The organism is Butyricimonas sp., from assembly GCF_019423355.1.
Classification (GTDB): Bacteria; Bacteroidota; Bacteroidia; order Bacteroidales; family Marinifilaceae; genus Butyricimonas; species Butyricimonas faecihominis.
On the sequence record NZ_JAHZBP010000006.1, the window covers coordinates 115,343 to 230,685 of the forward strand.

The 115,343-nt window shown below is 40.8% G+C and carries 94 protein-coding genes and 1 pseudogene (1 of these 95 cut by a window edge); 38 read left to right on the top strand and 57 right to left on the bottom strand.

The genetic code is table 11. The annotated features are described in order from the left end of the window. Together QVC79_RS09830 and QVC79_RS09835 are read right to left on the bottom strand one after the other, a co-directional pair. Positions 1 to 422 carry the 5' portion of a DUF5715 family protein gene (locus tag QVC79_RS09830; RefSeq protein WP_270593042.1) on the bottom strand. The gene continues 211 nt to the left of window position 1, outside the view, so 422 of the gene's 633 nt are visible here — the first part of the coding sequence; the start codon lies at positions 420 to 422; the stop codon falls past the left edge of the window. Between the two features lie 6 nt (positions 423 to 428). After that, positions 429 to 1,328 carry a cation diffusion facilitator family transporter gene (locus QVC79_RS09835; protein WP_124317206.1) on the bottom strand — a complete coding sequence of 300 codons (900 nt, stop codon included), beginning with the start codon at positions 1,326 to 1,328 and terminating at the stop codon, positions 429 to 431. A gap of 116 nt (positions 1,329 to 1,444) precedes the next feature. Between QVC79_RS09835 and mscL the strand changes: the two genes are divergently transcribed. Continuing rightward, positions 1,445 to 1,873: a large-conductance mechanosensitive channel protein MscL gene (mscL, locus tag QVC79_RS09840; protein WP_087422357.1), complete on the top strand. Its 429-nt coding sequence runs from the start codon at positions 1,445 to 1,447 to the stop codon at positions 1,871 to 1,873. A 65-nt stretch (positions 1,874 to 1,938) separates the two neighbouring features. Here mscL and pyk read toward each other — a convergent pair whose 3' ends face one another. Next, positions 1,939 to 3,339, bottom strand: coding sequence for a pyruvate kinase (gene pyk, locus QVC79_RS09845; protein WP_124316371.1), 1,401 nt, complete (start codon positions 3,337 to 3,339; stop codon positions 1,939 to 1,941). Between the two features lie 83 nt (positions 3,340 to 3,422). Further along, positions 3,423 to 3,836, bottom strand: coding sequence for a type II 3-dehydroquinate dehydratase (aroQ, locus tag QVC79_RS09850; RefSeq protein ID WP_270593038.1), 414 nt, complete (start codon positions 3,834 to 3,836; stop codon positions 3,423 to 3,425). A 252-nt stretch (positions 3,837 to 4,088) separates the two neighbouring features. Between aroQ and xerD the strand changes: the two genes are divergently transcribed. Next, positions 4,089 to 5,003, top strand: a complete 915-nt coding sequence (xerD, locus tag QVC79_RS09855) for a site-specific tyrosine recombinase XerD (protein ID WP_124316373.1) — start codon at positions 4,089 to 4,091, stop codon at positions 5,001 to 5,003. A gap of 57 nt (positions 5,004 to 5,060) precedes the next feature. Next, a complete protein-coding gene (locus tag QVC79_RS09860; RefSeq protein ID WP_124316374.1) occupies positions 5,061 to 5,630 on the top strand; it encodes a hypothetical protein in 570 nt (189 codons plus the stop codon). Positions 5,631 to 5,760: 130 nt separating this feature from the next. Here QVC79_RS09860 and miaA read toward each other — a convergent pair whose 3' ends face one another. Beyond that, positions 5,761 to 6,669 (bottom strand): tRNA (adenosine(37)-N6)-dimethylallyltransferase MiaA, encoded by a 909-nt coding sequence (gene miaA / locus QVC79_RS09865; protein ID WP_195666784.1) that lies wholly within the window; start codon positions 6,667 to 6,669, stop codon positions 5,761 to 5,763. Between the two features lie 179 nt (positions 6,670 to 6,848). Between miaA and QVC79_RS09870 the strand changes: the two genes are divergently transcribed. After that, the gene (locus tag QVC79_RS09870) at positions 6,849 to 7,370 is read left to right on the top strand and encodes a GNAT family N-acetyltransferase (RefSeq protein ID WP_087422362.1); all 522 of its coding nucleotides are present in this window, start codon (positions 6,849 to 6,851) and stop codon (positions 7,368 to 7,370) included. Positions 7,371 to 7,425: 55 nt separating this feature from the next. After that, positions 7,426 to 9,417, top strand: coding sequence for a gluzincin family metallopeptidase (locus tag QVC79_RS09875; RefSeq protein ID WP_270593036.1), 1,992 nt, complete (start codon positions 7,426 to 7,428; stop codon positions 9,415 to 9,417). A gap of 92 nt (positions 9,418 to 9,509) precedes the next feature. Here QVC79_RS09875 and QVC79_RS09880 read toward each other — a convergent pair whose 3' ends face one another. The 5 genes and pseudogenes from QVC79_RS09880 to ligA all read right to left on the bottom strand — a co-directional run. Then, complete coding sequence (locus QVC79_RS09880; protein ID WP_270593034.1) at positions 9,510 to 10,100, bottom strand: WG repeat-containing protein; 591 nt, start codon at positions 10,098 to 10,100, stop codon at positions 9,510 to 9,512. 5 nt (positions 10,101 to 10,105) lie between these two features. Further along, positions 10,106 to 10,807 carry a hypothetical protein gene (locus QVC79_RS09885; RefSeq protein ID WP_287642472.1) on the bottom strand — a complete coding sequence of 234 codons (702 nt, stop codon included), beginning with the start codon at positions 10,805 to 10,807 and terminating at the stop codon, positions 10,106 to 10,108. A 362-nt stretch (positions 10,808 to 11,169) separates the two neighbouring features. Beyond that, a complete protein-coding gene (locus tag QVC79_RS09890) occupies positions 11,170 to 13,674 on the bottom strand; it encodes an ATP-dependent Clp protease ATP-binding subunit (RefSeq protein ID WP_118258399.1) in 2,505 nt (834 codons plus the stop codon). Between the two features lie 123 nt (positions 13,675 to 13,797). Beyond that, positions 13,798 to 14,694 (bottom strand): helix-hairpin-helix domain-containing protein, encoded by an 897-nt coding sequence (locus QVC79_RS17810; protein ID WP_474048265.1) that lies wholly within the window; start codon positions 14,692 to 14,694, stop codon positions 13,798 to 13,800. Then, positions 14,683 to 16,302: pseudogene (gene ligA, locus QVC79_RS17815) on the bottom strand (NAD-dependent DNA ligase LigA); the annotation flags it as partial. The pseudogene ligA and the gene QVC79_RS17810, both read right to left, overlap by 12 nt. A 221-nt stretch (positions 16,303 to 16,523) precedes the next feature. On the opposite strand from ligA, the gene QVC79_RS09900 reads away from it, so the two are divergent. From QVC79_RS09900 to QVC79_RS09960, 13 genes are all read left to right on the top strand, one after another. Continuing rightward, a complete protein-coding gene (locus QVC79_RS09900) occupies positions 16,524 to 19,523 on the top strand; it encodes a DUF2268 domain-containing putative Zn-dependent protease (RefSeq protein WP_270593028.1) in 3,000 nt (999 codons plus the stop codon). Positions 19,524 to 19,604: 81 nt separating this feature from the next. Continuing rightward, a complete protein-coding gene (locus QVC79_RS09905) occupies positions 19,605 to 19,949 on the top strand; it encodes a DRTGG domain-containing protein (protein WP_027199838.1) in 345 nt (114 codons plus the stop codon). 11 nt (positions 19,950 to 19,960) lie between these two features. Next, positions 19,961 to 20,371 carry an ATP-binding protein gene (locus QVC79_RS09910; RefSeq protein ID WP_027199839.1) on the top strand — a complete coding sequence of 137 codons (411 nt, stop codon included), beginning with the start codon at positions 19,961 to 19,963 and terminating at the stop codon, positions 20,369 to 20,371. A 224-nt stretch (positions 20,372 to 20,595) separates the two neighbouring features. Continuing rightward, entirely contained in the window at positions 20,596 to 21,942 is a 1,347-nt protein-coding gene (locus QVC79_RS09915; RefSeq protein ID WP_270593027.1) for a [Fe-Fe] hydrogenase large subunit C-terminal domain-containing protein, read from the top strand. Between the two features lie 41 nt (positions 21,943 to 21,983). Next, complete coding sequence (locus tag QVC79_RS09920) at positions 21,984 to 22,319, top strand: DRTGG domain-containing protein (RefSeq protein WP_270593026.1); 336 nt, start codon at positions 21,984 to 21,986, stop codon at positions 22,317 to 22,319. A gap of 11 nt (positions 22,320 to 22,330) precedes the next feature. Then, positions 22,331 to 23,041: a PHP domain-containing protein gene (locus QVC79_RS09925; RefSeq protein ID WP_124315990.1), complete on the top strand. Its 711-nt coding sequence runs from the start codon at positions 22,331 to 22,333 to the stop codon at positions 23,039 to 23,041. 18 nt (positions 23,042 to 23,059) lie between these two features. Further along, entirely contained in the window at positions 23,060 to 23,854 is a 795-nt protein-coding gene (locus QVC79_RS09930) for a hypothetical protein (RefSeq protein WP_270593025.1), read from the top strand. Positions 23,855 to 24,404: 550 nt separating this feature from the next. After that, positions 24,405 to 24,782, top strand: a complete 378-nt coding sequence (locus QVC79_RS09935; RefSeq protein ID WP_270593024.1) for a response regulator — start codon at positions 24,405 to 24,407, stop codon at positions 24,780 to 24,782. A gap of 267 nt (positions 24,783 to 25,049) precedes the next feature. Continuing rightward, positions 25,050 to 25,598 carry an ATP-binding protein gene (locus QVC79_RS09940; protein ID WP_270593022.1) on the top strand — a complete coding sequence of 183 codons (549 nt, stop codon included), beginning with the start codon at positions 25,050 to 25,052 and terminating at the stop codon, positions 25,596 to 25,598. A 25-nt stretch (positions 25,599 to 25,623) separates the two neighbouring features. Then, positions 25,624 to 26,013: a (2Fe-2S) ferredoxin domain-containing protein gene (locus QVC79_RS09945; protein WP_087422371.1), complete on the top strand. Its 390-nt coding sequence runs from the start codon at positions 25,624 to 25,626 to the stop codon at positions 26,011 to 26,013. Positions 26,014 to 26,057: 44 nt separating this feature from the next. Continuing rightward, positions 26,058 to 27,848 carry an NADH-quinone oxidoreductase subunit NuoF gene (locus QVC79_RS09950; protein WP_270593021.1) on the top strand — a complete coding sequence of 597 codons (1,791 nt, stop codon included), beginning with the start codon at positions 26,058 to 26,060 and terminating at the stop codon, positions 27,846 to 27,848. A gap of 57 nt (positions 27,849 to 27,905) precedes the next feature. After that, positions 27,906 to 29,678 (top strand): NADH-dependent [FeFe] hydrogenase, group A6, encoded by a 1,773-nt coding sequence (locus QVC79_RS09955; RefSeq protein WP_209279514.1) that lies wholly within the window; start codon positions 27,906 to 27,908, stop codon positions 29,676 to 29,678. A 17-nt stretch (positions 29,679 to 29,695) separates the two neighbouring features. After that, entirely contained in the window at positions 29,696 to 30,172 is a 477-nt protein-coding gene (locus tag QVC79_RS09960) for an NADH-quinone oxidoreductase subunit NuoE family protein (RefSeq protein ID WP_087422374.1), read from the top strand. Between the two features lie 134 nt (positions 30,173 to 30,306). On the opposite strand, the gene QVC79_RS09965 is transcribed toward QVC79_RS09960, so the two are convergent. After that, positions 30,307 to 31,464 carry a hybrid sensor histidine kinase/response regulator gene (locus tag QVC79_RS09965; protein WP_270593019.1) on the bottom strand — a complete coding sequence of 386 codons (1,158 nt, stop codon included), beginning with the start codon at positions 31,462 to 31,464 and terminating at the stop codon, positions 30,307 to 30,309. A 50-nt stretch (positions 31,465 to 31,514) separates the two neighbouring features. Beyond that, the gene (locus tag QVC79_RS09970; protein ID WP_270593018.1) at positions 31,515 to 33,197 is read right to left on the bottom strand and encodes a hybrid sensor histidine kinase/response regulator; all 1,683 of its coding nucleotides are present in this window, start codon (positions 33,195 to 33,197) and stop codon (positions 31,515 to 31,517) included. A gap of 125 nt (positions 33,198 to 33,322) precedes the next feature. Between QVC79_RS09970 and QVC79_RS09975 the strand changes: the two genes are divergently transcribed. The 11 genes from QVC79_RS09975 (at position 33,323) to QVC79_RS10025 (ending at position 46,158) form a co-directional block, all read left to right on the top strand. Beyond that, a complete protein-coding gene (locus QVC79_RS09975; RefSeq protein WP_124315998.1) occupies positions 33,323 to 33,688 on the top strand; it encodes a response regulator transcription factor in 366 nt (121 codons plus the stop codon). A 4-nt stretch (positions 33,689 to 33,692) separates the two neighbouring features. After that, complete coding sequence (locus QVC79_RS09980) at positions 33,693 to 34,841, top strand: sugar transferase (RefSeq protein WP_270593017.1); 1,149 nt, start codon at positions 33,693 to 33,695, stop codon at positions 34,839 to 34,841. Positions 34,842 to 34,860: 19 nt separating this feature from the next. Further along, positions 34,861 to 35,601, top strand: a complete 741-nt coding sequence (locus tag QVC79_RS09985) for a TolC family protein (protein WP_270593016.1) — start codon at positions 34,861 to 34,863, stop codon at positions 35,599 to 35,601. A gap of 5 nt (positions 35,602 to 35,606) precedes the next feature. Further along, on the top strand, positions 35,607 to 37,772 hold the full coding sequence (locus QVC79_RS09990; RefSeq protein WP_270593013.1) for a GumC family protein: 2,166 nt from the start codon (positions 35,607 to 35,609) through the stop codon (positions 37,770 to 37,772). 13 nt (positions 37,773 to 37,785) lie between these two features. After that, complete coding sequence (locus QVC79_RS09995) at positions 37,786 to 39,222, top strand: O-antigen ligase family protein (RefSeq protein ID WP_270593012.1); 1,437 nt, start codon at positions 37,786 to 37,788, stop codon at positions 39,220 to 39,222. Next, entirely contained in the window at positions 39,219 to 40,439 is a 1,221-nt protein-coding gene (locus QVC79_RS10000) for a glycosyltransferase family 2 protein (RefSeq protein ID WP_270593011.1), read from the top strand. Before QVC79_RS09995 ends, QVC79_RS10000 begins: the two co-directional genes overlap by 4 nt. A gap of 3 nt (positions 40,440 to 40,442) precedes the next feature. Further along, positions 40,443 to 41,573, top strand: a complete 1,131-nt coding sequence (locus QVC79_RS10005; protein ID WP_270593009.1) for a glycosyltransferase family 4 protein — start codon at positions 40,443 to 40,445, stop codon at positions 41,571 to 41,573. After that, positions 41,573 to 42,760, top strand: a complete 1,188-nt coding sequence (locus QVC79_RS10010) for a glycosyltransferase (RefSeq protein ID WP_270593007.1) — start codon at positions 41,573 to 41,575, stop codon at positions 42,758 to 42,760. The genes QVC79_RS10005 and QVC79_RS10010 overlap by 1 nt, the downstream gene beginning before the upstream one ends. Continuing rightward, positions 42,757 to 43,386 carry an acyltransferase gene (locus tag QVC79_RS10015; RefSeq protein ID WP_270593006.1) on the top strand — a complete coding sequence of 210 codons (630 nt, stop codon included), beginning with the start codon at positions 42,757 to 42,759 and terminating at the stop codon, positions 43,384 to 43,386. Before QVC79_RS10010 ends, QVC79_RS10015 begins: the two co-directional genes overlap by 4 nt. Positions 43,387 to 43,389: 3 nt before the next feature. Next, entirely contained in the window at positions 43,390 to 44,403 is a 1,014-nt protein-coding gene (locus QVC79_RS10020) for an acyltransferase family protein (protein ID WP_270593005.1), read from the top strand. A gap of 153 nt (positions 44,404 to 44,556) precedes the next feature. Further along, the gene (locus QVC79_RS10025; RefSeq protein WP_270593004.1) at positions 44,557 to 46,158 is read left to right on the top strand and encodes a phosphoethanolamine transferase; all 1,602 of its coding nucleotides are present in this window, start codon (positions 44,557 to 44,559) and stop codon (positions 46,156 to 46,158) included. Positions 46,159 to 46,187: 29 nt separating this feature from the next. Here the strand turns inward: QVC79_RS10025 and QVC79_RS10030 are convergent, their stop codons facing one another. Continuing rightward, a complete protein-coding gene (locus QVC79_RS10030; protein ID WP_270593002.1) occupies positions 46,188 to 47,072 on the bottom strand; it encodes a glycosyltransferase family 2 protein in 885 nt (294 codons plus the stop codon). A 204-nt stretch (positions 47,073 to 47,276) separates the two neighbouring features. Here QVC79_RS10030 and QVC79_RS10035 point away from each other — a divergent pair, with 204 nt between their 5' ends. Genes QVC79_RS10035 through QVC79_RS10055 form a run of 5 tightly spaced genes read left to right on the top strand, consistent with a single transcriptional unit; the run spans position 47,277 to position 53,930 of the window. After that, positions 47,277 to 48,437, top strand: coding sequence for a glycosyltransferase family 2 protein (locus QVC79_RS10035; protein ID WP_270593000.1), 1,161 nt, complete (start codon positions 47,277 to 47,279; stop codon positions 48,435 to 48,437). Between the two features lie 34 nt (positions 48,438 to 48,471). Continuing rightward, entirely contained in the window at positions 48,472 to 50,244 is a 1,773-nt protein-coding gene (locus QVC79_RS10040) for an asparagine synthase-related protein (RefSeq protein ID WP_270592999.1), read from the top strand. 7 nt (positions 50,245 to 50,251) lie between these two features. After that, positions 50,252 to 51,676, top strand: coding sequence for a lipopolysaccharide biosynthesis protein (locus QVC79_RS10045; protein ID WP_270592998.1), 1,425 nt, complete (start codon positions 50,252 to 50,254; stop codon positions 51,674 to 51,676). A 9-nt stretch (positions 51,677 to 51,685) separates the two neighbouring features. Next, entirely contained in the window at positions 51,686 to 52,744 is a 1,059-nt protein-coding gene (locus tag QVC79_RS10050) for an endonuclease/exonuclease/phosphatase family protein (RefSeq protein ID WP_270592996.1), read from the top strand. A gap of 10 nt (positions 52,745 to 52,754) precedes the next feature. After that, positions 52,755 to 53,930, top strand: a complete 1,176-nt coding sequence (locus tag QVC79_RS10055) for a glycosyltransferase family 2 protein (protein WP_270592994.1) — start codon at positions 52,755 to 52,757, stop codon at positions 53,928 to 53,930. A 3-nt stretch (positions 53,931 to 53,933) separates the two neighbouring features. On the opposite strand, the gene QVC79_RS10060 is transcribed toward QVC79_RS10055, so the two are convergent. From QVC79_RS10060 to tgt, 33 genes are all read right to left on the bottom strand, one after another. After that, positions 53,934 to 54,866, bottom strand: a complete 933-nt coding sequence (locus tag QVC79_RS10060; protein ID WP_124317495.1) for a UDP-glucuronic acid decarboxylase family protein — start codon at positions 54,864 to 54,866, stop codon at positions 53,934 to 53,936. Between the two features lie 105 nt (positions 54,867 to 54,971). After that, on the bottom strand, positions 54,972 to 56,582 hold the full coding sequence (locus QVC79_RS10065) for an ABC-F family ATP-binding cassette domain-containing protein (protein ID WP_087422394.1): 1,611 nt from the start codon (positions 56,580 to 56,582) through the stop codon (positions 54,972 to 54,974). A 38-nt stretch (positions 56,583 to 56,620) separates the two neighbouring features. Beyond that, positions 56,621 to 57,475, bottom strand: a complete 855-nt coding sequence (rfbD, locus tag QVC79_RS10070; RefSeq protein WP_270592991.1) for a dTDP-4-dehydrorhamnose reductase — start codon at positions 57,473 to 57,475, stop codon at positions 56,621 to 56,623. Between the two features lie 71 nt (positions 57,476 to 57,546). Next, positions 57,547 to 59,493 carry a polysaccharide biosynthesis protein gene (locus tag QVC79_RS10075; protein WP_270592989.1) on the bottom strand — a complete coding sequence of 649 codons (1,947 nt, stop codon included), beginning with the start codon at positions 59,491 to 59,493 and terminating at the stop codon, positions 57,547 to 57,549. 11 nt (positions 59,494 to 59,504) lie between these two features. Beyond that, complete coding sequence (rfbC, locus tag QVC79_RS10080) at positions 59,505 to 60,050, bottom strand: dTDP-4-dehydrorhamnose 3,5-epimerase (protein ID WP_151412164.1); 546 nt, start codon at positions 60,048 to 60,050, stop codon at positions 59,505 to 59,507. 64 nt (positions 60,051 to 60,114) lie between these two features. Further along, positions 60,115 to 61,167: a dTDP-glucose 4,6-dehydratase gene (gene rfbB, locus QVC79_RS10085; RefSeq protein ID WP_270592987.1), complete on the bottom strand. Its 1,053-nt coding sequence runs from the start codon at positions 61,165 to 61,167 to the stop codon at positions 60,115 to 60,117. Positions 61,168 to 61,323: 156 nt separating this feature from the next. Beyond that, positions 61,324 to 61,692 (bottom strand): four helix bundle protein, encoded by a 369-nt coding sequence (locus QVC79_RS10090; protein WP_270592986.1) that lies wholly within the window; start codon positions 61,690 to 61,692, stop codon positions 61,324 to 61,326. A gap of 63 nt (positions 61,693 to 61,755) precedes the next feature. Then, positions 61,756 to 62,628: a glucose-1-phosphate thymidylyltransferase RfbA gene (gene rfbA / locus QVC79_RS10095; protein ID WP_270592985.1), complete on the bottom strand. Its 873-nt coding sequence runs from the start codon at positions 62,626 to 62,628 to the stop codon at positions 61,756 to 61,758. A gap of 34 nt (positions 62,629 to 62,662) precedes the next feature. Then, a complete protein-coding gene (locus QVC79_RS10100; protein ID WP_124318135.1) occupies positions 62,663 to 63,952 on the bottom strand; it encodes a nucleotide sugar dehydrogenase in 1,290 nt (429 codons plus the stop codon). A 106-nt stretch (positions 63,953 to 64,058) separates the two neighbouring features. After that, positions 64,059 to 64,454: a WbuC family cupin fold metalloprotein gene (locus QVC79_RS10105; protein ID WP_087422402.1), complete on the bottom strand. Its 396-nt coding sequence runs from the start codon at positions 64,452 to 64,454 to the stop codon at positions 64,059 to 64,061. A gap of 64 nt (positions 64,455 to 64,518) precedes the next feature. Further along, entirely contained in the window at positions 64,519 to 65,490 is a 972-nt protein-coding gene (locus tag QVC79_RS10110) for a Gfo/Idh/MocA family protein (protein ID WP_124317171.1), read from the bottom strand. 114 nt (positions 65,491 to 65,604) lie between these two features. After that, on the bottom strand, positions 65,605 to 68,532 hold the full coding sequence (locus tag QVC79_RS10115) for an FAD-binding and (Fe-S)-binding domain-containing protein (protein WP_270593392.1): 2,928 nt from the start codon (positions 68,530 to 68,532) through the stop codon (positions 65,605 to 65,607). A gap of 139 nt (positions 68,533 to 68,671) precedes the next feature. Further along, on the bottom strand, positions 68,672 to 69,805 hold the full coding sequence (locus tag QVC79_RS10120) for a Wzz/FepE/Etk N-terminal domain-containing protein (RefSeq protein WP_270592984.1): 1,134 nt from the start codon (positions 69,803 to 69,805) through the stop codon (positions 68,672 to 68,674). A 1-nt stretch (position 69,806) separates the two neighbouring features. Beyond that, a complete protein-coding gene (locus QVC79_RS10125; protein WP_270592983.1) occupies positions 69,807 to 72,173 on the bottom strand; it encodes an SLBB domain-containing protein in 2,367 nt (788 codons plus the stop codon). Positions 72,174 to 72,352: 179 nt separating this feature from the next. Next, entirely contained in the window at positions 72,353 to 73,324 is a 972-nt protein-coding gene (locus tag QVC79_RS10130) for an MraY family glycosyltransferase (RefSeq protein WP_270592982.1), read from the bottom strand. Continuing rightward, entirely contained in the window at positions 73,321 to 74,223 is a 903-nt protein-coding gene (locus QVC79_RS10135; protein ID WP_270592981.1) for an NAD-dependent epimerase/dehydratase family protein, read from the bottom strand. Before QVC79_RS10135 ends, QVC79_RS10130 begins: the two co-directional genes overlap by 4 nt. Before the next feature lie 434 nt (positions 74,224 to 74,657). Next, positions 74,658 to 75,740, bottom strand: coding sequence for a glycosyltransferase family 4 protein (locus tag QVC79_RS10140; protein ID WP_270592980.1), 1,083 nt, complete (start codon positions 75,738 to 75,740; stop codon positions 74,658 to 74,660). Between the two features lie 68 nt (positions 75,741 to 75,808). Beyond that, positions 75,809 to 76,699, bottom strand: a complete 891-nt coding sequence (locus QVC79_RS10145) for a glycosyltransferase family 2 protein (RefSeq protein WP_270592979.1) — start codon at positions 76,697 to 76,699, stop codon at positions 75,809 to 75,811. Further along, positions 76,699 to 77,841, bottom strand: coding sequence for a glycosyltransferase family 4 protein (locus tag QVC79_RS10150; RefSeq protein ID WP_270592977.1), 1,143 nt, complete (start codon positions 77,839 to 77,841; stop codon positions 76,699 to 76,701). Before QVC79_RS10150 ends, QVC79_RS10145 begins: the two co-directional genes overlap by 1 nt. Beyond that, a complete protein-coding gene (locus tag QVC79_RS10155) occupies positions 77,838 to 79,337 on the bottom strand; it encodes a lipid II flippase MurJ (protein WP_270592975.1) in 1,500 nt (499 codons plus the stop codon). Before QVC79_RS10155 ends, QVC79_RS10150 begins: the two co-directional genes overlap by 4 nt. 46 nt (positions 79,338 to 79,383) lie before the next feature. Then, a complete protein-coding gene (locus QVC79_RS10160) occupies positions 79,384 to 80,196 on the bottom strand; it encodes a glycosyltransferase family 2 protein (protein WP_270592973.1) in 813 nt (270 codons plus the stop codon). A gap of 1 nt (position 80,197) precedes the next feature. Beyond that, positions 80,198 to 81,073, bottom strand: a complete 876-nt coding sequence (locus tag QVC79_RS10165; protein ID WP_270592972.1) for a glycosyltransferase family 2 protein — start codon at positions 81,071 to 81,073, stop codon at positions 80,198 to 80,200. A gap of 2 nt (positions 81,074 to 81,075) precedes the next feature. Further along, positions 81,076 to 82,161, bottom strand: a complete 1,086-nt coding sequence (locus QVC79_RS10170; protein ID WP_270592970.1) for an EpsG family protein — start codon at positions 82,159 to 82,161, stop codon at positions 81,076 to 81,078. Between the two features lie 66 nt (positions 82,162 to 82,227). Continuing rightward, on the bottom strand, positions 82,228 to 83,100 hold the full coding sequence (locus QVC79_RS10175) for a YveK family protein (RefSeq protein WP_270592969.1): 873 nt from the start codon (positions 83,098 to 83,100) through the stop codon (positions 82,228 to 82,230). 100 nt (positions 83,101 to 83,200) lie between these two features. Next, positions 83,201 to 84,292: a glycosyltransferase gene (locus tag QVC79_RS10180; RefSeq protein WP_270592968.1), complete on the bottom strand. Its 1,092-nt coding sequence runs from the start codon at positions 84,290 to 84,292 to the stop codon at positions 83,201 to 83,203. A 17-nt stretch (positions 84,293 to 84,309) separates the two neighbouring features. Further along, positions 84,310 to 85,266 (bottom strand): glycosyltransferase family 2 protein, encoded by a 957-nt coding sequence (locus tag QVC79_RS10185; RefSeq protein WP_270592967.1) that lies wholly within the window; start codon positions 85,264 to 85,266, stop codon positions 84,310 to 84,312. A gap of 667 nt (positions 85,267 to 85,933) precedes the next feature. Then, a complete protein-coding gene (locus tag QVC79_RS10190) occupies positions 85,934 to 86,290 on the bottom strand; it encodes a DUF4143 domain-containing protein (RefSeq protein WP_287642473.1) in 357 nt (118 codons plus the stop codon). Then, positions 86,263 to 86,787, bottom strand: coding sequence for a DUF8612 domain-containing protein (locus QVC79_RS10195; protein ID WP_270592964.1), 525 nt, complete (start codon positions 86,785 to 86,787; stop codon positions 86,263 to 86,265). The genes QVC79_RS10190 and QVC79_RS10195 overlap by 28 nt, the downstream gene beginning before the upstream one ends. Positions 86,788 to 86,923: 136 nt before the next feature. Continuing rightward, positions 86,924 to 87,418, bottom strand: a complete 495-nt coding sequence (locus QVC79_RS10200) for a UpxY family transcription antiterminator (RefSeq protein ID WP_270592963.1) — start codon at positions 87,416 to 87,418, stop codon at positions 86,924 to 86,926. Next, positions 87,418 to 89,406 carry a polysaccharide biosynthesis protein gene (locus QVC79_RS10205; protein WP_229782992.1) on the bottom strand — a complete coding sequence of 663 codons (1,989 nt, stop codon included), beginning with the start codon at positions 89,404 to 89,406 and terminating at the stop codon, positions 87,418 to 87,420. The genes QVC79_RS10200 and QVC79_RS10205 overlap by 1 nt, the downstream gene beginning before the upstream one ends. 97 nt (positions 89,407 to 89,503) lie before the next feature. Beyond that, positions 89,504 to 90,892 carry a pseudouridine synthase gene (locus QVC79_RS10210; protein ID WP_087422416.1) on the bottom strand — a complete coding sequence of 463 codons (1,389 nt, stop codon included), beginning with the start codon at positions 90,890 to 90,892 and terminating at the stop codon, positions 89,504 to 89,506. A 142-nt stretch (positions 90,893 to 91,034) separates the two neighbouring features. Next, positions 91,035 to 92,114, bottom strand: coding sequence for an LptF/LptG family permease (locus tag QVC79_RS10215; RefSeq protein ID WP_270592960.1), 1,080 nt, complete (start codon positions 92,112 to 92,114; stop codon positions 91,035 to 91,037). A gap of 23 nt (positions 92,115 to 92,137) precedes the next feature. After that, entirely contained in the window at positions 92,138 to 93,268 is a 1,131-nt protein-coding gene (gene tgt / locus QVC79_RS10220; RefSeq protein ID WP_270543773.1) for a tRNA guanosine(34) transglycosylase Tgt, read from the bottom strand. Positions 93,269 to 93,376: 108 nt separating this feature from the next. Here tgt and QVC79_RS10225 point away from each other — a divergent pair, with 108 nt between their 5' ends. The 3 genes from QVC79_RS10225 (at position 93,377) to QVC79_RS10235 (ending at position 99,216) form a co-directional block, all read left to right on the top strand. Further along, positions 93,377 to 95,587: a S9 family peptidase gene (locus QVC79_RS10225; protein ID WP_287642474.1), complete on the top strand. Its 2,211-nt coding sequence runs from the start codon at positions 93,377 to 93,379 to the stop codon at positions 95,585 to 95,587. 256 nt (positions 95,588 to 95,843) lie between these two features. Next, positions 95,844 to 97,307: an aminoacyl-histidine dipeptidase gene (locus QVC79_RS10230; protein WP_087422419.1), complete on the top strand. Its 1,464-nt coding sequence runs from the start codon at positions 95,844 to 95,846 to the stop codon at positions 97,305 to 97,307. Between the two features lie 232 nt (positions 97,308 to 97,539). Continuing rightward, positions 97,540 to 99,216: an AMP-binding protein gene (locus QVC79_RS10235; RefSeq protein ID WP_087422420.1), complete on the top strand. Its 1,677-nt coding sequence runs from the start codon at positions 97,540 to 97,542 to the stop codon at positions 99,214 to 99,216. A 42-nt stretch (positions 99,217 to 99,258) separates the two neighbouring features. Here the strand turns inward: QVC79_RS10235 and QVC79_RS10240 are convergent, their stop codons facing one another. Further along, on the bottom strand, positions 99,259 to 99,834 hold the full coding sequence (locus QVC79_RS10240; RefSeq protein ID WP_270592956.1) for a fumarylacetoacetate hydrolase family protein: 576 nt from the start codon (positions 99,832 to 99,834) through the stop codon (positions 99,259 to 99,261). Positions 99,835 to 99,871: 37 nt separating this feature from the next. Continuing rightward, positions 99,872 to 100,438: a nitroreductase family protein gene (locus QVC79_RS10245; protein ID WP_270592954.1), complete on the bottom strand. Its 567-nt coding sequence runs from the start codon at positions 100,436 to 100,438 to the stop codon at positions 99,872 to 99,874. Between the two features lie 64 nt (positions 100,439 to 100,502). Here QVC79_RS10245 and QVC79_RS10250 point away from each other — a divergent pair, with 64 nt between their 5' ends. Then, the gene (locus tag QVC79_RS10250; protein WP_270592952.1) at positions 100,503 to 103,334 is read left to right on the top strand and encodes a PD-(D/E)XK nuclease family protein; all 2,832 of its coding nucleotides are present in this window, start codon (positions 100,503 to 100,505) and stop codon (positions 103,332 to 103,334) included. Positions 103,335 to 103,525: 191 nt separating this feature from the next. Here QVC79_RS10250 and QVC79_RS10255 read toward each other — a convergent pair whose 3' ends face one another. The 9 genes from QVC79_RS10255 to QVC79_RS10295 form a co-directional block, all read right to left on the bottom strand. After that, on the bottom strand, positions 103,526 to 103,999 hold the full coding sequence (locus tag QVC79_RS10255) for a shikimate kinase (RefSeq protein ID WP_287642475.1): 474 nt from the start codon (positions 103,997 to 103,999) through the stop codon (positions 103,526 to 103,528). After that, on the bottom strand, positions 104,000 to 106,630 hold the full coding sequence (locus QVC79_RS10260; RefSeq protein ID WP_270592951.1) for a DNA gyrase/topoisomerase IV subunit A: 2,631 nt from the start codon (positions 106,628 to 106,630) through the stop codon (positions 104,000 to 104,002). A gap of 64 nt (positions 106,631 to 106,694) precedes the next feature. After that, entirely contained in the window at positions 106,695 to 108,527 is a 1,833-nt protein-coding gene (locus tag QVC79_RS10265; protein WP_151412157.1) for a DNA topoisomerase IV subunit B, read from the bottom strand. A 92-nt stretch (positions 108,528 to 108,619) separates the two neighbouring features. Then, the gene (locus QVC79_RS10270) at positions 108,620 to 109,366 is read right to left on the bottom strand and encodes a biotin--[acetyl-CoA-carboxylase] ligase (RefSeq protein ID WP_270592949.1); all 747 of its coding nucleotides are present in this window, start codon (positions 109,364 to 109,366) and stop codon (positions 108,620 to 108,622) included. 88 nt (positions 109,367 to 109,454) lie between these two features. Next, entirely contained in the window at positions 109,455 to 110,582 is a 1,128-nt protein-coding gene (locus QVC79_RS10275) for an ATP-binding protein (RefSeq protein ID WP_270546399.1), read from the bottom strand. Positions 110,583 to 110,766: 184 nt separating this feature from the next. Continuing rightward, positions 110,767 to 111,720 carry an MraY family glycosyltransferase gene (locus QVC79_RS10280; protein WP_270593389.1) on the bottom strand — a complete coding sequence of 318 codons (954 nt, stop codon included), beginning with the start codon at positions 111,718 to 111,720 and terminating at the stop codon, positions 110,767 to 110,769. A 101-nt stretch (positions 111,721 to 111,821) separates the two neighbouring features. Next, positions 111,822 to 112,781, bottom strand: coding sequence for an NAD-dependent epimerase/dehydratase family protein (locus QVC79_RS10285; protein WP_270592947.1), 960 nt, complete (start codon positions 112,779 to 112,781; stop codon positions 111,822 to 111,824). 18 nt (positions 112,782 to 112,799) lie between these two features. Next, positions 112,800 to 113,966: a glycosyltransferase family 4 protein gene (locus tag QVC79_RS10290; protein ID WP_270592945.1), complete on the bottom strand. Its 1,167-nt coding sequence runs from the start codon at positions 113,964 to 113,966 to the stop codon at positions 112,800 to 112,802. Next, on the bottom strand, positions 113,963 to 115,309 hold the full coding sequence (locus QVC79_RS10295; protein ID WP_270592943.1) for an alginate lyase family protein: 1,347 nt from the start codon (positions 115,307 to 115,309) through the stop codon (positions 113,963 to 113,965). Before QVC79_RS10295 ends, QVC79_RS10290 begins: the two co-directional genes overlap by 4 nt. Positions 115,310 to 115,343: the final 34 nt, after the last annotated feature.

The following is a 115,343-nucleotide window of genomic DNA, read 5'->3' on the forward strand; positions in this document are numbered from 1 at the left end:
CTCTTCCGCAATTTCTTCACGCTGGACCCCGTTCGTAACACACTTGTCACGATAATACTATGGGAAGGCAGGCCTTTCTGATACAGGGAGTCTTTAAAATTCCGGGCAATATCAGCCAATAAATCACAGGCCTCCGGTACAAGATAAGGCTCAGAATGTGTTAATTTATCCACCTGAAACAATTTGCAGGATTTAATCTCTTTTAAATTCCGGTCAGCCTTACCCAAATCCTCCGAGGATTTCAATGGAGTAATTCCCAATCGCTTGGCGGATGACAGATGCCTGTCATTTAAATCATTAAAAGTTCTCTGGTAATTTTTAAAATAAACAAAAGGCTTTTTACTCTTTTCTTTTTCCTTACAAGCCCCGACCAATATCAACAACACGCACGCTATCGTGTAATACCACACCGTTCTTCTCATCTATATCTATTCACTTTTCACAGGTTCCACATGCACGGCCACGTGAGTACGTGATCCGTATTTAGCCCTCAAACGATCCTCAATCCCGGTAGCAACCACATGAGCTTCCCGGACGGTCATCTCTGGCTGCAAACGGATATGTATCTCTATCGCAAAATCATTCCCGATCCGACGGGTTCTCAAATTATGAGGGTCTTTTATTTGCGAGTCTTCATTTATTATCGTGATGATCTCCTTTTCGATCTCTTCCGGCAAAGATCGTTCCAATAAATCATTCAAACAAGGGATCAAAAGTTGAATAGATACTTTCACAATAAAAACACTCACTACAACGGCTGCAATCGGGTCAAGTACCCGCCAGTCTTTCCCCAGAAAAATCGCCCCGGCAATCCCCAAAGCTGTACCGATAGACGAGAATGCATCCGAACGATGATGCCAAGCATTCGCCACGACAGCTTGGCTTTGCACCTTACGCCCAACGATAACCGAATAACGGTACAGGATTTCTTTCACCACGATCGAAACAAGAGCCGCAACCAAAGCTATTAAATCGGGACTACCCAATTCTTCTCCCCGATAAAAAGCAAGTATCTGATTCAACCCGTTCCAGAAAATCCCTGTTCCAACCATTAACAAAACGATACCGATAATTGCCGTTGCCAGCGTTTCATATTTTCCATGCCCGTAATCATGCCCCGCATCCTTCGGTTTAGCAGAAACTTTCACGAAAACCAGCACGATAATATCCGTCACGAAATCTGACAAAGAATGTACGGCATCCGCAATCATGGCACTACTTTGTCCAAATATTCCCGCCACGAACTTAAACACTAACAAAAAGAAATTAGCAATTGAACCAACAATTGTAACCCTATATATTTGCTTTTCCCGACTTTCCTTTTCCATTGACAATAGTTAAACGCTTACAAAGTTACGAGAATTAATGTAATTTTGCCGCAGAAATTTAGAACATTTTAAATGTTTAAACGTTCAAACACTTAAATTATAAAACGAATCAGAACATGAAACTCTTAGATGAATTTAAAGCTTTTGCCCTGAAAGGGAATGTGGTAGATATGGCTGTCGGTATCATTATCGGTGGTGCATTCGGAAAAATCGTATCATCATTGGTTAGTGACATCATCATGCCCCCTATCGGAATGCTTATTGGTGGCATGAATTTTTCCAATTTACACATCGTGTTACAAAAAGCCCACATGAACGAGGCTACGGGAAAAATGGTCGAAGCCGTCACCCTCAACTATGGTAACTTTATTCAAACAACGATCGACTTTTTGATCATTGCATTCTCAATCTTTATCGCCATAAAATTCATGAATAAATTGAGAACGAAAAAAGAAGAAACCCCGGCTCCGGCAGCTCCTCCCGCCCCGTCGAAAGAAGAAGTACTATTGACTGAAATCCGGGACATCTTGAAAGACAAACATTGATAAAGTTTTAGATTTTAAATTTGAGATTGAATTCTCAAATTTAAAATCTAAAATTTAAAATTAACCTAGCGGATTTCCCCAATCTTACATACCTCAATAAACGAGGCTCCTTTACCATGCCCGAAACTTCCCCCGACAACCACCACGTAGTCATCAGCCTTAATACCATTCTGCATCAACATTTCCGGCAGATCATTCATAAACTCATCCCGGGACATCGGTTTTTCAGTATAATAGGGATACACCCCGAACGAGAGAGCCAATTCTCGCATAACCCGTTCATTATAGCACCGGGCGTAAACAGGCAAGTCACTCCGGAAAGCCGACAGATAACGGGCTGTACGTCCGGAAAGCGTGTCGACCACAATCGCCTTAATCGGTAACATCAATGCAGTTTTCACTGCCGAACGAGCCAACGCTGCCGTAATCTCGTTATTTATACGAACCAGACTTCTCCCCGCATCCGGCGGAACCGTTCCCTCGTTCTCCTCTGCCACCTCACGCATCACGGTTACCGCCTCCTCGGGATATGCCCCGTAAGCCGTTTCCCCGCTTAACATGATCGCATCCGTACCCATGTAAACGGCATTCGCAATATCACTAATTTCCGCACGAGTCGGCCTAGGATGCTCAATCATCGTGTGTAACATCTGCGTGGCAATAATCACGGGCTTCTTACTCTCAATACATTTTTTAACAATATATCGTTGAATCTTAGGGATTTTCTCCGCCTCGATCTCGATCCCTAAATCTCCGCGGGCAACCATCACCCCGTAAGCGTAATCCAGAATCTCGTCAATATTATCCACACCCTCTTGATTCTCGATCTTGGCAATGACCTTGATCTTACTTCCCCGAGCATCCAGAATAGCCTGTATCGCCATAACATCCTCTTTATTACGCACGAAGGAGTGAGCTATAAAATCCAGATTATTATCTATTGCAAAATCAATAAACGCCCGGTCCTTATCACTCAAAGATTTCAATTTCAAGGAAGCTCCCGGCACATTCACGCTCTTACGATTCTTGATAACAGCCTCGTTTGTCACCATCATTTCCAAATAATGATCCTTTTTCTCCACAACGACTAGCTCTACATCCCCATCGTCCACCAGCACCTTGTCACCCACTTTTATATCTTCTGCAAAATAAGGATAGGACACGTGAATTAATTTCCCTTCCATCTTCAGATCCGGGTCACCTGTCAGGTAAATCGTTTCTCCCCGGTCCACGTGCATCGGTTCATCCATAAGCATTGTTCTCACCTCCGGCCCTTTCGTGTCGATCAAGATGGCGATATTATCCGAAACTTTCCGAACATTCTCCACCACCTTCAATGCCTGCTCCATATCCTGATGAGCTGTATTCAACCGTACCACGTTCATCCCGGCACGATATAACTTCTCTAAAAACTCTACCTCACATCTTTTGTCAGATATGGTAGCCACAATCTTAGTCTTCTTCATATCATTAATAATAATAGTTATTCTTCGCGTATTTCCCCAACTTGTAACCTGCAACTTGCAAACCTGTAACGCGGCGAAGCCGCTCACATAAAAGCTTGTAACGCCAGTTCGTAGGATTTCAACCCGAAACCAGTAATTACCCCCCGGCAAACAGGAGTTAGGAAAGAGACATGACGGAAAGTTTCCCGCTTTGCCGTGTTAGAAATATGAACTTCGATCACGGGACAGGGTATTGCCGAAATAGCATCCGCGATAGCAATCGAAGTATGCGTGTAGGCTCCAGCATTCAAAATAATCCCGTCATAGGAGAATCCCACTTCATGAATCTTATTGATAAGCTCCCCCTCCACGTTCGACTGGTAATAATCGATCTCCACCATCGTGTAGAAATCTCTCAGCCCCGACAGGTACTCCTCGAAAGAGGTTTCCCCGTAAATATTTTTTTCCCTGATTCCCAAAAGATTAAGATTGGGACCATTTAAAATCAATATCTTCATATTCTCCGTTTTTACTGAATACAAAATTAACAAAAAAAACGATGATACCGGACATTTCAAGCCGGATTTAGGCATTAAATTTCGGTTACAAAGGCTAATAATAAAAATTATGAGTGTTAAACTTGACAAAACTGTTACAACTCAAAGAAAAAACTTATACCTTTATCTGGCAAAATCTATCAGAATACTCTTGAGATAGGTTTAAAGTGGTGAATTAGAATTTGTATTATTTATTTTGTAACACAGCTAAAAATGATTTGGAACGAAGCGATAGATAGTTTTCGGACTTATTTGATTTTAGAAAAATCACTATCAACCAACTCGGTGGAAGCTTATTTGAATGACATCAGAAAGCTGGGAGCCTATTGTGAACAACGGACACCTACATTGAATCCGAAAGAAGTGTCCTATGACGTATTAAACGAATATATTTCCGCCTTGAAAGACACCGGGGTTACTCCCCGTACCCAAGCTAGAAGTATATCCAGCATCAAATCTTTCTTCAAGTATTTGTTATACGATGGGGCCATCGGACTCAACCCAGCGAACTCGCTTGATGCACCGAAAATCGGACGTACCCTTCCTAGCGTCCTCAGCGTCGAAGAAATTGAAGCCATGATTAACGCTGTGGATCTGACCAAACAAGAAGGACAACGTAATAAAGCAATCCTCGAAACATTATATTCTTGCGGTTTGCGCGTATCTGAACTTGTCAACTTGAAGTTATCACAAATTAACTTCCGAACAGGATACATCAAAATCGAGGGAAAAGGAAACAAGGAACGGATTGTTCCACTGGGAGCGAAAGCCAAAGACGAGATCCGTTGCTATTTGAAAAAAGATCGCGACAGAATGAAAAAAGCAAGAGGATTCGAAGATATTCTCTTTTTAAACAAGATGGGAAAATCTCTTTCCCGCGTGATGATATTCAATATTATCAAGGAAACAGCACTCCGTGCCGGCTTGAATAAAGTGGTATCCCCCCACACCTTCCGCCACTCATTTGCCTCTCACTTGGTAAACGGCGGCGCGGACATCCGCACGGTTCAAGACATGCTGGGACACGAATCTATTCTGACAACGGAAATTTACACGCACCTGGATAACTCATATCTCCGGGATACAATCACAAATTTCCACCCCAGAGCGAAGAAATCCCGCAAATGATCCTTATATTTGTATCCAATACCCGAAAAAGTATTGGATACAAATATTTAAAAACACATGGAAAACAAACAAGATATATTGAAACAGTTGTCCAGCAATGACATGGACATCGTTAGAGGGGCCATCGAACAAATCAAACAAGAAGGTGATATTTCCATCGTCCCCGAATTACTGGACATCCTGTTACAAAGTCAGGACACGAACATCATTACCAACCTCACGGCCTTACTCTCGGACGTGAAAGAATCCGACTTCAAAACAGTCTTGATGGATAAATTGATCAACGCTCCCGAAGGTAGCGGAAAAGCCAATTTATTACGCATATGCTGGGAATCAGCTATCGATTTTTCGGAATATCTGGATGTATTCGTTGATATGTTATTGCATGAAGACTTCATCACAGCACTAGAAGCCTCCACCGTCATTGAAAACCTACACGGTAACATCCCGGAAGAAAAGATTCACATAGCCATACAACGTTTAAAATCCGAAAGTAATGAAGACAACGCCTTCTTACTGGAAGGCACCATCCCTCATTTAGAAGAAATGCTCCTCAAAGAAGAAGAGGATGAAGAAGAACATCATCACGATCACGGACACGATTGTAGTTGCCATTGTCATGATTAGTTCGCCCGCGACAAGATTATCTATTGCGTGATTTAATGATTTCAGATTAGGTGATTATAGAATCGCTGAATCATTTAATCGGCAATCACTAAATCTTTGAATCATTCAATCTAAAATTTAAAATCTAAAATTAATAAAGCCACTCTTTCACCTGTTCGACCTTCTCATCCAAAGGCATATTTCCATCCAGCCATTTGATCTCGAACCCGTCCCGTTCCATTTTACGGAACCATGTCATTTGTCGCTTAGCAAACTGGTGAATGGCAATGTTCAGTTGTTCCACCATCTCGTCATAAGTCAACTCTCCGGTAAGATACAAGGTAAGGTATTTATACTCTAACCCGTAATATATCAAGTCTTCCGGTTTTATTCCCCGGTCAAGCAACCCCTTCACCTCATCAATCATTCCCGCCTGCAAGCGGGCGTGTAAACGTTCTGTAATCCGTTGTCGCCGAGTCTCACGATCAAATAGGACCCCGACAATCAAAGATCGGATCTCCGGGAACTCCCCTTTCACGGGTTCATGAGTAGTATAATACTCGGCAATCTCAATAGCTCGAATCGCCCGCTTTACCGTGTCCGTATCCGTCGTGTTGTGCAAGGAACGATAGGAGGACAAGATGTCGGATAATTCCGCCAACGACTTACAGGCCAACCGTTCCCGTAATTCGGGATTTTCCGGAACAGGAGTCATCCGGTAAGCTTTCAATATGGACTCCACGTACAAACCACTTCCCCCGCACAACACGGGAAAAATACCCCTACGTTCACAATCCTGCCACACTTTTAAAAACTCCTGCTGATACATGAACAGATTAAAACGAAACCCGGCATCGGCAATATCAATCAAATGATAAGGCACAAGCGTACCCTCGTGGACATACTCGTCCAAGTCCTTCCCCGTACCGAGGTCCATACCACGATAAATTTGTCTCGAATCGGCTGAAATAATCTCTCCTTTCAATTCCGCAGCCAAACGTACCGCTAAAGAGGTCTTTCCCGTGGCCGTAGCCCCCAAGATGGTCAGTAAATTATACATGAATATTGCTCTATGATGATACCTGTTTATCTTTCCCGACAAAGATAGTTTTAAAAGTGGCAAGATTTATCTCCCGACCTATTTTTTTCTCCATGTTAACACCAACTAATGCCAAAAAGTGTTATATTTGAAAGCGACAAATAATACTACTTATTCGAAAAAATTATAAAACAGCAACTATGATAAACGATGACATCATTCGCTTAAGAGCTTTAGAACCTGAAGACTTAGAATGTCTGTATCAATGGGAAAATGATATGGATTTATGGGAAGTCAGTGACACGCTTACCCCCTTCTCCCTATTCACGTTAAAGAAATACATCGAAACTTGTCATCTGGATATATATACCACCAAGCAACTCCGCCTGATGATTGAAAGAGTGGATACAAATGCCCGGATTGGATTAGTTGATCTCTATGATTTCGATCCATATCATCAGCGTGCCGGTATCGGGATTATGATCCACAATACAGAAAACCAAAAACAGGGATACGCGACAGCCGCTATCCGTCTGATGATCGACTATTGCTTCGAAACACTGGGACTGAACCAGATTTACAGTAGCGTACCCAGTGGAAACATTGGTAGTCGCAAACTTTTCGAGAAACTCGGTTTCGTGCAGACCGGGTACCGGAAAAACTGGCTCCGCCGGGGAAACGGCTGGGAAGACATTGTATATTTCCAACTACTAAATCAATAAACCAAATCGAGGGGCTGTAGTTTACAGCCCCTCAAATTTATAAACTAAAACGGTTATGAAACACTCGTTATTATTGGTATGCCTATTCTCGGGATTCTTGACGAAAGCTGCAATCCCGGAGAAAACAATTCAAGCCACCATTACCGACATTCAAGCAAAAGGAGTTACTAACACTACCGCTATTGAAACCGGAGTACGCCAAGTCGCCCACCTTTGGCAATCACAAGATGGCACAGACTCCGAATTTCAAGAATTTTGCGTGAAAAACTATATTACAGACCCGGAACAAAAACAACAGGTATTCCAAAAGGTAAGTCATTACTTCGAGGCCTTATGGGGACATTTTAACGAAATCACACTCCAACTTCAATTAAACTTACATCAGGACAACGGTCCTCTTCATGACATCGATCCCATGTTCGGTGCTTACAGTCCCGGCTCTCATTTGATTAATGATTTTTACAACAATAAAATCGGCTTTATCATTGCCCTTAACTTCCCGGAAGTACCTTTACAAGACAAAGAAAAACTAGGTAACGACCGCATGGCTTGGGCCTATGCTCGCCTCGGTGACGTGTTTACCCAACGGGTTCCGGCAGAACTAATTCAAGCTGGTGTAAAAGCGGAAAGTGATGCAGACGTGTATATTTCAAGCTACAACATTTACATGGGTCATGTGCTAAACGCCAAAGGCCAAAAGCTTTTCCCCGAAGATAAAATTCTGCTTACTCATTGGAATTTAAGAGACGAAATCAAGGCCAACTACAACAAAGGGAAAGAAGGGTTGGACAAACAACGCACCGTTTATGAAGTCATGAAACGGATTATCTCGCAGGAGATTCCCGTGCAAGTCATCAATTCCGGAGCTTACGACTGGAATCCTTATACGAACACACTCACTCAAAACGGACAAACTGCCACGGGAACCCCGGAGGCAACAGAACGTTATCAACGTATGTTGAATAACTTCCACGCCATGAAAGCCATCGACCCTTATGCCGGCAAGAATTTCATTGAACGAAAGTTTTCGGGAGAAATGGAAGTATCGGTAGAAGATGTAAAAGCTCTTTTCACCCAATTCCTCACTTCTCCGGAATTGAAAGAAGTCGGCAAAATTATTTCCAAACGTCTAGGCCGCAAACTGGAAGCATACGACATTTGGTACGATGGTTTCAAACCTCGTAGTAATCTGGACGAGGCCAAACTGGATGCCCAGATACAAAAACTTTACCCGAATGCAGAGGCTTTCAAGGCCGGGCTCCCCTCCCTGCTCACACATTTGGGTTTCACCCCCGAAAGAGCAAACGAGATCTGTGATAAAATAGCCGTGGATGCTGCACGAGGATCAGGACACGCGTGGGGTGCCGCCATGAAGGGACAACAGTCCCATCTTCGTACCCGTATTCCCGCGGAAGGAATGAATTATAAGGGGTACAATATCGCCGTTCACGAATTCGGCCACAACGTGGAACAAACTATTTCCATATACAATGTAGACAATTTCATGATGGCCGGAGTTCCCAACACGGCTTTCACGGAAGCACTTGCTTTCGTGTTCCAAAAACGGGATCTGCAATTATTGGGCATTGAAAACAACGATCCGGAAAAGGACAAGATGGACATTCTTGACAAATTTTGGAGCCTGTACGAAATCATGGGAGTCTCCATGCTCGACATCTCCATCTGGGAATGGCTGTATGCGAACCCGAATGCGACGGCAGAGCAACTAAAAGAAGCTTCCATCAACTTGTCAAAAGAAATATGGAATAAATACTATGCCCCCGTCTTCGGCAAAAAAGACGAAACGGTCTTAGCCGTCTATTCCCACATGATCAGTTACCCGCTGTACCTGTCAGCTTACGCCTTCGGTCAGATCATCGAATTCCAGCTGGAAGATTATCTCAACGGCAAGAACTTCGCTCAAGAAGTCGATCGTATCTATCGTCTGGGACGTCTTACCCCGAACGAATGGATGAACCAAGCCACGGGAAATGACCTCAGCGTGGAACCTATGATACACGCTTTACAGAAGATAATCAAAAAATAAATCTATCTACTTCAATATAAAAAGACAGCTGACTGATTGCAGCCGGCTGTCTTTTTATAAAATCATTTCGTTCTTTCTTCTACATAATAAATTCACAACAATATTCGATGCCCACGATTACGATCTATATAAAAAGCTTGTTTCCCATATTTTACAGGGATTAGATTTTCTGCACCATGCAGCATAATATCATCATAGATAAAAGGCACAACAACCTCTTCTTTCATTGTGATACATCCATACTTTTCACCAAGTTTAGCGAGAATCCACCCATATTTATCCGGCCACGAAAGCCATTCGTATTTCAAGGGAACAATAATCTCTTCAAACACATTGATTATTCCCCACTTCCTTTCATATTCTACAATATACAGGGAACTCTCTTTACAAATTTGAATATCTGTATATTTTAACGGTATAAGTACATGACGATCCATATCAATCACACCCCATCCACCGGATTCTTGGTATGTTTCATGTTCTTCAAACCCGACATTAACGGCAATATTCGTTCCTCCGGCATATTGCATGTTATCATATATCGGTGGAATAATAAATTCTCCATTATCGTTGATCAACCCACATTTTTCTTTAACATCAGGATAATCATCAGCAAAAACAGTATCTTTAACCCAGACGATAGCACGTCCGTCGATAAAGGGCCACGCATCAACAAAAAACATACTTCTTATTTACGATTTAACCATTCCATTGCCTCAGGCAACTGTTGTTTTAGAAATTCATACCATTGGTCTGGAGAATAATATTGTGATGTATGACGAATAAAATAAAGATCCAATGAATAGTCATCAGACAAAACGATACTCGCTTTACGAGGATGCGTTCTGTTTATTAGTATTGGCATATCTTTAATCACACATTCTACACCCATTTTTTGCCATGAATAGCCACAACAAGTTTCACTTCGTACACCAATAAAGATGCAATCCGTTGGTTTCAGCACTTTAATCAAATCAGCAAAACAACGCCAAGCCACAAGATAATCTTGCTCCTCCGGGACAGCGTTACTTTGCTTCATCGGGCGTTGAATAAAATTATAAAATGCTATCTTTGACCAAAGATTATCACTATCAGGGAACGTACCTTCCAAGTTTCGATAGAAATTCCAAGTCTCATTGTTAAAATGACATTCTACAATACCTCTCGTCGTCATCTTCGTTGACATGAAATCATCATAACATTCCTGACTAAAAATGCCATTCTCAACGGCATAATGACTATCTCCGATAATAAGAACTCTACGAGTTCCATTCCGGTATTTTTCCCCTACCCAAGGATACCAAGTCAGATTCTCAATCTTGTCAAATTCAGAATCAAAAGTCGTGTCTAAAATATCGCCCATTATCAAAGTTGAAAATTGTTCCATCATGCCATTATTAGTTACTCCAACAATTATTATTACAGTTCTACACCGGATTACCGTTATTTAATGATAACCTTCAAGAATGATTCTTTAAAATTAAGATACTCACTCTTGTTAATACTTTGAATAGAATTTTGTGTACTCACAATACATTCTTTTAAAATTAATAAGTATCAAAAATAGATCAAAGCTTTAAACAAATCAAGTTCATAATGGTTCATAATAAAAAACAAGTACTCGTCTGAGCAAATATATGTCCTCAAACGAATACTTGTGTAAAAGAGAGTATCGTTACTATTAATTATTAGAATGTGTATTCTAAACAACACCCTATCTGCATTTTCGCACCTATGCTTTTATTTCAGTTTTCACTTATTTTCCTTCTCGGTGATAATCAATTTATCGTTTTCTTTATCATAACCGACATCCAGTTCCGTTCCTTCCGCAATACCTTTAATAATCACCTCGGCCAATTCATCCTCCAGATATTTCTGGATAGCTCGTTTCAGCGGACGGGCCCCGTACTGCGGGTCATATCCTTTCTCGATAATAAAGTCTTTCGCCTCTTTCGAGATCGTGATCACCAAACCGAGATCATTTACCCGCTTGAACAGGCTCTTCAACTCGATATCTATAATCTTGTAAATATCCTCTTTAGTCAAAGGATTAAACATGATAATATCGTCAATACGATTCAGGAACTCAGGTGAGAAGGCATTTTTCAACGCTTTCTGAACAACCCCTCTGGCGTACTCGCTATTTCCTTCCATGTTCTGGGAACCGAAACCGATTCCCCGGCCGAAATCTTTCAACTGACGGCTACCGATATTAGAAGTCATGATCACGATCGTGTTCTTGAAATCCACTTTCCGTCCTAGACTATCAGTCAACTGTCCGTCGTCCAACAACTGCAACAGAATATTGAACACATCCGGATGAGCCTTCTCGATTTCATCCAGCAACACGACAGAATACGGTTTACGACGTACTTTCTCGGTCAACTGCCCGCCTTCCTCGTATCCCACGTACCCCGGAGGCGCCCCTACCAATCGGGACACGGCGAATTTTTCCATGTATTCACTCATGTCAATCCGGATCAACGCATCCTCGGTATCAAACAAGTAACGGGCCAGCACCTTGGCTAACTGTGTCTTTCCGACACCCGTCGGACCCAAGAAAATAAATGAACCGATCGGACGATTCGGATCTTTCAGTCCGGCACGATTCCGGTGTATGGCTTTCACGATTTTCTCGATCGCCTCTTTCTGTCCGACAACACTCTCGCTCAATTCATCGTGCATCTGCAACAACTTCATCCCCTCGGTCTTGGCAATACGTTTCACTGGAACCCCGGTCATCATGGCCACCACCTCGGCAATATGCTCTTCGGTCACGGTCACCCGGTTTTCCTGCAAATCCCGCTCCCAATTTACTTTCTCTTCTTCCAATTGTTTCAACAACTGCCGTTCCTTATCCCGGAAAGCGGCTGCCACCTCGAAATTCTGTTGTTTCACGGCCTCCTTCTTCTTCTCCTTCACCTCTTCCACGTCCTTCTCCAACTGTTCGATAATCGGCGGCACATTTATATTGGAAATATGTACTCTCGACCCCGCCTCATCCAAGGCATCAATCGCCTTATCCGGCAAAGCCCGATCGGAGATATAACGGGTTGTCAACTTCACACAGGCCTTGATAGCCTCATCCGTGTAACGCACGTTATGATGATCCTCGTAACGGGATTTAATATTATTCAAAATTTCCACCGTCTCGTCAAACGAGGTCGGTTCCACCAACACCTTTTGGAAACGACGTTCCAAAGCACCGTCCTTCTCTATATTCTGGCGATACTCGTCTAGCGTCGTAGCCCCGATACATTGAATTTCTCCGCGAGCCAATGCCGGTTTCAACATATTGGCCGCATCCAGATTGCCCCCGGAACCTCCGGCCCCGACAATCGTGTGAATCTCATCAATAAACAAAATGATATTCCGGTTCTTCGCCAGCTCGGCAAGAATCGCTTTCATTCGTTCCTCGAATTGGCCCCGGTACTTCGTACCTGCCACGATAGAGGCTATATCCAGCGAAATCACCCGCTTGTCAAACAGTACCCGTGACACCTTTTTCTGAACAATACGCAAGGCAAGTCCCTCGGCAATAGCCGATTTACCAACCCCCGGATCACCGATCAACACCGGATTATTCTTCTTACGACGACTCAGAATCTGTGCCAGACGTTCGATCTCCCGGTCACGTCCCACGATCGGGTCCAAAGCCCCCTCTTCTGCGGCTTTCGTGATGTCATTTCCGAAATTATCCAGCACGGGAGTATCGGATTTGGAAGAAACAGGGCCTCCTTGACGATAAGGATTATACATGGAAGATTCATCGTCTCCGTCCTCCGGATCATCCCCCTCGTCATTAAATTCGGATTGCATCCGCATCTTCTCTTTTAGTACGGCTTCTTTAAAGATGTCGTAATCTATATTCATCGTTTTAAATAGCTTCGTCACAAAGCCGGCTTGATTCCTCAATATTGCCAACATCACGTGTTCCGAGTCCAATTCGTCATCACCCAGATCCCACGCCTCGTCGGACACGCGTTTCAACACGCTATTCGCCGCCAATGTAAAGTCAAGACTTTCCACCTTGTCGGATTTATAGCGTTTCCCCTCCAAGCGTTGCTCTATCTTATCTTTCACCTCATAGAAATCCAACCCCAAAGACATTAATATATCAATCGCCCTTCCACTTCTCAACTTCAGCAATCCCAAAAACAAATGCTCCGGGTAAATCTTGGAATTCCCCAGTCGTTTTGCTTCTTCTCCTGCCGAAGTCATGATCTGTTTTAGTCGTCTCGTATCTTCTTTTCCCATATTTTCAATGCCGCCCTTCCACGGCTTTACTTGTTACTTTTTATTTATCGTAAAGATAAACTATATACTTTAATATTCAAAATAAGTCCACAAGCATTTACAACGTATAAAATATACCAATCTTTATGAACCCATTAATGTGTTAAACTCTTTTTCGGTCAAAATAGTTACATTTAACTTCTGTGCTTTTTGCAATTTACTCCCGGCATTCTCTCCCGCCAAAAGATAAGTCGTCTTGTTAGACACTGAATCACTGACTTTTCCCCCGGCTTTCAGGATAATTGCCTTGAAATGCTCTCTTGGCAGCGAAAGAGTTCCCGTGATCACGAAGGTTGTTCCGGCCAACTGATCGGATTCACCCTCTTCTTCTTGTATTGTCCCGCTAATACCATATTGCAAAAAGCGTTCCATCATCTCCCGGTTCTCCGCCTTTTCGAAATAACGGATCACGCTACCGGCCATCTGATCCCCAATATCCTCGACCTCCGTCAACTGTTCAAACGTCGCATCCATCAACTTCCGGATGTCCTTAAAATGACGGGCCAGATTCCTCGAAGCCGTCTCCCCGATATAGCGAATCCCCAGAGCATTAATGAATTCCGGCAAATTCCGTTGTTTCGATTTCTCGATTCCAGCAACAAGATTATCCACCGATTTTTCTTGTAAACGATACACGCTCAACGTGTTCATTTTCCGGATAAACTTTTCTTTTCCCTGTAAAAAACGATATACACGCTCGGCATCCTCACGTGACATTTCGTCAGTCTCCGCGATCTCATCCAGTGTTGCCGTGTAAAGACGATAAATATAATCAAACTTAACAGACAGTAATTCAGCCTTATGGAAATCAACTCCGGGTATATCCAACGCGTAAATTACCACATCCAACGGTAGCATATCCACCTCACCGGCCTGCTTTAAACGCTCCAGCGACTCGTTGAACGGCATCCGGAAATACTCCAGCATTTTATTGATATTCTTCTCCCGGTCACTGGGGAATTGCAGGTTCCCGACAGCCATCAACTCCTCTTTCGAGGCCCCGGCCAATTTCGTCAGGCTACCGAAATGTTCTGCCAAAACATCCGCGTTTTTGGCAGATATATTCTTCATCCCGATCTCGAAAGCATAAATCACTTTCCCCAACGGAATACTGGTCATCACGTAACTCTCCGGGTAAAGAATCTTTTCCAACCCGATCAACTCCTCCCGACGGGACGGCAGAGAATAAATATCCGCAACATCCCGAATAAACCCTTTTGTCAGCAATAAATCAATGGTCTCACCCCCCATTCCCTCTATATCCATCGCCTTCCGGCTCACGAAATGTTCCAGTTTCCCGGCAATCTGCGGGGGACAGTGATCTTCGTTCGGGCAATAATGATTTGCCTCCCCTTCATTACGAATCAACGGGGTACCACATTCCGGACAATGCGTGATAAACTCGATTACCGGGGCATCAGCCACTCTCTTTTCCACGTCCACCCCCACGATCTTCGGGATAATCTCTCCCCCTTTCTCCACGTACACCATATCGTGCAGGTGCAAATCCAACTCCCGAATAATATCTTCATTATGCAGTGAGGCCCGTTTCACGGTAGTCCCCGCGATATGAACGGGTTCCAAGTTAGCCACCGGGGTAATCGAACCGGTACGTCCCACTTGGTAATCCACGCTAAGCAATCGGGTCTCCACCCGCTCCGCCTTGAACTTATAGGCCACGGCCCAACGAGGCGATTTCGCCGTGTACCCCAGCTGCAACTGCTGCTTGATACTATTCACCTTGATCACGATCCCGTCAATCGGCACCGGAAGATTCTTCCGTTCCACATCCCATTTGTGAATAAAATCAAGAATCTCGTCTATATTGTGACATAACCCGATATACGGGGGAACATTAAAACCCCATTCCCTCGCTTTCATCAAATTCCCGTAATGTGTCGGGGTCAACGTGATTTCTCCCGGCACGTAATATAAATAACAATCCAACTGCCGCTTGGCAACAATGGAAGAATTCTGCAACTTCAACGTACCTGCCGCCGCATTCCGCGGGTTGGCAAATAAAGCCTCTCCCGCCTCCAGCCGTTCCTCGTTCAATCGATTAAACACGGCAAAAGGCATCAGAATTTCCCCCCGAATCTCGAATTCCGCGGGATAATCCTCCCCCTGCATATGCAATGGAACCGTTCGAATAGTCCGTACATTAGTTGTCACGTCATCCCCCTTCACGCCATCACCCCTCGTCACCGCCACCTGCAAATTCCCATCTTCATAGCGCAGGCTGATAGAAGTCCCGTCATACTTTAACTCGCAGACATACTCCACGTCATCTCCCCCGATACCTTTTCGCACCCGTTCATCAAAATCCCGGATCTCCTGCTCGCTATACGTGTTCGCCAATGACATCATGCCATATTTATGCGCCACCTGCACGAACTCATTCGTCGTGTCGTTCCCCACCCGCTGCGTCGGTGAATTCGGATCAAACATTTCCGGATGCTCTACCTCCAACCGTTCCAGCTCATGCATTAACTCGTCAAACTTCTGATCGGTAATCACCGGCTCATTCTTCACATAGTACAGGTAGTTGTAATGCTCCAACAACTTTCTCAACTCAACAATTCTATCCATAACAGTTTCAAGTTACAAATTACAGGTTACAAGTTAAAATTTCAGACGTATTCAGGTCATTACCTGCAATTTACAACCTGTAACTTGTAACCACGATGAAAAAGAGATTCGATCTCTTTTTCATCGTGTACAAAGATAATTGTTCTTGATGGAGATTGTGGGAAAAAATAATTATTTTAGCGGAATAATTTTATAAAAAAATAAACTACAAGCTACTACACATGAGACACAAACATACCTCGTTTTTCTTAAATTCCCTGACAATAGGCATATTGCTTATATTCACACTTGTCACTCCCGGTAAAGCCCAATTTGTCGATCTCGGACAAGACCCCTGCAGTACCCGCTGGCGACAAATCAAAACGGATAACTTTCAGATCATCTACCCTGATTTCTTCGAGGATAATGCGCAATACCTTGCAAATATTTACGAGAAACTATACGCCCACGCCAATACCCTCGGCATCAAACCCAAAAGAATGTCCATGATCGTGCGGGCGAATGGTGGCGTGTCAAACGGGAACGCGGGCTGGGCCCCCAAGAAGAGTGAACTCTACACGGCTCCCCCGCAGGATGTCAGCGACGCTTGGCTGGAACACTTGTGTATTCATGAATTCCGCCACATTGTACAGTACGACAAGGTAAACCAAGGTTTCACGAAAGCATTATACTATATCTTCGGAGAACAAATCACGATGGCCGTCATCGGGGTATATGTCCCCATGTGGTTCCTAGAAGGAGATGCCACGGTATTCGAAACCTCCGTCGGAAAAAGCGGGCGGGGACGTTCACCCGAATTTCTCAACGAAATGAAAGCCCAAATTACGGAAAAAGGAATATACACCTACTACAAGGCCGTACTCGGCTCCTATAAAGATTTTGTTCCCAACCACTACGCCCTCGGCTATTATATGGTCGGGAACAGCCGTGTTCACTACGGTCCCGGTATCTGGCAGGACGCCCTCTCCCGGGTTGGAAAACGTCCTTACGGGATCACGCCTTTTGCCCGCAGCCTCAAACTCACGATGAACGAAAAACGAGACTCGATCTGGTCATCCCGTCATTTCCAGTCCCTTTTCGTCAATCCTGACAGCGTGAAACAAGCCAACACCCATTGTGATGCCAAACGCACGCTCTACCGGGATAACTTCAGCGAACTCCAACAAATATGGAAACAAGAGTCCGACCAAGTACTCCACTCATTCGATACCATCACGACCACAAACAAGATATACACGAACTACCATTACCCGACAGCCACCCCAACCGGACAAATCATTGCCTACAAGGAAGGATTGGCACAAGAAGGAGCCTTAGTCATCCTACACCCGGACAAAGACGAGATCATCACCCGAACGGGAATCATGTATGATTATAAATTTGCCTATCAGGACGAAACGCTCGTGTGGTCCGAGTACAAATACCATCCCCGCTGGGAACACGGGGGTAAAATGGTACTCGCCAGCTACGATATACGTCACAAGAAATATCACCGTTACCCCACCCGGCAAAACAGGTATGCCCCTTTTGCCGTGGACGGAAACTGGGGATTCGTGGAAGTTGACAAAGAGGACAACGCCTCCATCGTGATCCTTGACCACACGTTCCAAAAAGAAATATTCCGGGTAAAAGGCTCCGGAGACGAGCTATTCGTGCATCCCTCCTATGACGGGAAAAACAATATCGTCACCGTGGTGGTCTCTTCGAAAGGCAAACACCTCGAATCCATCGATATTCACACGGGCAAACGTACCCCGATCACCGCGTTCACCCCTTACGAGATTGACAATCCGGTTACCGTGAACGACCAGATTATATACCGGGGAGCTTTCGATGCCAACAACTCGTTCTACCGGCAAACCCAACCGCAAGAATTCGGAGCGAACATACTTAACTCCAAATTCGGCCTGCGCTACCCGATCGTTTCCCCGAACAAAGATTCACTTTTATTCTCGTTCTATACTTCCGACGGGTATAAACCGGGTAAAATTGCCATAAGCCAATTAGAAAACAAAGCCATAGACACCCAGACCTTCCGTATCGCCGACAGCGTGACACGACAAGAAAACTGGCAATTCAAGCTAACCGCCGACTCCACCTACGCCAGTCGGAAATACAATAAAACCTCCCACCTATTCAACTTCCATAGCTGGGGCCCCATCTTCCCAGATGCCGAAGACGTGGACATCGATTTCGGGTTAGCCGTCAGCTCGCAAAACAAGTTAAGCACCCTGTTCCTGACCGCGGGATTCGTGAGAGGAAAAGGTTACGAACACGGCAACTGGCAGGTAAAAGCCACCTACAAAGGATTCTGGCCCACCCTACAACTGGAATTCAAGAGCGGACGCAATGACGATTTCATGCAAGATTACGCGATAAAAATCGTTCAAACCCAAGAAATCGACACGATTCGTACCATTTATAAATCACAACGCACGAAAGGAACGGCCACGGTACAATTCCCGTTCAACATTTCCCGGAAAAACTATTCACGTTATATCATCCCTTACGTGAAATATGAAATTCAAGCCATACACTCGATAACACAGAGGCGTTCCTACCTGTTGGACCACAACCGGTGGACCAGCCTGCCTTCCAACAACCCGTATAACTCCGTACTCGCAAACCCGGATGATGTAAAACTCCAGATCATGCGCTACGGGCTTGTCCTCAACAACCAAACCCGGACAAGTCAACGGGACATCTATCCCCGCTGGGGACAACGCTTGGAAGTCGGGTACGCCCACACGCCATTCGACGGATTGGACTACGGCGACACGAAATGGGCAGAAGGGCGTTTGTATCTTCCCGGATTCTGGAAACATCACTCTTGGACACTCTACTTCGGTCATCAACTGAAATCGGATAAAACAACCAACTACTACGGGAACCAGATTTACTCTCCCCGGGGAGCCTCTCTCTACGGGTACAACCTGTCAACGTTGAAAATATCTTACGCCTTGCCGTTCTGGTACCCGGATGCCCACATCGGACCACTTGTCTACATGAAACGGTTCACGGCAGAACCCTTCTTTGATACCGGCTGGGAGAAAAATCGCTATTGGAACAAAACCTACCACTCCTATGGCGTGGAAATTTCGGCCGACACCCATTTCTTCCGTCTCCCGTTCCCCGTAAACATCGGTTTCAGAACCGGATACGAGACAAAAAGCAACTCCATGTTTGTCGATATGCTCTTCTCGGTGGCCTTCACCATTTGATAGATTCAAAATATTCGGATTCCCAAACTTTGAGAATCCGATTTTTTTTGATTACCTTAGGAGCAATCAAAAAACAAACTTATGACTCTAAAGGAAATTGCTGCGTTATCAAATGCCCGGGTGATTCACGAAAACGGCCATCTCGACAAGGTCATCCGTCACGCTTTTGCCGCCGACCTAATGAGCGACGTGCTCCGGTTAGACACCAGTGAGATGATCCTCATCACGGGACTAGCCAACTTACAGGTGATTCGCACGGCAGAAATGTCAGACATCAGTTTCATTCTATTTGTTCGAGGAAAACAAGCCTCCCCCGATATGGTAGAATTAGCCAAAGAGTGTAACATCGCTATCTTACAGAGCAAGCAGAGCATGTTCAAAGTCTGCGGACTTCTGTACGAAGCAGGGCTAGAGCCCATTTATTAAAAACAAGCATTATGGAATTCAACTACAACATCGAAGGAGGAAACTTTTCACGTGCCGGTACTGCCTCAAGCGAGGTGAAAAAGATACTGAAACAACTCAACGTCAACCCCGCCGTACTGAAACGAATCGTGGTAGCCCTCTACGAAGCAGAAGTAAACGTGGTAGCCCACGCCTATGAAGGAACCATGCAAGTGTCTATCGATCCCACCGTCATCACCGTCGTCATCAGCGACCGGGGGCCCGGAATACCGGACATAGACCTAGCCATGCAGGAAGGATATTCCACCGCCTCCCCCGAAGTCCGGGAAATGGGATTCGGAGCTGGAATGGGTCTCCCGAATATGCAGAAAAACTGTGACAAACTAACCATCGAATCCAAAGTAAACGAGGGTACGAAAGTCACGATGACTACTTTTTTTTAACCGCACGCAGCAGTTAAAAAAGTTACAGGTTACAAGTTGAGCCTTCGGCTCTACAAGTTAAAAGTTAAAAGATAAAAACTGAAAACTGAAAGATAAAAGAAGTTTAGAATGAAAAAAGATTCCGTGATTGCCGATTCGATGATTGGGTGATTAAAATCACTTCATCGAAAATCATTAAATCACTTAATCGATAGGATCTAAAATTTAAAATCTAAAATTAATACATGGAACCGTTTTACCACGCCTTAAAAGTTGCCAGTACAGCCTGCATCGGATGCACGCACTGCATGAGCCTCTGCCCCACGCAGGCCATCCGCATCAAAGGTGGTTTGGCGACGATAAACAAAAATGCTTGCGTCGACTGCGGCAAATGCCTCAAGTCGTGTCCGCAACATGCAATATACGTGGAGCAGGACGATTTCAACCAAATATTCAATTTCAAACACCGGATCATCCTTCTCCCGACAGTCCTTTTCGGACAATTCTCGGAAGAAATCACGGAACAACAAATCTTCGCGGAACTCCACCAGATGGGGTTCACGGAAGTAATCGAGGTAGCACAGGCATCGGGCATCCTAGCAAAAGCCATACAACGTTACATGGAAAAGAACTCTTACGAGCGTCCCTTCATCTCGTCCTTCTGCCCGGCAATCGTCCGCTTGATACAGGTACGTTTCCCCTCGCTGATAGACCATATCGTCCCGTTAAAACAAGCCATGGACCTGGCAGCCATCTTCGCCCGCAAAAAATATCTCGACAAGGATATTTCACCGGATGAAGTCGGCATATTCTACGTCACTCCATGTGCCGCAAAAATCGCGGCAGTAAAAAGCCCGGTTGGCGACGATCAATCCAACATCGACGGAGTTATCAACTTGAATTTCATTTATAACAAAATACAACTGGGCCTCACGCAACACCGGGATCAACCCGTGGGAACGGTAACCGAACGCACGTACCTCTCCCCCGAATCCATCGCCTGGGATTTGTCGGAAGGCGAGGCCTCTAAATTTGAAGGTCGTTGCTTGGCTATTGACGAAATCCACAACGTGATTGACATCCTCGAAAAAATAGAAAATGATGAACTCTCGGACATTGATTTTCTTGAACTACGAGCCTGCGATCACTCCTGCGCGGGAGGAGCACTCGTCGTGAACAACCGGTTCCTAACCATCGAACGCCTGCGTAAACGGATGCAAGCCAGCAAACACGAGCAACAGCAACCCGATTTTGATGACATTCAAGAATACGAATCCTACCTTTTCAAGCAAGGCAAGCTCAGCGGGAAAATCCCGCCGCGTTCCATCGAGCAACTCGACGAGAATATGCTTGTCGCCATGGAAAAGATGGAAAAATTAAACCGCATCATGAACGTCCTCCCGCAAATCGACTGCGGGGCCTGCGGTGCCCCGGCCTGCCACACGCTGGCAAGGGATGTCGTGCAGGGAAAGGCTAAACTCAACCAATGCGTGTTCATGCAAAAACTCCTATGCAACGAAGAATTGATGACACCGGAAGAATCCCTTGAACTTTCAGAAAAAACTTGGGGATTAAAAAGATTTGGAGAATAAACGAGATAAAATATATTCACGAAAACCACAAACTACAAATTATGACAGTACAAGACATTGTTTCCCAGCTAAACCTCACGGTATGTTCCGGACAAGAAGGTTTACAACGAGAAGTTAAAGGCGGCTACACGTCCGACTTACTAAGTGATGTCATGGGACATGCCCAAGAAGGAGATGTATGGGTCACCCTGCAAACACACAAAAACGTCATGGCCATCGCCTCCCTGAAAGAAATCGCAGCCATCATTCTGGTCAAAGGACACCTCCCGGAAGAAGATACGCTGGAAGAAAGCAATAACGAAAATATCCCCATTCTCTCCAGCTCGTTACAGACTTTCGAGATCACGGGACAATTGTACAAACTACTTCACCCGTAATCACGAATTCCATGGAAATCCGGGCTGATCTACACATACACACCGTACTGTCACCTTGCGGGGATCTCGACATGAGTCCCGCAAACATCATCGGTATGGCATTACAGAAAGGCCTGTCCCTCATCGGGATCTCCGACCATAACTCCACCCGGCAAGCCCCCGTGATCCAGCAACTGGGCGAACAACAAGGGCTACGGGTTCTTTGTGGGACGGAAGTCAACACGGCGGAAGAAGTTCATGCCCTTGCATACTTCCCCACCTTGGAACGCCTTACCGCATTCCAGCACTTCCTCGATCTCCACCTCCCGGATATAAAAAACAACCCGGACAAATTCGGTTACCAAGTCGTGGTGGATGCCGAAGAACAAATTACTTACGAAGAAGAACGACTCCTGATCACGGCCTTGGATGTCGATATAAACACGATCGAACGTACCGTCCACGCGCTGGACGGCATCTTCATCCCGGCCCATATCGACAAATCCCGTTTCAGCATTCTCTCTCAACTCGGATTCGTCCCCAAAGACTTGAAATGCGAGGCTCTTGAACTCAGTCCTCACACGACACGGGAACAATTTCTTCAACAGAACGCGTACCTGTCCGGATATAAATTTATCCGCTCTTCCGACGCGCATTACGTTGACGACATCGGTAAAGTTTTCACGAACCTCTCGCTACCGGACTTGTCATTCGATTCCATCCGGGCAGCCATCACCCGTTAATTTAAAATTTGCAGGATTATGTTTTTAGACACCATGTCACCGGAAGCCATCGTCAAAGAGGCAAGACGCGATACCACCGCGATTCTGAACAAGAGGGATTTTTTCATCAACATGCATCGCCGGGAAATCCTGTTCGCCAAGAAATTTCCCGTATCATTTCAAATCGAGTGGAAATCCCCCCTCACGCACAACCAATGGCATATCATCATCGCGTGTAACAACAAAAAAGAACGGGAGAACCCGGACGTTTACTATTACTCCACTTACGAGACTTACAGGGGCGCCGGCATCATATTCCCCGTTTACAACATGAGAACCGAAGAACTCGTTTTCAGCAGATACACGGGACATTTTTTCAGTCGTTACCGCACACGCCACCTAGTACCCAATAATCTCTACACACCCGGTATGGACGTGATCCGGCATTATGTAGATCACAACAGTAGTTATTTTTACCCGCAAACCGACGCAGAAAAAAGATTCACGTGTTGCCTCACGGACGGCATTGCCCTAGGAATTTGCGAGAAAGGTCTCGACACTTTCCGCACTTTCATCTCACACGATATGCTATTCAAAATACAAGAGAGAGTCCTCCATTCCAGCATCGAACACCAACGTCTTCTCGATGATTTCATCAACGACAAACTCCCTGCCTCCTATCAAGAATACAACCTCCAAGGAAGAGTGGGAAGAATTGCCGGACCGGAACCCGCCCCCAAACTATCACTCGACGACGTGAAAGATTTATTAAAAAACAAACCCAAAATCCCCCTCTTCTCCCCTCCTTGTGGAAAAATCGAGCTGGAAGACTAAAAAAGGGAAATAACCACCCGGGATTATTATAGCTTATATCCCCGCAAATCAATGTTTTTTCCCCCTTGTAGGGTCACGGTTACTAGGCTGTTGGGCGCCTGTTAGGCGCCATCGCCCGATTGTCGCCCGATTGTCGCCCGATTATAGCCGCCATTTTAAGAGAGTTTAAGCAAACATAACACATTCCGAATTTAAAGCATAACAGCCAACAACAAAACTACTTACACAAAATCATAGCACATCACCTAATTACATCCCCGATAAATCGGTAGGATTAGGGTTTACTTATCGACAAACACGTAAACAAATAAATACCGGATTAGCCTGAAACAAATAGAATTTCCCCCTCTTTTTAAAGAATCAATAAACGAACGTTTTATTATATTGAAATGCTGACCATCAATAAAATGGAGAATGTCAATGTTCGATTTGCTTTCTATCTGATCGATAGAATATTAAAAAATAAGCAATATTGATTTGATTTAGTAAAAAATACCTATATTTGTGATGTTAATAAACGTTCATTTTTTGACACGAAGAACAAACTCCTATGGATAGTCAGAACACATTGCCAGTCAATAAATTACTCGTTGCCGAAGACAACGAAAGTAATTTTCTTTTAGTCATGACTATTCTAAAAAGAGACTACCAAATCATTCATGCCCTCGACGGCTTGGAGGCCATTCAAAAATACCGGCAGTACAGCCCGGACGCCATCCTTATGGATCTTAAAATGCCAAACATGGATGGGTTGGAAGCCACCCGTGAAATCCGGAAGTTAAACACTCGTATCCCCATCATCGTCGTGAGCGCTTTCGCCTTCGACAGTGACAAGCAAGAGGCAAGCGCAGCCGGCTGCACAGACTATCTTACGAAACCAATCGACGCTCGTTTATTAAAAGAAACTCTAAAGAAATACCTTTCCTAAAAAGGAAACAAAATTCGCACGAAATAGATCTATTTTTCGATATACGAATCACAAAAATCAACGAATTACAATACAGAATAATTTCTACATTAGAAACAATCTATATAATACCAAGTTGATAATAAATCTCTTGTTTCTATTGATAAATTAATTATATTTGGAACGTTTTTTCATGCGATTGAAATTAAATCATCGGGAAAAGATAAAAACTATAAGAATGTGTGCTTCTCATTCAAGAAAAAATAGAGTAATTAATACAGGTATTGAATGCAAACGTTATCGGACCATATCCTAGATATCGCCCAAAACTCGATACGAGCCCAAGCCTCTCGTGTTGAGATTGATCTGCAAGAGAATGCAACCGAAGATTCTCTTGTCATCACGATCAAAGATAACGGATGTGGCATGGACGAAGCCACCGTGGCCAAAGTGACCGATCCTTTTTTCACGAGTAGAACCGTGCGTAAAGTCGGGCTGGGCATTCCTCTATTCAAACAGAATGCAGAAGCAACAGGGGGAAACTTGAAAATAGAATCAAAAACGGGAGAAGGAACCATTATTGAGGCGAAATTCGGCCTTTCCCACTGGGACAGACCACCCATGGGTGATATTGCCGGAAGTATCGTCATTCTCGTATCGGCAAATCCCGAAATTGACTTTATTTACCGTCATTCGACGGAAAAAGGGGAATACACATTCGATACTAACGAAGTGAAAGAAATACTGGAGGGTGTACCTCTCAATGACCCGGAAATCGTTATGGCTTTGAGACAAATGATCCGGGAAAACATAAAAGAGATTACACAAACAAGTTAAAACAAAATAACCTTAATCATTTTATATGGAAAAAATCAAATCACTCGCGGACCTCAAACGCATCAAAGAAAACGTGCAGACGAAGATTGATCTTCGGGAGAAAAGTGAACAGGTTGAAAGCCTGATCCAGATTAAAGTGGCTATGGCAACTTGCGGAATCGCCGCGGGTAGTAAGGACACCATGAACTACTTTATCGAAAATCTTGAGAAAAACGGGATTGCTGCCGTGGTTACACAAACGGGATGCATGGGGTACTGTTACGCGGAACCGACCGTGGAAATCACAAAACCGGGGAAAGACCCGATCGTGTTCGGACATGTAACGACCGAAAGAGCCGAAGAAATCATTCAGAAATACCTGAAGAATGACGAGCTCGTGGCCGACATCATTCCGGTAAACTTTGAAACAATCTAAAACTAAAAAGGACAGCTAGAACAACTAATCAAAACCTTGAATCTATGAGTTATAAAATGCATATCCTCGTTTGTGGTGGAACGGGATGTAGAGCATCTGCCAGTCACCAGATTATTACCAGACTGGAAGAATGTTTAAAAGAGAAAAACCTAGAAGACGAAGTTCAGGTCATCGCAACCGGTTGTTTCGGTTTCTGTGAAAAAGGACCGATCGTGAAAGTCATGCCTGACAATACCTTTTACGTACAGGTTAAGCCGGATGACGCCGAGGAAATTGTAAATGAACATGTTATCAAAGGACGTAAAGTCGAAAGATTATTATATAAAGACCCGGAAAAGAAAGAAGCGGTAAGCGATTCGAAACACATGGGCTTCTACAAGAAGCAATTGCGTATCGCCTTGCGTAACTGCGGGTTCATTGACCCGGAAAATATTGAAGAATACATCGCCCGTGAAGGATATTCCGCGCTAGCGAAATGTATCACCGAGATGAAACCGGAAGAAGTGATCAACGAGATCAAATTATCCGGACTTCGCGGTCGTGGAGGCGGTGGGTTCCCTACCGGATTGAAATGGGAATTCGCGAGCAAATACCAAGCAGACCAGAAATACGTGGTTTGTAATGCCGACGAGGGTGACCCGGGAGCATTCATGGACCGCTCCATCATGGAAGGCGACCCGCATTCAGTGATTGAGGCCATGGCCATCTGCGGGTACAGTATCGGGGCTACCAAAGGATTAGTTTACATCCGCGCCGAATATCCGCTTGCCATCCAGCGTCTGAAAACAGCCATCCACCAAGCCGAAGAATTCGGTTTACTGGGTGAAAATATCTTCGGAACCGATTTCTCGTTCAATATCGAACTACGCTACGGGGCAGGAGCTTTCGTTTGCGGTGAGGAAACAGCACTGATCCACTCCATGGAAGGACACCGCGGAGAACCCACGATGAAACCACCCTTCCCGGCAGAATCAGGTTATCTGAATCGTCCGACCAACGTGAACAACGTGGAAACCCTAGCTAATATCCCGGCTATCATCATAAAGGGAGCTAACTGGTTCAACAAAATCGGAACGGAACGTTCCAAGGGAACCAAGGTATTCGCCCTTGCCGGAAAAATCAATAACGTGGGATTGATCGAGGTTCCCATGGGAACTACCCTTCGTGAAGTGATTTACGAGATCGGTGGCGGTATCAAAAACGGTAAAAAATTCAAAGCCGTGCAAACCGGAGGTCCTTCCGGCGGTTGCTTGACCGAGAAACACTTGGATGTACCGATCGATTTCGACAACCTTTTGGCATCCGGCTCCATGATGGGTTCCGGTGGTATGATCGTGATGGACGAGGACGACTGCATGGTATCTGTTGCTAAATTCTATCTCGAATTCACGGTGGAAGAATCCTGCGGTAAATGTACCCCGTGTCGTATCGGTAACAAACGCCTGCACGACATTCTGGAAAAAATCACCCAAGGCAAGGGAACCATGGAAGACTTGGATATGTTGAAAAACCTAGGTCGCGTGATCAAGGATACCGCTCTTTGTGGTTTAGGACAAACTTCCCCTAACCCGATATTATCAACGATAGACAACTTCTACGACGAGTACTTGGCGCATATCAAGGACAAGAAGTGTCCGGCAGGAAAATGTAAGGCATTACTGATGTACCACATTGATCCGGAACTCTGTATCGGATGTGGACTCTGCGCCCGCAACTGCCCGGTAGACGCTATCGTCGGAGAACGTAAAGAACCGCATTTCATCAACACGGCAAAATGTATCAAGTGTGGAGCTTGTATGGAGAAATGTAAGTTCAAAGCAGTAAGCACGAGATAATTTAAAATTGAGAGTTTAAAATTTAGAATTGCTTCGGCAGTTGAGGAAGTTTTTATTATGAACGAGAATATTACACTAAAAATAGATAACCGAGAGATCAGTGTTCCCAAGGGAACCACGATTCTTGAAGCAGCCCGGGATATGGGTATCGACATACCTACCCTTTGCTACATGAACCTAAAGGATTTGTGCATCAAAAACGCCCCGGCATCCTGCCGTCTCTGCGTGGTTGAGGTTGAAGGCAGAAAGAACTTGGCTCCCTCGTGTGCCACTCGCTGTGAGAACGGCATGAACGTACACACGAACACGATCCGGGTACTGAACGCCCGCAGGACCGTGTTGGAACTCATGTTGTCCGACCACCCGTCAGACTGTCTGGTGTGTGCCAAATCCGGTAATTGCGAATTGCAATCCGTAGCTATTAAATTGGGTATCCGAGAAATTCCTTTCGAGGGAGAGAAAACGGAATTCAGAGTCGACCTGTCCCCTTCTATCCGCCGGGATGCCACGAAATGTATTTATTGCCGTCGTTGCGAGATGATGTGTAATGAAGTGCAGACCGTGGGTGCGCTGGGTGCCGTTAACCGGGGATTCAGCTCCGTCGTGATGCCCGCATTCGACCAGTCATTGCAGGATTCCGAATGTACTTTCTGCGGACAGTGCGTTGCCGTATGTCCCGTGGGTGCCTTGACGGAACTGGATCACACGAACCGCCTGATCAAAGATTTAGCCGATCCGGACAAGACCGTGATCGTGCAAACCGCCCCGGCTGTTCGTGCCGCCTTGGGTGAAGAGTTCGCTCTTCCGGCAGGTACTTCCGTTACCGGGAAAATGGTGGCCGCTTTACGCAAACTGGGTTTTGCCAAGGTATTCGACACCGACTTCGCAGCCGACTTGACCATCATGGAGGAAGGCACCGAATTACTGGGTCGTCTGGGAGCATTCCTAAATGGCGATAAATCGGTGAAATTACCGATCATCACCTCTTGCTGCCCGGGTTGGGTGAATTTCTTCGAGAAACAATTCCCGGATTTACTGGATATGCCGTCAAGCGCCCGTTCACCACAACAGATGTTCGGGTCTATCGCCAAGACATACTGGGCCGAAAAAATGGGTATCAAACGTGAAAACCTCATCGTGGTATCCGTGATGCCTTGTCTGGCCAAGAAATTCGAGTGCGAAAGAGACGAGTTCAAGACAAACGGGGACCCGGATGTAAATTACTCCATCTCCACCCGTGAGTTGGCCGCATTAATCAAACAGACCAATATCAATTTCATGCAACTGGAAGACGAAGACTTCGACGCACCGCTGGGAGAATCCACGGGTGCTGCCGTGATCTTTGGGGCAACCGGAGGCGTGATGGAAGCCGCCTTACGTACGGCTTACGAAATCCACACGGGTAAAACCTTGGATAACGTGAACTTTGAAGGTGTCAGAGGTATCGAGAATCTGAAAGAGGCCACGATCGATGTCGACGGATTCGAATTGAAAGTAGCCGTGGCACACGGTTTAGGAAATGCCCGCAAGCTCATGAACGAAATCAGAGCCGGCAAATCCAAATACCATGCTATCGAGATTATGGCCTGCCCCGGTGGATGTATCGGTGGTGGAGGTCAGCCCTTGCACCATGGAGATTCTTCTTTGTTGAAAGCACGTACACGGGCTCTTTACACGGAAGACAGCGAAAAATCACTCCGGAAATCCCACCAGAACCCGTACATCATCTCGTTGTACGAAGAGTTCTTGGGCAAACCCATGAGCGAAAGAGCCCATCATTTGCTGCATACGTGCTACTTTAACAGAGGAAAAGAGATTATTGAACAATAATATTCGAAGTTATCATTATGACACAAATAACATTAGCGAAGTGCAAAGTTGACCAACTGGTAAAACTGTGTGAAGAATTCGGGAACCAACCGGGAGAGTTAATTAACATCTTGCACAAAGCACAAGGCTTGATCGGCTACCTGCCCAGAGAGGTGCAGGAAGTGATCGCCCGTCAACTAGATATACCCGTATCCAAAGTATACGGGGTGGTGACCTTCTATTCTTTCTTCTCGATGACCCCGAAAGGGGAACACCCGATCTCCGTGTGCATGGGAACCGCCTGCTACGTTCGAGGTGCAGAGAAAGTTCTAGATGAATTCAAACGTATCCTAAAAGTAAATGTCGGAGAGACCACCCCAGACGGGAAGTTCTCTTTAACCAGCCTGCGATGCGTGGGAGCCTGCGGACTTGCCCCGGTTGTACTGATCGGTGAAAAAGTTTACGGACGGGTTACCCCCGGAGAAGTGGAGAAAATTCTAAAGGAATTTGAATAAGAAACATAAAAGGCGGTCGATTGACCGCCTTTTATGTTAGTTACAAGTTGCAAGTTAACAGGTTACAAGTTCATACGATACCAACCTGTAACTTGCTAACCTGTAACCTGCAACTGATCTTGTCCCAGACAAAATCACTTTATCGGAATTGTGAAATTAAAGTTTGAACCGACACCTTCCTCAGAGGTAAACCACAAGCGCCCGTGATTTTTGTTCACGAAATCTTTGCATAATAACAGGCCCAAGCCGGAGCCTTCCTCGCTATCCGTACCGAAGGTCGTGAAATGCGTGGCCTCATTTAACAGTTTCCCTTGATCTTCTTTCTTGATCCCACATCCTTTATCTGACACGGTGACAAGTACTTCTTTACCATTCCCCTCCCCTGTCGCGTTCTCGTTGGTTATATCTTGCACCTTCACGTGTACCATAACGACGGTATCTTTATGACTGAATTTAATCGCATTCGAAATCAAGTTACGCACGACAGATTTTATCATCTCGATGTCAATGATGACATTGACGAACTCTATCTCGGAATTCAATTCTAACGAGATCGACTTACTTTGAGCGATCGGCTTAAACACCTCGATAACCCCGTCAACCAACCCGACCATATCTATCGGTTGCGGAACATTGGACAACTTACCCAACTGGCTCTTGGTCCATTTCAACAGATTATCCAGCAAAGAGAATACTTCCTCTGCCGTTTTATTGGTCATTTCCAACATCTCGAACACGTCCCCCGGAACGGTTTGCTGATCGATGCTCATCATAATCGTGTTACACAACATCTTGATGGAGGCCATCGGGGATCGCAAATCATGAGCAATCACGGAATAAAGTTTATCCCTACCGGCTATTGTCTTTCTCAATTCCTCGGTCTGACGTAAAATAATCCGTCTGGCATCCACCAAAGAAAGTTGATGCTCCACCCGGATCAACAACTCTTCCCGACGAAAAGGTTTCGATATAAAATCATTCGCACCGAGTTGAAAACCTTTCACGACACTTGCCGAATCGTTCAAAGCAGTCAAAAATATAATTGGAATTTCAGCCTGTTCCGGCTCCACCTTCAAGCGTCCTGCCACTTCGAACCCGTCCATATCGGGCATCATAACATCCAACAAAATCAAATCCGGATGTTCACTTTTCACTTTTTCCAAAGCTTCCGTCCCGTTCATCGCGTACACGATACCAAACCCCTCTCGCCCAAGTAAAGCCTTCAACAGCAACACATTCGACTGAACATCATCCACCACTAATATTTTATATTCAGCAGGATTTATTTTCATACACTTCATTTTTAAATTAACGCACGTAAACGCTGTCACAAATGTACAAACTATAATTTATTTTCGAGACATCTTTCAATCATAGTTTTCAACTTTTCAGCCTCTAACGGTTTGGAGATATATTCGTTACATCCGGCAGCAAGAGCCATTCCACGATCCGTTTCAAAAGCAAAGGCCGTGGTAGCTATAATTGGGATAGTCGGATTCAATTCCCGGATAATACCAGCCGCAGACAAGCCATCCAATCCCGGCATACGAACATCCATTAAAATTAAATCCGGTTTACTCGATTCGTATTTTGTCACCACGTCAATCCCGTCATTCGCTCTTAGCACGGAATATCTCTCTTCCAGTATAGCCTTGACCAACTCGTAGTTACAATCCATATCTTCCGCTACCAATATCAACGGTTTATTCTGTTCCCCCACCACCGGGAACGTACCATTATAAGGTATTGAGAAATAGAAACAGGACCCGACACCAAGCTCGGATTCTACCCAGATTTTTCCACCCATTTTGTCCAAAATGGATTTACAGATAGACAATCCTAACCCGAAACCCTGTTTCAACAAATCCAGTTTTTCAAAACGCCCGAATACATTATTCAATTTTTCTACCGGAATTCCGCTCCCGGTATCCCGCACGTACCCTTCCATCATATTCCCCTTCAGCTTGTACCCGAGAGTGATCGAACCTTTCTCGGTATATTTTATAGCATTGGAAATCAAATTTGAGTAGAGTTGTCTCAGACGGTGAGAATCGGAAACAATCGTTAGAGATACCGCGGGTCGCTCGAAAATCACCTTCACGTCATTCTTGATCCGCATCTGATGCATTTGCCGCAACTCTTCGCACAACTCGTCCATCTGTATGTTCTCATCTATGAATTCCATTCTACCGGATTCGATGCGGGATAAATCAAGAATATCATTAATCAGATGCAGTAATAAATTACTGTTCGCCTTGACAATATCCAAATATTCTTCCCGTTCACATTCGCCTTCCGTGTGAGCAATCACCTCGGAAAAACCGACAATGGCGTTCAAAGGTGTCCGAATTTCATGACTTACATTCGCCAAAAAGGCCGATTTCAAACGATCCGATTCTTCCGCCCGTTGCTTGGCCTCGATTAAAGCCTGTTCATCATCCCTTCTTTTTTGAATATCAGCAATAAAACCCAGAACTTTCGTAACTTTTCCTCGTTCATCAAATTCCTGAGCCACCCCTTTTAAATCCACCCATTTATACTCCCCGGTATTTAACAAATCCAATCGGAGTTCCAAGCCAATCTTGCACGACTCTCCCGCCAAAAGATTATTATAAATAGCCTCGAAAATTCCCCGGTCATCCGGATAAATACTGGCAACAAAAGTTGCTATACTAAAAAAGTCATCCTGAAATTCTTTTCGATCAACGCCATACGCCTTGAATAATTCATCCCCGATTTCTATTTTCCCGCTAGCAATATCCGCGTACCAAGGGAAAACGTTACCGGCCTCTAACATTAACGATAACCTAGCCACGTTATCCGTCAAGAATCTTTCTGTTCGTTTCACGGTCACATTTTCACACAAATCACCTTCATTCGCCCTCATGCTCTCCCCGTTCTTTGCTTGTTGGGAAATCTCTTCTTTCAATTTCCCGACTTTTCCTTGCAGCTCATGACACAAATTTTCTTGCGCTAACAACTTTCTAACGAGTTCTTCTCTCGTAAGGCTTTCATATACACCCATTCTATATTTCGATTAAAATCGACGAAATGTACAAAAAAAATGAATATTTTTCACATTTATACCAACAAAAATAATGCTATTTTGTAACAATATTGTATCTTTGTACTGTTAAAAGAAGGTGATATATGAGTAAAAGCATTCTGATAGTGGATGATAAACCTGAAATAGCGAAAGTTATCACGATCCAACTATCTAGGGATTACAACGTGCATTCGGAAGGAAATCCGATTGAAGCTCTTGCATGGATGCATGCAGGAAATATTCCCGATTTGATCATATCGGATGTAAACATGCCGGAAATGGACGGACGAACATTCCTTAAACAGCTAAAAGCAAGTTCCACGTTCAATTTTATTCCCGTTATTATCTTGTCCAGCTTGGAGAGTAGTAACGACCGGATTGAATTGTTGGAAGCCGGAGCTTCGGACTTCGTGCTAAAACCTTTTAACCCGCAGGAACTAAAGATCCGAGTCCGTAATTTATTGCGTTAAAGATATGTACGCGTATTACATCGGGGAAAACACAGACTGGATAAATAGGATATCACATTGTCTGGAGTGTCAAGTTATTACTTTCAATAACCCGATTAAAACGATTTTGTGCATCAATGAACAATCGAAGAAAGATATATCACCCACCTATATCTTTATCGAATCATACAATAAAAAAAGGGATTTACAATGGTTGGAGGCTATCGAGCAAAGTAATCTGAAAAACACGTATTTATTATTGCTTTCGGAAAAAGTATCAAAAGAAGATATTGCAGACTATCTTCGTTCCGGTGCCAGTGAAATCATCCATATCGACACGGCCCCAGAAGATTTACAAACGACTTTGGCTTTCCTGCCCAAAATAAAGCGACACTCGACAGTTCATGTTCAAAATAATCCCCGGAGATTCAAGCTCCCTTGGTGGAAAAGAACATTTGATATTCTCTTTTCCGGGACAGCTATCGTTTGCCTCTCCCCGCTTCTGATTGTAACGGCACTTGCCATCCGGATCGAAAGTAAAGGTCCTATTATATATAAATCCAAACGAGTCGGAAGTAATTACGACATATTTGATTTTCTCAAATTTCGTTCCATGTACGTAGACGCAGACAAACGCCTGAAGGAATTCGAAGCATTGAATCAATACAGGGAAGAAACACAAGACCAACAGGCTCATACTGAAACTTCCCCAACCTCCAATCAATCCAACGAGACTCTTCTCGTGGCCGATGATTTCATCACGACAGAAAAACAATTATTAAAAAACAGACGGAAACAACAGAAAAATGCTTTCGTCAAATTCGAAAACGATCCCCGAATTACCAAAGTCGGACGTATCATCCGCAAATATAGCATCGATGAACTTCCACAACTGGTCAATATACTGAAAGGAGATATGTCCATCGTCGGCAACCGCCCCCTCCCCTTATATGAGGCTGAGCTACTGACCACAGACGAATACATCGAGCGTTTCATGGCACCCGCCGGACTTACCGGTTTATGGCAAGTAGAAAAAAGAGGTGACCAAGGAGCTCTCTCCGCAGAAGAAAGAAAACAACTGGATATAAAATATGCCCGCAACTTTTCGTTCGGGAACGATATAAAGATTATTTGCAAAACATTCACGGCGTTTGTGCAAAAAGAGAATGTGTGATTAAAACAAGGTGTATATTATGAAGTATATTGTATTGACTATTGTCATTTTCTTCATAGGCATCCGACTAGGTATGCCCCAAGAAAATCTTCCAACAAACATTGACAACGTGTTGGATTCAACCTACACGAAGTTACAACTTCCTCCTTTGCAAGTATTTTTAAATGCTGTATATAATAATGCATCCGTTCAAATTCGAAAAGAAATAACAGAAGAAGAGAAATCTACCCTTCGTACCGAGAAAAAAAATTGGCTTAACTACTTTTCAATTCGAGGAATGTATCAATATGGAGTTACAAGCGGAAATATATCACAATCAGACACAGACTCTCCTTTATTTTATACTTACACAGGGACAAACCAACACTTATATAATATTGGTATAAACATGAATATCCCGTTAGACGATCTTTTTAACCGAAAAAGTAAAGTCAATGAAAAAAAATCAAAAGTAAAACAAGCTGAATTTGCTTACGAACAAGCTGTCGAGGAACGCAAACTACGCATATTAGAAGCCTACAATTCGGTATTGGAACATCTAACCTTACTTAAGGTAAAATCCGAAGCCGTTGCTTTATATAATGCCCAAATGAAGATTTCCGAAGCTGATTTTGTAAAAGGGAAGATATCTATCATTGATCTATCTCTCGAACGAGGAAGACGTACCACAGCTGTCGTAAATTTTCAAGAAACCAAAGCAGCTTTGCATAATTCCATCACATTATTAGAAATGCTTACTGGTGTAAAAATTATAAAATAATGCTCATGGAAACAAATACCATTACTTATTTAGCCCGTTTTATTTATCGTATTAGATATAAATTATTTTTAGGATCTATAATAACTTGTTTATTAACAATATATTTTACAAGATTTTTACCTAAAACATATACGGTATCAACCTCTATTTATACAGGTATTGTTTCCGGAGGAAGTATAAATGCAGAAACTTCCATGAACTGGAATGAAACAAATAATGCATTTGAAAACATCATCCAACTTATTCGTTCTAAAAAAACACTAGAACAAGTCTCATTACACTTACTTGCCCAAGATTTAACCTATGGAGATCTGACACAGGATACCAGATATATTTCCTCTGAAAATTATAAAAATCTTCTGAAATACACGAAAGATCTAACACCATTGGTCGATCGCAATTCCGTAGAAAAAACATTCCAAAATCTCAATTACCATCTACAAGATTCACCAGATAATCTAATTTATCGCATTCTTAGCAGTGAACGCCCATTCTATAGTTTTCACGCACTGAATAAAATTTCAGCTCGTCGCTTGGGAACAAGCGATATGTTGGAAATTGTTTACGAATCCAGTGATCCCGGCATTACTTACAACACGATAAAATTACTATTAGAAGAACTACTAAAAGGATATGAAAACATTCGTTTTGGAGCTTCACATGATGTTATCAAATATTTTGAAGAACAAATAAAACTGATACAAAAAAAGTTACGATCCCAAGAAGACTCTTTGATGAATTTCAGTACTCGCCACCGGATTATTAATTATACGGATCAAACCAAACATTTGGCAGAATTAAACAAAGACTATGAAAATCGCTACCAAGAAACTCTACTAGCATATACGGGCTCCCTCAATCTTCTTCAGAAATTAGAAAAGCAACTAGATATAAAAACCTTATTAACTCAAGAAAATGAAGGGTTTATTAAAACTTTAGATGAAATTTCCTCTCTCAATAGTAAAATCACCGAATTAGAAACCTTTACAACGACTTCTGGTGATGTTAATACAGAACTTCTAGAATATAAACGCCAATTAAAAGCTGCCGAAGAAAAGATTGCCAAAATATCCATAAATATGGATGTTTATAAATACACGAAAGAAGGACTTAAAGTCGAGGAAATGGTACAAGAATGGTTACGAGCTTTCGTTCAGAATAAAAAAGCCGAAGCCGAAGTAAAAACAATGCAACAATTACGGGACAAAATTGACGAAGAGATTTTTCGTTTTTCGCCACTCGGTCCTAGTTTAAAACGCCAAGAAAGAGAAATTGGCATTTCCGAGGAGACTTACAAAGAACTTTTACATGGATTATCCCTAGCTAGATTAAAACAAAAAAACATTGAAGTGACTTCAACAACTCTAGATGTCACAGTCCCACCGACTTACCCGATCTTTCCTAATGCAACTAAACGCTTATTATATATTATTGCAGCCTTCATCGGAAGTATCGTATTTATCATGGGATTTTATTTTCTGATCGAATTGTTGGATAGAACTCTTCGGGATGCAGAACGTGCAGAACGCTTTAGCAAGGGGAAAGTACTGGGTGTCTTCCCGAATAAAGGCTCACTAAAATATCGTGGCTTTAACCGGGTGTGTCAACGCCAAGTGATTCAATACACTTGTAACTCACTACAAGATTTATTGGTAAAAAATAAAATAAACATATTCAACTTTGTCAGTATTGACCCCAAACAAGGTAAAAGTTACATTATAAACGAAATTAAAGAACATTGGGAAGATTTGGGATTCAAAGTAAAATCAATTTCTTATGAACAGGATTTTAATACCACTTCGCCGGATTATATCTATGCAACAAGTATATTAAATATCACGTCTATACCCAAAGACATTGATATTTTGTTAGTAGAATATCCAGATCTGAAAAATCACCAGTTTCCTGCTCCCCTATTAACAGAAGCTATAGTTAATCTTGTTATTATAGATGCAAACCAAGCATGGAAAGACTGCGATCAACATGCCTTCAATCAATTAATTACAAAAGCAAAAAATTCTAAAACTTTCCTCTACTTGAATAAAGCCGAACGAGAAGCTGTTGAAGAGTATACCGGACAATTACCACCCTATACCCTCGGACGACGACTTATTTACAAACTATTCCATTTTGAATTAAGTGGACGAACCTCTTTAGACGTAAATGAATAAAACTCTCTCTACCATGAATACGATAACGACATACAAGAGAGTTTTAAGCTATGGAGGATTATCCACGGGACTCATACTCATGATTGTCTGTTTTATAAAAGATTCATTTTTAGGAGGAATCATTGTCGGGTGTATTCCTTTATTTTTATTGTATATTTATTTATTATTAATCCATCCTTATTGGGGATTAGTAACCCTCTTAATATTAAACTATTTCATAGTTCCCACCATAAGGTATACACATTTTGAAGGATTAAGTGTTGTCATTGATTTAATGATTGTCTTTACCTTAATTGCAATTATTATCAACTCTCTCGTTTCTAACAAAATAAATTGGAAAAAAATTTATAACAAATTAATTTTTGTCTCTTCGATATGGCTAGTATATTGTTGTCTAGAAATTCTCAATCCTACTGCAGATACCAATGCATGGATACTTTCGAGAGGATTTACCTATTATTTTTTTGCAATAACGCTTTTGACTCTTTTGCTATGTGAACGTTATAATGACATTAAACGAATCCTTTATATTTGGTCAGTGCTTACCCTGATTGGAGTGGCAAAAGGATTCATTCAACATCATTTTGGTTTCGATAGTTTTGAAAGTGCTTGGCTCCACGAAGGCGGTGGTAGAACTCACTTACTTATAACAGGCACTCGTTATTTCTCCATCTACGCCAGTGCTGGAATTTTTGGGGCTGTCATGGGACATGCTTTCATCATTTTTTTAATCGCCTCTTTTTACATGAAAAAAAAATGGATTAGGATCTATTTCTTTTTTGTCGCCTTTTCAGCTCTATACGGCTTGATCATATCGGGAACAAGAGGTGCCATTGCAATCCCATTAGCAGGGATCGCCCTGTGGACAATCTTATCAAAAAAGATCATGATTTTCATTCCGGGGATCATCTTACTAATTTGTATATACGTATTTTTTGCTCACACATTCATAGGACAAAGCAATCCGTATATTCGCCGAATCCGAACAGCCTTCGACCCGAATGAACCTTCTCTAGTCATTCGACGAGAAAATCAAAAACTATTTAAGGCTTATCTTAAAGACAAACCTTTCGGAGAAGGTTTAGGTCTAAGTGGTGTGGATGTTCAAGATAAATTTAAACGTTACACGACCTCCATTCCTACTGACTCATGGTATGTTAAAATATGGGTAGAAACTGGAATCATTGGACTTTTGTTGCATATCGGAATTTTACTATATATTATCATACATGGAGCTTACATCATCATGTTCCACGTCAAAAATCGAGAATTAAAAGGTATACTCTGTGCTTTATTATGCGGTGTATTCGGTGTAATAATATCCTCTTATGGGAATCAAATATTCGGCCAATTTCCTATTGTATTTTTTATATACACAAGTATAACTTTTGTTTTTATAGGCAAAGAATTAGATCAACAAATAACGAACAATCAAATAACAAAGATATGAATGAAAATGGTGCTTATTTTTCATGGCTAAATGTAAGCTGGTGGATAGAAAATCAAGATCTTATACTAACAATAATAGACAATATTATCTATTTATTTTTCATATTTTCTATTACTTATTTATTCATTTTCGCCCTATTCTCTTTACGAAAAAGAACAATTAACTATTCCCCTGCAACAAAAAAACAACGTTTTCTGGTGTTAATACCCGCCTATCGAGAAGACAACGTTATTTTGCAATCAGTATGTTCTTTACTAGAACAAAACTATCCCAAAGAAAAATATGATATTATTGTAATTTCCGACCAAATGCAAGAGGACACTCTTGAGAAATTAGAAATGTTATCAATCAGGGTTGTCCATGTTTTAGAAAAAGATAGCACTAAAACAAAAGCTCTACAATGCGCAATGGCACAATTCGACAAAAACACATATGATGTTGTAATTCTTTTGGATGCAGATAACATTGTAAACCCGGATTACATCAACAAGATTAATGACGCTTATTACTCCGGAGGTATGGCAATCCAAACTCATCGTCTTGCAAAAAATCTAAATACCCACACAGCCATATTGGATGCTATCAGTGAAGAAATTAATAACTCTATATTTAGGAAAGGGCATGTTCGCTTAGGTTTTTCCTCTGCTTTAATCGGTTCGGGGATGGCATTTGAATTCAACTGGTTTAAAGACAATATTCTCAAATTAGGTCACGTTGGAGTTGATAAACAACTTGAAGTCTTATTACTAAAACAACGCATTTTTATTGAATATTTAGAAGACGTGTATACATTTGACGAGAAAGTAGAGACATCTAGTAAATTTTATAATCAGCGTCGCCGCTGGTTGGCAACTCAAACTAAAAACTTAAGAATATCATGCGGAGATCTTCCTTACGCTATATTTAGTGGTAATTGGGATTACTGCGACAAAATCATTCAATGGATGATGCCTCCAAGGGTAATGCTATTGGGACTTTTAGTTATCATTGCTTTAGCATGGACATTTTTTAATTGGTCAACTTCCATTAAATGGTGGGTTGCTTTACTTATTTTACTACTTACATTCTGTATATCTATACCCAAATATCTGCTTAATAGCAAATCACAAAAGGCTCTAATTATGCTCCCTTTCCTATTCATACTAATGGTTTTTAATCATTTCAGAATTCGTGGGGCATCAAAAAAATTCATTCACACAGAACATAATGGACACTAAAGCATGAAAATAGCCATTGAAGCACAACGAATTTTCCGTGCCAATAAACATGGAATGGATTTTGTAGCCTTAGAAACAATTCGGGAATTACAAAAGCTTGACACGACCAATAAATATTTCATTCTTGTTGGCACTGGCCCAGATCATTGTCTTCGGGAAACGCCCAATATGCATATTATTGAGATAAATTGTCCGACTTATCCTTTATGGGAACAAATTGCTCTTCCTCGTGTACTGAAAAAAATCAAGCCAGATATATTACATTGTACAAGCAACACAGCACCTTTATATTGTTCAGTCCCTTTAATTCTAACCCTCCACGACATCATATTCCTAGAACCCCGGAAAGATTCTAACAAATCGTTATATCAAAATATGGGCTGGTATTACCGTCGATTAATCGTCCCACATATTTTATCCCACTGCAAAAAAATAATTACCGTATCCAATTATGAACGTAATCATATATTAGAAGCTTTAAAACTTCCACAAGAACAAATTGCTGCTGTATATAACGGTTATAACAAACATTTCCATCCGATAGATAAAAAGGAAATACCATCTATCGTGAAAAAATATACGGATGTCGAAAACTATATATTCTTCTTGGGTAATACGGATCCGAAAAAAAATGTTCCACGCACGTTAAAAGCTTATAGTTTGTATTTACAATGTTCCAGCCTGAAGCTTCCTCTACTAATTGCAGACTTAAAAGAAGATGTGCTAAATGAAACATTAAAAAAACTACAGATAGAACATATAAAACCACATATACATTGTATCGGTTATGTTCCTAACGCAGATTTGCCTTATCTTTATAACGGAGCTTATATCTTTTTATACACATCATTACGGGAGAGTTTCGGTATACCTATTTTAGAAGCGATGGCCTGTGGTACCCCAGTGATCACATCAAATACATCATCAATGCCGGAAATTGCCGGCGAACAATCAGTCCTTGCAAACCCTTATCAAGAGCAATCTATTACAGAAAAATTGCTTCTATTAGAATCAGACACCAATCTTTACCAACAACAGGTTATTTATGGTTTACAAAGAATAAAAGCATTTTCATGGGAAAATACAGCAAATGCTCTATTATCAATCTATTCATCTTTAAATAATGCACAATAATGATTACTGGGAAAGATTTTGTTTTCACGGGTTTGCAACCTTGGGATCTACAGATAGGTTCTAACGCTAAAGATATAGCTCTCGAAATATCCAAACACAATAGAGTGCTATATATTAACACTCCACTAGATAAAAAAACTTATCTCGGAAAACAACAAAACCCGGAAATTGTACAACGCCGTAAAGTTGTTCAAAAACAAACACCCATGATAAGACAAATAAATCAAAACCTTTGGGTTTTGGATTATCCTTTCACAATTTGGCCTGTGAATTTTCTTCCTGATGGTTTTTTATTCGATTTAATAAATAAGATAAACAACAAAAAAATGTATTCATTTGTTTTGAAAATTTTAAATCAACTTCATTTTAATGACTACATCCTATTTATTGACAATGATATTTATCGTAGTTTTTATGCAACAACATACCTTCATCCTTTAGTAAGCATATATTACAGAAGGGATAATTTAGTTAATCCCTTCTGGAAAAAACACGCCGGTAGGCTGGAACCTCTACTTTGTAAACAAGTTCATCTCATTGCGACAAATTCAATATATCTAGCCGAGGCTGTCAAAATATATAATACGAATACTTATGATATAGGACAAGGGGTAGATATATCTCAATTCCCCGCAAATAAAATATACCCTATCCCGTCTGATATGACAAATTTTGCACACCCGATTATTGGCTACACTGGTTTGATCACCTCAAAAAGATTAAACGCTGATTTACTATTCGAAATCGCATCTCGATGTCCCCAATTTACTTTTGTGATGGTAGGAAAAGAAGATGAATATTTTAAAAATCATCACCTTCACAAATTAACTAACATGCACTTTTTGGGAGAGAAAAATAATAACGAAATTCCTTCCTATATTGCTGCTTTTGACATTTGCATCAATCCTCAAAAAATAAATGAAATCACAATTGGCAATTATCCCCGAAAAATTGACGAGTATTTGGCATTAGGAAAACCTGTCATTGCAACACGTACTAAAGCCATGTCTCTTTTTGAAGAGTATGTATGGAATTGTGACTCGGCAGATACTTATATAAAAGCTATTCATGAAACCATTCAAAATAACAACGATTCAATTATAAACTTAAGAGTACAATTTGCTCATTCACATACATGGGAAAATAGTGTTAATAAATTGTATCAAGCTATTAAATCATTAAAATGATGAATTCATTTATACAAAAAGTAAAGGAACGACCTAAAATCAAAAATTTCATTTTATGGCTGATTGTTTCCAAGCATAATCCGAAACCCCGCTGGTGGATAAGGAATTTCTTAACCCCATTCATTCATAAAAAAGGGAAAGGATCTAGAATTCGAAAAAGAACGCGTATAGATATTTTCCCATGGTATCAATTTTCACTAGGAAAATACAGTACAATAGAAGACTTTGCAACAGTTTCAAACGGAGCTGGCGATTTAATCATTGGAGATTTAGTACGAATTGGTATTGGCTCTGTAGTACTGGGACCAGCTATAATTGGAACAGGATGCAGTATAGGCCAACATGCATTTGTCTCTGGATTTAACCACTGTTACCAAGATGTCAATATAAATATAAAATTCCAAGATTTAGAACGAAAAATTGTTGTAATCGAGGAAGACACGTATATCGGAGCCAACTCCGTTATTTTAGCTGGAGTTCATATCGGAAAACATTGCCAAATTGGAGCCGGCAGTGTAGTTACTAAAGATATTCCTGATTATTCTATTGCCGTTGGAAATCCTGCAAGAGTAATTAAGAGATATGACTTCCAACAACAAGAATGGACAAGAATTACAACAACATAACCCATGCATAAAAAAAATCCACATATAGAAACTCTTCGGGGCATCGCTATTTTTCTCGTTGTAGCAGGTCATGTTATCGGTTCTACTCCGATAGGAGGAATGAAAATTGATTTTCCTTCTATATGGCGTTTCCTGTATCTATGGATAGATTATCTTCAAATGCCTCTATTCACAATAATTGCAGGGTGGGTATATGCACTAAGACCTGTCGAAAGATCATTTCGAAATACATTTATCACTAAAAAAATCTTTCGATTACTGATCCCCATGGCAACAGTTGGAACTATATATTTTTTTATTCAATATCTCATACCGGGAACAAATAACAAAAGTAATTTACTCGAAATCTGGAGAGTATACCTATTCCCTTACACAATATACTGGTATCTACCCTCTCTTTTTATCATGTTCCTACTGATCATGTTTATTGATATAAAAAAATGGGCTAATCAATTTTCCGGCTGGATATACATTACAATAGGAGCTTATCTATTCATGCTTATCCAACAAAACATCATACCCGAATCGCTCCCTAATATATTCAGTTACAAAGGGGCTGTATTACTATTCCCCTATTTCATTTTAGGTGTTGGCATTCAACGTTTTTCTCCTAAATTATTCTCTTATAAAAAGAAATATATATATTTATTATTCACATTCATCGGCATCATCTTTTGTGGGTTAAAATGGTTTTATCCTTTACAGAACTCCGCACTGTATGAAAACCTGAAACCTCTAGGTATAATGTCCCTACTTATTTTACTATTGCATCAAAACCATACGTCACATTTCTGGGTATGGATTGGTAAATATACATATAGCATTTATTTGTTTCATGGATTTGGAACTTCCGGAGGACGAATTATTTTATCTTATCTAGGTATTCAAAATCAACTTATCGTCTTTACGATCTCAACTTCTATCGCATTATTAGGTCCCATACTTATTGATACGATACTATCCCAATGGAACATACTCAAAATTACATTATTAGGCAAAACAGATAAACATTTATAATACAAGATGATTAATACCTCATTTAAATCTCTAAAAAAACATATTCAGGATATCATTCCCACTTATAATCAATATATCAATATATATGTGATCTTTTTCATATTAAACGTCACAACATCATATATATATATTCTTTCATACGAAAGTAGCTATATGCTTCTTATTCGTGCAGGAGTCACTACAATTAATAATTTATCCATTGCTTTCTTTTCTATATTGGTTATTCATATTTTCAAAAAATACACAAAAACCATCACTTATATCCTAACAATTATATATTCTTTATTTTTTATCATTGAACTATTCTTGATAATTAATTTTCAATCTTTGATTTGTCCCTCAATTTTAATCGTCAGTAGTGCAACAAACAAAGAAGAAACTTATGAATTTTTTAAAACTTACACTAATAACTGGACATTTATTGGGGGAATCATTATATTTCTTTTATGCGTACTTTTGGCATATCGAAGTAAGAAAAAATTTATCCCCACTATATACGAACGCACGAGACATAAAAAAAGAAATTTAATTGTACTATGCCTATTACTTAGCATCTATGCAATTCAAACATTTTATATTACCCAAGTCAAAAAAATGACACCATATTTAACTTTAAGCCCCCTAGAAAGAGTTTACTACTCAATAAAAGAATCTAGACGAGACAGAAAAAGTTATCAAGAACTTCTTTCATACATGAGAAAAGATACTCCCATTATAAAAAGAAATCAATCTGATATTCAAAATATTGTTTTACTTATCGGAGAATCATTGTCTAAAACACATATGAATTGCTATGGTTATCCTCTAAATACAACTCCATATTTAAATGCAAGAATTAAAAATGATGAAGCTTGTATATTCAACCATATCATTACACCTAAAACAGTTACAACTGAAGCGATGAAATGTATTATGACATTTTATAACACGGAATCAACAAGGGAATGGTATACATATCATAGTCTACCTTCTGTTATGAAAGAGGCAGGATATTTTACTATCTGGTTATCAAATCAAGATAATTCCGGCATATTTGGCAATATACCTGCTGCATTAGCCCAAACCTCCAATAAAGTTATATATACTCATGATAAAAACTCGCAAGAAGAATCCTACGGGTACTTTGACGACAAGCTTTTACCTATTTTAAAGGAAAACACCCTAAACACATCTAAAAATTTTTATATTATCCATTTAATGGGATGTCACCAACGATACACGAATAGATTCCCCAAAACTTTCAAACAATTTCAGTATACTGATATCCAATTCAGCACTAATATCCATAAAAAAATAACAATAGCAGAATATGATAACTCGGTTCTTTATAATGATTACATTGTTAACGAAATTATCAAACACTTCATTGAAAAAGAAACCATTATGATCTATTTCCCTGATCATGGAGAAGAGGTATATGATTCTGAAAATTTTGCTGGTCATAATTATGTGAATCCCACAAAAAATATGGTAGAAATACCATTCATTATTTGGTATTCACAATCCCTCCAGACAAAACACCCAAAACTTATAAAACAAATCAAACAAGCTCAAACCAATCACTTCATGACAGACGATATCATTCATACGATATTAGATATTTGTCAAATTCAAACAGTTGAATTTGATAGCACAAGGAGTCTACTCCATCCTTCATACAATCAGTACAGAGAATTTTATATTAATGAACATATTAATTATAATGTGTGGAAAAATAGTAATTACAAACATCCTCTTTTTCAAGACAATAAATAAATTGATACAATTATACAAGCCATATACATCTAGAAATATTTATCTAATATTCCATGTATCGTTCCCCGCCATACTGCTGTTACCATTTGCCATTTCAAATGCAAAGAATAATAGAGAACATTCTTTGGTAAAACCAGTATCAATTGGTAAAGGCATGATATTAATCCCAACATCCAACGATTATTTCTGCGAGCAAACAATAAGCGACTTCTCGTCAAATAATAACAACGTATAGGGGTTCCCCGCTTTATCGTCATACTCTCCTTGTGAAAAACCGTTGCAGCTGGTTCATACCATACAGAATAACCGGCCTGACGTACTTGTAAACTCCAATCCAACTCTTCATAGAAAAGAAAATATACCTCTGTCATCTTTCCCACTTTCTCTATTATTGTTTTCGTAGTAAGCATACAAGCACCATGAGCAAAAGCGGTTTTTCTAGCTTGATTATACTGTCCCATATCCTTTTCACCCATTCCTATCAGCTGATTACGAATTGTAATAGATGTCATTGCGGTATATCCTGCATATTGTATTATATCCGGTGCGTAAGAATACTTTATCTTAGGAGAAACCAGCCCTACACAAGAATCATCCAAACGGTCAATCAAAGATTTCAAAAAAGGAGCCTTTACAATCATATCATTATTCATGTATAATATGTAAAAACCACTTGCATAACGATATCCTAAATTATTCCCTCCCGCAAACCCTAAGTTTCTATCACTCCGAATAACTCGTATCTTTGGATAAATATCTTGTAACTTCTCTGCTTCATTAATTTCAGAAGCATTATCAACAACTATTAATTCATAAGGATAAGTCTCATTTTCAGACAAAGAATCAATTAACTCGCATGTATCCTCAAAGCCATTGTAATTGATTGTTATTATTGAAACCATTTTTTCGAGCATATTTTTCTCATTTTCAGCATACAAGTTTAGAATACAAAACAAATCGATGTAGCTATATTTTAAACAGTACAACTATAAATTTAAACCATTCAGAATCACAAAATAATATTCCTCAAATTAAACTATATTTTTCCAACGAAACAATCTAAAATATAGCTATATATTATTATTTTTGCAACAAACAATAATTAAGCACGAAGAAAAATGTTTTTAACGAGTATCGAGTACCTCCTAGTTTTTATCCTATCTGTAAATATTATATATTTACTCATATTTAGCATTGCTTCCCACTGTTCACCTAAAAATCAGGAAATCAGAGTAAATGTTCTCAATCGAATCGTGATTTTGATCCCAGCATACAAGGAAGACCAAGTTATAATGGAATGTGTAAATTCATGTTTGACACAAGATTATCCAAAAGAGAAATATGACATTATTGTTATTTCAGATCAAATGCAAGATATCACGATCTCGACATTAGAGGCCTTACCATTAAAACTGATCAAGGTATTCTTCAAAGACAGTACAAAAGCAAAAGCCTTAAATTATGCCATGGACGAAATCGGTGATAACTATGACATTGCGATCATTCTTGATGCTGATAATGTTGTTGATTCTGAATTCCTCTCACATATAAATACAAGTATGAATCAACAAGGAGTTGAAGTCGTGCAAGCTCACAGAACAGCAAAAAATCAAAATACAAAATTGGCCATTTTAGATGCTATCAGTGAAGAAATAAATAATAGTATTTTTAGACTAGGACACTCAAATGTTGGATTGTCTGCAGCATTGATAGGCTCTGGCATGGCATTCAAATACGAATTACTAAAAAAAGAATTACACTCGATCAATGCTATCGGTGGTTTCGATAGAGCTTTAGAATTAACCTTAATCAAAAAAAAGAAAAAGATTACTTATCTGCCAGCTACCTATGTTTGGGACGAAAAAATTCAAAATCACCACAATTTTTCCCAACAAAGAAAACGTTGGCTTTCAGCACAACTCCATTATCTAGGTCTATCACTAAAAGATATACCTAAAGCCATTCAAGAAAAAAATTGGGATTTATGCGATAAAATTTTCCAGCAAATGAGCCTTCCGAGGGTTTTGTTATTAGGAATAACCTTTTTAATCGCTATCGGGATGTCTTTTTTTACATGGGAAACTTCGATCAAATGGTGGGTTCTATTTATTGCATTAAATATCAGTCTATATGTTGCTATTCCAAAGCAAATGTTAACTTCTAAATTAGCATCCGCAGTCTTAATCCTACCACTTTCTTTTATGTTGATGTTTTTAAATTTATTCAAACTCAAAAATGCAAACAAAAAATTTATACATACATCACATGGGATCAAGTAACAAATAATATAAAAACATCAATAAAGGGAAAGGTATGTTTTCAGGGAAATTTACAGATCATAATACATTATTATCATATTCCTCACAAAATTACACGACTAGTCAGGATAGAGACCTCATTATCCACTTCTGGGGAACATTATACAATCAACAGACATTAGGTTTCAAAAATACAGACAGTAATGCAACCGTAGTTCATAAATTATTTCTTAAACAAGGAATAACTTATTTTAATGAACTAGACGGGGCGTTCACATTCATCATATTTCTTTCCAAACAAACAATCATAGTAAGAGATCATCATGGATGTGGTTCTCAAGTATATTATAATCAACATGATTTTGCATCCTCCCTAATATTACTACAAGAAATAACATCATATTCTAATTCAGCAAACACAGAAGCTCTTTCTGCTTTTTTAATGTTCGGCTATATTCCCTCTCCTTTATGTGCTTTACGCAACACATACAAACTTGGAGCTGGAGAGATTCTGGTACATGAGAATAACACGAACATTACGAAAAAATTATTTGACATAGATCCTATATCAACAATTGTCCCTGTAGAAAATGACGATTTGGAAGAATTATCAAGCCAATATGGAGAACTACATCAAAATGCCATTCGAAAAAGGATTGGAGACAACCAAAACATTGGAATTCTATTAAGCGGGGGATACGATTCCGGAGCCAATCTTGCTGCATTAAGACAAATATACTCAGGAAAGATACATTCTTATTCTATAGGATTTAAGGAAGATTCTTGGAGTGAATTACCACAAGCCCGGTGCATATCGAAATTTTTTCAAACCCAACACCACGAATACCAAATAGACGGTAGCGAAATTAAAGCTCTACCTGAAATTGTAAAATTTATGGGAGACCCCTTTGTCGAGGGAGGACTTATGGTTAATTACTGTGCCATGCGTATGATCGACTCGTCAAAACCCAGTATCATCCTAGGTGGAGACGGAAGTGATCAATATTTCGGAACATCAGGTAGAGAAATTGCAATTCACGCTCTAAGCGCCAAATACGGTATGAAAAATATCTTAAAATTCATATTAATTCTCTTAAACCATTCTGTATTCGAATATAATTCAAAACTATATCGCACAAGGTTTCATCTAGATAAAATTCTAAATATCTTACAAGGGGATCAATTTGGTTTCCCTGAATACAAATTAAAAAGAATCCTACAAAACCATCATAATATTTTCAGACAGTCATCTGTCAAAGTCAACACATCTAATTTCAATTCTCTCTATACGACACACTTGTATAAAACTGATATTGAAAAGACTATCAATCAGGTCATTTTATTCAAAGCATCACGTATGGCTGAAATGTTTGATAATACCCTCACCTTTCCTTATATGGACACCACATTATACCAATTTTTGATGCAACTTCCTGTTAAATATAAATGCCTAGGTAATAATGTAAAAGATATAGCTCAAGGACATGGTATCTCTAAATTTTTACTAAAGTACCATTATAAACCAATGTTGCCAGAAGCAATTACAAATAGAAAGAAACAAGGAGGATTTGCCCCGATCCCGATTTTCTTTAAAGAGAAAAAACAGAGGAAACAATTGACAGACTACATCTTAAGTTCATCAATTACACAAGATTTTTTGCACCAAGAAGAAGTAGAAAAATTCTTACAACAATATAATCAAGAAGTACAACAACCTGAAAAATGGTTTTGGTATCACCAAATAAAAGCAATACAATTTCTCAATCTATTGACCTTATCTATTTGGTGGGAAATATTCATAAAAAAGAATTCAACTTTTATAGAGTAAATTTGCTATGGCAACTATTAAAAATCAAGCTTCTCACAGCGTTTTCTGGAGTGCTGTAGAACGCTTCTCAACCCAAGGAGTACAATTTGTACTTGGAATGATTATCGCTCGTTTCCTACTCCCCTCAGACTATGGAACAATTGCCATGTTAAGCATTTTCATGGCAATAGCCCAAACCTTTATTGACGGTGGATTTATCAACGCCCTGATACAAAAAAAACAATGCTCTCAACAAGATTATAGTACTGTATTTTTTTTTAACATATTCATGTCCATTGGGCTATATGGTATATTGTATTTATGCGCACCTTGGATTGCAAATTTTTATAACGAAAAGTTATTAACCCAAGTCATGAGAGTTATTGGTTTAACACTTATAATCAATTCATTAGGAATTGTACAACAAGCTAAATTAACTATTGAACTCAATTTCAAACAACAAGCTATTGCTTCTTTTATTGCAGTACTAATCAGTGGTATCGTAGGAGTTATGCTGGCTTACCAAGGTTTTGGTGTTTGGACATTGGTTATTCAATCCCTGACAAGCAATCTCTTACGTGTTATTCTCTTATGGATATTCGCTCATTGGAAACCCCTTCCCTATTTTTCAAAAAACTCATTCACAACCATGTTCTCTTTTGGCTCACGATTATTATTATCCTCGCTATTACATACTACCTATACAAATTTGTATTCACTAGTTATAGGTAAAAGATTTGCACCCATTGAACTTGGACTATACAACAGGGCAACCACAATTGCCCAATTTCCTTCCAACAATCTTGCAACAGTTATCGTACGTGCTATCTATCCAATTCAATGCAGAATACAGGATGACACTCCTGCATTAAAAGAATTATTCATTAAATACCTTAGAATGTCCTGTTACATTATATTTCCTCTAATGACTATTTTATGTGTACTTGCAGAACCTCTCGTAAAAATTATCCTTACTGAAAAATGGTTACCAGCAGTCCCTTTAATTCAGATATTATGTCTTGCATATATGTGGGATCCTATCATGAAAATAAATAATAGTCTACTTAACGTGAAAGGTCGATCTGATTATTTTCTATACGCTGAGATCATAAAAAAAATAGTTGCTCTCATCATTCTCATTGTTACATTGCAATTCAACGTCCAGATCATGTGTTTAGGATTAATACTATATGCCCTCGCTGATATGTTAATTATTTCCCTGTATGTTCGTAAAACAATTAATATTACAATAAAAGAACAAATTAAAGCCTTATTCCCCATTTTAATGTTATCTGTAATTTTAGGATTAGTAAGTCATATCACCATAATACTAACAAATAATCCATGGATCCAATTATTAGGAGGATTCACAACTGGAAGTATAACTTATTTAGGAATCTCTCACTATCTCAATCTTAATGAACTAAATACACTATTACACTTTAAACTATAATAATTTAATATGGCTGGTTTCAAATTCTTCTTTTCAATAATGATTTTCCTGTTTTCCCTAATAATCGCAATAATTGCTTCCTTGGGAATGCTAGCCTCTTATATAAACCCCAGTTTATCTGGATTGATTGCACTTGCTGGAGTTTTCCTTCCCTTGTCTCTTTTGGCAAACTTCTTTTTTATCTTTTATTGGCTCATAACTAAGAAAAAATGGTGGATAATATCCTTTCTTCCCATATTACTAAATACGAATTATCTTCTATCCATATATCAATTTAACTCACCAATATTAAATACCAATAAAGGAAAAGAAATTGTCATCGCAAGTAACAATGTTCACCGCTTTCTAACAAACCACCGGATTACATTCCACTCTGTAACAACATGGGCTGCTAAAGAAAAAATCGAGGTTATCTGCTTTCAAGAATATAGTCAACTACATTTCAGTTCCGACAGCATCCAAAAAATATTTAACTCATATCCTTTCCATTCGACATTTTCGAAAGGGAAAGAACTCTGTATCTTCAGTAAATATCCCATCATCCGATCTCAAAATATCGATTTCCAGATGCAAGAAGGACAAGGGGAATGGATTGATATTTCTTCAGGTAAAGATACAATCCGAATATTCAATGTTCATTTACAATCCACAAATATCAGTAAAAACACCCGACAATACAATTTATCCCAAAAAACCGGTAACCAACCAGATAAAATAGCTACCCTTCAAAATTCCATTTCTGATTTAAAATACAGCTTTAAAGAAAGGGCAAAACAAGCCGTACTTCTAAGGCAAATTATAGACACCACTCGCTATCCAAGCATTATTTGCGGAGACTTTAACGATACTCCTGCTTCTTACGTCTATCATAAAATAAAAGGGAAATATATAGATGGTTTCCGACAACGTGGAAATGGTTATGGATTCACATTCAAAGGACTAGGTAAATTATTACGCATAGATTATATTCTATATTCCAAACATTTCACAGGCCTACAATATACTTCTCCGAAAACAGAATGGAGTGATCATAATCCAGTCATTATGAAATTATCATACAACCATTAATAACCAAACCATGCCTATATTTACATTTTCATTTTTCTTTGCTCTTTCGATCGTATTCTACACATACATCGGATACGGAATCCTATTATACATCCTTGTCAAAATCAAAGAAAAACTCCACCCGGAACAGCCATTAACACTTCCGGAACCTCTTCCCGATGTTACGCTACTTATAGCAGCTTACAACGAGGAAAAGATCATCAAAGCAAAAATGGATAACTGTGCGACTCTCGATTACCCGAAAGACAAGTTACACGTGATCTGGGTTACCGACGGTTCCACCGATTCAACAAATATGTTATTGGCCACATACCCGAACGTAACGGTTCTCTTTTCCCCCGAGCGCAGAGGAAAGACGGCAGCCCTGAACCGGGCAATGCCATTTATTAAAACATCATACACGATTTTCACAGATGCCAACACGATGCTCAACGTGGGATCGATAAAAGAAATTATGACTTGTTTCACCAATCCTAAAACGGGGTGCGTGGCCGGGGAGAAACGTATCGAAAACAAGGACAAAGACAACGCTGTTTCAGGTGGAGAAGGTTTTTACTGGCGCTACGAATCAAAATTAAAAGCGTGGGATTCCAAGTTGTACTCGGCAGTAGGAGCTGCAGGGGAATTATTCGCCATCCGTACGGAATTATTCAACCCCATGCCCGAAGACACTTTACTGGATGACTTTATTCTCTCGCTACGAATTGCCATGCAAGGTTATAAAATTGCCTATTGCGACAAGGCCTACGCCATTGAATCCGGCTCCGCGGATATGCACGAAGAACAAAAACGCAAAGTACGCATTGCAGCAGGGGGCTTACAATCTATCGCTCGGCTAAAAGGACTACTCAACCTGTTCAAATATGGCACCCTCTCCTTTCAATATATATCACACCGGGTACTACGCTGGTCGGTTACGCCCGCTCTATTATTCCTACTATTCCCGTTGAATTTGATTCTCGTCATTGCACAGGGAGCATCCCTCTACAAGATCATAATCATCCTACAAATTATCTTTTACGTTCTAGCTTGTCTCGGGGCTATTATGGCCAAAAAACAGATAAAAATAAAGATTCTATTTATCCCTTACTACTTCATGTTCATGAATTTAAACGTATTGAAAGCACTTTTCTATCTGAAAAAACACAAGGGTAAAGGAACTTGGGAAAAAGCGAAAAGAGGATAACAATTACAATTGAGACTTAAAATAATCTATCGTTTTCACCAACCCATCCCGCAAAGGGATCATCGGCTGCCAGCTTAACTTCATTCTAGCTAACGTTATATCCGGCCTGCGCTTCCTAGGATCATCTTCCGGAAGTGTTCCAAACACGATTCGGGACTTTGACCCTGTCAACTCCAATACCAAATTTGCCAGTTCCAACATCGTGAATTCCCCGGGATTACCAAGATTCACCGGACCAGTAAAATTATCCTCCGTGGCCATCATTCTAATCATACCATCGATTAAATCATCCACGTATTGAAAACTTCGTGTCTGGGTTCCATCACCATAAATCTCAATATCTTTTCCTTGTAAGGCATTCACGATAAAATTCGATACCACGCGCCCATCATTCTGAGCCATACGAGGTCCGTAAGTATTAAATATACGAATAATTTTCACCACAACCCCGGCCTGACGGTGATAATCCATGCATAATGTCTCCGCACATCTCTTTCCTTCATCATAACAAGAACGCAGCCCGATAGGATTCACGTTTCCCCAGTATTCTTCAGTTTGCGGATGTTTCACTGGATCACCATAAACCTCACTCGTAGACCCCTGTAACAACTTTGCCTTAACCCCTTTCGCCAATTCCAACATATTTACCGCACCAAAAACAGAGGTATTTATAGTTTTTATCGGGTCATATTGATAGTGTACCGGAGATGCCGGACAAGCCAGATTATAAATCTCATCCACTCCCTTCATATAAGGCCAGATAATATCCCGTTCCTCCAATTCAAAATTAGGATTACCTACCAAATGTTGAATATTTTCCTTCGAACCGGTAAAAAAATTGTCTAAACAAATCACATAATTACCTGATTCTATTAATCGATCACATAAATGTGACCCTAAAAAACCAGCTCCGCCAGTCACTAATACACACTTCATAATTCACCTCTATTATTTATACAAACATACAAAAAATATTCGAAAATCACACTAATTAGTGTGATTTTCGAATATTTTTATTCACAGAGACAATTAGAATGAATATCAGTACATCTGATTCAATTGTTCTTTAATCTTATCACTCGTGATATAATCATCGAAATCCATTCGCTTATCTATCATTCCGTTAGGTGTCAATTCTATGATCCGGTTACAAACGGTTTGGATGATCTCATGGTCATGAGAATTCATTAAAACGATTCCTTTAAACGCCACCAATGTATTATTAAAAGCCTGAATGGATTCCAAATCCAAGTGATTGGCCGGAGAATCCAATAACAAGACATTCGCATTTGTCAACATCATCTTGGCTATCATACAACGCATCTTCTCTCCCCCGGATAGAACTTTCACCCGCTTGTAAATATCCTCCCCGGAAAATAACATTTTCCCGAGGAATCCTCTCAAAAACGTTTCACTTGTATCTGCAGAGTACTGTCCCAACCACTCTACCAGAGTCATATCAGTCTGAAAATAAGCTGAATTATCCAACGGAAGATAGGCATTCGTGATCGTTACTCCCCACGTGAAACTACCCGTATCCGGTTTTTCATTTCCTGCAAGGATCTCCAACAAGGCAGTCATCGCTCTCGGATCACGTGACAAAAAGGCAATTTTATCCCCTTTCTCCACGGTAAACTCCACATCACGGAATAAGGTCTGTCCTTCGATAGATTTACTCAAATTACGAACATCCAAAATCCGGTCACCCACTTCCCGTTCCGGGGTAAAGATAATCCCGGGGTATTTCCGGGTAGAAGGTAAAATCTCCTCTACATTCAATTTCTCCAACATTTTCTTACGGCTCGTGGTTTGCTTTGACTTTGCCACGTTAGCACTAAAGCGGGAAATAAACTCCTGTAACTCTTTCTTCTTTTCCTCCGCCTTCTTATTCTTAGCTTGAGCCTGACGCAAAGCTAACTGACTCGACTCATACCAGAAACTATAGTTACCGGCAAATAACTGAATCTTACCAAAATCAATATCTACCGAATGTGTACACACGGAATCCAGAAAATGCCGGTCATGCGATACCACTAAAACCGTATTCTCGTAATTGGCCAGATAATTTTCCAACCACATAACCGTCTCCAAGTCCAAATCATTCGTGGGCTCGTCCAATAACAAGTTATCCGGTTTCCCGAATAGGGCCTGAGCTAACAAAACCCGTACTTTTTGCTTTCCACTTATATCTTTCATCAAGGAATAATGCAAATCTTCCTTGATACCTAATCCACTCAACAAGTTCGCCGCATCACTCTCCGCATTCCATCCGTCCATCCCGGCAAACTGCTCTTCCAGTTCGGCGGCCCGAATCCCATCCTCATCCGAGAAATCCTCCTTCATGTATATCGCATTCTTCTCCTGCATCACCTTCCACAAAGAGGAGTGCCCCTGTAACACGGTATCCAAAACCGTACACTCGTCATAAGCAAAGTGGTCCTGTTTCAATACCGACAACCGTTCTCCCGGTCCGAACATCACGGTTCCCCGTGTCGGCTCCAAATCACCACTCAATATTCTCAAGAACGTAGATTTCCCGGCACCATTGGCACCTATTACTCCATAACAATTCCCCGGTGTAAACTTCAAATTCACATCCCGGAACAAAGTTCTCTTCCCAAACTGAATCTCTAAATCCGAAACTGTAATCATTATTTATCTTTTTCTAAAAACGCCCGCGAAGATACACGTTAAAAAGTTGCCATGCAACTTTTTAATGCTTCTCTCCAATCCCGGATCTCCAAATTGAAAGTCTCCTTAATTTTTGTCTTATCCAAAATTGAATAAGCAGGTCTTTTTACTTTAGAAGGATATTCCTCTGTTGTCACCGGGTTCACTTTACAATTTGCCCCTGTAATCGCCACGATTTCTTTGGCAAAATCATACCACGTACAAGCTCCTTCGTTCGTAAAGTGATACACACCCTCCAATTCCGGGAGATCATCCCGTTCCATAATGCTAATAATAGCCTCGGCCAGATCTCCGGCATAAGTAGGTGTTCCCCACTGATCGCTCACCACGTTCAACTCGTCCCGCTCAGAAGCCAAACGGGATATGGTTTTCACGAAATTATGTCCATACCCGGAGTACAGCCAAGCCGTACGGATAATAATATACAGACATCCCGATTTTTTGATAGCCTGTTCTCCTTCCAATTTTGTTCTCCCGTACACGCTCTGCGGATTTGTAGCATCTTTTTCCGTGTAAGGATGATCCGATGTCCCGTCAAACACGTAATCTGTCGAGATATGGACCAGCAGACAATCCAGTTTCACGGCAGCATTGGCCAAGTTTGCCACGGCATCACGATTCAATTTCATCGCTTTTTCCTCATCGTCTTCTGCTTGGTCGACAGCCGTGTATGCGGCACAATTAATGATCGTGTCAATATCATGTGTCTCAATAAAGGCACATATCGCCTTAAAATTCGTTATATCCAATTCTTCAACATCCGTGTAAAACACGTCATCCAGCAAAGAAAAGCTACGATTTCTCAGCTCTGTACCTAATTGTCCATTCGCACCCGTGATCAATATATTCGCCATATATAATTTTAGATTTATGATTTTAAATTTATGATTTCTCCTCTCAAAACCCACTCACTTTAGCCCCCTTATCAACTCACGGACTCTTTATCATATTTTTCGAATTCAGAATTTCGACTGACAAACTCAGGTACAATATCCTTCATCATCTTCACCATATCCGGGATATTTACCCTAGCAGCCAATTCATTCAATTTATTCAATTCATTTACAACATCAAAATAATTATACTCCCGGACTTTCGCTACCCGAATCTTGTTATGAGCTGTTGGCAAGGTGTTCTCCTTGTTACTTAACAACTCTTCGTATAGCTTCTCTCCCGGTCTCAACCCCGTGTAGATAATGGAAATCTCCTTACCCGGATCAAATCCCGATAATTCAATCATCCGTCTTGCCATATCGGCAATCTTCACGGGACGTCCCATCTCGAAAATATAAATCTCACCTCCCATACCCATCGTTCCGGCTTCCATCACCAAACGACAAGCTTCCGGGATCGTCATGAAATAACGAATAATATCCGGATGAGTCACCGTAACAGGTCCCCCGTTGCGAATCTGTTCACGGAATCTCGGAATTACCGAACCATTAGATCCCAACACGTTCCCAAAACGAGTAGTAATAAAACGAGTAGTTCCTACTTGCAGACCATCCCGAATGGCCACACTTAAACTTTGCACATATATCTCGGCCAAACGTTTAGAGGCCCCCATGATATTCGTCGGGTTAACCGCCTTATCCGTGGAAACCATAACAAAACGCTCCACTCCATACTTCACGGCATGATCCGCAACATTCATCGTCCCAAACACGTTCACCCGCACGGCTTCACAGGGATTCGATTCCATCAAGGGCACGTGCTTGTAAGCTGCCGCATGGAATACCACTTGAGGGTGATAATTACGGAACACGAAATCCATACGATCAAGAGATCTCACGTCCCCGATCACAGGCACAAAAGAAGTATTCGGGAACTTATCCGTAAATTCCAACTGGATATTATGCATTGGAGTTTCAGCCGAATCCAGAAATATCAATTGCTTGATATTAAAACGTGTCAATTGACGACATAACTCACTCCCGATAGAACCGGCTGCACCTGTAACCATAACGACTTTCCCTTCCAATCCTTCCGCAATCTCCTTCATGTTAATCTTTATCTCGTCACGCCCAAGCAATTCCTCCAAACGGATTTCCTTCATTTGCGGACGCGGCAACTGCCCGTCACTCATCTCCTCCACGGAAGGCAGTACCAACATTTCCAACCCCAATTTCTGACAATAATGCACCAATCGTTTTTGTTCCTCCTGAGCGGTCCGATAATTCGGGAACACGATTCCATCCACCCGTAAACGCTTTACCAAGCGGTTAAATCCTTCTTCTCCCGTGATAAAGTATACTGATTCACCGGATAACCGGTAATGCTTATATCTTTTTCCGATAGTCAAATACCCGGTTACCTTGTAAGATGGCAGGAAACTGTTAGAAACTGCCGTACTGAGCGAGGCAGAACAATCATCCATTCCGAAGATCAACACCCGCTTTTGTTCTCCATGCAAACGAACTTTCAAAAAGTCATACAGGCTCACTAACACCACTCGCACGGAAACCAACACCACGGTAGTCGTCATCATGTCCAACAAAGCCCCTAAAATCAATCTTTCATTAGATACCTGTGGGTAGAATACATGAATCAAAGGGTAAAGAATGATCACTTTCAAAGCCATCGCTATCCCCAAACGCCAAGTTTCCCGTAACGTGGTGAAACGCATCACGACACGATGAGCATGTAATATGGCAAATGCCAAAGCACTAATGACCGCCGCCAATAATGCCAAATATGCAACCCACGACCAAACAATAGGTTCTTCCCTGACAAACCGGATAAGCCAGTAAGCAAAAACCGTTACCAAAGTTGAAAGCACAACGTCAATCCCCATCACGATCCAGCGACTCAGGTATCTCGTGTGTACAATCTTGGTAGCTAATCCATTCGGTCCAAATAAATAATTTTTCATTTAATTCCTTTTTACAACAATACCGCATCCCGCAACCTCGGATGCTTTTTATCCTTCTCCGACAATATAATATCCTCTAACGGTAATCTCCAATCTATTCCTAAATCAGGATCATTGTAACAAATCGCACCTTCATGATCCGGAGCATAATACTCGTCACACTTGTACTGAAATATCGCCTCCTCACTCAAAACCGCAAACCCATGCGCAAACCCCTTAGGTAAGAAAAATTGCAATTTATTCTCTTCACTCAGCTCCACGGCAACATACTTCCCGAAAGTCGGTGAACCTTTACGAATATCCACGGCAACATCCAAAACACGACCTTTCACCACTCTCACCAGTTTTGCCTGCGTATATGGAGGTAATTGATAATGCAAACCCCGTAAAACACCATATTTAGATTTAGATTCATTATCCTGCACAAACACCGTTTTACTTACCTTCTCTTCAAAATGTTTTAAAGAAAAACTTTCGAAGAAATATCCCCGATCATCACCGAACACCCACGGTTCAAGCATAAAAACACCTTCTATTTCAGTCTCAATAACCTTCATTATAATTGAAAATTGAAAATTGAAAATTGAAAATGTACCACTAAGTACAATTTCATACTTCAATTTACAGATTATACATTGATTCGTAATACTTCATGTATTCCCCACTCGTCACGTTATCCAACCAATCCTGATTCTCCAAATACCATTTTACCGTTTTTTCAATCCCCTCCTCGAACTGCAAAGAAGGCTCCCAACCCAACTCTTCATGCAATTTAGTGGAATCAATAGCATAACGCAAATCGTGCCCGGCCCGGTCTGTTACATACGTGATCAGTTTCTCGGAGGTCCCTTCCGGACGGCCTAATAAACGGTCAGTAACCTTGATCATGACCTTGATCAGATCAATATTTTTCCATTCGTTAAACCCGCCTATATTGTAAGTGTCCCCCACTTTACCTTTATGGAATATCAAATCAATTGCCCGTGCATGATCCTCCACGAACAACCAATCCCTCACGTTCTCTCCTGCTCCATACACAGGAAGTGGCTTATTATGACGAATATTGTTTATAAACAACGGGATTAACTTCTCCGGAAACTGGTAAGTTCCGTAATTGTTAGAACAATTAGAAATTTTCACGGGTAAACCGTAAGTGTCATGATAAGCTCTCACGAAATGATCAGAAGAGGCTTTCGATGCCGAATAGGGAGAATGAGGATCGTATTTTGTAGTCTCCAAAAAGAAACCTCCATCTGGTTGCAAAGAACCATACACTTCATCCGTTGAAACATGATAAAACAGTTTTCCGTCAAAATCACCCTCCCAAGCCAATTTAGCTGCTTGCAACAAGCTTAACGTTCCCATTACGTTTGTCTGGGCAAAAGAAAACGGATCTTTGATAGATCGATCCACGTGACTCTCTGCAGCCAAATGGATTACCCCATCTATTTCATATTCGGCAAAAACCTCACGCATTTTCTCGAAGTCACAAATATCCGCTTTCACGAACTTGTAATTCGACATATTCTCAATATCTTTCAAATTCGCTAAATTACCCGCGTAAGTCAACTTATCTAAATTGACAATACGATATTCCGGATACTTGTTTACCATTAGCCGAACCAGATGCGAACCGATAAATCCGGCCCCGCCAGTGATTAATAAATTTTTCATTCTTCAAAATTTAGTTTCAAGTTTGCAGGTTACAAGTTGCAGGTTGTGTTATCCAGATAAGTAATTAATTTACTGATACCTTTGGATAGAACCATACAATCGGACAATAACCCGTTTACCTTTATTTCATCTATATTTTAGTTACAAGTTTACAGGTTACAAGTTGCTGGTTGTGGCATCCAAATAAGTAATTAATTTACTGATACCTTTAGATAAAACCATACAATCAGACAATAACCCGTTTACCTTTATTTCGTCTATATATTTCAAGTCTTTAGCTAAATACAACATACTCCTGACTTCACCACAACTTCCCCTCGATATTTGCAAAAACTTCTTAAACATCACATTACCACCAGCCTCATACCCCTCCACAATATTATTCATCACCGAAACTGCCGCCCTTCTAACCTGATCATTAAACCCATAATCCTTCACTCCTGCAGTGTACAAGTAAACCTGATTTACCAACAAACGGGCATCCTGCCAAATCTTAAAATCCTCAAAACACCTAACCGTCCCCATAAACAATTTATAACCTATAAATAACTTGTAACCTGTAACCTGCCAACCTGCAACTTATTGAAATTACTGCAGTAATTTCAATAAATACTGTCCATACTGGTTTTTGATCATCGGTTGAGCCACAGCCCTCAAACGCTCCGCATCTATCCATCCCTTCATATAAGCAATCTCCTCCAAACAAGCAATCTTCAGCCCTTGACGTTTTTCGATAACTTCTACAAAATTAGAAGCTTCAGCCAATGAATCATGAGTTCCTGTATCCAACCAAGCAAATCCACGTCCCAACAACTGAACTTTTAAATCACCAGCCTCCAAAAAGGTCTGATTCACAGAAGTAATTTCCAACTCCCCACGAGCGGACGGTTTTATCTCTTTAGCAACACGAACCACTTCGTTCGGATAAAAATACAACCCGACCACGGCATAATTCGATTTCGGATTCTCCGGTTTTTCTTCAATACTCAGTACATTTCCGTCTTGATCGAATTCGGCCACCCCGTAACGTTCAGGATCATTTACCCAATAACCGAAAACAGTTGCTTTATCCTCCCCTTCCGCGGCTTTCACGGCATCTAACAACATTCCTGTAAAATGCTGTCCATAAAAAATATTATCCCCCAACACCAAGCAAACCGAATCATTTCCAATAAACTCCTCCCCGATAATAAATGCTTGTGCTAACCCATCTGGGCTTGGCTGTTCCGCATACGTGAAATGAACCCCGTAATCGGAGCCATCACCGAGCAAACGCTCGAACCCCGGCAAATCCTGCGGGGTTGAAATAATTAAAATATCCTTGATTCCCGCCAGCATTAATACTGAAATGGGATAATATACCATTGGCTTATCATATATCGGCAATAACTGCTTTGATACGCCTTTCGTAATTGGATATAACCTGGTCCCGGATCCACCGGCTAATACAATTCCTTTCATATCATTAAATTCTGACGCGAAGTTATCATTTTATTTATAGGCTCCAGTATTTCATCAGGTGAATTTTCCCCCTGTAAATTCCTTTTATATCTCCCAATACAGCGTGTTCGTATGTCAATCCACGGAAATACTCCTCGTCCAGCTCCATGTACTCCTTATGCGCTACTGCCACGATGACAGCATCATAATTTGCCCGGGGCTTCTCGATCAACTTAAAACCGTATTCATGCATCACTTCTTCGGAATCTGCATTCGGGTCCGTAACATCTACATCCACACCAAAATCTTTCAACTCGTTCACTATATCCACGACTTTCGAATTCCGAATATCCGATACATCCTCTTTAAACGTAACCCCCATAACCAACACTCGAGCGCCCAAGATATTCTTTCCCATCCCGATCATCTTCTTCACAATCTTCTTGGCTATATATCCTCCCATCGAATCATTTACAAACCGTCCGGCATTAATCATTTGCGGATGATACTTCAGCTCTTTTGCCTTATGCACCAAGTAATAGGGATCCACCCCGATGCAATGTCCTCCCACTAAACCGGGATAAAACTTCAAGAAATTCCATTTCGTCCCCGCGGCCTCCAGCACGTCATACGTGTTGATACCAATACGACTGAAAATAATGGATAACTCGTTCATCAGAGCTATATTCACATCCCGTTGTGTATTTTCAATAATCTTCCCGGCCTCGGCCACCTTAATATTCGGAGCCCGATGTACTCCCGGTTTCACTACTAACTCGTAAACCTTAGCCACCGTTTCCAAAGTCTCTGCATCACATCCTGAAACAATCTTTACCGTGTTAGCCAACGTATGAACCTTGTCGCCCGGATTAATACGTTCCGGAGAATAACCGATCTTAAAATCAATTCCAACTTTCAGTCCGGAAACCTCTTCCAACACCGGGACACAATCTTCTTCCGTACAACCCGGATAGACCGTAGATTCATAAACTACGTAATCTCCCTTCTTTAAGGCCATTCCTACCGTGCGGGATGCCGCCAGCAGGGGTTTCAAATCCGGTTGATTAAACTTATCTATCGGGGTCGGAACCGCCACAATAAAAAACGACGCTTCCCGTAACTCATCCACGGAAGAAGTAAAATAAATATCACTATTCTCAAATGCTTCCGGCCCCAACTCATTACACGGGTCGATTTTCTTTCTCATCTTTGCCAACCGTTCCTCGTTAATATCAAAACCGATCACGGAAATCTTCTTGGCAAACTCTAGTGCTATCGGTAACCCGACATACCCCAACCCGACTAATGCCAACTTTGCCTTTTTATTTAATAACTTATTATACATACACAATAATTTAAAATGTAGAGTTTAGAATTTAGAGGAGAAAGAATCTGTAACTCGTCCAAAGCGAACGCTCGTGCGACTAAAATCTAAAATCATGAATCTAAAATTAATCAAGTCTATCTTCCGGTCCCAACGGACGGTACGGCCCATCTTTCACTTCAAAAATCACGGTTCCTTTCTCCACGACTTCCAACGTGTGCCATTGCCCGGCAGGTATATGAATACCATATTCACCTTTCAACGGATTCAAGGTCACGGACTCGGTCACCCGCTTGTCATCATCATAAAAAAACACGTTAATTTCACCGCGCAGCACGATATAAGTCTCCGCGGTAAAACAATGTCTATGTACAGGTAATTCAGTCCCCGGCTCCAAAGCATTCAACAAGCGTTGAGCATTAGCCTCCAACGTATCGTGAAAATTATAATTCATCCTCAAACGCGGACTCTCTGCGGCCTGCCGAGAAACCTCATCTAACAACCCATTATCAATAATCTTCATTTTCCCTTTATTTTTAGTTTTTACCCTTAGTTTTTATCTTCTAACTTTTATCTTTTAGTTTTTATCACCTTCCCCAACCAAAAGGATGTTTCACCAATGGCAATTTAGCCAAAGGATGATAATCCCCTTTTAAACCGATTGGGGTTGCGTGTCGAATATCATGAACTATCCCGATACAATTACGGGCTTCCTCTATACGAAACCCTTCTCCTGCCAGAATTTTCCGATAACTCTCTGTATGCAGTTCCGTGAATCCCTGACTAAATTCAAATTCCTCCCCCTCAATACGGATAGAACGGTAAGTTCTTTTCTCCCCTTGCACGGCATTTTCCGGTAAATTATCAGCATTTATACTCAAAAAATAACGTACACGAGCCTTTTCCAATCCCAAGAATCCGGCAACCCGGTCGTGACTCATCACATGTACTATATTTTCCTTCACCGGACCAAAGATCCATGACAACATATCATAAAAATGGACCCCAATATTCGTGGCAACACCCCCACTCTTCCGCTCGTCCCCTTTCCAACTCGTATAATACCAATTTCCGCGAGAAGTAATATAAGTCAAATCCACGTCATACACCTTGTCTTTCGGTCCTTCCTCGATCTTCTTTTTCAGAGCTTTTATTGACTCGTGTAAACGCAATTGCAGGATCGTGTACCCTTTATGTCCTGTCTCTTTCTCCACATCCTCCAACGCATCTATATTCCAAGGATTCAATACCAACGGTTTCTCGCAAATCACGTCAGCCCCCAAACGCAAACCATAACGAATATGAGCATCATGCAAATAATTCGGCGTACAGATTGATACCATGTCCACCCGTTCGGCTGTCTTCTTCAATTTTGAACAATGACGATCGAACAACTCCATCTCCGTGAAAAAAGCACAATTCGGGAAATAACTATCCATGATACCCACGCTATCAAACTTGTCATAAGCAGCTACCAACTGATTCCCCGTGTCTTTTATGGCTCGCAAATGCCTTGGAGCGATATATCCCGCCACGCCAATAAGTGCAAAATTTTTCATATTCATTTTATTAGTTCTTTACTCACATCTACCTTTTTGTCAAATTAAAAATTTGAACTTCAAAAATATAACATTAATACTTTACATCAAACGAAAGAAGGACGAAATTCGAAGTTATTTTTCCTTCGTACATTTCAATGCCTCGTACAAAACTTCTATCGGATGCAATGCCTGTTTCCCCGTACCATCTTTTATTTGTCGTCGGCAACTCGTTCCCGGGGCTGAAATACAAACATCCTCCCCAGCATCCCTCACAGCTGGAAACAACACTTGTTCCCCGATTTTCATGGACAGCTCGTAATGTTTTTTCTCGTACCCGAAAGCTCCCGCCATCCCACAACATCCGGAAGGAATAACCTCCACGCTATAATTCACTGGCAAAGATAACATTTCTCTAGAAGGCTCAACGGAGGCCAACGACTTTTGGTGACAATGCCCATGCAACATAATCTTCAACGGTTGATCAGTAAATTGTTCTGCCCGTATTCTTCCGGCACGAATCTCCCGGGTAAAAAACTCGTCATACAACAAGCAATTTTTTCCTAACCTCAGGGCCTCTTCCTTCAAATCATCTCCTACCAAATCCGGATATTCATCCCGGAACGATAATATACACGAAGGCTCAATACCTACCAATGGAATATTTTCTGTAACCCAGCTTTTCAACAACAGTACATTCTTCCGGGCCACCCCTTTCGCCACCTTCAACATACCTTTCGAAATGGCTGTCCGTCCACTTTCCACGTGTTTCGGTATAATAACCTCATACCCTAACCGATCCAGCAATTCGATCATCTTTATCCCGATCTCCACGTCCATGTAATTGGTAAACTCATCGGCAAACAGAAACACTCTTCCCACGATCTCACCCCTATTCTTTCGCCGATAACGACCAAGCCAATGCTTCAACGTGGTCTTATAAAGAGTAGGAATCGCCCGCTCCGGGGCAAAATGCAACATTCGTTTCAACATCCCGCCTGTCATCCGGTTTCGAACGACGGCATTATAAAACCACGGTAAGATCGTACCCAAACGCTGAATTTCTGTCAAACGGGCAATCAAAAAAGCCTTCATCGGAACCCCGCACACATCATAATGCTGTTGCAAGAACTCTGCCTTAAAACGAGCAATATCCACGTTAGAAGGACATTCTGATTTACACGCTTTACATGAAACACAGGTATCTAACACTTCTAAAATCTCCCGCTGATCATATATCTTTTTCGTTTTCGGACGAGTCATCAACTCCCGTAACGTATTCGCCCTAGCCCGTGTCGTATGACTCTCTTCTCTCGTAGCCCGAAAACTCGGACACATCGTACCACCAAAAGCATATGATTTCCGACAATCTCCCGAACCATTACATTGCTCAATAGCACACAACCAACCTTTTTCCTTTGAAAAATCAAAATAAGTGCGACACGTCACGTTCGAATCCCCTACCTCATATCGAAGAGAGGTATCCATGGGCGGCGTATTCACAATCTTCCTCGCATTAAAAATACCCTCCGGGTCCCAACAAGCTTTAGTCTCCTGCATCAAGCCATACACCTTCTCCCCGAACAACAATGGAATAAACTCCCCTCGTAAACGTCCGTCACCATGCTCTCCACTTAAAGAGCCGCGATGCTTTTTCACCAACTTAGCCGTCTCTTCCGCCACACGCCGGAATAACACCCGGTCATTCTCCTCCTTCAAATTCAACACGGGACGTAAATGCAACTCACCCGTACTGATATGTGCATGATACACGCACTTCAATCCCAGTCGTTCCAGCATCTCCCCGAAATCCTTCATATAAGCAGGTAACCGTTCCGGAGCCACGGCTGTATCCTCAATCACGGACACGGGCTTCGCATTCCCCGGCATTCCGGACAACAACCCTAGTCCCGCCTTCCGTAAACTCCACACCCGATTAATATCACTCCCGTACACTCGCGGGAAATGATACCCATACCCGTGCATCTTCATATCTGCTTCGATCTGGTCTGCCACCCGATCCACCTCTTCCCTACTTTTCTGTGCCAACTCAACAATCAGTATTGCAGCAGGATCACCTTGAACGAAAAAACGGTTCTTATTTTGTTCTATATTTCCTTTACTTAGTTCTAATATATTCTGATCCATTAACTCGATAGCCACCGGGTGGTGTTTCAATGCGACCAGATTCCCCTCAAACGCCTCCTCTAATGTCCTGCAATGTACACAAATTACCGCCTTTTCTTTGGGTGGTAACGGGACAAGATTCAATTTCAACTCGGTCACAAATGCCAGAGTTCCTTCTGATCCGGCTAATAACTTGCACAAATTAAACTTTTCCTCATAAACAACATCAAAGTAATCCGAGTACAACAATTGATCAATGGCATACCCAGAATTTCTTCTCCGCAAAGCCGGGTCCGGAAAATGTTGAATAATCTCCTCTCTATTATTTTCCAACATCTCCACAGAACACCTGTATATCTTTCCCTCCAACGTGTCTTCCGCCATTTTATTCCTCACCTCATCTTTCTCCATTCCCTTCAACCAAGCCTCCTCCCCGTCACTCAAAATAACTTTTGCCTCCAGAAGATGATCCCGGGTACTCCCATACACTAAAGAATGAGAACCGCACGAATTATTTCCCACCATTCCTCCCAGACAACAACGATTAGAAGTAGAAGTCTCCGGCCCAAAGAACAATCCCAACGACTTTACCTGCATATTCAATTCATCCAGCACTACCCCCGGTTCAACCCGAACCCAATGCTCTTTTTCATTTATCTCTAGCACGTGATTCATATACCGGGACACATCAACGACCACCCCATTCCCTACCACCTGCCCCGCTAAAGAAGTTCCCGCGGCACGGGGAATCAATGTAATCCCATTTTTTCTGGCAAACTTGATACATTCCTTCACGTCCGAGGCATCCCGAGGATATACAACAGCCAATGGCATCTCCCGATAAGCCGATGCGTCTGTCGCATAAATCATTTGATGAAGAGAGTCCGTCATCACTTCTCCCTTCATATTTCGTGCTAACTGTTCAAAATCAATCATTTTCAAAGACTATCAAATATTTTATCACACGTCCCGGTCCCTACGTACCGCAAAGGTAAAAAACTTCTCACAAAAAGAGGTATGCCAACACATTTGACACACCTCCTGTAATATGAAAACCGGATCCCCGGTTACAAACTTATTCCTTTATAAACCGTTTCAATTTATCATTTCCAAAAACATTAGCCACGAAAGGTAATGCCAAAACTGTACCCACTCCAGCAAAGCCTCCCAAGAACGTAAACAACACGCAAATCAATCCCCTTTTAGGTTTAGAACGTTCAATCGGAACTACAACCGGTTCCACGATCGTCAAAATCGGTGTGGTTTCATTCACGGCAATCTTAGCCTGTTCCATCTGTTTTGCCAACTCGGAATACACGCTATAAGCAAGATTATACTCATTCGTTAAAGCCTCCTCCTGAGTCTTTGCCACGGCAGAAGAAAAACTCTTGTTCGCATCTCTGAAACGAGCCAAACTATCCTGCATCTTCTCGTAACGTTTTTTTGCAGCATCATATTGTTGCTCCACGAAAGTCAAATTTGACTTCACCTTCTCGATTTTAAAATCCGTAATATACGTCTGTAACAACTCTTGAGCCCGTTCAGCCAACTGAGCTACAGCCAAAGGTTCTCCCAAGGACGCAGACAATTGCACGTAACCGTCTTTATCATTCACGTTCAAAGAAATCATATCATTCAACATCTCCGACATCTTCTTCTCGTCCTTTGAAAGAGACTGAATCGCACTTCCCTGCCCCGCAGAAATCATCGTTGTATCTTCTCCCCGAATTGCATTTATAATCACTCCCGGTAAACCAATCGTGTATTTCGCAATTGTACCTCCCAAACTAAATTTCTGGTACTCATCCTTTGTATAATAATCCAATAACGTGATCGGTTGATCATACCCTTCAAACTTCAACGGGGTCGCCATCAAATCCTTCTTAAAGGGAATACTTGCCACAATTTTAGGATAAATTGTCGGAGATAAAACTTCTCCACCAGAAGCCCCACCTAAATTAATTCCGACCATGGATGCCAGTCCACTCAAATTTCCACCGACTTTCTTATCCCCGGATTGAGGGACCATCGTACATCCGGCAGTATATTCTTTCGGACTAAACAGGGCCACGAATACCCCTAGTACCATAAACACGACTGTAATCTTCAGTATCAGTTTCCGGTTTTTCCACAACTTCCGGACCACCTCGACCAAATCAATTTCTTCCTCCTGTGGCATCTGATTTGCCTGCTTTACTTCCTGTTCCATACTATTTCGTGTTGTTAAGAATTGCAGTAACCATTGCCGCTATCGAAGTCGTTGATGATGCCAAACTCAAAATTTCCGGTAAGCCCATCCGATTTTTGTTCATGGATTTCAACGGAACTATAATCTCGCATCCCGGCTCTATCTTTGTACGATTTCCCTTGCATACGGCAAGCGTCCCGTTTGGATAAAGCACATATGCCCTTCGTTTTTTCGCATCAACACTATACCCTCCGGCATTTTCCACGTAATCCTTATATTTCATTTTCTTGTGATAAGTTACAGCATTAGGATGCATCACCGCACCACTAATCTTAACTGTATTCACGTAATTAGAAACGTGCAACACATCACCTTCACGAAGTACCAAGTCTGCCTCACCTCCCGGATTTTCCAATGCTTTTTTTAAATCGATTCCCACGTAATAAACCTTTTCCAAAGACATACTATCTATCACTAAAGAATCACGACTGGAATGTTTAGCTAACTGCAAAGCAGAACTAACTCTTGCCAATTCATCAGCATTCATCCGACGCAACAAACGAGCCCCATTCACGTAGGCTTTGGAAGTAACCCCGCCAGCCCGTTTTACAATATCAGAAAGACGATCATTGGATGAACGCTTTGCGTATACACCAGGGTAAAGAACCTCGCCATTCACTGTCACGTTCTGCTGTTCACGGTATCCCGGGGAACGACGAACATATATCTCATCAAAAGGTTCAAGTGTAAATTCAGGATCTCCCTCCACAACCAAACCATTCTTCAAACCAAATGTAAATAATTCAGCCTCAGCCGGAGCTTCCTCCGTACTATTAGGAGACTTTATTCTTCGGGAAACATCCACCCGTACCATAGAGGCAGACTCCAACAAACCACCGGCTTGTAACACTGCATCCTCCAACGTCATATTATCCACGAAAGGATATTTTCGAGGATTCTTCACCTCTCCCCGAATGTCAATCACGTAATCTCCCCGCAATTCTGTTGCTGAAGGTACATACAAACGGTCATTCTTTTTCAATGGAATATCGTCGATCTCACCCCTTAACAATTTTCCCAGATCAACAGCAAGCATTTCTTGACTTAAATCCTCTTTCTCTCGATATAAAATAGTTCTATTTAAAAAGGCATCTTCCCGCGGTCCTTCCACCACGTTTATCAAATCCTTCACTGTCTTTATGGAATTATTTATCGCGTAATTTCCGGGACGATATACCGCTCCTGTCACGGTTACGCGATTTTCGTATCGACTTATGATCGGATCAATCATAACAGAATCACCGTCAGCCAACGTAAAATCAACAAAATCTTCGTTATCTACAGTATATATTTGAAACTCGGAATCTCCCTTACGGCTCACATTCACATTCTTCTTGTAAGCATCACTAGTAAATCCCCCAGCATACTCCAATAATTTACTCAGACTCTCCTCTCCCTTCATCTCGTAACGCATCGGACGTTTCACTTTACCAGCCACAGTGACAATTTTCTCGTAAGTACCCACGTTAATCAAATCACCATCCTGCAAAGTAATATCAAAACTATTATTACCATTCATGATATAATCATAAACATCCACGTGCTTAAAGGCTTTTCCATTCCGATACAACACGACATCCCGCAAAGTTCCCACGTTATTTACACCTCCTGCCGCATACAACGCGTGAAACACCGTTGCCAAAGAGGGTAACATATAGGTCCCGGGCATGACAATCTCCCCCATCACGTTCACTTGAATACTTCGAATTTGTCCCAACGACACTTTCAAAAATGTTGATGGATTTTCTGACGCTAAATCTGAATATATACGACTAAACATCGTTTTTAAATAAGAAGATGCCTCTTGAATCCGTTTTCCATTCAAATAAATCGGCCCTATATTCGATACGTTTATACTCCCCTCCGGGGATATCACCTGCCGAACAGTCGCTTCCGAATTTCCCCATATATCAATGATAACCTCGTCTCCTGGCCCCAACACATAATTCTCCGGTGTAGGAATATTCAAACTCGGTTCAAAAGTTAAATTTTTATTACTAAACAAATTCCGCCCGAAAATACTATTCTTATCCCCTTCTGTAACCAACACCACCTCCCGATTCTCTAACGAGATAGTCTCAATACGCTCTCTATTCTCTTGAGCCAAACCTCCCTGCTTTCCTGCATTTTCTCTTTCGTAATTCTCCTTGATTCTCAACACCTGCTCTTTCGTGACGCCTTTTTGCGATAACATCAAAATAATCTCGTCTTGACTTTTTCCTTGAGCCTGTGCGGACTTCACGGCTTCAATAACTTGCGCATCGGTCATCTGCGCACAAGCAATTCCCGTGACGCCAAGCATAAGTACAATAAAAATTAAAAATCTCATATTACTTTTTTTGAATGTTTTTTATGCAACCATCCCACAGGTTCATCTTTCTTGATTCACAAATCAATCCTGATAAACCTATATGCCGGATCGGCCACAAAGATACAGCATTAATTGAAAATCGAAAATCGAAAATCGAATTTTATTATAGTTTTCAGTCTATAACGTCTCTTCAAATCTCATACTTGCTCTCGTAACGCATAAAATTTACATCTCAAAGGCAAATAAACAGCCACCAGCACCACCATAGAAATAATAAAATAAATCAATGTATACTCGGGAAGATATACCAACACCAACAAATACCCCAAATTAACAACAGCCTGTACCCCCATGTAGATCAAAGAAACAGGCAAATGAGCAAACTTTCCCTCGTTAGCTAACAACTGGTATAAATGTTTCCGGTGTGGTTGTCCGATGTTCTCTTTCAACAAGATACGATGGATAATCGTCAGCACCCCATCCACCCCATAAACTGCCAAAAACACTAATGCAGACACGTATCCGGTATGCATTATAAATCCACCCAACAAAAAAAGTATAATAAAAGCCATTGATATGGCTCCTACATCCCCGGAAAAACATTTGGCACGAGAACGGAAATTATAAAAATTAAATACCAGCAATGATAGTATCACCACGGGAATAAACCCCGCCGGCGCTATCGGGAAAACAAACGCATTGATTCCCCATAACGCCAACATGGCAACCAGACTATATCCTCCGGTAATGCCGTTAATACCATCCATGAAATTATATATATTGAGTATGGCTAACCCAACAAATAAAGCCACAACCACATATCCCCACGAGACCTCGTGGACTCCTAACTGCAACAGCAGCAATAATAAAGAAAAGGTCTGGATCAAAAGACGAACCTTTGCAGAAAGCGGGTGCATATCATCAATAAAACTCACCAAAGCCACCAACGTCAATCCGCATAAAAACCAAGGTGCAAAAAAATCAAAAATCAATCCATGTACAAGTACCCCTAAATAAAAAATCACCCCACCTCCTCGTAGGGTAATTGTATGATGAGAACTCCTTGCATTAGGAACATCCAAAATATTATATCTCTTGGCAATCTTAAAATAAATGTTCTCCAGCACGAAAAGGAGCAGGAGAACAAATCCATAGATCCAATTTATCATTTCTGTTGCTTAAACGATTCAACCATCTCTCGAATCCCATCCTCCAAAGTATAACGAGGCTCGTAACCGATAGCACTTAACGCTAACTGACGATCAATAACCACATCTCCCCAGAGTTTCTGATAAAGATCAGGACGAACCTTCTCTACCAGTTTCAAGAATATAGAAGGAGAAGGTAAATTTACCGTGTGTACTCCCAATTGACGAGAAATTTCCTCGACCACGTTACGCGTAGAATAAGGAACTTTATCCGTCGGATAGAATACACCCTCAACCTCTTTCTCCACGGCTAAATGAATAAACTCAACCAAATTTTTTACATTAATAAAATCACGACTATTCCGGGCAGAACCGAAAGGCAGCGGAATATGCTTATTTACCAAACGAATCAAACGCAACATATTACCCGGAGCCATTCCACCCCCGTATGCCATCGGCGGACGAATAATCGCAGCCTTAAACTCCCGGTCGCTCATTGCCATTAACTCTTTATCTGCTTTAAGCTTAGAACTTCCGTAATAAGTCTGTGGTCTTTCCGGTGTTGTCTCAGAAATTCGACTGGCACTACCAAACACGGCTATCGTACTCATCTGCACAAACTGGCCTACTCCAGCTTGTTTTGCTTTTTGAGCTAATAAACAAGCCATCCGATAATTCACATCATCATAAAGTTCTTGGTCTTTCACTTCCGGACGATGTACGATAGCTGCAAAATTTATTACCGCATCAAACCCTGAAAATGCTTCAACGGGCATATCTCGAAATGCTTTCACAACAATCTCTTTCTCGTACCCGGTCGGTCTGCGACTGTAACACGTGATTGAATCCGTTGATACATATTTCCTTATAAATTGCCCGGCAATAAAACTATCTCCTCCAATAATCAATATTTTTTTCATTCCTTGATCCATTTAAAACGGCATAAACCTCCAACTTGCCCACATACATGAGCATCATTATCTATCTCATATTAGCGTGTTTATAAACAGGATACGCTCTCTCCTCTTATCTCGCTCCCCTTTTACGTCGTATAGACCTCAGATGTTTTATTCATTCTCATATAATTAATAATAGTGTTGTGTGTGTTGTTTTTAATCAAGATGCAAAAGTACATCAAAGGTTGCGTCACAAAATGATGTTTTTTTGTTTTTAACAACTTCTTAACAAGTTAGACGTCTTGTCAAAAATCATTTAAAAATATAATATTCACACACGCCTATCAGTAGTAATTATTTAAAAGGAAAACTGAAATTATACCCCCAGTTACGGGAAACAAACATTTACAAAACTTTACTAATATAATAATTTACAATAACACTCAATACTTAATATCCTATTCCTCCTTTAATAAAATTCGCTTTAATTGCTCATATGATCTCCCCCAAGTATATTGCTTTATATTAACATTGCCATTCACTGCCAAACGACAACGCAAGTCGGGATCTTCAATTAATCGAATGATATTATCCGCCAAAGATTCAACATCTTTCACAGGACTAACCAATGCTGTTTCTTGATGATGAGCCATTACCATATAACCTCCATTATCAGTGCAAGCAACAGCGCATCCACATTGCATTGCTTCTCCTATTGTCAAGCCCCACCCCTCCGCATGGCTCGCACCAACATAAATAGCCGCCTCATTGTAAAGCCTGTTCAAAGTTCCCTTGTCTGGCATTTGATAATAAATATACCAATCAGGCAGATCTACAGGCTTTTCATACACACCAAACAAGTTTACCGTTAAAGTCGGATACTTTTTCTTTACGATTTTCAAAGCTTCAAAAGCATCTCGAAAACCTTTCCATTCTAACTCGTGATATAACATAACAACTCTCATCGGATCTCGCTCCCTAATTTCGATTGTTATATCGAACATATCAAAATCAAAACCATTCTCAACAACATCAACAGATTCCTGTAAACTAGTTGCAATATCTTTTAGCCAGGGAGCAATTACGATTTTATGTAATGGTGCTTTCCAAGTTCCTAACAGACGCTTCTCATCGGGACAACTCCACTTCTCATAATGCTGAATAAAATAATATTTATTACTAACATCAATCCCCTTATAATTTATCAGATACTCCGCAGTTTCCCATGATGTCGCAATATAACAATCTGCAATAGGAATATTTTGTTGTGCAAGAGAATACACCCATTTTTGTTTTACTTGTTCATTTACGCTAAACCATCTATCAGGTAGATATGCTTTAGTCCGTTTTAATTGCCAATAATAATGCCAACGACGGCATCTATATATAAATGATTGCTCTTCAGGAAACAGTTGGGCGGCATAAACAAGATGGACAAGAAAACCATCCCCAGCTAACCGATTAGCATACTCATAGACAACTTTAAATCCTCCGACAGGAACACTTGCAGAACAAGGAAGCAAAAAAACGACACTTTTCATCCCAATTAATTTTACAACAAAGATACAAGAAGATTTGTAACTAGAAAAATAACAAAATCATACATTAACTAGAAATTTTTCAAACGATATTTCCAAATCTTCAGTAATTCCCTTTCTTTACGAAAAGATGAAAAATATACGACATGAATAAGAGCATTTATTCCATAAATTATTTGACAAAGTAAAAATATAATACGACTCCGAGACGTCTTCCTTAAATAAAGTCGACGTGATTGCAAAAACATATTTTCTCTATATTCCTTTAATTGAACACTTTGTCCTTCCAAGTGAATGATGCGAGCATCAGGAACACTCATTACATCATAGCCCATTTTACGAATACGAAAAGTCAATTCAGTCTCCTCGAAATACATAAAAAAATCCGGATCAAAATACCCTGCTTCATCTAATACGGATTTACGAATCATCATATCTGCCCCTGTCACATATCCAACATTCAAAGGTTTCTCTGTATGATTAAAAAATAGATTATTACCATAACGCCTAAATGATAGACGTTCCCCGAATAATTGGTCGACCTCACTATACAAAGAAGGTAAATACATCAAATATGAATGAATAGGTTCCAATTCCTTTGTATACAAATTACCCCCACAAATGGCAACATTTATATGGTTATCCAAAAATTCACTTAATATTTTCACAGCATTATTCAATAGAATCGTATCTGGATTCAACAGAAAAACATTTTTCCCCTTAGCTATTTTTATCCCCTCATTATTAGCTCTACCAAAACCGACATTTTCCAATAACGAAAGAAAAAATACACGCTCACCATAACGACTTTTACATATTTCACGCGAATTATCTGAAGAGTTATTATCAACAACAATTACCTCATAAGAAATATCATTACACTTTTCAAAAAGCGAATCTAACGCATTTACTAATAAATGAATTGTATTGTAGTTTACTAAAATAATCGATACATCTATCATTATCTATCGAACTTTAAATTTTGAGAAACTTGATATTCCCATGAAAATTTTTCAAACAATGTAGAAGAAGGCATTGCAGACTCCTTTAATTGAACTTTCTCATCAATTATCGCCTGTAATTTAACAGCCAAAGCATTTACATCCTCTTGCTCCAAAAAATCACCATACCCATACGAGATTGCTTCTTCCGCAAAACCAACTTTTGTTGAAAGCATATAATCCCGGAAACGAAACGCCTCCATCAATACAATTCCAAAACTTTCAAAACGTGAAGTAAAAACAAAAACTTTAGCACGATTATACCATTCCCACAAAACTTTTTTATCATAAATCGGCCCTGTAAACAAGACCACATTCTTCAAATGAGGATTATCTTGAAAAAAAGAATTGATATACACTCTAAAATCGTTCTCATTCTTTTCTATTGGTCCAATAAATACAACTTTCCATCCTTTCAGATCTATCATCTTTAATGCTTGAAGAAACATTTCACTATTTTTTTGATAAGAACCAATACGTCCAACTGTCAAAAAAATATTCTCTTTTTGAGATAATGTTTTTTCTTCCATATGCAAATTCCCTAAAATATCCTCATCAAATCCATTCAACATTAGGGTAAGTTTATCCTTTACACTTATACCAAAAACAGGCTCACACAAACGTTTGTAATCATCTTCTATCTCAATAGATATCTTATCAATCTTTTTCAACAACTTTTTAAACCAATAACACAAAATCTTTACTTTCCAATTATTTGAGCGACATAATTGTTCTTCTTGTGCCAAAATTGCCAACCCATCTGCTTTTACATATAAGATACCAGACGGATGCAATAGCTTGTATGTCAATCCCAACAATAATGTTCCATAAGAAAAATGGAATAACATCAATAAATCTATTGACCACGCATGCCAAAATAGATAAAAGAATTTAGCTAACAACCCTTTTTGCCGCAAAGGATGTAAGTTTACTCCTCGCCACTCCTTGGGCATTGTTTTATTTGTTTCTGTTGATCCATATACGATATTAACTGCATATCCCAATACTCGACCTAAATAAAACGGAGTTAAAAAAACATCTTTACCCAAATGCTCCTCTTCAATACTATTGAATATTAGAGTTAAATTCTTTTTACGTTTCATATCTTCCTACCCATTAAATTCTTCAGATATTTTCTGATATTAAATCCAAATATTCCACTCACAGCAATAAATAATAAACCGAGAATCATACCTGAAATAAACAAGCTATAGAAAGGCCTTACATCTTTCAAAAGAATATTTAAACCTACCAAAAGAACTACAAGCAATAACAAACATAAAAAGCATTTGACAAAATAGTAATAAACTTCTCTAGGAACATCCAGTTTTATTAACTTTAACATCCACATTGCTGCCACCATATGAGTTACAAACAACGAAATTGCAAATGTATAAACTCCCATATACCGGAATAACAACAAATTTATTATAATCATACCAACTTGTGTCATCATTCCATAAAACGCATACTTTTTCCCCTCATTCTGTGCCAATAATGTAAGTCCAAATAAGAGATAAAAAGCAACCCCGACAAAAGATATTCCATACAATCGAGTTATCTCCGCAATCTCTTCCACGACGGGTAATGTCATATCCCCACGTAAATAAAGGAATTTACACAAAGGTATAGATGCCCCAACTAAAATTGGAACTGTCAAGCATAAAATTATAAATACTACTTGAATATTTTGTTTCAAATCACATCGAAAATTTTCAAAATGCCTCTTTGAAAAATGAAGGGCTAAAACAGGAACCATCACCGAGGCGAGGATTCCTGACAACACTGATTGCAATATATCTGTAAACTTTCTTGAGTAATCCAATGTCGACACGACACCTTCTCCCAAATAATTTGCCAAACTACGCTCCAATAATCCGCTACATTGCCCAGCAAAATAAGGTAAGAAGAATGGTAAAGCAAATAACACAAAAGGACGTACATCGCTCCAGTTTATACTAAAAAGACGAATTCTAATATTGATTTGTCTTGTTCTTATATAATACATAATAACAAGCAATAACAAAATAATGCTGATATATTGCGACACAACCAATGAATAAATACCAATCACCGGAGCGAGAAATATAATACAGATCAAATTTGCGATTCCAGAAAAGAAACCAACAATTTCCGGAATATAAAAATAATTATAAGCATTAAGAACACTAATCCCAATACTTGTCATCTGATTAATAACAAACGTCGGGAGCAATAAAAACAACATTTTAACAAATATAGCACTATGCTCTGTCGCTAAAGAAGGAGCAACAATACCCATCAAAGGATAACGAAATATAAAGAGTAAAATAGAGATCAAGATTGTTACAAATATCATAAGAAGAAGTAATTCGCTTGTCTTCCTTAAAGCAACTGGCTCTCCTTCCTGCTCCCTAATAAAAATAAATTTTGTACGAAATGTTTCATTAATTGGCCCCCAAACAGCCGAATTTACAGTAGCAATAAAAGCAGAGACCAAAATCCACACATCACGTCCAATACTAATTCCAAAGAATTTCGCTGCCAACACTAATGTTATAACTGATATTCCGGTTCTTAGTAAACGTAATCCAAACAAGTAGGTCGATATTTTTCTCAAATTTTGAGTCATTTTCTTTACTTAAATTTTTTCACTTACATATACTCTACTTTATGTACTTCTTTTTTATTGCTTGATTTATCTTTCGTCTTTCTTTATCAAAAAACCACCCCCATTTATTCAAATAATAAACAGCAGCTTTTACATGAATCCAAAACAATCGCAAATTCTTATGAGATCCTTTCTCAAAATCATGAATAATAGTTATTTCTGGAAAATAAACAGTCCGGTAATGTTGAAATATTCTACGATTTAAATCAGTATCTTCACCATACATAAAGATCCCTTCATCAAAAACCCCAATCTCTCTTATCACCTCTCGTCGTAAAAACATAAAACAACCAGATAAATAAGGGACATCCATGATATGATCGTATCCCGTAAATCGCATTTCAAAAAAGTAATCAATCCTAGCCCGAATTTTATTAAACGGGAGAAACATCCGAATAATCCAATCCCGAGGAGTCGGTAACAACTTACATAAATACTGCAAATTACCATCAGGATATACAATTCGGGGCATACAATTTCCGATATTAGGATTTTCTTCCATAAAATGATATAGTTTTTCTAGCACTCCATTCTCAAAACGAATATCAGGATTTAATACCAAATGATATTTTCCCAACTTTGAAATATCCCTCATGATAATATTATGAGCTGCTCCGAAACCTATATTAGCATTATTATAAATATACTCAACCCGAGGATCATTATACCACTGACGTATCGTATCATCAGGAGAGTTATCTATTATATACAAAAAAACATCCATACCAGTATTTAAAAAACTGGTAACGGCAGCATCTAAAACTTCCTTTTTATTTTTATAAGTAACAATCGAAGCTGTAACTAACATATCACTTTATAATTATTGTCCTTGATAAAAGTACTGATAACCGGGTAAAGAAAGAAAACCAATAGGCACAAGCTAATCTCCATCTTCCCGTTATCAAAGCAATCCCTCCCCCTGCAATAGCACGTAGACAAACAAGACATCCTTCTTTGTAGAGTTTATGCTTACACAACATATACACTAGTCCTCTCCCGTAATTATTAAATCTTAAAATCAATTCTTTGAATTTCAATTTACTATACTTCAATGATGGTGAGGGATGAAAGTTATAAACTTTAGCCGTATAATGAAATTCATCATATTCTAATGCTCTCAAAAAATAATCACCATCTTCACCTGCCCCATATTTTGCCCCGATACCCAACTGCTCATCAAAATATCCTACTTTATAAAAAGTATCTTTAGACAACATTAATCGCACACACCCCACGAACAATACATCTTTCTTTTTTAATAAAGCCCCATCTGCTATATTATAATTTGAATAAGTTTCTTTTGTATCTCTACATAAAACATTCAAAATTGTATTACCTAGAATAACACTTTCATATAAATCAAAAAAAGAAGAATCAAAAGTAGTGTCATCATCTGGGAATAATAAATAATCAAACTGAACATTATGATTCACAATATATTCAATTCCGATATTTCTTGATCGAGAAGAAGAGACTTTGTTATTCAAGGAAATCTTTTTTATTGTCAACAACCCCGAACCCTCAATCAATCCATCTTTTTCCAAAGACATATCAACAAGAACAAGTAAAATTGAATACCTTCTATTACTCTCAAGCAGGCTATTTATTAAATCATTTACCACTTGAGTCTTCATAAAAGGCACAATCATCACAAGATTATAACAATAAGATTTCACTTCTGTCATATTTAATTCTTTAATTTTCTCGTTGATAGCATATAAAAGAACACCATTAATTCAAATATAAATAGAAATATTCCTATGACAAATAATGTTTTCAATTGTAATGCCTCAACGTTAAAGGTATAAGGAAATATCGCACTATTGTTACGAACCAAGTAATACAAAATAAAGTAACACAAACAATATTCACCCACAAAAAGTGTAAAATAAGTCTTATTTTTAGTTTCTTTTAATTGTTTGTATATAATTGGTATCAAAATAACCGGAGCAATATCGAAATACCATGCGATTCTCAGTACTAACATATTTCCCGGGAACAATATCCCCAAACATATAGAAAACAAAAGTAAATTCAAGAATATTCTCTCTCGCAACCCACACTTATTCAAGTCATTTATTGCTAGAAACATAACGAGTAATATGATTGGAAAAACAACCTTAACCAAGCCTAATAAACTCCTTCCAGAAACAAATGTTGATTGCAAATAAAATTGATACCGCTCCGGCAACAGAACACTAAGAGACTGCAATATGGATGTCATATCAAAAGAAGTCAACAGCAAAGATAATAATATACATACAAAATACATATACTTTTTTACTGGCAACATGGCTAAACATATCCAAGGTACTATCATCAATATTGAAATATGAAACATCGAACAAATTAAAAGGAAAAAAATAGTTCGGATATATTCCTTATTAGACAAATAATATAATGCTAGCAAAAAAAATGGAACTGCCATATATTGTCTCACAACATTCAAACCATTAAAATAAGCTCCTAAAAATACAAATAAAAATAATGACATCACCCATGAATCCGACAATACGCGAAATGCAATACAAGTAAAAAAGATCACAAAAAGTGATGTTACAACAAAGAAATATTGAGGATCTGTAAATCCCCAAGAATTAAGAACATGCACGAGTCCTTTCACTCCTACTTCAAACCTTTGCAAAGCCTCCGGATCTTGTATTATAGAAACATATTCTGCATAATCATATCCCACATTCACTCTAAATGCAGCCAATATGAATAAAACAACTGCTAATACAATTCCCCAGATATTAATTTGATCTTTCAACATTCATTCAACAATTTATCCGCCCGAAGATGAAACTTTCCAAAACTCTTAAAAACATTCTTAACAATCTTATTTATACCCAGCATGTAAATAAGCCTTTAAAAGTATCACATTTACCGCTACCATAAATCCAATGAAAGCAAATAACAACCCCAATACGCTTAAATGAGAAAAGAGGCCACCTGGAACCAATTCTTTTGTAATACGATCAGGTTTTAACATGAGTAAATCACTATCTTTTTGAAAAAGCTGCAAATCTGCGATTTGAGACATTAAATTCAAACTCGAATTATATAACATCTGACACTCATTTTCCAATCGGGCAATCTCCATACGATCAATAATCGTCACATTTTTTCTATTCAAAAGATCTTGCAGATACTTTGACTTTTCTGTCAAGGTTAATAATATCTGTTCTTTTTTTCTATCTAACAAACAAGACTCTAGCTCCAACTGATCTTTCTGTAGTTCTATAACATAACTTGGAAACAATTCCTGAATCTTTTGCAACAGTTTTGTTGCAAAAACATCATCTTCTGAAGTAACAACTGACAAATTAATATGTAGAGAATCAAAAGAATTTATAATAACCGGCAAGGATATAACAGAACTTTCTAAAACTCCAGCAGTAACAAGCTCTTTCAAAAAAATAGAATCAGAGATAGCTTTAGAATAATCAACTCTTACTATTTTCCACGGTATTCGTTCACATGCGATCCATCTATCTTGATGCCCCTTTCCTTCCAATTGGTATTGTAAAACAAACCCAGTACTGTACTTATAAAGTTGTGGTTTCTTCGTAACCTTAAATACAATAACCCCAAATCCAACAAAAAGTAAAGTTATAATGATAATCAGCCACTTCTTATTCCATAAAAGCAAAATAATAGTTTCAACATTAAAATCAAAATTCTCTGCTTTATTCATTCTTTTACCATTCATAAACGTTTATTAATTAATCAACAAATTGCTTGTAAAAGTAGGCAAAATAAGTAGCCTTACCAAACTTTATTTTTAAAACAAGAAAGCATCCCATTCTAATTTAAATCTTCCTCATAAAAGATCGAAACTCATTCAACGAAATTTTATAATCATATCGTGTTTTGTATTCCTTGCGAGCATAAATACCATGTTGCTCAATCCAATCATAGTCTTGTTGTATCTTCCCTATTGTTTCTATAAATTCAGTTGCAGTATTACACAATGCCCCAACCTTAGCCGGATCTGTATCGTACCCCTCAAAAGCCTCCTTTGTCCCTAATATCGGTTTACCATACATTAAAGCTTCTGCAGTCTTTGTTTTCATTCCACTACCCAAAAAAATTGGAGAAATAACAACATCGGCCTTTTCATACCATGTTTCCAAACAATCTACAGTTCCAACTACCTGCACATTATTCTTCTCTAATCGTTCACGCTCCATTTCCAAGTCTTTACCCACTATATACAACGTAACATTCTCTAAAAAGGGCATTACCCCATCTACAAACCAGAGAATTCCATGTACATTAGCAAAAAAATGGGAACCAACGAACAATAATTTCAATTGAGTATCCGTTTTTCTTCCCCCGGAATTTCGGCATTTCAATTTATCTTCAAAACTAGTTGGTAAAATCAAATCTGATTTTCGATGATAAATACGCATTAACTCTTGAGCATCCCGCTTATTTAATACAATTACCTTATCAACCTCTTTGATCATCCTTCTTTCATAAACATATGCCAGAAAACTTTGCAACAAATATTTAATACCTCTTGTTGCTTTATACTCTTCCTTCGCATAAATATATTCTACATTATGAAAAAAAGATAAGATTACCATATCAGGAAACTTCTTTCTAATTGCATTAGCAAAACAACTAAACAATGAATTACTAATAAAAACAATATTAATCCCTTGCTGCTCGATAATTTTCAGAACATCTCGAATATATTGTTTAGTTATTCCAAAATAAAGGCCAGTCAAACGATTTTTCAATTTCACAAAACGAGTTTCATCATTTGCATATTCAAACTCATATACAAACAAATTATCTTCATAGATATCATGCAACAAATTATAATTTCTACGATTTATGACAGCACCTCCATATTGATATTTCATGCTGTTTGTGATATACAACAATTTATCCATGATATAAAATTAGAATTTCAATGGAAATAATACCTTAACCCTCTTACCACAAAATATAGTTTATAAAGATTGATCCCTTTTTTAAACCAAGACAAAATCAACCAATGTGCCCAATTAAAATATGACAAATATTTTCTCTGGTAATAAGAGTCATAAATTCTTTTTACTAACAAATTTCCCCGATCAACCCCGCCTTGATTACAACTAGTTAATAAACACCGTAGGTTAATTATAGCGATATCATCAAAATACTCTTGATACACACCTTTTCTTTCAAAAAATGACGTAATATATTCTGCTGCAACCAACGCATCTTTTGCGTGTTTTAATGTCGGAGATTTAGTCGAAGCACTCGGTCGCTGGTAATAATGATAACCATAATAATCACTTTTAGCTATCGTTCGGGCATAAAAAGCCAATTGTAACATTCCTGTCATATCTTCTGCCATACTCAAAGTATCAGGAATGATCATCTTTCGACAAACAGAAGTTTTTATTAATTTCATGCATAGACTCCATAATTGCTTACCATGCGCTAACTGATGAATAAATTCTTTAGATGAAATCGAATCGAAACTGCTAGATAAAACAGGCTCATCTTTAGTATCACTACTAAAATAAACATTACCTAAAACAATCTCTGCATTTTTCGCTTTTGCACATGAATACAAACGATCCAAAGTCTCATTTTCTAACCAATCATCCCCATCCAAGAAAAAAACATATTCTCCCTGAGCTTGCTCGAGTCCAACTCTACGACAAGAAGTCACTCCTCCATTTTCTTTATCTATAACTTTTACTCGAGAATCCTTTGAAGCATATTCCTCCAATATTTTTAAAGAACCGTCTTTACTACCGTCATTTACAACTATTATCTCCAACTCCTTATAAGTCTGTTCAATTACAGAGTTTAAACAACGTCGGATATAAAGTTCTAAATTATAAACCGGAATAATTATAGATAATGTAACCATGTCTAATTATAACTAGATTCTGAGATTTGTCACAAAAGTAGTCATTTACTTGATATATTAAGTACCTAGCCTTAGAAAAAGTCTGAATATTCTAAATAGACTCATACCACAAATCAAACAAAGATATCCCACCTTTTTCCTTACGTTCAACCACCTCTCAACCGTTACTCCTCACATTTAAAATCGTTATCCCGCCACCACACAACGATCCCATGACGTAAGAGAAAGCGACCTGTAAGGCTCAAGAGATAGTTAAACCATAGAATTAAGGTAATACTACCTTAGAAATAAGCATAACAAGTGAAATTGCAGTCAAGAAAATATAGTATCACTCAAATTCGACCCAAAAGAAGTAGTAATACAACCCAAATACTCTCTCTCATTCAGAGATTACTCGAAGATCCTTCGTGGCTCAAATATTGCGGAATAAATGAACTTCGAATAAATTTCGAAACATCTCTGAAAAAGGAGGATTATTTCCTTAGGATTTCCCCAGCTTCTCAACAGGTTCTCATTATAAACTTAGTTCTACGCAGAGGAATATATTTCGACCCTATAAAAGAAAAAACAAAAATCACGATCACGCCTCTAAAAAAGTCTCTGACGATATAACTCTCATTCAAATACCTGCAAATATTTACACGATGATTTTAAGCATAGCTATATATCATAGCTCTCCCACAACTTTTGTTCCCGGCTCAAAAAACATAATATCATAAATAGGGAGATAAGTAATACCATTCTCCTGATAAACCTTTTGTTCATTGGATAATACAAAACCTTGATGTATATTGTATTCCTTTATTTTCAAAAGTTTATTAAGCGCACTATAAATAGCATAATCCTTTCCTGATTTTATTTCCAACGGCAAAACAGTAAGTTGATCGGCATCATCTATCAGATAATCCACCTCACCATTATTTTTGTTATCATAGTAATAGAGATTAAAACCATGCGCACGTAACTCTTGCGCTACGACAGTCTCGTACACGGACCCTAAATTGATACTCCGCACATCCTGCATGATGGCTTGAATATTATTAAAAAAAAATAAACTGTCAACAAACCCACGTCGTTCAGATAAAGTTTGAGTAAATTCTTTCCACAATTCTCCATCAACGGATAGCTAGGAACGCTGATAGCTCTCACCTCCAAAGCCACTCCCACCGAAATAAGGTAATCAAATTCATCTTCATAATCCGTCATTCGTTTGCCTTTCTTTTTCTCAATACTTTTTGCTATTATTCGTTTTTTTCTATTTTCAAGATTTGACGGAATAAGATTATAGATACGCTGTATTTTCAATCTGGCATGTTCCTTTTCATATTTTGAAGCATCAAGGCCGTATAAAGCATGAATATCTTCCTGAATCTTCCGAATGGCCACCACGTTATGTTGCTCCACAAACGTATTCACCGCATCAGGCAATCCTCCCACGATCAAATACTTTTTGAACAGTACTTTATTAGAACCTGATTGTAAGTACTTTTCAATATAGCTTTCGACTTTCCGGTATAACATAATACACTTCTTCTTGGTTTATGCAGACTCAAGGATACACTTTTCCAACAAAAAAGCCACATCAAAAACACACTTTTCGTATATTTTACAAGCTAAATAAATACACTTTTCCGAAAGAAATAATAAATCTGAATAATTACAACGCCTTTACACAATCTAATGAAACATCCGCACAAACGCCTATCAAACCCGGAATATGAACCGCAACCCGATGTCCATCAGCCACCTCGACCAACTCCCCCTGAACTCCAGTTAATTCACCTTGAATCACACGTATATCAGATCCTACCAGAGCCTTTCCACTCACAACTTCAAGCGATCCGGCATTTTCATTCAAAATCCGCAAACTATCCAACTGTTCGTCCGAAATCACAACCGGGCCCTGTTTCTCTTTTAACAACGCAATCACACCCCCAATTGATAACACGGAAGGTAAATTCATTTCAGAAACACGGACAAAAATACACCCCGTAATCACAGGAACTTCCAACCTTTTCACCAATCCATTCCTCACAAACTCGACCTCTCGCACAGGTAAATAATTCTCGATTCCTGCTTGTTCCAAACGCTCCTTCACACGTTTTTCCGCCCGAGAAGCAGTGAAAACTGCATACCAATTCGTCTTCTCCATTACTCTCTGACTTCTAAATTTTCGGCTACCTGAATTTTATTTAAAACCTCTTCCATATGATGTTCTACACCTTCCTCTTCCATCTGGAAATCAATAGATTCATAGGTTGAATTTTTCGATTTAAACTCAGGAACAATACATTTCATTTGTTTCACCACGGCAAAATTATCTTTTGTCTGCAAAGCTATATCAAGAGCCTTTATCGCATCCGTAACTTCACTATAATTATATTCACGTACTTTGGCAATCTTTATTCGTTCATGCACGGTCGGCAAAGTTGTCTCCTTCACGTTAAGCACCTCCTCGTACAATTTCTCTCCCGGTCTCAAACCGGTAAAGACGATATGAATATCTTTCCCAACTTCATAACCGGAAAGTTTAATCATTTTACGAGCCAGATCGACAATCTTAACGCTCTTACCCATGTCAAAAACAAATATTTCACCGCCATTTCCCAACGCCCCCGCTTGCAAAACGAGCTGACATGCCTCGGGAATAGTCATGAAAAAACGAGTTATTTCCGGGTGAGTAACCGTTATCGGACCACCCGCCTCTATCTGTTTCTTGAAACGAGGGATCACTGAACCATTCGATCCCAAAACGTTCCCAAAACGAGTAGTAATAAAACGAGTATTTGCGATGCGATTCAATGATTGCGTGTAAATTTCCGCTATACGCTTACTTGCACCCATAACATTCGTCGGGTTCACCGCTTTATCGGTAGAGATCATCACGAAACGCTGGCAATCATATTTCACAGCACAATCGGCAACATTTTTCGTTCCGAAAATATTAGTTTTCACACCTTCAATCGGGTGTTTTTCCATCATGGGAACGTGCTTATAAGCAGCCGCATGATACACGATATTGGGATGATATGTTTTAAAGATTCCTTCCACCCGGCTCGCATCACGTACATCCCCGATCTCGATTTTATAATCCGTGAAACCACACTCTTCTTTCAGTTCCAGCTCAATATCATAAAGCGGAGATTCGGCCTGATCAAACAAAACGATCAAAGAAGGATTAAAATGCGTCAACTGCCGCACGATTTCACTCCCGATAGAACCAGCCGCCCCGGTCACCAAAACCACTTTATTCAATAATTGTTTCCGAAGATTGGTCTCCTCCATGTGAATCACGTCCCTCTCCAACAAATCTTCGATCTTGATATTCCGGATATGCCGCATACTTAACTCCCCGTTAATCCAACTTTCAAAACGAGGCACTTCGAGTACATTCACATCTGCGGCCAAGCAGATCTCGACAATTTCCCGCTTTTTATCAGGGGAAATCATCTTTTTGGCGATAACCACCTTGTCCACCCGGTTACGTTTCAACAAACCGGGTAAAGACGACATCTTGTAAATCTTGACCCCCTCGATAATCTTTCCCGCCTTCCGATCATTCACATCAACAAAAGCAAGAATATTATACGTGGCATCCTCCACGTTATCCATGGCATGTTTTGCCATGATACCGTATTCATCGCTACCACATATAATTACATTCTTTTTAGTACGCTCCGCACCGATATACTGCGCAAAGACTTTCTTCACGATCACCCGGCTCATAACCATCAAACTGGTCAGAAGAACGTACTCCGTGAGTAAAACGGAAACCGGTATAAAAAGATAATCATACAACAGGAAAAACACACCACTACCCAAAAGAAGGGCAATCTCCCCTGCCGTCAACACGTAGTAGATGCGCAAAGCATCCTCCGTTCCCGTGAAACGTACTATTCCGGAATAAGTATGTCCCAACAGGAAACTGATCACCCGGACACCCACGATAACGAGAGCCCCGGTCAAGACAAAATCTAATCTCATCCGGTCAATCTGGAAATTGACCCAGATCAGATAAGCAACGCTAACTGCCATAATAGCGAGAGCCACGTCAATCAAAAATACAATCCATCGAGGAGTGTATGAGAATGAACGCAACGTCCTCATTCTATTCAGACCATTTGTGATAAATGCAACCATAATTTTTTAATATAAAAATAAAACCTTCACGGGATAAACCTCCTAAAAGGTGGACACCCGCAAAGGTAATAGTAATAATATTAAAAAAAAAATTTTTTTAGTAGGCCTTCAAAATATTAACCTCATCTTCAGTCAGGAAACGCCAGTGGCCCCGGGGTAAATTTTTCTTCGTGATCCCGGCAAAAAAGACACGGTCCAAACGAAGAATCTGGTAACCCAAGTGCTCGAAAATCCTCCGGACGATACGATTTCTACCGGAATGAATTTCAATCCCCACCTGTGTGCGATCATCTTCCGCCACTCTCACGTCATCCGCTTGAATAAAACCATCCTCCAAGTCGATTCCCTTACGGATAGCCTCCAAGTCGCCCGTTTGAACCACCTTGTCCAAGAACACGTGGTATATCTTTTTCTGGTTATACTTCGGGTGAGTCAATTTCTTGGCCAAATCGCCATCATTCGTGAAAAGCAACACTCCCGTGGTCTGGCGGTCAAGCCGTCCGATCGGGTACACGCGCTCTTTACAAGCTCCCTCGATCAATGTCATCACGGTTCTACGTTCCAAAGGATCTTCCACGGTCGTCACGTAATCTTTCGGCTTATTCAACACCAAGTATACTTTACGTTCGGGAGTAATCACTTGATCATCAACCTCCACTCGATCCGTACGCTTTACTTTTACCCCGACTTGTTGCACGACCTCCCCGTTTACTTTCACCCGACCGGCTGCAATCAACACATCAGCATCACGACGTGAACACACTCCGCCTTTAGCGATATAACGGTTCAAGCGTAATTCTGTCTCCTGCCCCTCGTTCTTCTTGCGATATTCAATTTGTTTTTTCTTACTATACACACTTTTGGGAGCGCCATCCCCATCTGCCCGGCGGGTAAACACTTTTCTCGCCGGACGATCAGAATAACGATCCCGACGATCATCCCCCTCTCTGCGATCCCGACGATCGCCACGATACCCTTCTCCACGTCCTCCTTCCTCACGGGAACCTCTTTCCCGACGTCCTTCCTCTCGTCGATCATTACGATCCCTGTTTTGATAGCGATTATCTCTTCTTTCTGCATTTTCATCCCGATCTTGAGGCCGCCTTTCACGACGCTCTCCACGATCGGAAAAACGATTGTTATCCCTGTTACCTCTCTCGTATGATCTTCTATTATCCCGATTCTCGTAACGATTATTCTCCCGATCCCCTCTTTCACGATTTCTGTCTGAATCCCGGTAATAACGATTCCCGTTATCTCGATCTCCCGTACCCTCGTTACGCTCTCTCTCCCGTTCTTTGTTCAAATCACGGATATACCCGTGTCCTTGTTCCCGTCTCGGTCTGTCCGTGTTGAAACGGTTAGGTCTTCTTGTTTCGCTTTCTCCACCTTCACGGTTTTCGAAACGCGGTGTTCTGCTCCGACGATTCTCATCACGATTCTCGATCGGCCTTGTAATTCTAGGTCTTTTAGTCTCCCTATTCATATACTTACGTATAAATTTTTGATTTTAAATTTATGATTCTTGCTTATAGCCCTCATCGGCCTATTCTATTGATTGAAGATATGCACTCATTTTTCATACCTTCTTAATTATTCATTTTTAATTCTACATTTTCAACTTTCAATTATTTCGGTGCCGCCCGGTATACAAATAACGCCACCACAGCAAATAACATATTCGGTATCCATACCGCTAATAACGGACTCATGCCTCCATTGGTTGCAAAAACCGTGGAAAATTGCATAAATAATATGTACGAGAAACTGATTAACAATCCTAATCCCAAATGGAACCCCATTCCCCCCCGAATCTTACGGGAAGCGATACATACCCCAATTAACGTCAATATGAATGTAGCGAAAGCGCCCGAAAACATCTTGTACTTCTCGATCTGGAACTCAACCACGTTACTACTTCCCCGCAATTTTTGCCGGGCGATGTATTCATCCAGCTCTGGCAATGTCAAGCGCTCCTTGATTTTCTTGGGATCCTCGGAGAATTCCGCCGCACTAAAATTTAATAGCGTATCAATAGTTTGTCCCGTCGTGTAAGTCTCCTTGATCCCGTCAAATTCCCGTAGCGTCCAGTTGTTAACCCGCCACTTCTCAAGTTCCTTATTCCATGAAATAGATTTTGCCGTCAATTTACTAACCAACGTATCCTCCCGAAATACCTCGTAGGTAAAATCATTACCCCGACTAGAATACACGTTAAAACTCGACATATAAATAAAAACACCCGGTGCAATCTGCCGGTGAATATTCTCTTCCTTGTTACTATACTTTTTCCAAATATATTGCTCGGAGAACTCGATCCGCTTCTTGTTGGCATTCGGAATAATAAAAGCACTCAAAAGAAGTGACAAACAGGCAATCACCCCGGCCGAGATCATGTATGGCCGGACCATTCTCCGGAAACTGATACCCGTACTTAAAATAGCGATAATCTCACTATTATAAGCCATCTTTGACGTGAAGAAAATAACAGAAATAAAAGTAAACAAAGAGGAAAACACGTTCGCAAAATAAGGCACGAAATTCAGGTAATAATCAAATATGATCGCCTTCACGGGAGCCTCGTTTTCGATAAATTTCTCCAGTCTCTCCGAAAGGTCGAAAACCACGACAATACTCAAGATCAGTACCATCGAAAAGAAAAAGGTACCTAGGAACTTCCGGATAATATATAAGTCTAATTTCTTCATTTTACGCTAGTTGCTTCTCAGCACTATAATCTTCTTGTAACTTTCTTTATCGTACTCTCCTTCCACGTCACGAAATCTCCTTCCAGTATATGTTTACGAGCTTCACGTACTAACCACAAATAAAACGACAAATTATGGATCGAGCAAATTTGTAGCCCTAAAATTTCATCTGCCTTGATTAAATGGCGCAAATACGCTTTCGAGTAATCATCATCAACAAAACTCAACCCGGCCGGATCAATACGACTGAAATCCTTCTCCCATTTCTTGTTCTTTATATTAATCACGCCCTCCGTGGTAAACAGCATACCATTTCTCCCGTTTCGGGTCGGCATCACGCAATCAAACATATCCACACCTAAAGAGATTGCCTCCAAAATATTCTCCGGGGTCCCGACACCCATCAGGTAACGGGGCTTATCCTGCGGCAAAATCCGGTTTACGACTTGAATCATCTCGTACATGACCTCAGCCTCTTCCCCGACAGCCAATCCCCCGATTGCATATCCCTCTCGATCAAGAGCAACAGCGTGTTCCGCTGCCTTTTCCCGCAAATCCCGGAAAGTACATCCTTGCACGATCGGAAAAAGCGACTGGTGATAACCGTACAATGGCTCCGTGGAATCAAGTCGTTTCACGCATCGTTCCAACCAACGCTGGGTCAATTCCAATGAATTTTTCGCGTAACCGTATTCACTCTGCCCCGGGGGACATTCATCAAATGCCATGATTATATCAGCCCCTATCTTACGCTGAATATCCATGACATTTTCAGGAGTAAACAGATGTTTCGAACCATCAATATGAGAACGGAAGACGACCCCTTCTTCCGTGATTTTCCGACAATCTCCTAAAGAAAAAACTTGAAAACCGCCACTATCCGTGAGGATCGGACGATCCCATGAATTAAATTTATGTAGTCCCCCTGCCTCTTCCAACACCTCCGTACCCGGTCGCAAATACAAATGATACGTGTTGCCCAAAATAATCTGGGCCTTAATATCTTCTTTCAACTCTCTCGCATGCACGGCTTTCACGGTACCCACCGTACCCACCGGCATAAAGATCGGAGTTTCAATATTCCCATGATCCGTGGTTAACACACCACACCGTGCATCACTATTTTTGTCTTTCGCTAAAAGGGTATATTTCATCTAATCATGATTTTGAGCGCACAAAGATAGGAATAATTAAATCTAAAATCATAAATCTAAAATTATTTATATCTTTGGTCCAAATTAAAAAAACAAAAAATAATTGTCATGAGGATGTTTTACAAGTTAATTGTATGTATGTTTATCGTGGGGTTTGCCCTACCCGGAAACGCTCAAAACAAGGGCAAAAAATTCACTCTGGAAGATTTTAACTTGACCTACACGTTCAGGACACAAGGTGTTTCAGGCCTCCGTTCGTTAAATGACGGGGAACACTATACCGTGTTGGAAGACAAAGGTAAAAAGCTGGTCATGTATAGTTACAAAACCGGGAAAGCCGTAAGCATTTTACTAGACTTGAACGATCCCAAGTACAAAGCTGTTCAGACCATCCAAGATTACGAATTCAGCCCGGAAGAAGACCGGATTCTGATTTGCACGAATATAAATCCGATCTACCGTCGTTCATTCACGGCAGACTACTTCGTGTTCGATTTTAAGAATAAGGAATTAAAACCTTTATCGGAAGGTGGTTCTCAACGTTTGGCAACCTTCTCTCCTACCGGAACGAAAGTGGCATTCGTGAGAGACAACAACATCTTTATCGCGGACTTACGTTTCGGTTCCGAAATTCAAATCACCTTTGATGGGAAATTTAATGAAATCATTAACGGAGCCCCCGACTGGGTATATGAAGAGGAATTCGGATTCAACAAAGCCTTCGAGTGGGCTCCCGACGGATCTGCCCTCGCATTCATCAAATTTGACGAATCAGCCGTGAAGACTTACCACATGAATATGTTCAGAGGACAATACCCGGCATACGAACAAAATGCCCTTTATCCCTCGAACTATTCCTATAAATACCCGAAAGCCGGGGAAGCCAATTCCATCGTGAGCGTCCACGTTTACGACATTAAAGATCGTGTCACCACCCCAATGAATATTGGTGAAGAGACCGATATTTACATACCCCGTATCAAATGGACAAAAGATCCGAAAAGATTAGCTATCATGAAACTGAACCGTTTCCAGAATCAACTGGAAATCCTGTTGGCCAATGCCCGCGTGGGAAGTACAACCGTGCTTTACCGGGAAGAAAATAAATATTATATCGCGGAAAGCAACTTAGACAATTTGATCTTCATGGAAGACGGGCAACATTTCATCATGAGCAGTGAAAAAAGCGGTTATTCTCACCTTTACTTATACGCAATGAGTGGCAAGGAAGTTCAACCAATCACTTCCGGTAAATACGATGTGGTAAACTTCTACGGGTTCGATCCGGTAAAAAAACTTTATTACTACGCTTCTCACGAAGAATCTCCTCTGGAAAAATACATCTACTCTATTGACTTAAAGGGTAAGAAGAAGAAACTCACCCCGACAAAAGGATGGAATGAAGCAGAATTCAGTAAATCATTCAAATACTATATTAATATAGTATCTAATGCGGATATGCCTCACGTGTACACCCTCTATGCGGCAAACGGTAAAGCAGTCCGCACGCTGGAAGACAATGCCGCATTGAAAACGAAACTGGAAGATTACAATGTTGCAAAAAAAGAATTCATACAAATCCCGGCAGCAGACGGAACCACCATGTTAAACGCATGGCTCATGAAACCCGTGAATTTTGACGCATCAAAAACTTACCCGTTATTAATCATCCAGTACAGTGGTCCGAACTCTCAGCAAGTAAGCAATAGCTGGGGCATGGACTGGACACAATACCTAGCACAAGAAGGTTATATCGTGGCTTGCATCGATCCTCGCGGAACGGCTGCCAGAGGGGAAGAATTCCGCAAATGTACCTATATGCAACTCGGAAAAATCGAAAGCGACGATATGATCGCTGCCGCAAAATGGCTTGCCGGACAATCTTACATCGATGCACAAAAAGTAGGTATCTGGGGTTGGAGCTTTGGCGGATTCATGTCATCACTTTGCCTCATGAAAGGAAATGACGTGTTCTCCACGGCTATCGCCGTTGCTCCCGTTACTCACTGGGGATTCTACGATTCCATCTATACGGAACGCTTCATGAGACGCCCGCAGGATAATCCTTCCGGATACAATGACAACTCCCCGATCAACTGGGTAAAACACTTAAAAGGAAACTTATTGTTATGCCACGGAACTGCGGATGACAACGTACACGTGCAAAACACCTACGAATTATCCGAGGCTCTCGTACAGGCAAACAAACAATTCGATATGCAGATTTACACCAACCGTAACCATAGCATATACGGCGGTTACACCCGGTTACAGTTATACACTAAATTTGTGAACTACTTGAATCAACATTTGAAATAAAATTTCAAATGTTGATTCAAGCTACAGGTTGGCAGGTTACAAGTTACAGGTTTAACGTCAACGCTTGCACGTCAAGAACCTGTAACTTGTAACTTACCAACCTGAAACAAAAAAAACAGATAAGTTGTGATTCGATCACAACTTATCTGTTTTTTTTATATCTTGCAAACGATAGAAATAAACATGATCTCAGCGCAATTATCTTCGGGATAACCAAGCTGAAATCTTAAATCATAAATTTAAAAATAAAAACGTTATGAGTAAATGTATCTGTACGTTAGAACCCAAAGCTATCTGGGAAAACTTTTATAAACTAACTCAAGTTCCACGTCCGTCAAACCATGAAGAAAAAGCCAGAGAATTCGTTATGAATTGGGCAAAAGAAAACGGAATCCATGCTGAAATGGACGAGGCTAACAATATATTATTGAGCAAACCGGCAACCCCGGGTATGGAAAACCGCAAAGGAGTTATCCTGCAAGGTCACCTAGACATGGTTCCTCAAAAAAATGAAGACAAACAACACGATTTCACCAAAGATCCTATTGAAGCATATATCGACGGGGAATGGGTAACCGCTGATGGTACCACCCTCGGAGCTGACAATGGTATCGGTGTTGCTACCGGAATGGCTATTCTATTATCAAAAGATATTCCTCACGGTCCGGTTGAAGTGTTAATCACGGCTACCGAAGAAACCGGAATGGATGGAGCAAACGGTATTCGCCACAACTGGTTAAAAGGAGATATTTTATTGAATCTTGACTCTGAAACAGAAGGCGAATTGTATGTTGGATGTGCCGGAGGTATTGACGGAGAAATCGCATTCGACTACACTCCCGAAGCTGTTCCAGCAGGACACAAAGCATTCCAATTATCATTGAAAGGATTAAAAGGAGGTCACTCCGGAATGGACATCAACTTGGGTAGAGGAAATGCCAACAAATTATATTTCCGTTTCTTGAAAGCAGTCAGCAAAGAATTAGACCTTCGTCTTTCTTCCGTATCCGGAGGAAACATGAGAAACGCAATCCCGCGTGAAGCTTTCGGAATCGTAACTGTTCCGGCTGCTAATGCAGACAAATTCCTTGCTAAAGTAAAAGAATACGAGGGAATATTTAAAGCTGAATTAAGCGCTAAAGAACCGAATCTCACTTTCTTTGCTGAAGAAACCGCTCTTCCACAGAATGTAATGCCTGTAAAAGTACAATATAACCTGATTAACGCCATCAAGGCTTGCCCGAATGGTGCCATGAGAATGATCGATTCCATGCCGGACACGGTTGAAACATCCAACAATTTGGCTATCGTGAAAGGTGGAGAAGGAAAGATCGAAATCTACATGTTAATGCGTTCTTCTGTTGAAACCGCAAAAACATCGTTAGCTCAAGTAGTAGCATCTGTATTTGAACTGGCAGAAGCAAGCAAGATCAACTTTACCGGAGAATACCCGGGATGGAAACCGAATCCGGATTCAGCTATCCGCAAAGAAATGGAAGAAGTTTACATGAAATTATACGGTAAGAAACCGGCAATCATGGCTATCCATGCCGGATTAGAATGTGGTATCCTAGGATCTGCCTACCCACATTGGGACATGATTTCTTTCGGACCGACCATCAGTTCTCCTCACTCTCCGGACGAGAAAGTGAACATCGAATCTGTAAGTAAATTCTGGGAATTCTTGAAAGCTACATTAGCTGCAATTCCTACGAAATAATAATAAAAATAGACTCCGATGGCGTTATCGGAGTCTATTTTTTTCTCATTTTTCCCGAAAAGAATAAAAAGCCGGGCCCCTCAAATAAATCAAGTCTTGCCGATACGTAAAACACTAGAAATTGTTTCAATTTTCCCTCACTTTCAAGCCATTTACTCTATTTTTAAATATTTTAACCACATCGTATTGTTTTCTGTATTATCTTTGTATGGAAAATTCATATTATTAAAACATGACTTTAAAGAAATTGACACTACCGGAACTCTTGAAAAATAGTTGTTCCAAGTTTTCAAAAAATTTATCTTTAAATTTTGTCGCAAGCGGAAAAAAAACTTACCAAGATTTATATAACGAGGTCGTATCTATTGCTAACCACTTACTTCATTTAGGTGTAAAGAAAGGAGACAAGGTTGCCATTTTAAGTGCGAACATGCCGAACTGGGGAATCACCCAATTCGCCATCGCAAACATTGGAGCCATTGCCGTACCGATCTTACCGGGATTCTGTTCTACAGAACTCCAGAATATATTGGAACATGCGGAGGTAAAAGTGATCTTCGTTTCCCGCCTACTGGCAAAATGTTTGGAAGGAGTAAAAACACCATTCCTTGAGCATAAAATCCTGATCAATAACTTTGCCACCATGCCGGAAGGATGCTACCAACCGGAAGACTTGGATAAATTGGTCCCGGATATTAATTTGAATAATACAACCCCTCTTCCCGAAGTTTCAATTGAAGAAGAGGACATTGCATCAATCATTTACACCTCCGGTACAACAGGATTTTCGAAAGGAGTAGTCTTAACACACAAAAACTTGGTATGGGATGCACGTCAGTGTCGTACTATCCAACCTGTAGACGAAACCTACCGTTTCCTAAGTATTCTGCCCATGGCACATACTTACGAAAACACACTGGGACTTTTGTTACCTTTGATGTTCGGAGCACAAGTATATTACCTGGATCGAGTACCGACCCCAAAATTACTTGTTCCGGCAATGCAGAAAATCCGTCCCACGGTAGTTTTATCCGTACCCTTGATTATCGAGAAAATTTACAAGTCGCAAGTGTTACCTAAATTCACCAGTTCGAAATTGATGAGCAAGCTCTACCAATTCGCTCCGGCTCGTAAATTATTCAACCGATTGGCAGGAAAGAAACTCATGGAAACCTTTGGTGGGGAACTAAAATTCTTCGGAATCGGAGGTTCTAAACTGGATGGTACCGTAGAGCAATTCCTTCGGGAAGCTAAATTCCCCTATGCTATCGGTTACGGACTTACCGAAACAGCTCCCATGGCCGCAGGTTCCAACCCGTCACAGACATTCCTTCAAGGAGTAGGTCCCGTCATGGAAGGTGTACAAATTAAAATCAACGATCCCGACAAGAGCGGACAAGGTGAAATCTGGATCAAAGGTCCTAACGTGATGAAGGGATACTACAAACGTCCGGAACTTACCGCAGAAACCTTCACGGAAGACGGTTGGTTTAAAACCGGAGACTTGGGTTCTTTTGACAAGAAAAACAGGTTAGCCATCCGCGGAAGAATCAAAACCATGATTCTCGGTGCATCCGGAGAAAACATCTACCCGGAAGAAATCGAATCTATCATTAACAATTTCCGTTTCGTGAACGAATCCCTCGTAGTGGAAAATAGCGGCAAACTGGTTGCCATGGTTCATTTTAACATGGAAGAACTTGAAAAACAGTACCAGAAATTGAAAGACCAAGCCGGGAACTACAAGGAAAAAATCAACGACTACATTGAAGAACAAAAACAAGAACTACGGGATTACGTGAATGCCCGGGTGAACAACTTCTCAAAACTACAACTTGTACTCGTACAACATGAACCTTTTGAAAAGACTCCCACTCACAAAATCAAACGTTTCTTGTATTGCAAATAATAAAAAAAATCGGGTTTTTAGGAACCCGATTTTTTATTTCTATCATTTTACCTGAAAGTCCAGCAAACATTCCCCGTCTAAAAGCACCCGAAGGTGATCTCCTATTGATAAATTCCTTTGTCGAAAAACACCCCCACAAAACAAGAAGTCTCCTATTTTCAACATATAATACTCAGACATTGCTGCAAGTGTCTTCTCCGGTTTTTGCGAAATCTCACAAACTTTACGTGTGAGAACGCTCTCACCGTTCAATTCAAATAAAAAGATCATATCTTCCAGCGAGACGCCCGCCAATGATTTCATCGGTGAAATTGCCGCCGAAGAATCAAAAGCCATTGCCGCCGTAGGAGACAAAGAAGTCGCCAACAATTCTCTTTCCAGATTATCCGCATAGAAACGGATTCCAACCCCCACCTCCTCGTAATACCGTCCGGCAAAACGCTCGGCCACGTGTTTTCCGATCTTCCCAACCCGTAATACTATTTGCGGTACACAACTCAACTCCGTGGCAAAAGCCGGAATATAGAAATCATCATTGTTTCGCAGGAGGGCATTATCGCCAATGACATTATAGGCAACCTCACCCGCCTCATTATACTCCGCACAAAGTAATTTCATCTCTACAATCCAAAATTTAGAATCAAACCTTCAATGATCACAGAATCACCAATTCATCCAAAGCCCGCTTCGGCACGTGGTGCGATCCGTCCGTTTCCCGCCAGTACTTGTAATCACCGTCTTTCATCTCTTCCAACACCACCGTTTCCTTCGGTTTACCCAAAGCAATAACATACATGACCTTCAAATGCTCCGGCAATTGCAACACCTCTCGCAACGACTCGTTCTTGAAAGCCTTGATAATACAACCGCCATATCCTTTCTCCACGGCTCCCAACAATATAGTCTGTGCTTGAATCCCGTCATCACACAAACAGTTCTCCACGATAGAAGTATCCAACAATTGGATCAAATAAGCTGCCGGGCGTTCTCCCTCTTTCGGACCGTCCCAATCTTTTAGATAGCCAGCCCATGCTAAATTAGGAAACACCTTACCACACAAATCGGCATCAGCCACCACCTTGTATTTCAACGCCTGTGCGTTTCTTCCCGAAGCACAATACCGAGTCAGTCCGACCAATTCCGCCAATTCCTCCCGTGTGATCCGAACATTCTGAACAAAACGACGGTAACTTCTATTTTTTAATAACAGTTCTTTCAGCATAAATCTATATTGAATCTAATGATTAAATTGTAAATTTGTTCCGAAACAAAAATAGTAATAAAATATGAATTCGTTTCTTCATCTCCTAGCAAAAGATCTGATTCAGAAATATGGCCACAATTTTGACAACCTGACCATTCTGTTCCCGAACAAACGAGCCGGATTATTCTTGGCACAAGAACTGGCTCAACTGATTGATCGTCCCGTGTGGATGCCGGAGATACTGACGTTGAGCGAATTCATAGAACGCCAAACCGGACTGAAAAAGGCCGAAGAACTGACTCTTATCATCAAACTTTACAAGACCTATCAAGAATACTCCGGAACGACCGAACGTTTTGACGATTTCTATTTTTGGGGCAATATGTTACTCGGGGATTTCGATGATATAGACAAATATCTCGTGGACGCCAAAGACCTCTTTTCCAACATCACGGCATTGAGGGAAATTGAATCCGCCTTCCCCTACCTCACCCCGGAACAGGTGGAGTTTATTCAAAGTTTCTGGCGGAGTTTCAACTCGGAAAAATACAGCCGGGAACAACAGGAATTTCTGAATGTATGGGATAAACTCTACCCGACCTATACCCGTTTTAAGGCAAAACTACTCGCCGAGAACCTGTGTTATGAAGGAATGGGGCAACGTCTGTTCTGCGAACAACTCTCCCAACATCACACCGATCGCCAACTGATATTTGCCGGATTCAACGCCTTAAATCAATGCGAGAAAAGAATATTTTCCTATTTTCGGGACAACCGACAAGCCCTTTTTTACTGGGATTACGACTCGTACTATTCGGCAAACGACAACCACGAGGCAGGCCTTTATATCCGAGAAAACATGAAACTGTTCCCCAATGCCTTGGGACTGGAACATTTCAACAACTTCCGGTACAACGACAAAGCCATCGAGTACATCTCTGTTCCCTCAACCATCGGACAGGCAAAACTGATCCCGACACTGATTGAACAAATCCACCCGGAACAGCAAGATTCATACACGGACACGGCTATCGTCCTTTGCGACGAAAGCCTACTTACCCCGGTTATTCACTCCATTCCCGATACGATAGACAAAATCAACATCACGATGGGGTACCCGGCACAGAACACGTCTGTTGCCGCCTTGATTGCCATGCTGGGAGATTTAAAGCATTATGCCAAGAAAGAGGGAGAAATGACCCATTATTACTACAAACCGGTCATCGCCCTGTTAAACCATAAACTAATAAAAAGTTCCTGTTCGGAAGATATTCCCAAGATCACGAATTACATCAACACGAACAATATCGTGTACGTGGCAGAAAAAAGTCTTCAATTCAGCGAAATCACACGAGCCATATTCTCCTCGTCGGAAGAGAACTTACTCGATTACCTGTTACGCATTTTAAAGCAACTGATTGCTACCATACAGTCCGAAAGCCATGAAGGACTAGCCATCGAAAAGGAATTTCTATTCACGATTTTCACGACGATTCAAGGCATTAAAAATACCTTTATCGAAGAAAATATTATCCCGGATAACAAGTTTTATCTGCAAATTATTCACAAGATATTACAAGGTGTGTCCATCCCATTCTCCGGAGAGCCGCTAGAAGGAATGCAGATCATGGGATTGATGGAAACCCGTATGCTGGATTTCAAAAACCTGATTATCCTGTCTGCCAACGAGGGAATTCTGCCGAAAGGCGGACACGCCTCGTCATTTATCCCCTACAACCTGAGACTGGGATTCGGCTTACCAACTCCGGAACACATGGATGCCCTTTTCGCCTATTACTTTTACCGCCTCTTGCAACGGGCTAAAAACATCAAACTATTGTACTCTGATGTCACGAAAGGCATGAGTAGCGGCGAGATGAGTCGTTTCCTTTACCAGATAAAATACGAATCGGGACTACCCATCCGGGAAGTTCATTTCCAAAACAGCATATCGGTTCAGGATAACCCAACCATTTCCATCCCTAAAAACCCATCGATCTTGGAGCAACTGAAAAGCTACACGGATGAAAACGAACGGGGAATCTCGCCATCTGCGCTCAACACGTACATGGAATGTCACCTGAAATTTTATTTCAAATATATCGCCCGGATCAAGGAGAAAGAAGAGATGGCCGAAGAGCTGGATCATCGCCTGTTGGGTACTATTTTCCATCAAAGTACGCAATCTCTCTACCAAACTTTCCCCAACGGGGAAATCACGGCAGAAGGTCTCGATGCCTTGATGAAAAACGATTCACTGATTGAACAGCATATCCAGGCTGCCTACGAGAAGTTATACGACACGACTGTGTCCAAAATGCTGGAAAGCGGGGCCAATGACCTTGTACTATCTGTCGTGAAAAAATACGTGAAGAAGGTTTTCGAATTTGATAAAACGTTATGTCCTTTCCACATCATTTCCATGGAAAGAAAATATCGTATGCCCGTCACGATTTCCGCTTTTGACCAGCCCACCGTGATCTACGTGGAAGGAGACATCGACCGGGTTGACCGGGTCGCCCAAGGAACCCGTGTCATAGACTACAAAACCGGAGCCGACAAAACCGATCTTAAAGACCTGCCGTCCATCTTTGATTCAAACAACAAACAGCGAAATAAAGCGGCTTTCCAAACCTTGCTCTATTGCATGATGTACGAGTACGAAAATCCGGGTACAGACCCGATTCTTCCGGGAATATACAGCACGAAGTTGCTTTTCACACCGAATTACAGCTATCTGTTGAAGTGTAATAAAGAACCGATTCGTCGCTTTAAACCATACGAACCGGAATTTCAAGATCTACTCGTGCAATTATTGGAAAAACTCTTTTCACCCGAAGTACCGTTCACGCAAACGGAATTACCGGAAAAGTGCCGTACTTGCTCGTACAACGAAATCTGTAAACGGAAATAAAAGAAAGTTGGGATCATTCCGAAAAGAGTTCGGCGGGAAATAAGTCGGGATGGACGTTTCTCTCTCCATTTTCCTCCGTTTCAAAGCCACTTGAGCTGATCGAATATGATGGGTAGGGTACACGTCTTTAGTTGCCACGTACGGGCTTATTTCCCAATAAACACGCCCCGAACTCTCACGTGACACAGGTTCTATATCTGTTCTTTTGCTTTCAAATAAAAAGGAAGCCGGGATTCCAGATGTTCCCGGACAAAAAACTCCAACTCATTATCGGAATACATCGCCAACAAAGGCCGATTAGAGCGTTGCCGTTTCAAACGATCGACAATAACAAGAGATGACGTGTTCAAGAAAACAGTCGTTCCCTCTTGGTTCATATAGTCCATATTATCAAAGAAACAAGGTGTTCCCCCTCCCGTGGCCAGCACAAATTCATCCGTCTCGTTACATATCTCATGCAAGATCTCCCGTTCCCTCTTCCGGAAATACTCCTCTCCCTCCTTGGCAAAAATCTCCGAAATCGACCGTCCCTCTCTGCTCTCGACACTCTCGTCCAGATCCAGAAAAGGAAGTCCTTTATCTTTGGCCAATTCCTTCCCGAACGTGGACTTGCCACTCGCCATATATCCCACGATAAAGTACTTCATACTTTTCACTTCCGACATTTATTCAAAATCCAACCTCATCTGCGTCTCGTCACTCAGCATATCCGGGTTCGTGATCTCGAAATCTATGTCGGTCAAAGCCGCTTCCTCGCTTTCCTCCTCGCCGCTATCCAAAGGCTCGATCTCGCTGATCTGTTTTACCTCGTAAGTCGTCACCCGCTTTCCGCGAGCCTTGTACGATTTCTCGGCAATAAACTCATCTGCCACGATCACCTCAGCCGGACGACTTTCGTAACGTCCACCAAACACAACCTCGAACCGGGGCCGCTTTTCACCACTCAAAGCTACAAGATACGAACCTTCCGTTTCCCCGATAAACAACGTATGACGAACCACATTCTCGAAACGGAAACGCTTCAAGTAATAGAATTGTTGTTCCGCATCAAAGAACACCGCTGACCAAACTTTCTCCGGCTCATATTTCTCGATCACCGAGAATCCCTCCTCGTAGTGATTACTCAAATCATAATCCGTTGTGTAGTAAGTACCGTTTTTATTCACCACCAAAATCCGGTCCTCGCCCTGGAATTCTCCCAAGTAACGACCACGCCCATCAGTATTCAACCGCAATACATCCTCGTCAATCCATATCTTCCGACCTCCCAACGTAGATGCTCCTTTCTGTACCAATGAAATCTTGTGAATATCATTCTTACTCAACACATTTCCCTGCGAATCGCGTCCCTTGATCGCCAAACCTGCAAAATCATACTCGAACACCAGTTTCTTCATGCCCGGTTTCGGTTTCAAGCATACCTTGATCACCTCGGCCTCCCCGTTCGGGTTAGCACTGAAATACAGCACCCGTGATCCCTGCGTACCTTTCGTCAAGTTATATTGCTTATCGCGGGTCGTTCCCGTCACGAAGAAACGTTTCACGTAAGACGGTCCCACCTTACCATCTCGGTAGGCCACGTTATATATCGTACGCTTATCATTCTTCTTGAACACATTCACGTACAGCACGTCTTTCCCCACGAACAACTTATCCGCCACCTTGGTCACGTAATACGTACCATCCTTCCGGAACACGATCACGTCGTCAATATCAGAACACTCGCAGATAAACTCGTCTTTCTTCAAGGCCGTCCCGATAAAACCTTCCTCCCGGTTGATGTACAACTTTTCGTTTGCCACCACGACTTTCGTGGCCTCGATATTCTCGAAATTCCGAATTTCTGTAAGACGTTCCCGCCCTTTACCGTACTTTTTCTTAATATTCTCGTAATAGTTGATCGAGTAAGGAATAATATGCTCGATGTCAAATTTCACCCGGGCAATCTCCTCTTCCAATCCCTTAATATAATTCTCAGCCTGTTCCGAGTTGAACTTCAAGATTCGTTTCATCTTGATCTCCAACAAGAGCTTTATATCGTCATCCGTCACCGGGCGAATCAATTCAGGCAAGAATGGCTCCAAGCGTTTCCGCACGTGAACCACTACCTGATCAATCGACTCGCTCTCCTCGAATTCTTTATCCTTATAAATACGTTCTTCAATAAATATCTTTTCCAGAGATGAATATTGCCAATCCGTCTCCAACTCGCCCAACTTAATCTTCAACTCCAACAACAACAAGGCCACCGTCTCGTCCACCGATTTTCGTAGAATATCGGTTACCGGCATGAAAATCGGCTTATCATTCTCGATCACGCACGAGTTCGGAGAAACCGATAACTCGCAATCCGTACAGGCATACAATGCATCAATCGTCTTGTCAGAAGAAACTCCCGCGGCCAGATATACCAAAATCTCGGCCGTTGCCGCCGTGTTATCATCAATCTTCTTGATCTTGATCTTTCCCTTCTCGTTCGCCTTCAGAATCGAATCGATCAAGGCCGAAGTCGTCCGTCCGAATGGAATCTCCGTGATCCGCAAGATCTTATTCCCGGCGTCTTTCTCTATCTTTGCCCGAATCTTCACCACTCCCCCGCGCAACCCGTCATTATATTTCGACACGTCGATCATTCCCCCCGTCGGAAAATCCGGATATAAAACAAAATCTTCATTTTTCAAATAAGCGATACAGGCATCCAGCAACTCGTTGAAATTGTGCGGCAAGATCTTCGAGGCCAATCCCACGGCAATACCTTCCACCCCTTGCGCCAACAACAACGGGAACTTCACGGGCAACGTCACCGGCTCTCTTTTCCGACCGTCGTACGACAGCTTCCAGTTCGTTGTCTTCGGGTTAAAAGCCACCTCCAAAGCGAATTTCGAAAGACGTGCCTCGATATAACGTCCGGCAGCCGCATCATCTCCTGTCAGGATATTTCCCCAGTTTCCCTGACAATCCACCAACAGGTTCTTCTGTCCCAACTGCACCAACGCATCCTTGATTGAGGCATCTCCATGCGGGTGATAAGCCATCGTACTCCCCACGATATTGGCCACCTTGTTAAACCGCCCGTCATCCATCTCCTTCATCGCGTGTAATATACGACGCTGCACGGGTTTCAACCCGTCATTCACGTAAGGTACCGCACGTTCCAGAATCACGTAGGAAGCATAATCCAAGAACCACTTCTCGAACATTCCCGACAAATGCTGAATCGACCGCACCCGGCCGTTTTCTTCCTGTTGCTCCGGCTCCACATTCTCTACTTCCCCGTTCTCTATTTCCTCGCTCATATTAATTGAAAATTGAAAATTGCAATCTAAAACCTAAAATTTAAAATCTAAAATCATAAAATGGTTAGATTTCATCCTTCTCCACGTACAAATTATCTATAATAAAATCCTGCCGCTCGTTCGTGTTCTTTCCCATGTAATAGGATAAGATCGTACCAATCGGGTCCTGCTTTGTCATGCGAACCGGTTCCAAACGGATGTCTTTCCCGATAAACCCACCGAACTCGTCCGGAGAAATCTCTCCCAAACCTTTAAATCGCGTGATCTCCGGTTTCGGCCCCAACTGCTTGATCGCCTTCTCCCGTTCCGCATCAGAGTAACAATAGCGTGTCTCCTTCTTATTCCGTACCCGGAACAACGGGGTCTGCAAAATGTACAAATGCCCTGACCGTACCACATCCGGGAAAAACTGTAAAAAGAATGTCAACAACAACAATCGTATATGCATCCCGTCCACATCCGCATCCGTGGCGATAATGATATTATTATAACGTAATTCTTCTATTCCATTCTCGATATTCAACGCTGCCTGCAAAAGATTGAACTCCTCGTTTTCGTACACGATCTTCTTGGTCAGCCCGTAAGAGTTCAACGGTTTACCCCGCAAACTGAACACGGCCTGCGTGTTCACGTCCCGTGACTTCGTGATAGACCCACTGGCAGAATCCCCCTCGGTAATGAATATCGACGATTCCGTCTTCCGCTCATGGTTGGAATTGAAATGCACCCGACAATCCCGCAACTTCCGGTTGTGCAAGCTTACCTGCTTGGCTCGTTCTCTCGCGATCTTCTGGATACCGGACATCGCTTTCCGCTCCTTTTCCGTCTCGACAATCTTGCGCAATAACAACTCTGCCGTGTCCGGATTCCGGTGCAGGTAATTATCCAGCTCCTTCGTCACGAAATCAAAAATAAAATTACGCACCGAAGGCCCCTCCGGGGCTATATCTTTAGAACCTAACTTTGTCTTCGTCTGCGACTCGAACATCGGTTCCTGTACTTTTATGCTGATCGCTGCGATAATCGAAGTACGAATATCGGCCAAATCAAAATCTTTCTTGTAAAAATCACGGATCGTCTTCACCACGGCCTCCCGGAAAGCAATCAAGTGCGTACCTCCCTGCGTCGTGTGCTGACCGTTCACGAAAGAGTAGTACTCCTCCCCGTACTGCCGTCCGTGTGTCATTGCCATCTCAATATCATTTCCCCTCAAATGAATGATCGGGTACAACCCCTCCCCACTCATATTCTCTGACAACAAGTCATACAACCCTCTCTTGGAATGTAATTTCTGACCGTTGAAATTGATAGTCAACCCGGAATTCAGGAACACGTAATTCTTGAACATGGCCTCCAGGTAATCCATGATGTAATGATAATTACCGAACAGCTCCTTGTCCGCAATGAAAGTCACCAGCGTACCATTCGGTTCCGTGGTCGGGACCACCTCCTGATCTTCCACGATCAGCGCCTTGTTGAATCGCACCCGTTTCGTCTCCCCGTCCCGGAAGGACTGGATGATAAAACTCTCGGAAAGGGCGTTCACGGCTTTTATACCAACACCGTTCAATCCCACGGATTTCTTGAAAGCCTCGGAATCATACTTGGCACCCGTGTTCATCTTCGAGGCCACGTCAATCAATTTACCCAACGGAATTCCTCGTCCGAAATCCCGTACCGAAACTGTCCGTTCCTCTACCTTGATAATAATCTCGCTCCCCGCTCCCATCGCGAACTCGTCAATACTATTATCCACCACCTCTTTAACCAGTATGTATATTCCATCGTCCATTGCCGCTCCGTCCCCCAATTTTCCGATATACATACCGGGGCGCAAGCGTATATGTTCCCTCCAGTCCAGCGTCCGAATAGAATCTTCCGAATAGTTCTCTACCATAAGTTATCCATGTTTTGCACAAAAATAATCAAAACTCCGCAATTTAAAATCTAAAATTTAAAATTTAAAATCATAAATCGTAAATCATAAATCTAAAATTTATAGGAGATTTCCTTAAAGCCATATACCCGCTCATTCCCCTCCACGTCCTCCAACACCAGCTGTCCGAACTCGTTAATCCCCCGAATCGATGCCCGGAACATTCCCCGTTCATCCTCCCAATCATATACTCCCTCCCGACGGTACAACACCTTCAAAAAATCACGTTCCAACCCCTCGTAATCCCGTATTGTTTCATATCGCTTTCCAATACAATCCAGCAACTCCTCCAACGCACGCTTCACGGGAATTTCCTTCCCGATCAACTGAAACAAGGAAACCGGATTCGGTGCATCCGACAAGAAACGTTCTTGATTAATATTCACCCCGATACCGCACAAAGAACCTCCCACGTAACGCCCCATGATGGAATGTTCGATCAATATCCCGGAAATCTTCCGATCCCCCACGTAAATATCATTCGGCCACTTCACGGAACACCCGTTCACGTAACGGGAAATAAAATCACAAGCGCCCAAGGCAATCACCATCGACACGGCAAACTGTTGTCCCGCCGGTAACTCCTGCGGCTTAAACACCACCGTCATGGATATATTCTTCCCCGGCTCGCTCTCCCAATGATTCCCGACTTGTCCCCGACCCTGCGTCTGCCTGTATGTCAAAATCACCATCTTATCTTCCAACTCGCTCCACCCCACACGTTCTGCTTCCGTGTTCGTGGACTCCAACTCCTCGTATTCCCTCACCCGAAAACCGCTAATTTGATATTCTTGTATCATACTTACCACATTTGTTTTTTCAAGCCAAAAGTAACTTTTTCCACCCAATTGCACAACTTTGTGTAACACACATCTGTGTCATTCCCCCTCAATATTCGAGCAAAAACGAATCACAATTATCCCGATGTATCACTTGGAAGTCGCTATTTTCGTATGAATCTAAAAACAAACGAGGAATTTTCACTTTCTGATCAGGATTCCATTTAAATTCATATCCTGTTATTTTTCCATCTCGTTCCTCAACCAAATCAATTTCTTTTTGTTCTTTTGTTCGCCAAAACCATGAATTGCCCCACAAACGATTATACTCCAAAAACTTTTTCCTTTCTGATATTAAAAAATTCTCCCACAAAGCACCCCGATCAGCTCGTCCCTCAATTTGATTAAAATTGGCAATTAAAGCATTCCTGATACCGTTATCATAGAAGTATATTTTCTTACTGGTTTTCAGCTCATTTCTTAAGTTTCGACTAAAAGAATTCAACCTGAAAATAACATAAGACTGTTCTAATAAAATAACATATTTCTCCACCGTTTTTGAATCCAAGCTACACAATTGAGCCAATTCATTATAAGAAACTTGGCTACCTACCTGAAAGGCAAGAGCCTGTAACAATTTGACCAGACTATCAGGCTTGTTGATTTGATCCGACATCAATACATCTTTATACAAATAACTATCAGACAATAATCTTAAAATCTCCCGTTCTTCTCCCGGACGCATCACGACTTCCGGATAATAACCAAAGATCAGACGATGCGGGATCATTCTTTTCTCATCTAGTAATCCATGCTCATCTACCATCTCGCCAAAAGAGAGCGGGTACATCTTGTATTCCCATTTTCTCCCGGTCAAAGGTTCTCCCGTTTTGGTCGCCAATTCAAATGCAGAACTTCCTGTAGCGATCAATTGTACATCTTTTATTTGGTCTGTCACCAACTTCAAACGTAAACCTATATCAGGAATTCGTTGAGCTTCATCAATAATGATTATTTTTTTACGACCAAACATTGCCTTTAAACGAGTTGCCGAAACCCCTTCAAACAACGCCTGTACATCCAACTCATCGCCATTTAGCCACATAACATCCTCCCGGCCTTCAAAAAGCTCTTTCAATAAAGTTGTTTTCCCAACCTGTCTAGGGCCCATTAACAATATCGCCTTACCATCAAAAAGCCTCTTTTCTATAATATCCCGTAACTTCCGTTTGATCATAATTGCTCTATATTTTCTCCAAAAATACAACTTTTTCGGAATCAATTCCAAAAATTCTTCAACTTTTTCGGAATAAATTCCAAAAATTCTTCAACTTTTTCGGAATCACCTCGAATTTCATCGTATTTATAAACAAAAAAGCCCCGGAATTTCCGAGGCTCAATTCTTTATACAAAATTTCAAATCACTTCACGACCAAGTGTAACTTGAAATACTTTCTCATAAACAACACGTACCCTATCCCCAATACGGCAACACTTCCTCCCAAACAGGCATAATGTATCCCCGGCATTGCCAGATAAACCGCTACTATCACGGCTTGCACCCCCATATACACCAAAGAAACCACCACGTGAGGAATCTTCAACTCGTTCGCCATCAACTGGTACATATGCTTCCGATGCGGTAACTCGATATTCTCGTGTAACATCAACCGATGTATGATTGTCAGTACACTATCCACCCCGTAAACCGCCAAAAATATAATATAACTCCAATCTCCCGTTTCCAAAATCAACCGCCCCAGTAAAAACAAAATCACGAAAGCAATGCTCACCGCTCCCACATCCCCGGCAAAGCACTTCGCTTTCCGCCTGAAATTAAACCCATCAAACACCAACACCGCCACCATCATCGTGTAAATCATCTTCTCGTCAACAAAAGGAACAACCCATCCATTCACGTACGCCAATCCTCCCAACACCACCAGACTATACCCTCCCGTGATCCCGTTAATTCCATCCATGAAATTATAAGCATTAATGATCCCCGTGCAGACGACCAAAGCCACCACCACGTACCACCAAGGCAACGACACCATCCCCCACTGGTAAAACATCAATAGCATCGCCACAAAATGCACTACCAGCCTCACCCGTTGCGTCACGGACCGCACATCATCTACAAAACTCACCCCGGCAATCAACGTCAACCCCAACATAAACCACGGAAAACTAAACCCACTAGCCACAAAATAAACCAACGCCCCCACGTAAAACACAATTCCCCCTCCCCTCAACGTAATCCTCGTGTGAGAACTCCTCTCGTTCGGCTTGTCAATAATATTAAAATAGTCCGCCACCCGGAAATAGAGCAACTCTACCCCCAGTAGCACCACAAATACCACCAAATAATACAACATGGAAACTAAAAGTTAAAAACTAAAAGATAAAAGTATCTCGAGATTGAACGATCCTGCAATTCAACAATCAGCTAATCGAAAATCACTCAATTTAAAATCTAAAATTTACAATTAGTAAACGATCTTATCGTCTTCCTCAACCCCTCCACCGCCGTCACCGGCATCCGCTCAATACCCAACGCCCGCTTAATCTTCTCATTCGAAACCACATAATTCTCCGTCAATTTCTTCAACCGTTCCAAGTTTAACGGTAAACGCAACAAAGTCCCCAACCCCGCACACTCCTTCATCAACCCCTTATTCATCCGCCAAATATGCGCCTTCTTCCCCATCACCTCACACATCTCCCGGATCAACTCGTTCGTCGACAACGCTTCATCATCCGCCATGTGATAAATCCCTGACGGGACCTCCTTTTCAATCAATCCATTCACCACGTAACAAAGATTATCCACCGAAGTAAACGACCTCCTGTTCTCGAAATCCCCCAACGGCCACGGTAACCCTTTCTTCACCACACTATACAGCAAATTCAAATTCCCCTTATTCCCCGGTCCATGAATCATGCAAGGCCGTAAAATATACACCTGCTTCCCCTGCATTTTCAATTCTCCATTTTCAATTTTCAATTGTTCTAGTATGTAATTCTCCGCCGCAATCTTACTTTCCCCGTAGGGACCCTTCGGTGTCGGGATTACCTCCTCCGTCAACTTATCCCCCACCACAAAATCCGCTGCCGCCTTCACCGAACTAAAGAAAATAAATTTCTTCGCTGAAGACTTCATGAAAAAATCAAATACCTTCTGTGTCAATCCCGTGTTTATCGTAAAGTACGTTTCCGCCAACGCCTCATTTTTCGTATCATGCGCCTTCCCCGCCAAATGCACAATCGCATCAATCCCCTCTATTCCCTCCAATTCCTCCCACGAATACGTCCTCGCTACCCCCTCTTTTTCCGGGGCAACAATATCCAAACCATAAAGAACATGGCGTTCTTTTAAAGACAACACAAGATTAGAACCCACGAAACCATGGATCCCTGTAATAAGAATATTCATAAATATACACCAATAAAACTAACGACACTCAAGAATAGAACGTGCCATCTCTTTCATTATATTTTTCCGGGCAAACTTGTTAACAAAATCACCCTGTTCTTGATTCCCTCTGTTAAATTTCAATATTTGTTCCACCATACTCTCAACATCAGTTGGTGCAAACAATATATAATTACTCAAATTTTCTCGAATAAATTGACTCGCATAACCGCCAACGCCCGCTATAATAGGCTTGTCAAATGCCGCATATTCAAACAATTTTGACGGAAGTACTTTTTTAAATGCTTCCAAATCATTCAAATGCAAAAACAGAAAATCAGAATCATTATAATATCTTATCAATTTTTCTCTTGACACCGGATCTAACAACTCCACATTACGAACTCCCAATTCTTTTATTCTATCTTTCAACAATGTCTTAATTCCACCATCCCCGATAATCCTGAAAAAATAGCGATCTCCTAATTTTTTAGCTGCCATTGGGATTACCTTTTCTAATCCTTGTCCACTCCCGATATTTCCGGCATAAGTAATAACTTTCACTTCAGCAGCTTGCCGCTTAGACTTCGGGACATCAAGAAAAATATCATCTATTCCATTCGTAAAATACGAATAAACAGGCTTTCTGTATTCTTCAAAATACGTTTTAAATCCTTCCGAAACTAAATTAATATGCTTTGCCCCCGAAAATGTATACCGTTCAATCCATTCAAAACAAATCCCGGCCGGAATCCGGATCATCTTCCTCCCCTTGAATATATCCTTGATCGTATCAACGAAAATATCTCGTATATCCAAATACAAAGGGATACCCTGTTTTCCCGCAATTCTTCTACCTAAAAAAGCAGTAAACAATCTTGAAGAAGAAGCATACACCAAATCATAACGCTCTTTTCCCGCCAATCGCAACGCCTCTTTATAAAACACCCGAAAAGAACGAGCTTGATCAACAAAGCCACTTTTGTGTTCCGGAATACGAATCCGATCTATCCTATAATTATCACCAATTTCCCTTGCTTGCCCCTCGACATGAAAAGACTGATAACGATTCGGTTGTGTCGTAATCACATGAATCCAATCTTTCTCATTCATCTGGCGTAATAACTCTCGAAATAACGGTGTATTACGAAATGACCCGGCACAAAGATCCGGTTCAAAATAAAAAGTTAAGAATAAAATTTTCATTGTATAATAGTCTCTAGCCTCCTGTCAAAAGACATACGGAAGCTTCGTCGTTCTTCTCTTTTATTAAATTCGGGAGCGTACATAGACGTGAATGATTCAATCTCACGTGCCCCTTTGAACTCTATACAATAATCCGATCCTGTAAGCCTGTTTCCATCTAAAACGATATTCTCTTTCGGCATAAAATGTAAATAAGCCATCCCCTCACAATCAATTTCATCAACAATCCGGATATATTCTTTCATCTTTTCCACTTTGCGGGTATGCAAACACCTCAAACGTTTATAGCCATCATGCACGGCAATAACACGTTCTTCTTCATCACAAAGGACTTTAACCCTTGCCCGTCGAGCCACTCGATGTCCCGCCCAAACCTGACTGGAGTTGTGTCCGGATACAACCACCGTATTATGAGCCGCTGTACTTCTTTCATAAAACCGAGTATTATTTACCTCGTACGTGGAAGTTCCGGTATCGACAATGACAGGCCGTCCATTGATATATAACTCAAAACTAAATGTATCCGCATGTGCATGCCCCGGCTGATAATCCGGTCCGACTTCTCCAACATCAATAAACAACTCGAACTTTCCCCATCGCACCTTCCGATACCCGGACTCTTTCAACCTCACTTTTTTATGGCAAAATATCCCTAATCGTTGGCCATATTCAATTAATTCCTTGGCAGTCGGAGCTATTCCCTCAGCTGCATCATTCAGTAGTGGAATCCTCCCATCACTATAAACAACTTCTTCCAACCACCCCAACATAACCTCTGCTCTTTCTTTCAGAATATCTTCCAACTCCCTTCCGAACAAAGCATTATTACGCACTAAATTATAGCAATCTAACACCCGATATAACATGATACAATGATACATTGGACTCCTCTCAAAATGCCCTCCATCATCCAACACCTGTTCCTGCAATTCCGGTATCAGTATCGCTTTTGCCTTCTTATAGAAAACCGGATCATTAAAATAATAAGCCCCGAATAATAATGCAAAACCATTTTCCAACAAATGGTTTCCTAACAAATGATATTCAAGTTTATGGATTAACAAATTCAATTGAGCGTATAGAACTGCATCAATGTCAACATCAGTTATACCATTACACGACAAAAAACGAATCCAATTTATAGACCTTAATGACAAAGGGTAAGGCTCCATCCCCATTCTGGCTTTCGGAAGATGTTGAATGAAATCCTGAATCAATTTTTTCCCTTCCCTCACGTCTATACCTTTTTGATTCAAAAACTCAAAATAGTTCAAATTATATCCCCACAATCTTCCAAACTCAACAAATTCCCAATCAACTTGCTCACCAAAAGATTTCTGCAAATTTAAAAATTGAAAAGTATTGTCACCTAAATAC

Excerpts from the sequence above, each read along its gene's own strand:
- xerD (WP_124316373.1), top strand. The coding sequence starts at position 4,089 with ATGATTTGGAACGAAGCGATAGATAGTTTTCGGACTTATTTGATTTTA.
- QVC79_RS10090 (WP_270592986.1), bottom strand. The coding sequence starts at position 61,692 with ATGGGGACGGTTAGGTGTTTTGAGGATTTTAAGATTTGGCAGGATGCC.
- QVC79_RS09920 (WP_270593026.1), top strand. The coding sequence starts at position 21,984 with ATGACAGTACAAGACATTGTTTCCCAGCTAAACCTCACGGTATGTTCC.
- QVC79_RS10140 (WP_270592980.1), bottom strand. The coding sequence starts at position 75,740 with ATGAAAAGTGTCGTTTTTTTGCTTCCTTGTTCTGCAAGTGTTCCTGTC.
- QVC79_RS10180 (WP_270592968.1), bottom strand. The coding sequence starts at position 84,292 with ATGGATAAATTGTTGTATATCACAAACAGCATGAAATATCAATATGGA.
- QVC79_RS10120 (WP_270592984.1), bottom strand. The coding sequence starts at position 69,805 with ATGGAACAGGAAGTAAAGCAGGCAAATCAGATGCCACAGGAGGAAGAA.
- pyk (WP_124316371.1), bottom strand. The coding sequence starts at position 3,339 with ATGAAGAAGACTAAGATTGTGGCTACCATATCTGACAAAAGATGTGAG.
- QVC79_RS10055 (WP_270592994.1), top strand. The coding sequence starts at position 52,755 with ATGCCTATATTTACATTTTCATTTTTCTTTGCTCTTTCGATCGTATTC.
- rfbD (WP_270592991.1), bottom strand. The coding sequence starts at position 57,475 with ATGGCGAATATATTGATCACGGGTGCGAATGGACAATTAGGTACAGAG.
- QVC79_RS10245 (WP_270592954.1), bottom strand. The coding sequence starts at position 100,438 with ATGCTGAAAGAACTGTTATTAAAAAATAGAAGTTACCGTCGTTTTGTT.
- QVC79_RS10045 (WP_270592998.1), top strand. The coding sequence starts at position 50,252 with ATGGCAACTATTAAAAATCAAGCTTCTCACAGCGTTTTCTGGAGTGCT.
- QVC79_RS10160 (WP_270592973.1), bottom strand. The coding sequence starts at position 80,196 with ATGTTAGTTACAGCTTCGATTGTTACTTATAAAAATAAAAAGGAAGTT.
- QVC79_RS09955 (WP_209279514.1), top strand. The coding sequence starts at position 27,906 with ATGAACGAGAATATTACACTAAAAATAGATAACCGAGAGATCAGTGTT.
- QVC79_RS10200 (WP_270592963.1), bottom strand. The coding sequence starts at position 87,418 with ATGGAGAAGACGAATTGGTATGCAGTTTTCACTGCTTCTCGGGCGGAA.
- QVC79_RS10035 (WP_270593000.1), top strand. The coding sequence starts at position 47,277 with ATGTTTTTAACGAGTATCGAGTACCTCCTAGTTTTTATCCTATCTGTA.
- QVC79_RS10145 (WP_270592979.1), bottom strand. The coding sequence starts at position 76,699 with ATGATAGATGTATCGATTATTTTAGTAAACTACAATACAATTCATTTA.
- QVC79_RS10230 (WP_087422419.1), top strand. The coding sequence starts at position 95,844 with ATGAGTAAATGTATCTGTACGTTAGAACCCAAAGCTATCTGGGAAAAC.
- QVC79_RS10030 (WP_270593002.1), bottom strand. The coding sequence starts at position 47,072 with ATGCTCGAAAAAATGGTTTCAATAATAACAATCAATTACAATGGCTTT.
- QVC79_RS09935 (WP_270593024.1), top strand. The coding sequence starts at position 24,405 with ATGGATAGTCAGAACACATTGCCAGTCAATAAATTACTCGTTGCCGAA.
- QVC79_RS09915 (WP_270593027.1), top strand. The coding sequence starts at position 20,596 with ATGGAACCGTTTTACCACGCCTTAAAAGTTGCCAGTACAGCCTGCATC.
- QVC79_RS09835 (WP_124317206.1), bottom strand. The coding sequence starts at position 1,328 with ATGGAAAAGGAAAGTCGGGAAAAGCAAATATATAGGGTTACAATTGTT.
- QVC79_RS10150 (WP_270592977.1), bottom strand. The coding sequence starts at position 77,841 with ATGAAACGTAAAAAGAATTTAACTCTAATATTCAATAGTATTGAAGAG.
- rfbC (WP_151412164.1), bottom strand. The coding sequence starts at position 60,050 with ATGAAGGTTATTGAGACTGAAATAGAAGGTGTTTTTATGCTTGAACCG.
- QVC79_RS10290 (WP_270592945.1), bottom strand. The coding sequence starts at position 113,966 with ATGAAAATTTTATTCTTAACTTTTTATTTTGAACCGGATCTTTGTGCC.
- QVC79_RS09875 (WP_270593036.1), top strand. The coding sequence starts at position 7,426 with ATGAAACACTCGTTATTATTGGTATGCCTATTCTCGGGATTCTTGACG.
- QVC79_RS10265 (WP_151412157.1), bottom strand. The coding sequence starts at position 108,527 with ATGGTAGAGAACTATTCGGAAGATTCTATTCGGACGCTGGACTGGAGG.
- QVC79_RS09910 (WP_027199839.1), top strand. The coding sequence starts at position 19,961 with ATGGAATTCAACTACAACATCGAAGGAGGAAACTTTTCACGTGCCGGT.
- QVC79_RS10270 (WP_270592949.1), bottom strand. The coding sequence starts at position 109,366 with ATGATACAAGAATATCAAATTAGCGGTTTTCGGGTGAGGGAATACGAG.
- QVC79_RS10050 (WP_270592996.1), top strand. The coding sequence starts at position 51,686 with ATGGCTGGTTTCAAATTCTTCTTTTCAATAATGATTTTCCTGTTTTCC.
- QVC79_RS09890 (WP_118258399.1), bottom strand. The coding sequence starts at position 13,674 with ATGGGAAAAGAAGATACGAGACGACTAAAACAGATCATGACTTCGGCA.
- QVC79_RS10135 (WP_270592981.1), bottom strand. The coding sequence starts at position 74,223 with ATGAAAAAAATATTGATTATTGGAGGAGATAGTTTTATTGCCGGGCAA.
- QVC79_RS10130 (WP_270592982.1), bottom strand. The coding sequence starts at position 73,324 with ATGATAAATTGGATCTATGGATTTGTTCTCCTGCTCCTTTTCGTGCTG.
- mscL (WP_087422357.1), top strand. The coding sequence starts at position 1,445 with ATGAAACTCTTAGATGAATTTAAAGCTTTTGCCCTGAAAGGGAATGTG.
- QVC79_RS09965 (WP_270593019.1), bottom strand. The coding sequence starts at position 31,464 with ATGAAAATAAATCCTGCTGAATATAAAATATTAGTGGTGGATGATGTT.
- QVC79_RS09975 (WP_124315998.1), top strand. The coding sequence starts at position 33,323 with ATGAGTAAAAGCATTCTGATAGTGGATGATAAACCTGAAATAGCGAAA.
- rfbA (WP_270592985.1), bottom strand. The coding sequence starts at position 62,628 with ATGAAAGGAATTGTATTAGCCGGTGGATCCGGGACCAGGTTATATCCA.
- QVC79_RS10065 (WP_087422394.1), bottom strand. The coding sequence starts at position 56,582 with ATGATTACAGTTTCGGATTTAGAGATTCAGTTTGGGAAGAGAACTTTG.
- QVC79_RS10100 (WP_124318135.1), bottom strand. The coding sequence starts at position 63,952 with ATGTATAATAAGTTATTAAATAAAAAGGCAAAGTTGGCATTAGTCGGG.
- QVC79_RS10040 (WP_270592999.1), top strand. The coding sequence starts at position 48,472 with ATGTTTTCAGGGAAATTTACAGATCATAATACATTATTATCATATTCC.
- QVC79_RS09885 (WP_287642472.1), bottom strand. The coding sequence starts at position 10,807 with ATGATGGAACAATTTTCAACTTTGATAATGGGCGATATTTTAGACACG.
- QVC79_RS09945 (WP_087422371.1), top strand. The coding sequence starts at position 25,624 with ATGGAAAAAATCAAATCACTCGCGGACCTCAAACGCATCAAAGAAAAC.
- QVC79_RS10000 (WP_270593011.1), top strand. The coding sequence starts at position 39,219 with ATGAATGAAAATGGTGCTTATTTTTCATGGCTAAATGTAAGCTGGTGG.
- QVC79_RS09930 (WP_270593025.1), top strand. The coding sequence starts at position 23,060 with ATGTTTTTAGACACCATGTCACCGGAAGCCATCGTCAAAGAGGCAAGA.
- QVC79_RS10010 (WP_270593007.1), top strand. The coding sequence starts at position 41,573 with ATGATTACTGGGAAAGATTTTGTTTTCACGGGTTTGCAACCTTGGGAT.
- QVC79_RS09905 (WP_027199838.1), top strand. The coding sequence starts at position 19,605 with ATGACTCTAAAGGAAATTGCTGCGTTATCAAATGCCCGGGTGATTCAC.
- QVC79_RS10060 (WP_124317495.1), bottom strand. The coding sequence starts at position 54,866 with ATGAAGTGTGTATTAGTGACTGGCGGAGCTGGTTTTTTAGGGTCACAT.
- QVC79_RS10225 (WP_287642474.1), top strand. The coding sequence starts at position 93,377 with ATGAGGATGTTTTACAAGTTAATTGTATGTATGTTTATCGTGGGGTTT.
- QVC79_RS10210 (WP_087422416.1), bottom strand. The coding sequence starts at position 90,892 with ATGAATAGGGAGACTAAAAGACCTAGAATTACAAGGCCGATCGAGAAT.
- QVC79_RS09940 (WP_270593022.1), top strand. The coding sequence starts at position 25,050 with ATGCAAACGTTATCGGACCATATCCTAGATATCGCCCAAAACTCGATA.
- QVC79_RS09880 (WP_270593034.1), bottom strand. The coding sequence starts at position 10,100 with ATGTTTTTTGTTGATGCGTGGCCCTTTATCGACGGACGTGCTATCGTC.
- QVC79_RS09995 (WP_270593012.1), top strand. The coding sequence starts at position 37,786 with ATGAATACGATAACGACATACAAGAGAGTTTTAAGCTATGGAGGATTA.
- QVC79_RS10175 (WP_270592969.1), bottom strand. The coding sequence starts at position 83,100 with ATGAATGGTAAAAGAATGAATAAAGCAGAGAATTTTGATTTTAATGTT.
- QVC79_RS10125 (WP_270592983.1), bottom strand. The coding sequence starts at position 72,173 with ATGAGATTTTTAATTTTTATTGTACTTATGCTTGGCGTCACGGGAATT.
- QVC79_RS09925 (WP_124315990.1), top strand. The coding sequence starts at position 22,331 with ATGGAAATCCGGGCTGATCTACACATACACACCGTACTGTCACCTTGC.
- QVC79_RS10235 (WP_087422420.1), top strand. The coding sequence starts at position 97,540 with ATGACTTTAAAGAAATTGACACTACCGGAACTCTTGAAAAATAGTTGT.
- QVC79_RS17810 (WP_474048265.1), bottom strand. The coding sequence starts at position 14,694 with ATGGCTGTCGGGAACCTGCAATTCCCCAGTGACCGGGAGAAGAATATC.
- QVC79_RS10015 (WP_270593006.1), top strand. The coding sequence starts at position 42,757 with ATGATGAATTCATTTATACAAAAAGTAAAGGAACGACCTAAAATCAAA.
- QVC79_RS10110 (WP_124317171.1), bottom strand. The coding sequence starts at position 65,490 with ATGAAAAATTTTGCACTTATTGGCGTGGCGGGATATATCGCTCCAAGG.
- tgt (WP_270543773.1), bottom strand. The coding sequence starts at position 93,268 with ATGAAATATACCCTTTTAGCGAAAGACAAAAATAGTGATGCACGGTGT.
- QVC79_RS10205 (WP_229782992.1), bottom strand. The coding sequence starts at position 89,406 with ATGGTTGCATTTATCACAAATGGTCTGAATAGAATGAGGACGTTGCGT.
- aroQ (WP_270593038.1), bottom strand. The coding sequence starts at position 3,836 with ATGAAGATATTGATTTTAAATGGTCCCAATCTTAATCTTTTGGGAATC.
- QVC79_RS10115 (WP_270593392.1), bottom strand. The coding sequence starts at position 68,532 with ATGATTGATTTTGAACAGTTAGCACGAAATATGAAGGGAGAAGTGATG.
- QVC79_RS10240 (WP_270592956.1), bottom strand. The coding sequence starts at position 99,834 with ATGAAATTACTTTGTGCGGAGTATAATGAGGCGGGTGAGGTTGCCTAT.
- QVC79_RS10285 (WP_270592947.1), bottom strand. The coding sequence starts at position 112,781 with ATGAATATTCTTATTACAGGGATCCATGGTTTCGTGGGTTCTAATCTT.
- QVC79_RS09985 (WP_270593016.1), top strand. The coding sequence starts at position 34,861 with ATGAAGTATATTGTATTGACTATTGTCATTTTCTTCATAGGCATCCGA.
- QVC79_RS10165 (WP_270592972.1), bottom strand. The coding sequence starts at position 81,073 with ATGACAGAAGTGAAATCTTATTGTTATAATCTTGTGATGATTGTGCCT.
- QVC79_RS10260 (WP_270592951.1), bottom strand. The coding sequence starts at position 106,630 with ATGAGCGAGGAAATAGAGAACGGGGAAGTAGAGAATGTGGAGCCGGAG.
- QVC79_RS10075 (WP_270592989.1), bottom strand. The coding sequence starts at position 59,493 with ATGAAAAATTATTTATTTGGACCGAATGGATTAGCTACCAAGATTGTA.
- QVC79_RS10215 (WP_270592960.1), bottom strand. The coding sequence starts at position 92,114 with ATGAAGAAATTAGACTTATATATTATCCGGAAGTTCCTAGGTACCTTT.
- QVC79_RS10185 (WP_270592967.1), bottom strand. The coding sequence starts at position 85,266 with ATGGTTACATTATCTATAATTATTCCGGTTTATAATTTAGAACTTTAT.
- QVC79_RS09860 (WP_124316374.1), top strand. The coding sequence starts at position 5,061 with ATGGAAAACAAACAAGATATATTGAAACAGTTGTCCAGCAATGACATG.
- QVC79_RS09960 (WP_087422374.1), top strand. The coding sequence starts at position 29,696 with ATGACACAAATAACATTAGCGAAGTGCAAAGTTGACCAACTGGTAAAA.
- rfbB (WP_270592987.1), bottom strand. The coding sequence starts at position 61,167 with ATGAAAAATTTATTAATCACTGGCGGGGCCGGATTTATCGGTTCGCAT.
- QVC79_RS10105 (WP_087422402.1), bottom strand. The coding sequence starts at position 64,454 with ATGAAGATTATTGATAATGGGTTGTTAGATGAGGTTTCTCGGCAGGCC.
- miaA (WP_195666784.1), bottom strand. The coding sequence starts at position 6,669 with ATGTATAATTTACTGACCATCTTGGGGGCTACGGCCACGGGAAAGACC.
- QVC79_RS09990 (WP_270593013.1), top strand. The coding sequence starts at position 35,607 with ATGGAAACAAATACCATTACTTATTTAGCCCGTTTTATTTATCGTATT.
- QVC79_RS09970 (WP_270593018.1), bottom strand. The coding sequence starts at position 33,197 with ATGGGTGTATATGAAAGCCTTACGAGAGAAGAACTCGTTAGAAAGTTG.
- QVC79_RS10195 (WP_270592964.1), bottom strand. The coding sequence starts at position 86,787 with ATGTTATACCGGAAAGTCGAAAGCTATATTGAAAAGTACTTACAATCA.
- QVC79_RS10170 (WP_270592970.1), bottom strand. The coding sequence starts at position 82,161 with ATGTTGAAAGATCAAATTAATATCTGGGGAATTGTATTAGCAGTTGTT.
- QVC79_RS10190 (WP_287642473.1), bottom strand. The coding sequence starts at position 86,290 with ATGCAGGATGTGCGGAGTATCAATTTAGGGTCCGTGTACGAGACTGTC.
- QVC79_RS09900 (WP_270593028.1), top strand. The coding sequence starts at position 16,524 with ATGAGACACAAACATACCTCGTTTTTCTTAAATTCCCTGACAATAGGC.
- QVC79_RS10255 (WP_287642475.1), bottom strand. The coding sequence starts at position 103,999 with ATGTCGGAAGTGAAAAGTATGAAGTACTTTATCGTGGGATATATGGCG.
- QVC79_RS09980 (WP_270593017.1), top strand. The coding sequence starts at position 33,693 with ATGTACGCGTATTACATCGGGGAAAACACAGACTGGATAAATAGGATA.
- QVC79_RS10005 (WP_270593009.1), top strand. The coding sequence starts at position 40,443 with ATGAAAATAGCCATTGAAGCACAACGAATTTTCCGTGCCAATAAACAT.
- QVC79_RS09950 (WP_270593021.1), top strand. The coding sequence starts at position 26,058 with ATGAGTTATAAAATGCATATCCTCGTTTGTGGTGGAACGGGATGTAGA.
- QVC79_RS09870 (WP_087422362.1), top strand. The coding sequence starts at position 6,849 with ATGATAAACGATGACATCATTCGCTTAAGAGCTTTAGAACCTGAAGAC.
- QVC79_RS10025 (WP_270593004.1), top strand. The coding sequence starts at position 44,557 with ATGCTTCTTATTCGTGCAGGAGTCACTACAATTAATAATTTATCCATT.
- QVC79_RS10020 (WP_270593005.1), top strand. The coding sequence starts at position 43,390 with ATGCATAAAAAAAATCCACATATAGAAACTCTTCGGGGCATCGCTATT.
- QVC79_RS10250 (WP_270592952.1), top strand. The coding sequence starts at position 100,503 with ATGAATTCGTTTCTTCATCTCCTAGCAAAAGATCTGATTCAGAAATAT.
- QVC79_RS10275 (WP_270546399.1), bottom strand. The coding sequence starts at position 110,582 with ATGATCAAACGGAAGTTACGGGATATTATAGAAAAGAGGCTTTTTGAT.